The following is an 84,676-nucleotide window of genomic DNA, read 5'->3' as shown; positions in this document are numbered from 1 at the left end:
CAGTGTCCTCGATGTCCTGAGACATCAACTGTCCTGCATGTCCTGAACTCAGACAGCGTGCGGAAGCACACTTTGCCACTCACGTGGGGGGAGATCAGACCAGCAGTTCGGCGATCTGAATGGTGTTGAGGGCGGCACCCTTACGCAGGTTGTCGCCGGACACGAACAGTGCCAGACCGCGACCCTCGGGGACACCCGGATCCTGACGGATACGCCCGACCAGCGACGGGTCGCTGCCCGCGGCCTGGAGCGGGGTGGGGACGTCCACCAGCTGCACACCGGGAGCCTTCGACAGGAGCTCCTGCGCACGCTCCACCGACAGCGGACGCTCGAATTCGGCGTTGATCGACAGCGAGTGGCCCGTGATCACGGGGACGCGGACGCACGTGCCCGACACCAGCAGGTCGGGCAGGCCGAGGATCTTGCGGCTCTCGTTGCGGAGTTTCTGGTCCTCGTCCGTCTCACCGCTGCCGTCGTCGACGATCGAACCGGCCAGCGGCAGAACGTTGAACGCGATCGGTGCGACGTACTTGTTCGGGGCCGGGAAGTCGACGGCGCTGCCGTCGTGCACCAGCTTCTCCGCGTCGTCGATGACGGCGCGGGCCTGGCCCACCAGCTCCTCGACACCGGCGATTCCACTGCCCGACACGGCCTGGTAGCTCGACACGATGAGACGCTGCAGACCGGCCTCGTCGTGCAGAACCTTCAGCACCGGCATCGCGGCCATCGTGGTGCAGTTGGGGTTGGCGATGATGCCCTTCGGCGGGTTCTTCGCCTGCTCCGGGTTGACCTCGCTGACGACCAGCGGGACGTCGGGGTCCTTGCGGAACGCCGACGAGTTGTCGACGACCGTGGCACCTGCCGCGGCGAACCGCGGGGCCTGCTCACGAGAGAGGGTCGCACCGGCCGAGAACAGGGCGATGTCGATGCCCTTCAGGTCCTCGTCGGACGTCGCGGACGCGTCCTCGACGACGATCTCCTCGCCGCGAAACGGCAGCTTCTTGCCCGCCGACCGCGCGGAAGCGAAGAACCGTACCTTGTCCGCGGGGAAGTTCCGTTCCTCGAGGAGGGTGCGCATGACGATGCCGACCTGTCCGGTGGCACCGACGACAGCGATGGTGGTCATGATCTACCGTCCCGTTCCTGCGTGCACGACGGCTTCTTCGTCGCCGCCGAGCTCGAATGCATCGTGGATCGCCTTCACGGCCTTGTCCAGCTCCACATCCTTGACGAGCACCGAGATGCGGATCTCGGACGTCGAGATGAGGTCGATGTTGACACCGGCCTTTGCGAGAGCCTCACAGAACGTCGCGGTGACGCCCGGGTGGCTCTTCATGCCGGCGCCGACGAGCGACACCTTGCCGATGTGGTCGTCGAACAGCACCTGCGTGAAGCCGATGTCGCCCTGCAGCTTGGTCAGCTTCTCGACGGCGCGCGGGCCGTCGGCGGTGGGCAGGGTGAACGTGATGTCGGTCTTGCCGGTCTCGACCTTCGAGATGTTCTGCAGCACCATGTCGATGTTGATCTCCGCCTCGGCCACCGCGCGGAAGACCTGCGCGGCGTAACCCGGGGTGTCGGGCAGGCCGACGACGGTGATCTTGGACTCGCCGCGATCGTGCGCGACTCCGGTGATGATTGCCTCTTCCACGGGGATGTCCTCCATCGATCCGGACACGATGGTGCCCGGCTTGGTCGTGTATGACGAACGGACGTGCACAGGCACGTTGTATCGGCGGGCGTACTCGACGCAGCGGAGCATGAGCACCTTCGCGCCGCACGCCGCGAGCTCGAGCATCTCCTCGAACGACACCGTCTCGAGACGCTGCGCGTCGGGAACGATGCGCGGGTCGGCGGTGAAGATGCCGTCGACGTCGGTGTAGATCTCGCAGACGTCGGCCTCGAGGGCCGCTGCGAGGGCCACCGCGGTGGTGTCCGAACCGCCGCGCCCGAGGGTCGTCACGTCCTTGCTGTCCTGGCTGACGCCCTGGAACCCGGCGACGAGGACGATCGAGCCCTCGTCGAGCGCATCCCGGACGCGGCCCGGTGTGACGTCGATGATCTTGGCGTTGCCGTGAGCACCGGTGGTGATGACGCCCGCCTGGGAGCCCGTGAACGAACGGGCCTCCGCACCGAGCGAATGAATTGCCATCGCGACGAGAGAATTGGAAATGCGCTCACCGGAGGTCAGCAGCATGTCCATTTCGCGGGCGGGTGGGGCTGGGCACACCTGCTGAGCCAGATCGAGCAGCTCATCAGTGGTGTCCCCCATCGCTGAAACCACGACGACGACATCGTTGCCGGCCTTCTTGGTCTCGACGATCCGTTCAGCCACTCGTCGGATTCTCTCGGCGGTTGCCACCGAGGATCCGCCGTACTTCTGGACGACGAGAGCCACGCGTTTCTACCTCCAGGTCGATGAATCTGTACTGGTCCAGCTGTCGAGCTTACCGGCGGAGTCCAATCTGATCCCGGGTGAGTCCGTTCGGACGCCTATCCGAACGCCGTGTTCACGGCGTCCGCGACCCTCGCCACGGCCGCGCAGTTCGGCCCGTGAACAGTGACGACTGCACCCGCGTGACCGAGCCTGCGGGTGAACTCGTCGACGCCCGCTCCGGGCCGTGTGATGTCGATCGGCTCGCCCATCGGGCTCGTCCACCGGCATCGGTCGCCGACCGTCTCCGGCTCGGCGGGAACGGGTGGTCGGTTTTCCTTGACCGGCGACATCGTGAACGACACGGTCACCTCACTCCCGGGCACCCGATTCGGGTTCGGAAACAGCACGCAGTCGAACGGGGTGGGCGGCGATTCCGGGTCGACGGCGCGTCCGCCCGCCGTGGTTCCCAGCACGTCGAGTACTTCACACGGGTCGTGGACCGCGAGCGCCACTTGATGCGGGGACGTGGCGTCACGAGTGGGCAGTCCGGACCGCATCCTGTCGATCGCCGCGTCCAGCACCGCGTCGGCGAGCGGGCAGGCGTCCTGGCCGGCGACGGTTCCGGCGCGGACGGTGGCCAGCTGCCGTTCCACCTGTTCCTGGTCGATTCCGAGGTTCAGCCGGAAGACGCGCTCACACGTCCCGCGGGTCGGGTCGGCGCCCGCACCGCGGTAGACGGTCACCCCGTCGACCGTCTCCGGCCGGGTCAGCGCCGCGTCGGACAGCATCGACGGCAGCAGGGACAACTCCACGTAGGTGGTCGCGCCGCCGGGCCCGGCCATCAACGCCGAACACACCGGCAGTTGCACGGCGGACCCGTACTGCTGGACCGTCCCGGCACCCCGCACCACGGCCACGTCGAGCAGTCCGCACGGATCGGCGTCGCGGAGCGCGTCCTCGACGTGGATGTGCCGTTGCTGCGCGGGGCTCAGTTCCTGCAGCGGAGAAGCCCCCGCAGTCCCCGACACGCTGTGCGCGCACCCGGACGTGATCACGGCGCACAGGAGCGCCGCGGCAACTTTCTTCACTCGATCCCCCCTCGAATCGGCACGAACACTACCGCCGACTCGGGATTATCGGAGGGAGGAAGGGGCGCCGTGAACAGAGCAGCCGAGTTCCCCCGGTCCGGATCGGATTCGCGACCCATTCTGCGTGCGCTGCGCCGACGCCCGCCGTTGCGATTAGGACTCGTCCAGCTCTGTTATCTGATCGCCGGTTTCCTCCTCGGCCTCGCGCTCCCCACCCTCGACATCGGTCCCCGGACAAGTGGCACCAGCGTGGCCACCCTGCTGTTCACTCTCGCCGGCGCCGTCATCACGCTGGCGAGCGTGGTGTTCTCGCTGCTGTTCCTCGTGGGTCAGTTCGGCGCCACGACGCTGACCCCGCGATTGACGCTGTTCCGCGACGACCCGCTGGTGTGGAACTCCTTCGGGATGTTCCTGGGTTTCTTCGTCTTCGCGACCACGGCGGGCCTGGTCGTCAACCAGAAGGACGCTGTGCCGGTGGCGATCCCGGTGGCGGCCGTGATCCTCAGGGTCGTCGCACTCGCCGTCATGCGGATCCTGCAACTGCATGCGTTCCGCTCGATCCAGCTCGCACCGACACTCGCCGACGTCACCGCCCGCGGCGAAGCGGTGCTCGCCACCCTCTACGGCACGGAACCGGCGGGATCGGAAAGGTCGGGCGGTCCGGGCGGTGCCGTCGTCCGGTGGACCGGCACCGGCGGGATGCTGTGTCAGATCGACCTGCCGAAGCTGGCGCACCTCGCGCGCGAAGCGGATGTCCTGGTGCGGATGCGGGTCCGTGTGGGTGACGCCCTGATCCCCGGATCAGTCGTCATGAGCGTCGACGGCGCTGCCGGATTCGACAGCCGCGCGATGCTGGGATGCCTGGACGTGCGGATCGACCGGTCCTTCGACCAGGATCCGATGCTGGCGTTCCGCATCGTCGACGACATCGCCCTGCGCGCGTTGTCACCGGCTGTCAACGATCCCGCGACCGCCGCCCAGGCCGTCGACTGCGTGGGAACTCTGTTGTCGAGGATCAGTCACCGACCGGTCGACGTCGGCGACGTCGCGGACACGGAGGGAGAACTGCGCGTCGTCGTGCTCCTTCCCGACTGGGACGACTACGTGTCGGCGGCGTTCGACGAGATCGCCGACGCCGCCCGGCACCAGCCGTTCGTCGCCCGCCACCTCCTGCAGACCATCGACTCACTGATCGGTTCCGCCCCCGCGCACCGGCAGTCCGCGCTGGAACGACGCAGCGCCTGGGTCCGCGCACACTGCGACCTGCCGCCGACGTTCAGGTCGTGACCGGTGGTGTCTCGTGCCGGGCAGCGTCGTACGACGTTCGATCAGCTGCGCCCCTGATCAACTGGTCTTCACGAAGGGCGGGATCTCGAACGTTCCGTCGAACACCTCCGGCTTGGGGCTGTACATCCGGAGCAGCGGCCGGAACCCGACTGCCGGTGTCGGCAGCCAGTTGGCGCGGGCCACCGGATCGGCCGGGGCGTCCGCGCTGAGCGTGATGGTCAGCGAACCGTCGTCCGCGAACACCAGTCCCGGCGTGCGGTCACCGATCGAGTAGCGGTCGATCGGATTGTCGACGAGGTAGAAGTCCGGGAGGTCGTACATGGTGATCGACCAGAACGCGTCGACCGGTGGGGTCGGCGCGAACGTGAGTGTGTAGGTGTGCTCGCCGGACAGTTCGTTGCCTTCGCTGTCGTGGTAGATCGGCGCATATGCGGCCTCGTAACCGTGGTTTCCCCACAGCCCCGCCATCGCGGCGCCGGCCCGCAGTCCCAGCGCCTTCGAGCGGTCCTCGATCCGCCAGTCGGGTGAGTCGAGGGTGCCGATCTCGAAGAAGTCGTCGTTGTAGTCGAAGGCGTGGTACATCAACTGCCAGCCGTTGACCACCTCGCTTCCTGCACCCGATTTCAGTGCGGCGACCAGTGACTGGTGCCCGGCCTCGGCACCGGCCGTGAGCACGGCCGCGAGGTCCGGCGGCGCTTCGAGGTACGGCGACGGCCCGGTCTCGAGCAACCCGAGCGGGGCGAACGCCTGTTGTGCGACGAGGTCCTGCGCGGCGGGTGGGTACGCCTGCGAGTACACCCGCAGCTTCTCCCAGAACTGAAGTTCCTCGGGGACGTTCGGGTCGGGGACCGGCAGGCCCTCCGCCGGTTCCTGCTCGCCGACGGGTTCCAACGTGAGGGCCGACTGCAGTCCCTTCACCCGCTCCAGGTCGGCCTCCCCGTCGCAGGCCCACCGGCCGATGACGGTGCCCACCGCGGTGGGGAACGCGATCTGCGTCGCGCCGTCGGGGACCTCACCGGACCACCCGGGACCGGTCAACAGGTAACGGCCGGCCGCCGTTCCCGTCGCACGTTTGCCGACGTACGCGAAGTTGTCGGTCCACGCATCGACGAATTGCAGCACGTAGTACGCCCCACCGGCGTCGGGGACTCGCAGCAACTGCGGTCCGTGGCCGAGATCGATCTGGGCGATCGAATAGATGGTGTCGTTGTTGACCGAGACGAACGTGTCCTGCGGCCCGGCGAGTGTGCGGGCGTGGCTGAATTTGTTGAAGGGTCCCGCGTCGAGGCTCCCCATCCCCTCCGACACGAAGCGGTTTACCTGGTCGAGGTCGAACACCAGCGGAAAACCGTACATCCACGCCTTCGCGGCGAGTTCCTGCAATCCTGTGCTCACGACTGTCTCCTGTCATGGGCGGCTCCGCCGCCCGTGCGCCTTTGTGGTAGCTGCAGCAACCACAAAGGCGCACGGGTGCGGAGCGCCTAATGTCGGTCCGGTTCTGCGAGAGCCTCTCGCACGGTCGGATAGAGGCCGACGGGGGTCGCGCCCGAACCCGAGGTTCGTATCGTGTCCCGGAACTGCCCGATGTCCCGCGCCACACGTAGCTCGATTCCCCGGCGCGCGAGCACATCCCGCAACTGCACGAGCATTTGCGCGGCACTGACGTCGACGAACGGCGACGTCTCGGCGTCGAGGACCACCACTCGCGTGTCGTCGGTGCACATGTCCTCGATGCGGTCCTTGACGTGATCGGCGTTCGCGAAGAACAGTCCCGCCTCGACGCGCACCACGACCACGTGCGGTGTGGTCGGGAGGTCGGGGTGACGCTCGGCGTCCACCCACAGCGACCCTTCCTTCGCGAGCGCCGCGACGTGGGGACGCGACGCCCGGTAGAGCAGCAGCAGCATCGACACGCCGATGCCGATGACGAGTCCGGGCAGGGTGTCGAACAGGAGCACGCCCACCATCGCGGCGAGGGCGGCCGCGAAATCGGCTCGCGCGGCGTATCCGTAGATGCTGCCGAGCCTTTCGGTCCACACCCCGTAGAGCCGGCGCAGCGCGGAGATGTCGACGAGTTCGATGACGGCGGCGATGACCACCGCGGCGAGCGTCGCCTCGGGGAGTTTCTCGAACAGTCCGGTGAGGAACAGCAGGGTCACCACGGTCAGGACCGCGACGACGAGACCGCTGACCTGCGATTTGGCGCCGGCCCCGCCGTTGACCGCCGTCTTGGAGAGGCTGCCGTTCACCACCATCCCCGAGCACAGCCCGGAGCCGAGATTGGCTGTCCCGAGGCCGAGGAGTTCCCGGTTGGCGTCCACCTCGTAGCCCTCTTTCGCGGCGTACGTCTTCGCGGCACCGAGCCCTTCGGCGAACCCGATGAGCAGCACGCCCACTGCGGGGCCGAGAAGGTCGATGTAGTCGTCGAAGCCGACACCGTCCGGCAGTCCCACCGACGGCAGACCGGAGTCGATGTGACCGACGATGTCGACACCTCGACCGTCCAAACCGAACACGGCGACCGCGGCGATACCGAGGAGGACGGCCAGCAGCGAACCGGGGACGAGCGGCAGCCACCGTGTGAATCCGAGAACCACGACGAGACTGAGCACACCGACGACGAGTGTGCCCCAGTCGATGTCGCCCAGGTGGCTGACGACTCCCCAGGCCTGTTCGAAGAAGTTGCCGTGCTCCTTCTCCACGCCGAGGAGGGCAGGAACCTGCCCGATGATGATGGTCAGAGCCAGCCCGACGATGAAGCCCTTCAGCACCGGCTCCGAAATGAACGACGCGATGAAGCCCAGACGGAGGAGCCCCGCGAGCAGCCCGGCGATGCCGGTGGCAATCGCCAGCACTGCTGTCAGGGCCGCGTACTTGCCGCCGTCCGCCCCGGCGAGCGGCGCGACGATGGCAGCCGACAGGGCGGCCGTCGCCGACATCGGCCCCACCACCAGATGCCGGGAACTGCCGGCCGCCGCGTAAAGGATCAGGGCGGGTATCGCCGCGTACAGACCGACGACAGGGGGGACTCCCGCGATGGTCGCGTAGGCCAGGGCCTCCGGTACCAGCACGGCCCACACGGTCAGGCCCGCGATCACGTCGGGCCTGACCCATCCTTTTTGATACTCCTGCAGCGAGCCGAACACCGGCCAGGTGCCGGTCGCGGAACTCACCACGTCGTCATCGTCCTAGTCCCTGGCGGTGTCCCAGGTGGTGACCGCCCAGATCACGACGACGTCGAGCGCGATGATCAGAATCGACCACAGCGGGTAGTAGGGCAGCCAGAGGAAGTTCGCGAGGATCGACAGCGCGGCGATGCAGACTGCCACGACACGGGCCCAGGTGGCGCCCGTCATGAGGCCGATCGCGCTGATGACCAGAACGACGCCCAGAACGATGTGGATCCATCCCCACGCGGTGGTGTCGAACTGATAGGTGTATTGGACGCCGATGACCAGCAGGTCGTCGGACGCAACCGCGGCGATGCCCTGGAAGAACGAGATCACGCCGACGGTCAGCAGCAATATCGCCGCTGCCAGCGACGTTCCCGCGGCAAAGCCCTGTTTGACAGGGCTGGTGGTCCTGGACTCCGGATGTGTCGTCATGTCCATGCCCTTCTCGAAAGGATGTGCTCGAACAGTGGAATCCTGCGGCTTCGCGATGGCATCGGCATCATCCGCGCCGGGTGATCCTCATCTGCAACGGATGATGTGTCGTCGTCGGCCGGGTGCAACAGTCGATTCGGGGCACCCCGTTGGCCGATTGTTGCGAAGGGACACGCGATGACCGATCCGCAGGACGTATCCGGCGCGGCGCCGGATTCTCAGTGGTCGATGCCGCGGGGCCTGATCGTGATCCTCGGCCTGGCCGCGCTCGTCGTCACCGTGGCGGGGATCCAGGTGGCCGCGTCGATAGTCGGCCCGATCTTCCTCGCGCTCATGCTGACCGTCGCGGTTCACCCGCTGCCCGAATGGCTTCACCGAAAAGGTCTCCCGACCTGGCTCGCCACGATCGCAGCGATCCTGGTCGTCAACAGCATCATTCTCGTCCTCGTGCTGTCGCTGGCCCTGTCGGTCGCCCAGCTCGCCACGCTCCTACCGGAGTACGCGGACGACTTCACCGCCCTCATCGATGACGCCCAGAGCTTCCTGAACAGCAACGGCGTGAACTCGACCGATTCCCAGACCCTGCTCTCCCAGGTGGATTACGGCAAGGTCTTCGGCTTCGTGGAGGCGATCCTGCAGTCAATGCTGGGTGTCTTCTCGAATCTGCTGTTCGTCCTCGCCCTTCTGCTGTTCATGGCCGTCGACGGAAGTTCCTACGGTGCGCGGATGCGGATCGTCACGCAGATGCGTCCCGACATCGCCACCGCTCTCACGTCGTTCTCGGCCGGGACCCGCACGTACCTGATCGTGTCCACGGTCTTCGGGCTGATCGTCGCCGTCATCGACACCGGGGCACTGTGGGCGCTGGGAATTCCGCTGCCGATCCTGTGGGGACTGCTGTCGTTCATCACCAACTACATCCCGAACGTCGGGTTCATCCTGGGGCTGGTTCCGCCGGCCCTGCTCGCACTGCTCCAGGGCGGTCCAGGACTGATGCTGACAGTCATCGTCGTGTACAGCGTCATCAACGTCATCATCCAGTCGGTGATCCAGCCGAAGTTCGTCGGTGACGCGGTGGGCCTGTCCGTGACGTTCACGTTCCTGTCGTTGGTGTTCTGGGCGTGGATCCTCGGGCCGCTCGGCGCGATCCTTGCAATCCCGTTGTCGTTGATGGCGAAGGCGCTGCTGATCGACATCGACCCGTCCACGCGGTGGGTGAACACGATTCTCAGCAGCGCTCCCACTCCCCCTGCACCGGTTCCTGCCCCCTCCCCACCGCGACACGAGAAGGAAGAATCATGACACCCGATTTCTCGGACACGACCGATTTCGAGGACTCCGACCGCGGTTTCGTCGACCGTCTCGACCCCTGCACCGTCACGAGTGGGGACGGTCGCGTGGTGTGGGACATGCAGGAGTATTCGTTCCTGAACGGTGACTGCCCGGACACCGCCCACCCGAGCCTGTGGCGTCAGTCGCAACTGTGCGCGAAGAACGGTCTGTACGAAGTCACCGAGGGCATCTACCAGCTACGCGGAATCGACCTGTCCAACATGACGATCGTCGAGGGCGAGACGGGTGTCCTGGTGATCGACCCGCTGATCTCGCAGGAAACGGCGGCAGCATCGCTCGCGCTGTACCGGAAGAACCGTGGCGACCGGCCCGTCACCGGAGTCATCTATACGCACTCCCACATCGATCACTTCGGTGGTGTCGTCGGCGTTCTCCCGGACGGTCGCGGCGACGTCCCGATCCTCGCCCCCGAAGGTTTCCTCGAACACGCGGTCTCCGAGAACGTCTATGCCGGAACGGCAATGGGCCGGCGCGCCACCTACATGTACGGACCGCTGCTCCCCAAGGGCCCGCGCGGGCACCTCGGGGCGGGGCTCGGAACGAACACCTCGACGGGTCGACCCGGACTGATCCCACCGACCGTCGACATCACCCACACCGGCCAGGAGGAAACCGTCGACGGCATCCGGATCGTCTTCCAGGTGACGCCGGGGACGGAGGCGCCCGCCGAGATGAACTTCCTGTTCCCCGACCACCGGGCACTGTGCATGGCGGAGAACGCCACCCACAATCTGCACAATCTCCTCACGCTGCGGGGCGCGCTGGTCCGGGACCCCCGCGCCTGGTCGCGGTACCTCGACCAGGCGATCGAGATGTTCGACGGCGGCTACGACGTCGCTTTCGCCTCCCACCACTGGCCGACGTGGGGTCGCGACCGGGTGGTGACATTCCTGTCGCAGCAGCGCGACCTGTACCAGTACCTGCACGACCAGACCCTGCGGATGCTCAACACCGGGATGACGGGAATCGAGATCGCCGAGGACTTCCCGCTACCGCCTGCTCTCGAATCCGCTTGGCACGCACGTGGTTACTACGGCTCGGTGAGCCACAACGTGAAGGCGATCTACCAGCGGTACATGGGCTGGTTCGACGGCAACCCGACGTCGCTGTGGCAGCACCCACCGGAGAACGCGGCCACGCGGTACGTCGAATGCATGGGCGGTCAGGACGAGGTCCGGGCCAAGGCTCAACGGTATTTCGACGACGGCGACTTCCGGTTCGCCGCCGAACTCTCGAAGCATGCGGTGTTCGCAGACCCGTCGGACAGCGACGCGAAAGAACTGCTCGCCCGCACGTACGAACAACTCGGATTCGGTGCGGAGAACGCGACGTGGCGCAACTTCTACCTCACGGGTGCACTCGAACTGCGCGGCGGCATCGTCGCCCCGCCGCTCAGCGACCTCGGCGCAGACATGCTGAGCGCACTCACGATCGAGCAGATCTTCGACTCCGTCGCCCTCCGCATCAACGGCCCACGTGCCTGGGACAAGTCCCTCGTCGCGGAGTGGCACTTCACCGAACCCGAAGCGCACTACCGGACGACGCTGTCCAACGGTGCGCTCATCCAGACGGTCGCGCCGAGGACCACGACGCAACCGGACGTCTCACTGACCCTGACGAAGATGCAGTTGCTCGGACTGTTCGCCGGCAAGGGACTGGAGGGCATCGAGGTGACGGGTGACCCGTCGAAGCTCCTTGTCCTCACGGAACTTCTCGACGCACCCGACAGCGCGTTCCCGATCGTCACGCCGTAGGCGCTTCGCGCCCGTGCGCCTTTTTGGTAGCTGGGACAACCAGAAAGGCGCACGGGCGGCGAAGCCGCCTACCCGTCTGTGATGAGCGCCCACAGGCCCCGTTCCCCGGCGATCTGTGGCGAACACCTGGTCGAGCATGCGTGCGAACTCCCGCATCTCGGTGTCGGTTGCCGGTCCGGTCATCAGCGCATCCCCAATCCCCGCGCGATGACACCGCGCAGAATCTCACTCGTACCGCCTCGCAGGGTGAACCCGGGGCGCTGCATCACGCCGGCACGGACCAGTTCGGCGAAGTGGTCGTCGCCTGCCTCCGGTTCGCCGGCCAGTTCTCGACGAGGTCGGCGATATCACCCTCGGCCTTCGTGCCGAGGACCTTCACCACGGAAGCACCGAGTTCGGCGTCGTCACCACGCCCCAGTGCCTCCGACACCGCACGGGACATGTGATGGAGTCCGAAGGTCCGGGCGACGAGCGCTCCGATGCGGGCATCGGCCGGTTGCCGTCCCTCCCCGATTTCCTCGGCCATCGCGGCGAGGATCGGGAACGTGGACATGAACCGTTCCGGGCCACTGCGTTCGAACCCGAGTTCGGACGTGACCTGCTTCCAGCCTTCGCCGATGCGGCCGAGCACCAACTCGTCCGGCACGAACACGTCGTCGAGGATCACCTCGTTGAAATGGTGCCCGCCCGACATCGACAGGAGGTGGGCGCCGGACGTCCACAATTTGGTCCCGGTGATCCGCCAGCCGCCGTCGACCCGGACCGCTTTCGTGCGGACGCTCGCGAGGTCGGAGCCCGATTCCGGTTCGCTCATTCCGATCGCCCAGCTGATCTCGCCGCCCGCGAGTCCCGGGAGGAACCGCTGCTTTTGTTCCTCGGTGCCGTAGGTGAGCAGCGACGGCGCGGCCTGCCGGTCCGCGACCCACTGTGCGGCGACGGGCGCGCCGACGGCCGGCAGTTCTTCGGTGACGACGAACCGCTCCATGAACGTGGCCCTGCCCGCCGTACTCCGCCGGGATCGTCATGCCCGGCCAGCCGCGGGACGCGAGGGCCTTCGTGAAGTCCGGATTCCACCGGGTGAGCCACGTGTCCACACCGGGTGTGAACACGCCGGCGTCGATCTGCTCGCGCAGGAACGTTCGCACCTCGGCCCGCAACGCGTCGAGTTCATGATCGGGTGGGCCCGCGGCCGGCACCACTTGTGTGTGCATCCTGTCTACTTCCGTCGACGAGTGTGTCGAATGCTTCCGCAGGCTCACGCCTGCAACGCGGCTTCGGCCAATTTTCTTCGGTCCCCGCGGAGTGACGGACTCCGAATCGGGTGCACGATCGCGATGACGAGGTAGTCCGAACACCATCACGACAGCGTGGCGTTCCCGCTCGGTAAAACACGTTCACCCACACAAAACAACGCATTCTCGCTAAAATCGTCCCACCGGCCCACTGCGTCGGGGATTGGCGTTTGTCGAAGATCGTTTCTCGGTGCAGCGAGAATTGGGGGTCGGCGTGACGGCAGCACCTCTCGGCGAATTTCATCTGAGCACTCGAATACCTACGAGTGCAGGGGGTCGGACGGTTACCCGGACCCGCCTGCACACCATGCTCACCGAAGCGCTCACCGACGACGCCCATCCCTGCCCGGTGGCGCTCGTCTGCGCACCGGCCGGGTCGGGAAAGACGCGGGCCGTGGCCGACTGGGCGCGGGAACTGCTCGCCGCGGGCGACGCTCCGACCATTGCGTGGCTCACGATCGAGGAGCGGCACAACGACCTCGACGCCGTCCACCGGGCGATCCTCCGCTCACTCACCGACACCGGGAATCCTCGCGTGCAGAAAGCATGCGCCGGGCTCGATTCCGAGGCACCGGACCTCGGCGCGCAGTTGTCGGCCGCGTTGCACGAACTCGGCGAGAACATCTGGATGGTCATCGACGACGCCCACCTCCTCCGCGACACCGACGTACTCACCGACCTCGAGTCGTTCATGCGCTGGCAACCTCCGATGCTGCGAACGGTCATCATCGGACGGTTCGAGCCGCCGCTGGCATTGCAGCGACTTCGCTTGGACGGCAAGCTGTTCACGCTCACGGCCAAGAATCTGGCCTTCACGTCCAACGAGGCGGCCGAGATGCTCGACGAACACGACGTCGTGCTGAGCGCGGACGATCTCGACGCGCTGATGGATCGCACGGAAGGCTGGGCTGCCGGAATTCGTTTGGCGGGAATGTCTTTGGAAGGACATCCGGATCCGAGCCGGTTGATCGCCGAGTTCACGGGCGACCGCCGGGCGGTCGCCGATTATCTCATCGAAGAGGTCCTCGCCGGCCAGACCGACGAGATGCGCGAGTTCCTCCTGCGCACGTCCGTACCGGCCTCGTTCACAGTCGAACTCGCGGAGAAGCTCACAGGCTGCACGGATGCGCACGGCAACATCGACTGGCTCGAACACCACAATTTTCTGATCAGCCGAATCACGGACAGCCCCACGCACTATCGTTACCATCCGCTGCTGCGGAGCTATCTGCGGGCGGAGATCAGCCGGATCGGGCACGTCGAAGTCGAGCATCTCGAATTGACGGCCGCCCACTGGCACGACGAATTCGGGGACGCGCTGCTCGCACTCGAACACGCGGTGAACTCCGGTGATCACGACGAGATCGTGGCGCTGCTCGCCCGGACTTCGCTGGCCCTGATCGTCGGAGGTCATGGAGAGGCCGTCGACCGGCTCCTCACCCGGGCACCCCGATCTTCGCAGGACCACCCGTCGGCGCGGCTCATCCGCGCCGCCGCGGCGCTCGCATCGGGCAACATCCCGGTGGCCACGTCCACCCTCGAGCTTCTCGACCGCAGGCGGTCGGGGTTGCTGGTGGACGGTGCCGCCGAGTCCCGGTTACACCTGCTGCTCCGCGAATCGCTCCGAGTGCAGACAGCGATCGGCACCGGCGACATCGAGACCGCCCTCAACCGGCTGCGCAATGTCGGTGTCGGATCGAGCGGCGACCCCGATCTCGACGCGTTCGTCCTGCTCCAGGAAGGGCGCGCGCTGCTGTTCCTCGGGCGGAACGACGAGTCGGAGGTCGTGCTCGGGAAGTCGCTGGCCCACGCTCGACTCGGCGATGCGCCGCTGGGCGTCATGTACTGCCTGGGAACTCTCGGTGGCGTCGCGATGTCGCGGGGAGACGTGGTGCGGGCGTCCGCGCTGGCCGACGAGGCACTGGCGATCGGCCGGACCCATTCCGCAACGGGCGATCCGACATTCCAGCTGGCGAAGCTCATCGACTCCTGGTGCCGCTACATTCGGATGGACCCCGATGCCGCACGTCTCGCCGCCGAGTCCGCCGAGGCGCTGCGTCGCGCAAATACCGAGACGGCGGGTTTCGCCGACGGCGCCGCCACCCTGTTCGGTCTCGACGAGACCGGAAACCGGCACAGTTCGGTGACGACGCTGCACGCGGAGAGCCCCGTGTCGTCCTCGTTGCCGGTTCCGCCCGGCATCCGGGCGGTGTTGCTGCCTGCCATCCAGTACGCCTATCTGTTCGCCGGCGAGACGGGGTGGGCGCACGAGCTGGCGTCCGAGACGCATGCCCTTCTCGGACCCACCGGCGACACAGCCGTCGTCGAGGCGATCGTCCATCTGCACCTCCATCGCCTCGACCTGGCACGTAAGACACTCCAACCTGTCCTGGACGGTGAACTGGAGTGCGCGGCGGGAACCACCCTGATCGCGGCATGGCTCGTCGACGCGTCGATCGCGCTTGCCCGCAAACATGATTCACGAGCCCACAGCGCGCTCACCGAGGCGTTGCGTCTCGCCGAACCGCAGTCGGCGTTGCGCCCGTTCCACGACTGCGGACCGCAGATCCGGGAACTACTCGTGCGGAGCACTGGCCGGTTCGGTGTCCTCGAACCCTTCGCGGAGAGGCTCCGAGCGTCGTTCCCGCGGTCGGAGAGTGCTGCGTCCGACATGTTGACTCCCCGCGAACTGGAACTCCTCGTGGAACTTCCGTCGTGGCGGACCGCCGAGCAGATCGCCGCAGATCTGTGCGTGTCGGTGAACACCGTGAAGACCCACCTGCGCGGGATCTACCGCAAGCTCGGCGTCACCTCCCGCCGCGACGCCATCGCCGCCGCGCAACACAACGGCTTGCTCTGAGCCGGTTCACCACTTGCGGGTGAGGCGCGTTGCCGTTTCGTCGGTCACCCTGAAATCTACGGCTGACCGAGTTCTGGAACGACGATGCGAATGAAGGAGCCCGCCGTGGTGCGTCCTGAATCGAACTGGCCCGGCAAGGTCAGGTACGCCTTCCTGATCAGCGGCGCCCTGTCCGATCGGGTGCTGGCCGCGTTCCCCGAGTTGGACGTCTCGGACGTCACGACCGGCGACACCACGCTCTACGGCCCGGTCGACAGCCCGACAGATCTCCGGGGCATGCTGGCACGCTTCGACGCGCTGGGACTGACCGTCATCGAGATGCGGCGGCTACCGGACTGACCCGGCGTCGGGGTTCAATGGATGGAGGGCCCAGGGAGGCGGTGAAGCCGATGTGAGCGGCGAGTTCGAACCGGGCACGGTGTTTGCCGGCTACGTGATCGAACGGGTTCTGGGACGAGGCGGCATGGGCACCGTCTACCTCGCCCAGCATCCCAACCTGCCGCGCAAGATCGCCCTCAAACTGCTCGACACGTCGTGGACGAACGACGACTACGTCCGGTCACGTTTCGAATCGGAAGCAGACCACGCCGCGCATCTCGATCATCCCAACATCGTCACCGTCCACGACCGCGGCCGCGAAGGCGGCAGGTTGTGGATCGCGATGCAGTACGTTCCCGGCAGCGACGCCAGGAAAGCGCTCGGCTCCGGCGCCCTGGACGTCGAACGCGCCGTGCACATCGTCAGCGAGACAGGGAAGGCACTCGACCACGCCCACGAGGCCGGGATTCTGCACCGCGACGTGAAGCCGGCGAACATCCTGCTCGCGCCGGGCGACCCCGAACGGGTCCTGCTCACCGATTTCGGCACCGCCAAGGCCCTGGACGAAACACATCAGCTGACCCGCACCGGGATGTTGGTGGCGACCCTGCACTACGCCGCGCCCGAGCAGATCGAGGGCGAGAAACTCGACCACCGGGTCGACATCTACGCGTTGGGCTGCACCTTCTTCCACCTGCTCACCAACGAACCGCCGTACCCCGGTAACACCGCGTCCTCGGTGATGCACGGCCATCTGAACGGACCGATTCCCCAGCCGAGCGTGGTGCGCCCCGGGCTGCCCGCCGGTGTCGATGCGGTCGTTGCGCGCGCCATGGCCAAGAACCGCGAAGATCGCTACTCGACCTGTCGTGAGTTCAGCGACGCCATCCGCGCGATCGAGTGGACCGATCCCGGCCACGTGACCCGGCCTGCTGCCCTGGTCGACCCTGCCTCGACCACCCGCGCGAGCGGTCCGAACGTGACCCGTCCCGACACGGTGCCGGGTGCGGCGCCCACGAAACCGACAACGGTCGGGGGGCGGCGGACGCGCCGGGTGCTCGCCGCGCTGCTGGCCGGCGTCCTCGTCCTCGTCGTCGCGGCCGTCGCCTATGTCGCCTGGCCGGGAGAGGAGTCGACGAGCGCACAGGTCGAGCTCCCGCTGACCGGTCTACAGGGTCCGGCCGGGCTCACGGTCTCGGGCACCGGAGACCTGTACATCGCCGACAGCGCGGCCAAACAGGTCCTGAAAGTGAGCGCCGGGACGTACGAGCAGACAGCTCTTCCCTTCACGGGACTCGAGGTTCCGCAGGGAGTCGCGGTCAGTGCGTCCGGCGACGTGTACGTCTCCGATCTGGTGACCAACACCGTGACGATGCTGCACGGCAGCACCCAGGTGCCAATGCCGTTCGCCGGTCTCGACCAGCCGTTCGGAATTGCACTCGGGCCGGACGCCACGCTGTATGTCGCCGATACCCTGAACAATCGGGTGATGTCGCTGCACGACGTCACCGCGGCTCCCGTCGCGGTGCCGCTGACGGTAATCGGCCCGTTCGCCGTCGCCGTCAGTGAACACGGGGATCTCTACGTCGGCACGCCCAACAAGGTTCTCGCGTGGAACGCCGCCACCCATGCCCAGAGCTATCTGCCGTTCACCGACCTCCAGAGCGTCGGTGGTGTCGCGGTCGACGACGAGGGAACCGTGTACGCCATCGATCAGAACCACAATCGCGTTCTGCGGCTGGCCGCCGGTTCGGACGAGCAGGAGGTTCTCCCGTTCTCCGGGCTGGACCAGCCGGAGGGGATCGCCGTGTCGAGCCGAGGCGACGTGTACGTCGCGGACACCGACAACAGCCGAGTGGTCATGCTGCCCGCCGGAAGCTGACCGCTCGCGCTCAGGCCTGGCGCGCCAGATCGAAGCCGAAGGATTCCGCGACGGCCTCATCCACCCGGCCCTGGTGATTGGCGAGGAGTTCTTCACGCTCGTTCGCGGAGAGTCCACCCCAGATACCGTACGGTTCACCGACACTGAGCGCATGCTCCCGGCACTGCACCAGCACGGGGCATCCGCGGCAGATCATCTTGGCGCGGAAGTCCCGCATCTCGCGTGCCCGGCCACGTTCGCGGTCGGGGTGGAAGAACGTGGACGACTCGTAGCCGCGGCATGCGGCGTCCCTCTGCCAGTCCCACACCTCGGCGACCGGAATGGGAAGACTCAACCGATTGGACATTGCACTCCTCCAGATACTCGTGAGCCGTTGTGTGCGAGCCCGAGAACTCGTTCCCGGGCCAGATCGGCGGCGCCGACGATGCCGACGTTCGCGCCGAGTTCAGCCAGTCGCACCTCGGCGACCGGTCGGTGTGCGCGTCCGGTGAGACGGTTCTCGAACGCGGCGGCGGCGGGACCGCGCAGCAGTTCGCCCGCCTCGCACACTCCCCCGCCGATGATGAACAGGTCGGGGTCGAAGAACGCCGCGATGTCCGCCATGCCGTGCCCCAGCCAGGAGCCGATCACCCGGAAACACTCGAGCGCGGCAGGGTCACCCTCCTGCGCGGCCGCGGTGATGTGCAGGCCCGTGATGGCGTCCGCCCGTCCGCCGGCGCGGGTCAGGAGGTCGGCGGCGAAACCGGGCGAGACGTTCGCCAGATCCTGCGCCTCGCGGACGAGCGCCCGCCCACTGGCGTAACGCTCCCAGCAGCCGTGGTTGCCGCAACCGCATCGGCGACCGTGCGGTTCGACGTTGAGATGCCCGAATTCCGCGGCCACACCGAACTTGCCGCGATGGAGCACGCCGTCGACGACGATGCCGCCGCCGATCCCGGTTCCGACCGTGAGCACGACGACGGTCTGCCCCGTCCGCCCGGCCCCGAAACGCGCCTCGCCCCATGCCGCGGCGTTGGCGTCGTTCTCGACCACCGTCGGCAGTCCGCACGCCGCTTCGACCACCTCACCGAGAGGCTCGTTGCGCCAGGCCAGATTCGGGGCGAAGAGCACGGTGCTCAGGTCCGCGGCGACGAAGCCGGCCGCGCCGATGCCGACCGCCTGCACCGGGTGGGTGTCCGCCAGTTCGCGGACGAGTTCGGCGATGACGTTCTCGACACGGCGCGCATCGTGGGACGGGGTGTCACGACGCACCATCCGGTGGATGACTCCTTCGGTGTCGACCACGCCGGCTGCGATCTTCGTGCCACCCACGTCGATGCCAATTGTCAGAGCCATGTCTCGTGTCCTCTTCAAATCTGCGAGTGAGGGGTGTCACGCTGACAGTAGAGGACCTTTGGATTTTCATCAATACACACTTCCGTCTTTTCGAGAACAAAGCCTGCTCGCCTCCAAGTGGACAAGCACTGTGATCTAGGCCATAGTTCTTCCTCGTCGGTACCTGCCGACACACCCCTAACACTCGGATCGTCCGGCACGTTCCTGCCGGTGGAGGGATTCATTTCTCATGGCAACAATCACGTACGACCGCGCGACCAGGCTCTTTCCCGGCTCGGACGTCCCCGCGGTCGATCAACTCGACCTGCACATCGAGGACGGCGAGTTCCTCGTCCTCGTCGGCCCGTCCGGCTGCGGCAAATCCACCTCGCTGCGAATGCTCGCCGGACTCGAGGACGTCGACGGCGGGCAGATCCTGATCGGCGGCCGCGACGTCACGCATTCCGAACCCAAGGACCGCGACATCGCGATGGTCTTCCAGAACTACGCGCTGTATCCCCACATGACCGTCGCGGAGAACATGGGCTTCGCCCTCAAGCTCGCGGGTACCGACAAGTCCGAAATCCGCAGGCGCGTGGGGGAAGCCGCCGACATGCTCGACCTCGGCGCCTACCTGGACCGCAAACCCAAGGCCCTCTCCGGCGGCCAGCGACAGCGGGTGGCGATGGGCCGCGCCATCGTCCGGCAACCCCAGGTGTTCCTGATGGACGAGCCGCTGTCGAACCTCGATGCGAAACTGCGCGTGCAGACCCGCACCCAGATCGCCCAGCTCCAGCGCCGACTCGGCACCACCACCGTCTACGTCACCCACGACCAGGTCGAGGCCATGACGATGGGCGACCGGGTCGCGGTGCTCAAGGGCGGCGTGCTGCAGCAGTGCGCGTCCCCGCGCGAGCTCTACCGCCGGCCCGCGAACGTCTTCGTCGCGGGATTCATGGGTTCACCGTCGATGAACCTGTTCACCGTGCCCGTCACCGACGGCGGGGTGCAGATCGGTGACCAGCTGGTTCCCGTTCCCCGCGACGCCCTCACCGCGGCGGGCGGGCGTGAGGTGATTTTCGGGATCCGGCCCGAGCACGTCGAGATCGCCGACTCCGGCGGACTGAAACTCGAGATCGACGTCGTCGAGGAACTCGGCTCCGAGGCATTCGTGTTCGGCCGCACTACGGTCAACGGCCGGGTCGAGAGCCTGGTCGCACGGGTCGACTGGCGGAACCCACCCGAAAAGGGCCAGGTCGTGCACGTCCGCGTCGACGAGGCACACGCGCACCTCTTCGCCACCGACGCGGCGGGCGAGCGTCTCGTGCGCTGACGTCAGAGTTCCGGAGGGCGGGCGGTCGAGCCCCGAACCACCAGGTGGGTCGGGAGCACGACCGCCCGTTCCGCAGGTTCCCGTCCGCTGAGTAGTTCCACGACCACCCGGCCGGCCGCCGCGCCCTGTTCCCCGACCGGCTGCCGCACCGTGGTCAGGTCTGCCAGCTCGGCCGTCGGGTGATCGTCGATCCCGATCACCGACATCCCGGCCGGAACGGGAACCCCCGCACGTCGCAGCGTGCGCAACGCTCCGACGGCGACCTCGTCGGAATGGCAGAACACTGCGGTGGGCACCTCGGCACGACTGAGCAGCAGTTCCATGCCGCGCTCACCGCCCTCGATTCCCCAGGGAACTGTCGCCGTGCAGTCGTCGTCGAGTCCGGCGTCGGCGAGAGCGGCATGGAACCCCGCCACCCGGGCGATGTCACCCTCCCAGTACTGACCCTCCGGGTCCACGGTGCGGATCATTCCGATCCGGGTGTGGCCGATCCTGATCAGGTGCCCGACGGCCTGACGCGCGGCCAGCTCGTCGTCGATCCGGACGGACGGGAACTCGCCGGCGTGCGCGCCGATGACGACCACGGTCACATCCATCTCCTCGAGCCGCGCCCGCTCCGGTCCGGTGAGAGGAAACGCCACGGCGATGACGGCATCGACCTTGCGGCGCAAGGGAAGCCGTTCGAAGAACGATTCGCGCTGGGACGACTCCTCGAGGCAGTACAGCAACACGTCCAGGTCCGCGGCGCGGAGTTCGTGTTCGATGCCGGCGAGAATCCGCGAGTAGAACCAGGCGTCGATCCACGGCACCACGACGGCCACCCGGCCCGTCGCGCCACCCGACAGCTTCGACGCCTCGGGTGAGATGACGTACGCCAACTCGTCGGCGGCCCTCTGAATTCGCAATCGGGTCGCCTCGGAGACGCCGCGTTCGCCGCGCAACGCGCGCGAGACGGTGGCGATCGAGACTCCGGTGCGGCGCGCGACGTCGGCCATGTTGACGGACTGCTTGGGGATCACGTTCCCACAGTAAGCGAGCAACGCAAATATTTGCGTTGAATCCTCACAGAATCCGTGGCGCTGAAGTGCGCAAAAGAAATCTCACTACTCGAGTTGACAGGCCCCTGTGACGTGCCTCACGCTCTTTACGCAAACGTTTACGCATCACATTCCCCCATCCCATCCCCCCACCGAGGAGATTCGATGACCCAGTCCGTGGAGTCGACCGCAACCACCGTCGCGAGCCGGCACCCAGAAGCCTGGTGGAAGACGGCCGTCGTCTACCAGGTCTACATCCGCAGCTTCGCCGACGGGAACGGCGACGGCATCGGCGATCTCACCGGCTTGCGTTCCAAGCTGCCCTACCTCGCCGACCTCGGCGTCGACGCCGTGTGGATCAATCCCTGGTACCCGTCGCCGATGGCGGACGCCGGCTACGACGTGGCCGACTTCCGTGACATCGAGCCGTCGTACGGCACGCTCGCGGAGGGGGAGGCGTTCATCGCCGAGGCCCACGAGCTGGGGATCCGCGTGATCCTCGACATCGTGCCCAACCACACCTCCAGCGAGCACCGCTGGTTCGAGGCCGCCCTCCGCGACGAGCCCGGGGCACGCGACCGGTACATATTTCGCCCGGGCCGCGGTCCGGCAGGCGACGAGCCGCCCAACGACTGGCAGAGCGCGTTCGGCGGTCCCGCATGGAGCCGCCTGGACACCGGCGAGTGGTACCTGCACCTCTTCGCTCCCGCCCAGCCCGACCTCAACTGGGAGCACCCCGAGGTCCGGGCGGAGTTCGAGGACATCCTGCGCTTCTGGTTCGACAAGGGCGTCGACGGTTTCCGGATCGACGTCGCCCACGGCCTGGCCAAGGATCCCGCACTCCCCGATGCCGGTGAGCGCCTTCCCGGTTCGCAGCACACCGACCCCCACCCCGCGTGGGATCAGGATGCCGTCCACGAGGTGTACCGGGGGCTGGCGGGCCGTCGCCAACACCTACGCCGACCGCGTCTTCGTCGCCGAGGCCTGGGTGCCCGGCAACGACCGCCTGGCCCGGTACCTGCGCCCCGACGAGCTGCACACCGCGTTCCAGTTCGACTTCCTGCGCGCCCCTTGGCGTTCTGTGAGCATCCGCGCCGTGATCGACGACGCGCTCGAGCAGGCGGCCACCGTCGGCGCACCCGCCACGTGGGTGCTCTCCAACCACGACGTTCCCCGCACCGTCACCCGCTACTCGCGCTCACAGCCCGACCACCTGGTCGAAACCGACTGGGAGCGGGCCCGCTGGGCGCTCGAGGAACCGAACCACGAACTGGGTCGGCGTCGTGCCCGCGCGGCCGCGCTGCTGCAGCTGGCGTTGCCGGGCACCGCATACATCTACCAGGGCGAGGAACTCGGACTGGAAGAGGTCGAGGACCTTCCCGACGAGGTCCGGCAGGATCCGACGTGGTTCCAGACCGGTTTCACCGACCGCGGCCGGGACGGCTGCCGGGTTCCGATCCCGTGGTCGAACGACGCAGTGCCGTACGGCTTCTCCCCGTTCGACGCGGAGGAGGACACGTGGCTTCCGCAGCCGGGGCACTGGGCCCCGCACACCGCGGAAGCGCAGGCCGGCCACCCCGAGTCGTTCCTCACGCTGTACCGCGAGGCGCTCGAACTGCGACGAGAATTCTTCGACACCCCGCATGCCGTCGAGTGGCTCGACACTCCCCGCGACGTGCTCGCGTTCACCCGCGGCACAGTGCAGTGCTGGGTGAACACCGGCGCCGAACCGATCACACTGCCCGAAGGACTGACCGTCGTACTCGGTTCGGTCGCCGACATCACCGGCGGAGTTCTCCCGTCCGACGCCGCGGTGTGGCTGTCGGAACCGGGCGCGGGTGAATCACGATGAAGCGCGTCGCCGCCTGCGCGGTGGCCGTCGGCGTCCTGTTCGCGGCGACGTCCTGCGCCGATCAGGGCCTCGACGCCGCCGCGCAGGCGGAGAAGGAGAACCTCGACGGCCGCGGACCCATCACCTACGTGCAGGGCAAGGACAACTCGAACGTCATCCGGCCGCTGATCGACGAGTGGAACGCCACCCATCCCGGGGAGAAGGTGACGTTCAAGGAACAGTCCGACCAGGCAGACCAGCAGCACGAGGACCTGGTGCAGCACTTCCAGTCCCGCGACTCCGGGTACGACGTCGCCGTCGTCGACGTCGTGTGGACCGCCGAATTCGCGGCCCGCGGATGGCTGCAACCGCTCGAGGGCCCGATGGCGATCGACACGTCCGGGCTGCTCCCCGCGACGGTCGCGGGGGCCACGTACGGGGACGTCCTGTACGCGGCCCCGCAGACCAGTGACGGCGCCCTGCTCTACTACCGCACCGACCTGGTGGATCATCCGCCCGCCACCTGGGACGAACTCCTCGGCGCATGCGGGAGGGCACAGCACGCCGGAATCGGCTGCTACGCCGGGCAGTACGCCAAGTACGAGGGGCTGACCGTCAACGCGTCCGAGGCCATCAACACCGCGGGCGGGTCGATCCTCGGACCGGACGGCGTGACCCCGACGATGAACACCCCGGAAGCCAAGGCGGGCCTCCAATCGCTCGTCGACGCCTACCGTTCGGGTGCCATCCCCCGCGAGTCCGTCACGTTCCAGGAGGAGCAGGCACGGCAGGCGTTCCAGAGCGGCGACCTGCTGTTCATGCGCAACTGGCCGTACGCGTACAGCCTGATGGACGGTCAGGGCAGTTCCGCAGTGTCGGGCAAGTTCGCGGTGGCGCCGCTGCCGGGGAAGAGCGGACCCGGTCACTCGACACTCGGCGGGCACAGCGCCGCGATCAACGTGTACTCCGAGCACAAGGCGACCGCATCGGACTTCCTGAAGTTCTTCCTGGAGAAGAAGTCACAGGCATTCTTCCTGTCGCAGGGATCGCTCGCCCCCGTCCGCGCCGACGTCTACGACGACCCGGAACTGATCGAGCAGTACCCGTACCTCCCCACGTTGAAGACGTCGATCGAGAACGCCGTGACCCGGCCGGTCACCCCGTTCTATCCCGCGGTCACCCGGGCCGTGCAGAACAACGCATACGCCGCGATCAAAGGCGAGAAGACGGTGGACCAGGCCGCCGCCGACATCCAGTCCGCGATCGCCGCGGCCGGGTCCTAGAGGAGACAGCCGATGACCGTTCACGAACTCTCACTCGAGAAGACGCCCGCTCCCCCACATCGGGACGGCGCGAGATCCGGCGAACCGCAGGGCGCGCGACCGCGGAAGGGCCGCAGCAAGGCGGCGATGTTCCTGATCCTGCCGACCATGATCCTGCTGGGCATCGTCGTTCTGTACCCGGTGGTCAGTGCCATGGTGATGTCGCTGTTCAAGGACCCGACGATCGACCCCGCCACCGGCAAGTTCGTCGACCAGGGTTTCGCGGGTCTGTCGAATTACACGCACTGGCTGTTCCAGCGGTGCACCGACACCACCGGAGCGTCGGTGTCCTGCCCCGGCGGCACGCTGGGGTCGCTGTTCTGGCAGTCGATGTGGGTCACCGTGTTCTTCACCGTCGTCACCGTCGCCATCGAGGTCGCGCTGGGACTGTGGTTCGCCACCATCATGAACCGGGCGTTCCGCGGTCGGGCACTGCTGCGCACCAGCATCCTCGTGGCGTGGGCCATCCCGACCGCCGTCACCGCGAAGCTGTGGTACTTCGTCTTCGCCTACGACGGCATCGCCAACAAACTGCTCGGCACGGAAATCCTGTGGACCGGTGACACGTGGCCCGCCCGGTTCGCCGTCGTGATCGCCGACGCCTGGAAGACCACACCGTTCGTGGCGTTGCTGATCCTCGCCGGACTGCAGATGGTGCCCGCCGAGGTGTACGAGGCGGCGCGGATGGACGGCGCCAATGCGTGGCAACGATTCCGGTCGATCACATTGCCCCTCATCAAGCCGGCCATCCTGGTGGCGGTCCTCTTCCGGGTTCTCGACGTCCTGCGGATCTACGACCTCCCGGCGATCCTCACCGGCGGCGGTGGCGGCGACGGCACCGCCACCACCACGCTGTCGATCCTGGTGATCGACCAGATGCGCCAGGGATTCAACAGCGCGTCCGCCCTCTCCACGATCACGTTCCTGTTCATCTTCGCCGTCGCCTACGTACTGGTGAAGGTGATGGGCGTCAACGTGATCGACACCCAAGAGCAGCAGCGAAAGGCCTGATCCATGTCCACAGCAGTCGTCACACCGGGGATCCCCCGTGCCGCGGTGGCACGCCGGCGCCGGGCACCGTCGCTCGCCTCCATCCGCACCTACCTGGGCCTGGCGGTGATCGTCGTCTGGGGTCTGGCCCCGGTCTACTGGATGGTGGTCACCGCCTTCCGCCACTCCGACTACACGTTCGACACCACCCCGTGGCCCACCCACGTCACGCTGGAGAATTTCGCGAGCGTGTTCTCGACGGAGGCGGGCAACCACTTCGCCAGGGCACTCGTCAACAGCACGATCATCGGCGCCGTCACCACCGCGATCGGTCTGGTCGTCGGAGTCGGCACCGCGTACGCGCTGGCGCGACTGCAGTTCCGGGGAAAGCACGTCGTCCTCGGAATCATCCTGGCGGCGTCGATGTTCCCGGGTGTCGCCGTCCTGACACCGCTGTTCCAACTGTTCACGTCGATGGGCTGGTTCGGCACCTACCAGGCGCTGATCATCCCGAACATCTCGTTCGTGCTGCCCCTCACCATCTACACCCTCACCGCGTTCTTCAAGGAACTGCCGTGGGAACTCGAGGAGGCCGCCCGAATCGACGGGGCCAGCAGGCGGCAGGCCTTCCGAATGGTGTTGCTGCCCTTGGCCGCGCCGGGACTGTTCACCACCGCGATCCTCGCGTTCATCGCGTCGTGGAACGAATACCTGATCTCCAGTCAGCTGTCCAACGACGTGACCCAGCCGGCCACCGTCGCCATCGCACAATTCGCGGGCAGCAAGCCGCACGAGGAGCCGTTCACGTCCGTGATGGCAGCGGGAACGGTCGTGACCATCCCGCTCGTCATCATCGTGCTGCTGTTGCAGCGGCGCATCGTGTCCGGCCTCACCGCCGGCGGCGTCAAGTAGCCCGTGCGGCTCCGCCGCCCGTGAGTACTTATTAACCGCCCGCGGTTAATAAGTACTCACGGGTGCAGGTCGGCCCGGTACTGCCTCGGCGTCTTCCCGAACCACCGCCTGCAGGAACGGTTGAGGGTGCTCTGTTCGGTATAGCCGAGCAGTCCCGCGATCTGGCCGAGATGAAATCCCGGTTCGGCGAGGTATCTCGCCGCCTGGGCGCGACGTTCCCGTTCGATGAGGTCCTGGCATCGCACACCCTCCTCGGCCAGCCGCCGTTGCAGCGTGCGCGGATGCATCGACAGTTGGTCGGAGATGGCCTCAGCGCTGCAGTGGCCGGTGGGCAGCAGACGCCGGGCCAACTCGGCCACGCGTTCGGACAGCGCCGCGGTGCTCGGCAGGTAATGCGTTTCCAGGTATTTCGTGGCGATGCGCCGGGTCTCCGGATCTGCGCTGTCGATCCGCCGGTCCGCCAGGACTCGGGGCAGTTCGAACCCGCACCACGTCTGACCGAACAGGACGGGGCAGTCCAGCGCGCCGCGGTAGGCGGCGTCCGACCCGAGTTGGTCGTGCACGAACGAGATCAGCGAGGGACGCGCATCCGGGCCGCCGAGTAGCCGAAGGATGCGGACGCCGTTGGCCATCGCCAGCTCGTATCCCTGAGGCAGATAGGGCAGCGACGGTTCCGTCATCTCGTAGACGAACCGGACGTCGCCTGCGGTGCGCGGCTCAACGGTCAGCTTCAGGGCGGGCGAGTGCACGTAGAAGTAGCGAGCGATCGCCTCGAATGCGCCGTGCACGGTCTGGGCGTTCCGCGCGATCACGGCGACGGGCCCGAGGATGTCCAGGCCCTGCCAGTGCGAGAGCCGGAGCCCGAAGTCCGGGCAGCCCAGGTCGGCGGCGCCGGCCTCCAGCACGTGCACGACCGCCTCGAACGACACGAACGCGTCCTCCTCGTGCTCGACTCCCGGTGGAATGTGGAAGCGCGCGAGGGACGACTCCGGGTCGGCGCCCAGCTCCCGCATCAGGTCGCCGTACCCCCAGAGGTTCGTGGCCCGGATCAGACTTCCCACGGGGTCAACTCTCTCCTCTCGCCGGAAACGATGTCGGGAAATGCTAAAAGCATGTCCGAAAGTGTCAAGACCTGTGACGTGGCACACAGTCATTCTGTTTGTACCCCATCCTGCGAATCCAGCAGGCAGAAGCGCGAGGAAGCCATGAGCACGACACATTTCGACGTTCTGATCATCGGTGCCGGACTGTCCGGCATCGGAACGGCCTGCCAGGTGACGGCCGAGTTCCCCCACAAGAGCATCGCGGTGCTGGAGCGCCGCGAGCGGCTGGGCGGTACGTGGGACCTGTTCCGCTACCCCGGTATTCGTTCCGACTCCGACATGTTCACGTTCGGCTACAAGTTCCGGCCGTGGCGTGACTCGAAGGTGCTCGCGGACGGTGCGTCGATCCGCCGGTACATCGCGGACACCGCGCGGGAGTTCGGCATCGAGGACAAGATCCGCTACGGCCTGAAGATCGTCGGGGCGGACTGGTCGACAGCCGAGGAACGCTGGACGGTGACCGCCCTGCACGAGGCGACCGGCGACATCCGCACCTACACCTGCGGGTACCTGGTCAGCTGCACCGGCTACTACGACTACGACGCCGGCCACCTGCCGGACTTCCCGGGCACGGACCGATTCCGGGGCCGGTGCGTCCACCCACAGCAGTGGCCGGAGGACCTCGACTACACCGGTAAGAAGGTCGTCGTGATCGGCAGCGGCGCCACCGCCGTCACGCTGGTCCCGTCGATGGCCGGCGATGCAGAGCACGTGACCATGCTGCAACGCTCGCCGTCGTACGTCTTCTCGATCCCCGCCCTCGACAAGATCTCCGAGGTGCTGGGCCGATTCCTGCCCGCCGAGTGGGTGTATTCGTTCGGCCGCAAGCGCAACATCGCCCTCCAGCGCGGGCTGTACCTGGCGTGCCGACGGTGGCCGCGGCAAATGCGCCGATTCCTGCTCTGGCAGGTGCGACGACGCCTCGGCCCCGGATTCGACATGAGCCACTTCACGCCGAACTACATGCCGTGGGACGAGCGCCTCTGCGCGGTGCCGGACGCGGACCTCTTCACCGCGTTGTCGTCGGGAGACGCGTCGATCGTCACCGATCACATCGACACGTTCACCGAGAAGGGCATCCTGCTGAAGTCGGGCCTGGAATTGGAGGCGGACGTCGTCGTCACCGCCACCGGCCTGAAGATCCAGATGCTCGGCGGAATGGAACTCTCCGTGGACGGGCAGCCCCGTCCGCTGCACGATCAGATGACCTACAAGGGCGTGCTCGTCGAGGGAATCCCCAACCTGGCATGGGTTTTCGGCTACACCAACGCGCCGTGGACCCTGAAGTCCGATATCGCGGGCGCCTACCTGTGCCGGCTCCTCCGGTACATGGACGAGGTCGGTCACACCGTCGCGACGCCCCGCGACGTCGAGAACTCCGCGATGGACATCGGCATGCTCGATCAGTTGCAGTCCGGGTACGTGCAGCGCGGTAAGGACGTCATGCCCCGCCAGGGGTCCGCGGAGCCGTGGAAGGTTCTCATGCACTACGAGAAGGACTCCACGATGCTCCTCGACGACCCTGTTCACGACGGAATTCTGCAGTTCGGCGCGCCGGCATGAGGAACGTCAGCCGAGGTGCCATCCGGGCCTGCCTGCGCAGCGCACGCCCCCTGTTCGCGTCCCACCGCGTGCCCGTCGGGGCGAAGCGCCTCATGGTCGAAATGGTGACGGCCGCCGCCCGCCCGCCTCGTGGCACCCGGTTCGAGCGCGACACGGTCGCCGGCGTCCCCGTCGTGCGGGTGCGGCCGGCGCACACCACCGGGGGGACGCTGATCTACCTCCACGGTGGCGGATACGCCCTCGGAAGCGCGAAGGGGTACCGCGGCCTGGTCGCGCACCTCGCCGCAGCCGCCGGGACGACGGCGGTGATCCCCGACTACTCACGCTCGCCGGAATCCCGCTACCCGATTGCCCTCGAGGAAATGGTCGCGGTCTACTCCCGGCTACTCGACGACGGCCTCGACGCGGACACCACCGTCGTCGCGGGGGATTCCGCCGGCGGCGGACTGACGCTGGCGCTCGCGACGGCACTGCGTGACCGCGGCCTCCCCGCCCCGGCCGCACTCGGCCTGATCTGCCCGTGGGCCGACCTCGCGATCGACGTCGACCGGTCGCGACCGGTGCTGCGCGATCCCCTGATCCTGCCGTCCATGACGGCCGAATGGGCCCCGCGCTATGCCGGACAGCACGATCCGAGATCGCCCGGCATCTCCCCGGTGTACGGCGACATGACAGGTCTGCCGCCGATCGTCATGCACACGGCCGGCGACGATCCGATCTCCGTCGACGCGGAGAAGATCGAAGCAGCCGTCGCCGCTGCGGCGGGCGTCCTCCACCATCGCCGGTTCGACGACCTGTGGCACGACTTCCACCTCCAGGTCAGCCTCCTCGCCGAGGCACGCGAGGCGGTCACCGACCTCGGCGCGGCACTGCGCCGTCACATCCAGGAAATTCACCCCGACACAGCAAAGGTTGCATCCACATGAGCACGTTCGAAGGAAAAGTCGCCGTCGTCACCGGAGCAGGATCCGGCATCGGCCGGGCCCTCGCCCTCGATCTCGCGAAGAGGGGCGCAAGGCTCGCCCTCTCCGACGTCGATACCGTCGGACTCGCCGACACCGTCCGCCAGGCCAAGGCGCTGGGCGCGGAGGTCAGGTCCGACCGAATCGACGTCGCCGAACGGGAAGAGATGCTGGAATACGCAGACTCCGTCGTCGCAACGTTCGGCACGGTCCACCAGGTCTACAACAACGCCGGCATCGGCTACAACGGCAACGTCGAGAAGTCCAAGTTCAAGGACATCGAGCGGATCATCGACGTCGACTTCTGGGGCGTCGTCAACGGGACCAAAGCCTTTCTGCCACATCTGATCGCGTCCGGCGACGGGCACGTCGTCAACATCTCGAGCCTGTTCGGGCTGATCGCCGTGCCGGGCCAGAGCGCCTACAACGCCGCGAAATTCGCCGTGCGCGGCTTCACCGAGTCGCTGCGGCAGGAGATGCTGATCGCCAAGCACCCCGTCGAGGTGACCTGCGTGCATCCCGGAGGCATCAAGACCGCCGTGGCCCGCAACGCCACTGTCGCCGAGGACGAGGACGCACAGACCTTCGCGGACTTTTTCGACAAGCGGCTGGCCCTGCACTCGCCGGAGATGGCCGCGAAGTCGATCCTCGACGGAGTCCGCAAGGGGAAAGCCCGGGTGATCATCGGCTGGGAGGCGAAGGCCCTCGACGTGCTGGCCCGCGTCATCGGGTCGTCGTATCAGCGGGTGGTCGCCACCGGCTTCGCGACCTTCATGCCGTGGATGAAGTAGGCGACTGCCGGGGTCGTCCTAGGACGCCAGGATCTTCGCCTTCTCGGCGCTGAATTCGGCTTCGGTGAGCACACCTTGGGCTCTGAGTTCTCCGAGATCCTTCAGCGCGGCGATCCGGTCGACGCTGCCTCCGCCCGAGGAGGGGGTGGGGGCGGCCTGCGGCGGGGGTGCCTGGGAGTAGGCCGGGGCCTCGTTCTGCGGGGCTTGCGGTTGCTGCTGCGGTTGCTGCTGCGGTTGCTGCTGCGGTTGCTGCTGCGGTTGCTGCTGTGGTTGCTCTTTCGCCGCCCACCGCTGGCCCTGACGTCGAGACACTCGATTCGACACGGACGTCGCGGTTCCGGCGATGACGGCGGTGCGGGCGATCCCGCGGAGAAGTCCAGGCATGGTGTTGTCCTCGGTTTCAGCTTCTGGCTTCGAGAGCGTCGAGTGACGCCAGGATGCCCTGTACAGGGATGCGGCCCGACGCCACGAGTTGCGCTCCGCTGCGACGCAGGGCGGTTGCGAGCGGTGCGGCCCAAGTGTTCTCGTAGACCAGTACCGCAGCCGAAGCACCTGGCTCGAGTACGGATCCGGCGTCGGCGATGTCCGTCAGGTCGAGCAGGCCGGTCGAGGCCTCGGCGAAGAGCGACACATCTATATCGCCCACGAGTCCGACGTCGACGACGTCGATCGCCACGACGGAGCCGTCCGTTTCCTTGCGAAGGAAGACCAGGTCGAGCACTCGCACGGTGCCCTGCTCGACGAGTTCGCGGAGGATCGCCAGCGCTGATCCGTCCGGTCTTCGGTCGGCAGGGAACTCCACCACGAGATAATCGATGGGCCCGCTATCCTCCGGGTCGATATCGTTCACCGGAAAACCTCTCTTCGTACATGCCGAGGGGATCCGCGGATGTCACCCCGGATCAGGGCTCGGTCACAATAATCCGGGATCCCCCACGAGAATTCCGGCCATTCTCCGAGCATAATCCGGTTCGAGACCGTCTCACGAGCTTTCACCCTGTTCGGATGATTTTCGGGGCGTGCCTCCATGCGACGCTGAGACCGACCTTCCCCAGCGGCAGCTCACGGAAGTGTTCACCGAAGCGAGCCTCGAGATGTCCCAGGAAAGGCCGTCGTGAGTTCAGGCAAAGAGTCGGTCGCGGTCGCCGGGTCCGGTCTGGTGCTCACGGTGCTGGCGTCCAGCCAGTTTCTGATGACATTGGACAGCTCCGTGATGAACGTGTCCATGGCGACGGTCGCGTCGGATCTCGGGACCACGATCACCGGCATCCAGACGGCCATCACGTTGTACACGCTCGTCATGGCGACGCTGATGATCACCGGCGGCAAGATCGGCACCATCATCGGTCGGCGCAGGGCGTTCGCACTCGGCCTGATCGTCTACGGCGCGGGCTCGCTCACCACGGCGCTGTCCCCCAACCTGGCGGTGCTGCTGATCGGATGGTCCCTGCTGGAAGGGATCGGCGCCGCGCTGATCATGCCCGCGATCGTCGCCCTCGTCGCGGCGAACTTCGCGGCCGAAAGGCGTCCCGCCGCCTACGGTCTGGTGGCCGCGGCGGGTGCGATGGCAGTTGCCGCCGGACCCCTCATCGGCGGTGCGGTGACCACGTTCGCGTCGTGGCGGTATGTCTTCGCCGGCGAGGTGGTGATCGTCCTCCTCATCCTGCTGGTGCTCCGACGCATCAACGACGTTCCACCGGCGAAGGTGCGCCTCGACCTGGTCGGATCGGCGCTGTCGGTGGTGAGCCTCGGGATGATCGTGTTCGGCGTCCTCCGCTCGAGCGAGTGGGGCTGGGTGCAGGCCAAGCCCGGCGGAACCGCGATCGCGGGACTGTCGCCGGTCGTGTGGCTGGTGCTGGGTGGTCTCCTGGTGCTCTACGGGTTCCTGCGGTGGGAAGCCCATCTCGCCGACACCGGCGGCGAGCCGCTGATCGACCCCCGACTGCTGCGGAACCGTCAACTCGCCGGCGGGCTCAGCATGTTCTTCGCCCAGTTCACCGTCCAAGCGGGCGTGTTCTTCACCGTCCCCCTTTTCCTGTCCGTCGTGCTCGAACTCGACGCGCTCCAAACCGGGATCCGGCTCATCCCGCTGTCCGTGGCACTGCTGCTGGCCGCTGCCGGGATCCCCAAACTCCGGCCCGAGGCCAACCCGCGCAGGGTGGTCCGGTTCGGTCTGGCGTCCATGATCGTAGGCATCCTGTTCCTCGTGGCCGGGATGGACCCCGGGGCCAACGCCGGCGTCGTGGCCGTTCCGATGCTGCTGATGGGGCTCGGACTCGGTGCTCTGGCCTCCCAACTCGGCGCCGTCACGGTCTCGGCCGTCCCCGACTCGCAGAGCGCCGAGGTCGGCGGGCTGCAGAACACCGCCACCAACCTCGGCGCGTCCCTGGGGACGGCGCTCATCGGATCGGTGCTCATCGCGACCCTGAGCACCTCGATCGTCGCGGGGATCCAAGCCGATCCCGACGTTCCGCAGTCGGTCCAAGAGCGGGCGACCACCGAACTGGCGAGCGGTGTCCCGTTCCTCTCCGACACTCAACTGGCGGCGGCCCTGGAGGAGGCGTCGGTCCCCGACGCCACCGCCCAGGACATCCTCGACATCAATTCCGACGCGCGACTCGAGGCACTCCAGGTGGCGTACGCCGTCACCGCACTGCTCGCCATCGCGGCGTTGTTCTTCACCGGGCGGATCCCCCGCACCCCCGTCGGCTCCCCCGAACGAAAGGCTGCGCCCGACCCCACTGACCGCCGCAGTTCGTAGGACTTTGCCGCGTCGCGTTCCGGTGGCAGCATTCTCCCCGTGACCTTTGCCCATCGTTTGCGTCCCCGCCTCGTCGAAGAACGAGCGTCGGTGTCGCCGCTCGAACTGTTCTTCGACCTCGTCTTCGTGTTCGCTCTCACCCGTGTCACCGATCTGATGGCCGAGGACCCCACCGGGGTGAACCTGCTGCGCGGCGCACTGGTGATGGCCGTCCTGTGGTGGAGCTGGGTGGGGTACGCCTGGCTCTGCAACCTCGTACGCGCCGACGAGGGCATCGTGCGGGTGGTGATGTTCGGCGCGATGGGCGCCATGTTCATCACTGCTCTGACGATCCCCGAGGCGTTCGACGATCTGACCGGCGGACTCGACGGCCCCGTCATCTTCGCCCTCGGTTACTTCGTCGTCCGCCTGCTGCACCTGGTGATGTTCTGGGTGATCAGCCGCACCGACCCCCAGCTGCGCGGTCAGGTGCTGCGGTTCGCGCCGAGCATGGTCACCGGCACCGTGTTCCTGCTCATCGCGTCGCAGCTCACCGGCACGGCGCAGACCGTGATGTGGATCCTCGCCCTCGCCGGCGACTACATCGGCACACTGATCGGCGGCACCGACTGGCGGTTGCGGTCGATCAGCCACTTCGCCGAACGACACGGCCTCATCATCATCGTCGCGCTCGGTGAGTCGATCGTGTCGATCGGCATCGGCGTCGCGAGCCTGCCGATCTCCTGGGCGATCATCGTCGCCTCGCTGCTGGGACTCGCAGTGTCGGGGCTGCTGTGGTGGTCGTACTTCGACGTCACGTCACTGGCCGTCGAGCACGCCTTCGAGGAGGCAACCGGTGCGCGTCAGATCAAGATCGCCCGCAACTGCTACAGCTTCCTGCACCTGCCGATGGTGATCGGGATCGTGATGCTGTCGCTCGGTCTGAAGAAGATCCTGTCGTACGTCGGCGACGGCAACCATCACCGGCTCACCGACCCGCTGTACGGCTGGCCGCTGATCGCACTGTTCGGTGGGGCGGCACTATACCTCCTCGCGCTGGTCGCGTTCAAGGCCTACGCGACGAGGTCGGTCACCGTGCCGCGCGTCGTGACGGCGGTCGTCCTGATCGCGCTCCTCCCCATCGTCTGGCACATCCCGGCCCTCGCCACCCTCGGCGTGCTCACCGCGGTCCTGCTCGCGATGATCGGATACGAAATGGTCCGGTACGACCAGCCCCGCGACGAGATCCGGCACGGCGCGCACCCGTGAGTACTTATTAACCTCCCGCGGTTAATAAGTACTCACGGGGGAAGCAGTCCTGCACGGCGGCGGCACCGAATTACCTCTGAGGCTCGAGATGATCGAGCCGGAGGGATTGATACACCATGACCGACCACTCTCGCGGCCCACGATTACGCAGTCCACTGCGCGGACCGTGGCTGACCTCGGTATTCGGCCTCGTTCTGCTGATCGGACTTCCGGTCGTCATCGTCACGGGGTTGCTCTCGTACATCGCGTACGGTCCGCAGTTCGGGCAGGCCCGTCCCGGCGACGTCGGGTGGCTGCACCTTCCGTACTTCGCGTGGCCCACCCGGCCGTCGTGGTTGTACCGGCTCACGCAGGGGCTGCATGTCGGGCTCGGACTGGTCCTGGTGCCGATCGTGCTCGCCAAGCTGTGGTCGGTGATCCCGAAACTGTTCGTGTTTCCGCCGGTGCGGTCGCCGGCGCAGGCGCTCGAACGTCTGTCGCTGATCGCCCTGGTCGGCGGTGCGCTGTTCGAGATCATCACCGGGGTGCTGAACATCCAGTACGACTACATCTTCGGCTTCGACTTCTACACGGCGCACTACTGGGGCGCGTGGGTCTTCATCGCCGGGTTCGTGACGCACACGATCCTGAAGGTGCCGTTGATGGTGAGGTCGCTGCGTTCCCGGTCGTTCCGTGAAGTGCTGCGCACCTCCCGCGCGGACACGCGCCCCGAACCGCCGGACGAGAACGGCCTCGTGGCCGAAGACCCCACCTCGCCCACGATCAGCCGCCGCGGCGCCCTCGCCCTGGTCGGTGGCGGCGCCGCACTGGTCGCCGTCCTGTCGGTCGGGCAGACCACCGGCGGGTTCCTGCGCAATGCCGCGCTGCTTCTCCCCCGCGGCCGCTCGTACGGCGACGGTCCCAACGACTTTCAGATCAACCGCACCGCCGCAGCCGCGCAGATCACCCCGGAGCAGACCGGCGACACCTGGCGGCTCTCGGTGACGGGTGGCGCGGAACCCGTGCAGCTGAGCCGACGTCAGCTGCGCGCCATGCCGTCGCACACCGCGACCCTTCCGATCGCGTGCGTCGAGGGATGGTCCACCACCGAGACGTGGACAGGTGTGCGACTGCGTGACCTCGCGGACGCCGCCGGGGTGACCGCGTTCGCGTCGGCGAAGGTGACGTCGCTGGAACGATCCGGGGCGTTCAACCAGGCGGTGCTCACATCCGATCAGGTGCTCGACGCGGACGCCCTGCTCGCCCTCGAGGTCAACGGCGCGGACCTGTCCCTCGACCACGGCTACCCCGCCCGGATCATCGTTCCCGCCCTGCCCGGCGTCCACAACACCAAATGGGTGCAGGCCATCGAATTCCGGGAGGCGTGAGATGCGCCGATTCGCCCGCTTCTACGGCGCCAACCCGCTGCATCTGCTGGCCGTACTGTTCACGTTCGCCCTCGCCGGATATGCGGTGGCGGTGGTCGGTCCGCAGAATCTGTGGAATCAGGACGTGTGGTGGAAGTCGATCGCCGTGTGGTTCCTCGGCGCGGTGATCGCGCACGACCTCGTGCTGTTTCCGCTGTACGCGCTCGCGGACCGGTCCCTGACGTCCGGGCTGAACGCGATGCGGGGCAGGAGAACTCCACGACCGCGGTCGGTTTCGGCACTCAACTACATTCGCGTGCCGGCGCTCGCGTCCGGTCTGACGCTGCTGCTGTTCCTGCCGGGGATCATCGAGCAGGGCGCCGACGCGTATCTCGCTGCGACGGGGCTGACGCAGGAACCCTTCCTCGAACGCTGGCTGCTGCTCACCGCCGCGTTCTTCGCGGTGTCCGCCGTCGCCTACGCCATGCGACTCGCGTTGTCCCGCAGGACTGGTGACACGGTGAGCGCCCCATGAGGAGAACCGACGTCTCCACGGACCTCCTGATGCGCCGCGCGTCCGCGGGTCTCCCGTGCTGGGTGCGCGACGCACGGGGGACGCGTCGCCCCCTGCCGGTGGGCCGGTGGATGGGCGGGGACGCATCCACCCTCTCCGATCGGATCGCGGACCGCGTGATGCTCACCGGGTGTCACGGCGCCACCGTGGACCTCGGATGCGGACCGGGCCGCCTCACCGCGGCGCTCGTCTCGGCCGGTGTCTCGGCGCTGGGGGTCGACTCGTCCTTCACAGCAGTCCAACTCACGATCCGCCGCGGCGGCCTCGCGCTGCACCGCGACCTCTTCGCGCCGCTTCCGCGGTCCGGACATTGGGACCGGGTGCTGCTCGCCGACGGCAACATCGGCATCGGCGGAGAGCCGGTGCGGATACTGAGCCGCGCGCGAGACCTGTTGCAACCGCACGGAATTGTCATCGCCGAGGTGGATCCGCCGACCACGACAGGAGTTCGTCACGAACTACTGCGCTGGGAGACGGAGCATCTGGCCGGAGAATGGTTCGCCTGGGCGAGTGTGGGTGTCGCGGCGATGTCCGGGGTCGCCCGCGCCGCCGGACTGAGCGTGATCGATGTTCTGCAGCACGCGAATCGGTACTTCGTGCGGATGGAATGGGCGTAAAGAGCTCCCATCCGCCGGCGAGGTCGCACCGAATACCTAGTGAACATTCACCCACCCCCTTCCTCCGGAAAGGCTGTTTGATCATCATGTCGAACTATCGAAAAGCACTCGTAGCGGCGGCCATCGGCACCCTGGCCCTGACCCCGCTCGCGGCGTGTTCGAGCAACGACTCGAATGCGTCGTCGAATGTGAGCACAGCAGCATCCACGCAACCCGCACCCGTCGCCCAGGTCGACAACCTGACCGGGGTGAGTACCGCCGTCGCACTGGATTCCGGCTTCACCGGTGCCCTGACGACGCTCGGCCTCACACCCGGAGTGGTGGGTACGGCGGCCCTCGCCGACGGATCGGTCAGCTTCCCGATCACCGGCGGCAACGTGAAGTACTGGGAGCCGGGCACGGTTGACCCCTACGTACAGGGCGAGATCATGCACGACGGGAGCGGATTGTCGCTGGCGGCGCCCGGCACCGTCGTCGAACTCACCGATTTCGCGATCGACCCGGGCACGTCGCTTCTCACCGGCGACGTGAGCGTCAACGGTGCGTCCGCGGCCACCGATGCGGTGTTGTTCGATCTCAACGGCCGCACGTTGAAGCCGCTGCAGACAGGCCCGAACGACACCGCGATCCTGCAGGGTACCGAGGTCAAGATCTCGGAGGACGCGGCCGGACTGCTGAACGAGACGTTCAAGACCGACGCCGTGAAGCCGGGGTTGCTGGTCGGAATCGCCACCATCACGATCGCGACCAAGTGACCGTCTGCCCCCGAACGGCACCTCGGATGCGCCGGCCGTCACCAGTTCGTGAACAGCACATGGTTGACGGCCAGCGCACCGGCGGCCTGCACCGCGAGCCAGAACCGATGGCTTCCGCGCGGCAGGAGTGCGGGGGCGGCGAGCAGCCACACTTCGAACGGCAACCAGATCCGCTCGGTCTCCGCCTTGCTCAACGCGCTCAGATCGGCGATCACCACCGCCGCCAGCGCGGAGAGCACGAGGACGGGAACCGGCGACAGCGCCCGCACCCGCGACCAGGCGAACGCCCGGGGCAGCGCGGCGGGCACCGCCAACCCCACCGCGCAGACGAGCGACGCGAAGTTGGCCCAGCCCCAATAGGCGAAGGGACGATCCGACGCGATGCCCTGGTAGTACCGTTCCTGCACCAGCTGGTAGCCGTCGAACCACCAGAATCCGTACAGCGTGAACACGGCCGCCACCGCGAGCGCACCGGCCAGGGCGCCGACCAGCGGACGGGCCGTGCGCGCGATCATCAGAACGGCGACCGCCGGGATCGCCATCAGCGTGAGCCCGTAGCTGAGGTAGACACCGAAGCCGAGCAACACACCCGCCGCCACCGCGACGAGCGCGGGGGTCGGGACGGTACGAGTCGCCGAGAGGGCCAGCAGGGCGATGCCCCACGCGACCACGCCGGCGAACAGTGCGTCCGCCGACACCGCCACCCAGATCGCGGTGGGTGCGAGGACGAGGAACGGGGCCGCGCGACGAGCCATGGCCTCGTCACCGAGCGCACGGACGGCGACGATCACCGCGGCGCCGGCGCTGGATCCGACCGCGACGCACAGCGCGGACGCCCAGGCGCCGCCGTCGAGTCCGATCCGGTCGAGCCAGACGAACGTCAGGAGCGCACCGGGCGGATGCCCGGACACGTGGGTGGTCCACGAATCGGGCTGCAGGTCCAGGATTCTGTCTGCGAAACCACGCAGCGTCGCCGGGATGTCCGTGACACCAGGAACCTCGTGGAGATACTCGTCGGTCGAGGTCAGGCGCCCAGCGAACCCACGCTGCCAGCCGTCGACCAGCGCGAGCGCCATCGCCCACAGGGCGGACACGAGCCACACTCCCACCGTGAGACGACGCCACGCCAACGTCTGCGCCAGACCCGGCCCCCACAACACGACCGCCGCCGCGACGGCGACGGCGACCGGCGTCCCCCACCCGACGTGCACGTCGCGGAACCCGAACAACGGCGAGGCGTCCGCGAAGTCCCGCGCACTCGCCGCGGTGCGGTGGACGATGGGGGTGATCGTCTCGTTTCCCAGGCGCGGGACGACGAACGCGACCACCACCAGGATCAGGGCGAGTGCGGCGCCCACGACGTCGCGGTACCGGAAATTCCGTTCCTCGGCGCGCTGCGGGGATCCGATGACGTCATCTCCTTCGGCGAAAGTCGCACTCGCGCCCAGCATAACGACGGAGGATTGACTGCATGACCGCAATGAGTGCACGCGAACCGGCCCGCGCGGACGTCGCCGTGATCGGCGGGAGCGGCTTCTACTCGTTCTTCGACGAGGACGCCGCGGAAGTCGCGATCGACACTCCGTACGGCAACCCCAGCGCCCCGATCACGGTCGGCGACGTGGAGGGCAGGCGGGTGGCGTTCCTCCCCCGCCACGGCGCCCGGCACGAATTCGCGCCGCACACCATCCCGTACCGCGCCAACCTGTGGGCGCTGCGCACACTGGGCGTGCGGCAGGTGTTCGCACCCTGCGCCGCCGGGAGCCTCACCCCGGACCTCGGACCGGGCTCGATGGTCGTGCCGGACCAGTTGGTCGATCGCACCAGCGGCCGCACGCAGACCTTCTTCGACGGAGGCGGCGTGCACGTTCAGTTCGCCGACCCGTACTGCTCGGACCTGCGCAAGGCCGCCGCCCGGCCGGGCACCGTGGAGGGCGGTGTGCTGGTGGTGGTCGAGGGCCCGCGCTTCTCGACCAGGGCGGAAAGCGTGTGGTTCGCCCGGCAGGGCTGGACCCTCGTCAACATGACGGGCCACCCCGAGGCGGTCCTCGCCCGGGAACTCGAGATGTGCTACGCCACCATCGCTTTGGTCACCGACCTCGATGCGGGAATCGAGGCCGGCGCCGGGGTACGCGCAGTGGACGTGTTCGCCGAGTTCCAGCGCAATCTCGGGTCCTTGAAGACGCTGGTGCGGTCCGCGATCGCCGCCGCCCCCGAGGGCCCCTGCGAAGCCTGTCGCGTCCACGAGGGTGTGACACTGCCGATCGAGTTACCATGACGGGAACACGCGTACTGCTCACGGGTGCAGCAGGATTCATCGGCGGTCACGTCCACGTCGCGCTGATCGAAGCCGGTCACGACGTCGTGGCCGTGGACGCTCTGCTCCCGTCCGCGCACGGTGCCGACGTCGAACCACCGGACGGTGTGCGACGGGCCGACGTCCGCGACCGTCCCGCTCTGATCGAACTGCTGAGGGGTGTGGACGTCGTGTGTCATCAGGCCGCCGTCGTCGGCGCCGGTGTGGATGTGCGTGATGCCCCGGCCTACGCCAGCCACAACGATCTCGGTACGGCGACGCTGCTCGCCGCGATGCACGAATCGGGTTGCGAGACGCTGATACTCGCGTCGTCGATGGTCGTCTACGGAGAAGGCCGGTACCGCAACGGGCGGGGCGAGTTCGTGGAACCGGCCGCCCGCCGGACCGAGGACCTGGCAGCGGGAATCTTCGACGAGACGGATCCAGACACGGGGAAGCCCCTGGAGTGGGCCCTCGTGGAGGAGAACTCGCCACTGCGGCCGCGGAGTCTCTACGCCGCAGGCAAGGTCGCCCAGGAGAACTATGCGCTCGCCTGGGCGCTGGCAACCGGCGGTTCCGTGACCGCTCTGCGCTATCACAACGTGTACGGCGATCGCATGCCGCGCAACACCCCGTACTCCGGCGTGGCCGCGATGTTCCGTTCAGCCCTCGAGAACGGCGACCCTCCGCACGTGTTCGAGGACGGCAGGCAGACGCGGGATTTCGTGCACGTCCACGACGTCGCGGCGGCCAACGTGGCCGCGGTCGAGGCTGCGCTGCCGGGATTCTCGGCGTTCAATGTGTGCTCGGGACAACCGATCACGATCGTCGAGGTGGCCGCGACGCTCGCGCGTTCGTACGGTGGCCCCGAACCCGTCGTCACCGGCGAGTACCGTCCCGGCGACGTGCGGCACATCGTCGCCGACCCCCGGCTGGCCCGGGAGCGGCTGGGATTCCGGGCGCAGATCATGCCCGCCGACGGGATCGCGGCGTTCGCGCACGCACCCCTGAGGGACGCGGTGCCGGCGGGACCTCCCCGTGTCTGAGCGCGAGCCGATCTCTGCGCGGGACGTCACCGTCGTGATCCCGTGCATGAACGAGGCCGGATCCCTGCCCGGAGTGCTGGCGGCGGTGCCCCGCGACTACCGGACGGTGGTGGTGGACAACAACTCCACCGACGACACCGCCGCAGTAGCCGGCGCGCACGGTGCGTCGGTGGTGCGGGAGCACGTCCCGGGATACGGTTCGGCCGTGCACGCCGGGGTGCTGGCGGCACAGACTTCGGTGGTCTGCGTGCTGGACGGCGACGGCTCGATGGACCCGGGTGAACTCCCGCGACTGGTCGCCGCGCTGGACTCGGGCGCCGACCTCGCCGTGGGACGGCGGCGGGCCGATCGGCGTGGGACGTGGCCGTTGCACAGCAGGATCGGCAACGCCGTCCTCGCCGCACGACTCCGGCGCCGGTACGGGCTGCCGATCCACGACCTCGGGGCGATGCGAGCCGTGCGCAGACAGGACCTCCTCGACTTGGGCGTCGACGACCGCAGGTCGGGCTATCCGCTGCAGCTTCTCGTGCTCGCCGGCCGCGCCCACTGGCGGGTCGTGGAACACGACATCACGTACTGGCCGCGCACCGCCGGCGCGTCGAAGGTGTCGGGTTCGCTGAAGGGCACCGTCGTCGCCGTCCACGACTTCTGGAAGGTGATCGGGTGAACCTCGACGTCGCAGTACTCGTGGTCGCGAAGGCGCCGGTGCCCGGGTTCGCGAAGACCCGGCTCGCGCGGGACGTCGGCGACGCCCGGGCCGCCGACCTCGCCGCCGCCTCGCTGCTGGACACCCTGGACGCCGTCACCGGTGCGGGTGTCGCGCAGCGGGTGGTGGCGATGACCGGCGACCTCGGCCGGGCGGTCCGGGGCACCGACATCGCCTCGGCGCTGGACTGTTTCACGGTGCTGCCGCAGCGGGGTGAGAATTTCGCGGCGCGATTGGTGAACGCCCACGCCGACACGTTCGACGCGTTCGGCCTGCCGATACTCCAGATCGGCATGGACACACCGCAGGTGACGGCGGGACTGCTCGCCGAATCGGCGGACCTGCTCACCGAACGGAGAGGCCGGTGCGTCCTCGGACCCGCGGAGGACGGCGGGTGGTGGATCCTCGGAGTGCCCGACGCCGTGGCGACGGAGGCGATCGGATCGGTTCCCACGTCGAGTCCGGACACCGGACGCCTCACCCGGGAGGCCCTCCTCGCGGCGGGCGCCGAGGTGCTGTCGCTGCCGACGCTCCGCGACGTCGACTACGCGACCGACGTCGCACCGGTCGCCGCCCTCTGCCCGGAGTCCAGCCACTTCCGCCGTGAGTACTTATTAACCACGGGAGGTTGACAAGTACTCACGGGGCGTTGATGCGGGCGAGCGCGAGATAGAGCGGCTCGGTGGGGTCGAGTTCGATCCCGTTGCGACGGAGGAACGCGTCGAGCACGCCCCACACGAGGGGCGCCACCTGGCCGACGAAGTACTCGGTGTCCGGTTTCGCGGAACCCTTCGACGACTCGAGCCACAGGTCGGTGGTCGAGACCATGATCCCGACCGCGGCGCGGGCGGTGAACCGGACGTCGGAGACTTCGGCGGACACGGACTCGAAGATCGTCGACGCGACGCCGGCCAGCCGCTCGGTGAGGTCGCGCTCGACGTCGAGGGACAGGGCGGATCCCGCGCCGTCCTGTTTCAGCTCGCCGTCCGCTAGGAAGCGGAAGACGTTCGGGTGCTCGGCGACCACCTCGGCGTAGCCGGTGATGGCATGGTTCAGCGCCTCGTGCGGTGTGGTGAGCAGGAAGTTGAACTTGGGCGCCACCAGCTTGTAGACGTCGTGGGTGGTGCGGTCGGCGATGGCCTTGTAGAGGTCGGCCTTGTCGGCGAAGTGCCGGTACAGCCGGGGCTTCGTGGCCCCCGCCTCCTTGGCGATGTCGTTCATGCTCGGGCGTGGGCCGTGCGTGTCGATCACCCGGTAGGCGGCGTCGATGAACTCTTCACGGGCGCGTGCCCGCCGGTCCCACGACCGCGGGGTGTCTGTTTCTGCCACTTCGCCTGGACTCCGAATACTCGTTGGACCGCGTGCCGATACCCAGGGTACGGGACCGTGTTCCGACAACGGCAGTAGTGGTTGACACCGAAGTTCGCCGGTGTGACACTCGACTCGCACAAAACGTAACCGCGGGTAACGCTCATCGTGTCTCGCGGTACCAGCGGCCACGCGGCCGAACGGCGCCCCTCGCCCGAAGCCGACTTCGAGGAGATCACTGATGGCACTGCGGAACGGAAAGAAGGTCGACGCGATCGACGTCGACCCCGGTGACGTGACCCTGCAGGCACGCAACGTGAAGTTCGACTGGTCCCGGACCCCGCTACACTGGATTCCCGGCGAACCGATCGCCTCCCACACGCTCAGCGCGATCAACCTGATCCTCCCCGAGGGGGAGCGGTGGTTCTGCGCGACATTCACCGAGGCGCTCCCCCTGATCAACGACGACCGGCTCCGCGCCGACGTCCGCGGGTTCATCGGGCAGGAAGCGATGCACGCCGAGACCCACAACGTGGTGCTGTACGAGTTCCTGGACGCACACGACGTGGATCCGCGGCCGTTCGTGCTGCAGTCGGAATTCCTCATGCGGAAGGTGCTGGGCCGCAGGGAGATGGGCAGCGCCCGCGCGCAGCGTCAGCAACTCGTCGAACGGCTCGCGTTCATCGGTGCGATCGAGCACATGACGGCGTTCCTGGGCGACTGGATCCTCAACGCGCGCCTCGAGGACTTCGACGCCGACCCGAGCATGACCGACCTCTACCGCTGGCACGGCGCGGAGGAGGTCGAGCATCGCAACGTCGCTCACGACGTCGCCATGTACTTCGGGGTGGGGTACTTCCGCCGCAACCTCGCGATGCTGGTGTCGTATCTCGCGTTTCTGGTGGTGATGACGCGCGGGCTGAAGTTCATCGTGCACGCCGACCCGACCATGCGCGACCGCGGCTACTTCTCGCTGTGGATGGGGCTGTTCGCGGCGATGCGCCGCGGTTCCCTGCCCGGACTGTCGAGCCTGTTCCGGGGCGCGCTCCGATACCTCAACCCCCGGTACTCGCCGCAGGCCGAGGGTGACACGGCGCAGGCGATCGCCTACCTGGCCAAGTCGCCGGCCGCGAGGGCGGCGGCGTAGTGACTCCGACGTATCCGGCACCGACCTCCGTACCGGGTGATCTGTGGGGGAAGCGGCAACGCGACCCGCTGCTGCGTGCCGTCGCCGGTGTCACCACCGCGTACATGCGGTCGCTGCGCTTCCTCTACCGCACCGACCTCACCCCACCGGTCAGCGACGGCGGCCGGCGAATGCTGGTGCGTGAGCGCAGAATGGTGGCGCACGACGAGAACGTCGTGAGCCTCACGCTGACCGCCCCCACCGGCGGCGAACTCGACCGGTGGCGGCCGGGCGCGCATCTCGACCTCGAGCTGCCGTCCGGGCGGCGGCGTCAGTATTCCCTGTGCGGTGACCCGGCAGACAGTCGCGCGTACACCATTGCGGTGCGGCGCATTCCCGACGGCGGCGGAGGCTCACTCGAGGTCCACGACCTCCTGCACCCCGGAGCCTCGGTGAAGGTCCGCGGCCCGTACAACGCGTTCCCCTTCGCACTGCCCGGACACGGATCGACCGCCGACGGCCTCCACTTCGTCGCCGGCGGAATCGGGATCACCCCCATCCTCCCGATGGTGCGCCTTGCCCATCGCCTCGGCCTCGACTGGTCGATGGTCTACACCGGCCGTAACCGGGAGTCGCTGCCCTTCCTGGACCAGCTCGCGGAGTTCGGCGACCGGGTGACGGTGCGCACCGACGACGGAGACGGAATACCCACCGCAGCAGAGTTACTCGGCGCGGTGACCGATACGTCCGCGGTGTACTGCTGCGGACCGATCCCGATGATCGCGGCGATCGACGACGCCCTGCCGCCTGGTGCCGAATTCCACTACGAGCGGTTCTCGCCCCCACCGATCGTCGACGGACGGCCGTTCGAGGCCGAACTCGCCCGCACCGGCGAGGTGGTCGTCGTTCCCGCCGACCGGACGGCGCTCGACGCGATCTCCGACGTGCGTCCCGGGCTCGCCTTCTCCTGTCGGCAGGGGTTCTGCGGCACCTGTGCCGTCCGCGTGGAGCACGAGGGCCGGACCTCCGGCCAGATGCTGCTCTGCGTCGAACGCACGCAGGGCGAGCGCGTCGTCCTGGACATCTGACAACCCTCCCGAGGAGACGGTTCCTTCATGACACCACTCGACAACAGGCACTTCGGGTTCGGCGACATCCCCGACCAGTGGGGCAGGACGATCCTCGTCACCGGCGCGAACAACGGACTCGGGCTCCACGCCGCGACGGCGCTCGCCGGTGCGGGCGCGACAGTCCTGCTCGCGTGCCGCAATCCGCAGACCGGCGCCGCCGCGCTCACCCGGATACGCAAGGCGGGCAGCGACGCCGAGCACCACCTGATTCCACTGGACCTCACCGACCTGGCCTCGGTCCGCGACGCGGCGCAGCACGCCTGTGGCGTCGCACCGCGGATCGACGTGCTGATCAACAACGCGGGACTGATGGCCGTTCCCTTCGGCCGCACGGTGGACGGTTTCGAACTGCAGATCGGCACAAACCATTTCGGGCATTTCGCGCTCACCGGACAGCTCCTCCCGGCGCTCCTCGGTGCTCCCGCACCGCGTGTCGTGACGCTCGCGAGCATCGCGCACCGCCGCGGCCGGATCGTGCTCGACGACCTGAACTTCGACCGCCGCAAGTACACCCGGATGGGTGCGTACAACCAGTCGAAGCTCGCCAACCTTCTGTTCAGTGGCGAATTGGCCAGGCGCAGTGCAGCCGCGGGTCTTCCACTTCTCTCGGTGGCGACACACCCCGGCATCGCCGCCACCAATCTCTTCGACTCGATGGTTCCGCCGATCCCGGGGGCTCTCGCCGTGACCCACCTCGGATTGCGGGTGGTGGGCAACGACGAGAAGGACGGTGCGCTCGGACAGCTGTACGCGGCGACGATGCCCGACGTCCACACGGACGACTACCTGGGTCCGAACCAACTGTTCGGGGTTCGGGGACCGGTGGCGCGCTCGCCGCGCACCGGTGGGGCACGGAACACGAAACTCGCGGCGGCCCTGTGGGAGAAGTCCGTCGAGCTGACCGGGGTGGAGTACACCCAGCTCGTTCGCGCGTAGCAGGGCCACTCTGCCTCCGCGCGTACCATCGGAGTGGATGTCGGAGAGAATGACACGCCATCCGTCCACCGTGGCCGACTGGAGCAACGATCGCCGCAAGGCGCGTCTGCACGCGACACGGCTCGGTCACCAATGGCAGAAATTCGGTCGCACCCGGCGCTTCCTCGCCGCGGTCGCGCTCGGGACCGTCCCCCTGCTCCTGGCCGGCGGACAGTACTGGGTGCACGACGTGCAACCCGAACGCGAGCGACTCGCGCTGACCCAGCCACAGATCCACGAGGTATACGACGCGCAGTCGGCCGCCGACCACGACACCGCCGTCGTCGACCTGGTCGGACTGGGCAACAAGGATGCCACCGACACCGCCCGCACCCTGTCCTCGTACGACCGGATCGGGCGGGTATGGGCGGTCCAGTACGACAACGGCGGTATCGACACCAAGGTGATCAGCGAACTGATCGCCACCCGCGCGGCCGACGAGGGCATCGACAACATCGTCCTGTCCGGGCACAGCATGGGCGGCGTCGTCGCACTGGAGGTCGCGCAGCACATCTACGAGGACACGGACGCCAACCTCATCGGAGTGGTGCTCGACTGCACCCCGGTGGACCTGCACGCCGTCCGGGCCGGGAGCCGCGACAGCGGCGAGGACATGCTGCGGTGGATCGGCTGGCTCCCCGGCGCGCGGGAGAGCCGGACGATGCGCCTGCTCGTGGAGACCGCGGCCCGGCAGAGCAGGTTCCTCGACACGAAGTCGGACTGGTATCCGCACGTCGACGTCGACGAGTTCCGCGACGTCGTCGACGAGGTCCTCACCGAGAAGGTCCTGTCGGAGGACGTGGCGAGCAACGGGCTGATCGAATCGCAGTTCAAGACCATCGTCGCGTCCGGTGCGATCGACAACCTGAAGTCGCTGGCGGTGCAGACGGACGACAAACCGCGGCCCGGGATCGTCTTCGTGCGTCCCCGCGCGGGGTGGAAGGACGCGGTGGTCGACGTCGACTACACGCAGAAGATCCTCGTCGAACAGTCCGGCGGGACCGACGGCACGCTGCTGGTGGCGAAGCTCGACGGGACCGGTCACGCGAATCCGAACCAGCAACCGGTCGCGTACAACGAGGCGATCGTCGGCCGCATCCTGCCCTTCCTCCAGCCCATTCTCGACGAGGTGTCGGTCACCAGCGACGTCGCGGGCGGCCGGCGGTGACGGCCCGGCCCGGCCACGCCGTCGTGCGCGACTCCCACCCCCGTGCCAGCAGGACCGCCAGTCCCACATACGCCCATCCCGCCAGCACGTCCACGACGTAATGCTCACCGCCGTAGACCAACACGAACGCCATGGCGAGCGGGTACGCGACCAGCAGCGCCCGCGACCACAGGTTCTTCGCGAACGGCCAGAGAGCGACGGCCACGAGCAGGGCGAACGCCGCATGCAGGGACGGCAGCGCGGCGACGGGGTTGCTCTGCGCCTCCAGCCACCGCGTACCGACATCCGTGGGGACCACACCGAAACCGAAACCGGCGACGCGGCCCACGCTGCCGGAGATCACGTCCCCCTCGGCGGCCAGCCACGGCGGGACGGACGGCAGCAGGATGTAGGTGACCAGACCGAGATACGACAGCAAGAGCACCCGCCGCATGTACCCCGACCACAGGTCACGCGAGTACACGTAGAACACGGCCGCGACCACCCACGGAACGACGAAGTGGCTGGTGTAGACGATTCCCGTGAGCAGAGTCCACCACGGCAGCTCGCCCGTCGGGGGTAGGAGGGTTTCCTGCAACCAGACCGTGGGGATCGCGCCGCCGAAGAGCCAGCTCTCCACGGTCACCAGTTCCTCCGCCCGCACCGGCATCCCGAGTTCGTGGGCGACGCCCCGGCTGAGGTCGTACACGACGAGAGCGGCGATGAGCGGCAACCAGTCCCGCACCACGCGCAGATGGTCCTGCCACGGCCGATCGATCGTGAAGGCGACCAGGCCGGCGACGATCCACGTCGCCTGGTAGATACGGTCGGTGGGGAGCCCCAGCGTGTAGATCGTGGCGGCCAGCGCGAGCAGGTACGCACACCACACCGCCCACCGGAGGTGCTGCCGCCGCCCGTGAGTACTTATTAACCGCCCGCCGTTAATAAGTACTCACGGGTGCAGCATCCCCATGCCTGCCTGCCCCGGCGGCGAAGCGTGCGGCACCCTCCACCGTTCCGTTGGCCAGAGAGATTGCGCCGTGCCGGAATTCGTTCAGCAGGGCCTGATCCTCGGTGAGTCCCGACTGCTCGAGCAGCGACAACCGGTCCTGCCGCAGGCACACCTGGGGCAGGCCGGCGATCTCGGCGGCCAGCCGGCGGGTCGCGGCGAGGGCCTCCCCCGCCGCGACCTTCCGGTTGATCAGCCCGATACTCAGGGCTTCGTCGGCGTCGACGGGCCGCCCGGTGAGGACGAGATCCATCGCGCGACTTTCCCCGATGAGCCGCGGCAGGCGGACGGTTCCGCCGTCGATGAGCGGCACGCCCCAACGTCGGCAGAACACTCCGAGGACGGCGTCCGCACCGGCGACCCGCAGATCGGCCCACAGCGCCAGTTCGAGCCCGCCTGCCACCGCGTGCCCGTCGATCGCGGCGATCACCGGTTTGGACAACCGCATCCGGGAGATGCCCATCGGTGCGTCGCCGTCGGGCGCCACCCGGTTCCCGGTCCCGGAACTGATCGCCTTGAGATCTGCTCCGGCGCAGAATGTTCCGCCTTCGCCGTGAAGTACCGCCACCGACGCGTCCTCGTCGGCGTCGAATGCACGGAAGGCGTCGGCGAGCGCCTCGGCGGTGGGCCGGTCGACGGCATTGCGGACTTCGGGCCGGTTCAGGCCGATCGTCGTGACCGGGCCGTCCTTGCGAACGAGTACCACGTCGGAAGTCATCGAGCGCGCCTTTCCTCGCTGGTGTAGCCGACGCTAGCACCCTTGACGGAAGAACGGAACGGGTGTTCACTCCTTGAATATGGCCTACCGGCGCACACCCGCCGTCCAGGAACGTCTGGACGCTCTCCGCACCACCCTCATCGATTCCGCGATCGGGCTGATCGCCCGCCACGGATACGCCGGGTGCTCGATCTCCGCGGTCGCGGCCGAGGCGGGGGTCGGCACCGGCACCGTCTACCGGCACTTCGCGAACAAGGGCGAACTGTTCGCGGAAGTCTTCCGCATCGTCTGCAGCCGCGAGGTGAGCGCCGCCGTCGAATCCGGCAACGCCGCCCGCGGCGCCGAAGGTCGCTGCGTCGCTGCGGTATCCGCCTCCGTCGGCACGTTCGCCGAACGCGCGCTGCGCGCACCCACCCTGGCGTACGCGCTACTCGTCGAACCTGTCGACCCGCAGGTCGACACCGAACGCCTCCTGTTCCGCGAGTCCTTCCGCGACGCCCTCGCGGTCGCGATCGCCGCCGCCGTCGAGGCCGGGGAGATCCCGGAACAGGACGCGTCGGTGACCGCAGCCTGCATCGTCGGCGCCATCGGCGAAGCGCTGATTCTGCCCCTCGCCCGCGGTGCCGCCGACGGCGCGATCATCCCCGCCCTGCTCACCTTCACCCTTCGATCCCTCGGGAGCCCGACATGAGTGCCACACACGAGGTCGTCAACCAGGCGCCGCCACTGGTCGATTTCGACGCGGCCGATTACCCACCGATCCTCGAAGCGCTGCAACGCGAAGGCGCCCACGACGCGCTCGAGGAACTGCACGACGTCGGACGCCTCGCCGGAAGCGAGGATGCCCAGCGCTGGGGTGATCTCGCCGAGGCGCACCCTCCCGTCCTGCGCACCCACGACCGCTACGGCAACCGCATCGACGAGGTGGAGTACGACCCCGCGTACCACCAGCTGATGACCACCGCAGTCGAGATGGGCCTGCACGGCGCACCGTGGGCCGACCCGCACCCGCGCGCCCACCTGGTCCGGGCCGCGAAGATGGCGGTGTGGGGCCAGGTCGACGCCGGACACGGCTGCCCGATCTCCATGACGTACGCCGTCGTCCCCGCCCTGCGCCACCACCGTGATCTGGCGGAACAGTACGAACCGCTGCTCACCGCCCGGGTCTACGATCCGGCGCTGCACCCACCGCTGACCAAGGCCGGACTGATCGCCGGGATGTCGATGACGGAGAAGCAGGGCGGCTCCGACGTCCGCGCGGGCACCACCCGCGCGGTGCCGCAATCCGACGGCAGTTACCTCCTGACCGGCCACAAGTGGTTCACGTCGGCGCCGATGTCCGACGTGTTCCTCGTGCTGGCGCAGGCCCCCGGCGGACTGTCGTGTTTCTTCCTCCCCCGGGTGCTGCCGGACGGCACCCGCAACCGGATGCACCTGCAGCGCCTCAAGGACAAGCTCGGCAACCATTCCAACGCCAGCAGCGAGGTCGAGTACGACGAGGCGGTGGCCTGGCTGGTCGGCGAGGAAGGCCGCGGCGTTCCGACGATCATCGAGATGGTCAACATGACCCGGCTCGACTGCACCATCGGCACCGCCACCGGCATGCGTGTCGGCACCGCGCAGGCCGCGCACCACGCCGTGCACCGCAGCGCATTCGGCGCCCACCTGGTGGATCAGCCGCTGATGCGGAACGTGCTCGCCGACCTCGCCGTCGAGTCGGAGGCGGCCACGACCGTCGCCCTGTGGCTGGCCGCGCTCACCGACCGGGCGACCGCCGGCGACGAGCACGCGAACACCCTGCGTCGCATCTCGCTGGCGGTCAGCAAGTACTACGTCTGCAAGCGCGGCCCGATCCACGCCGCCGAGGCCCTGGAATGCCTGGGCGGCAACGGGTACGTGGAGGAATCGCGGATGCCGCGGTTGTACCGGGAGGCTCCCCTGCTGTCGGTGTGGGAGGGATCCGGCAACGTCGCCGCCCTCGACACTCTGCGTGCGATGGCGAAACAGCCGGAGACGCTTCAGGTCTTCTTCGACGAACTCGATTCCACCGCGGGAGCCGACACGCGACTCGACACCGCCGTCGCGGATCTGAAGGCGAGTTTCGGCGATCTCGACACGCTCGAGCACCGGGCCAGGCGCATCGTCGGCGACATGGCGCTCGCCCTCCAGGGGTCGCTGCTGATCCGCCACGGACACCCGGCGGTGGCCGACGCGTTCTGCGTCAGCCGGCTGTCCGGCGACTGGGGCACCGTGTTCGGGACGCTGCCGGCCGGCGTCGACACCGCCGCCATCATCGACCGCGCCACTCCCAAGGTGGGGTCGTGACCGGCCGCGACGACCACGCCGGCACCCGTCCGGCGGCCTGGCGCGACGGCTGGGACGAGGGCGGCGACTCCCTGTTCGCGGGTCGTGAACCGGACCGGGCGGACGACGCGGCGGAGTATCGAACCCTCACCTACGAGGTGACCGGGCGGATCGCCCGGATCACGTTCAACCGTCCCGACCACGGCAACGCGATCACCGCCGACACTCCTGGCGAACTCGCCGCCACCGTGGAACGCGCCGACCTCGATCCCCGCGTCCACGTGATCCTGCTGTCGGGGCGCGGGAAGGGATTCTGCGGCGGATACGACCTGGGCATCTTCGCCGAGAACGGCGGCCACACCGACGAGGAACCGGACCGCACGACGGGCACCGTGCTCGATCCGATCGTTCAGGCGCGCAACCACAATCCGTTCGGCAACTGGGATCCGATGGCCGACTACGCGATGATGAGCCGGTTCAACCGCGGTTTCGCGAGCCTGCTCCACGCGAACAAGCCGACGGTCGCGAAGATCCACGGATTCTGCGTGGCCGGCGGCACCGACATCGCGCTGTATTGCGACCAGATCGTCGCCGCGGACGACACGAAGATCGGCTATCCGCCGACCCGGGTATGGGGTGTGCCTGCTGCGGGAATGTGGGCGCACCGCCTCGGCGACCAGCGGGCGAAGCGACTCCTCCTCACCGGCGACTGCATCACGGGGCGGCAGGCGGCGGAGTGGGGTCTGGCGGTGGAGTCGGCGCCCGCGGAGGACCTCGACCGGCGCACCGAGGACCTCGTCGAGCGGATCGCGAGGATGCCCGTCAATCAGCTGATGATGGTGAAACTCGCACTGAACAGCGCGCTACTGGCGCAGGGCGTCGCCAACTCGACGACAGTGAGCACCGTCTTCGACGGCATGTCCCGGCACACCCGCGAGGGGTACGCGTTCCAATTACGCTCGGCCACCGCCGGATTCCGTGAGGCCGTCCGCGAACGCGACGAGCCGTTCGGCGATCACAAGTCGCAGCAGTCGCAACCTGGATCCTGATCGACCGCGCGACCACCGACCGGCGCGGGGCAGCAGGTGTCGCCCTGCCACGCGTCGACGCCTTCCTTCACGGCGATGACCGCAATCACCAGGGCGGCGATCGGATCGGCCCACGACCAGCCGAGGGTGCTGTTGAGCAGCAACCCGACGAGCAGCACCGCGGACAGGTACGTGCACAGCAGCGTCTGTTTGGAATCGGCGACCGCCGACAGGGAACCGAGTTCACGACCGGCCCGGCGCTGCGCCCAGGACAGGACCGGCATCACGGCCAGACTTGCTGCGGCCAGTACGATTCCGACCGTCGAGTGCTGCGCCTCACCGACCCCCAGCAGTGACCGCACCGCGTCGACGCTCACGTACGCGGCGAGCCCGAAGAACGAGAACGCGATGACTCGGAGCGCGACCTTCTCCCGCGACTCGGGATCGCGTCCCGCGAACTGCCAGGCGACCGCGGCCGCCGACGACACCTCGATCACCGAATCCAGGCCGAACCCGATCAACGCCGTCGACGACACCCGTGCGCCCTCGGTGAGTGCCACGATCGCTTCGATCACGTTGTAGGAGATCGTCGCGGCCACGAAGAACCGGATCCGGCGGGACAGGACCTGCCTGCGTTCGCCGGACGGTCTGGTGGGCATTCCGAGTTCGGACGCCATCAGCAGCAGCCTTCGGTCTCCGCGTCCGGGCAGCAGGACGGATCGACCGCGAGCACCAGACCGAGCAGGTCGTCGAGGGCACGTGCGATCCGCGGGTCGGCGAGTTCGTACCGGCTCCGCCGACCCTCCGGCACCGCGACGACCAGACCGCACCCACGCAGGCACGACAGATGATTCGACAGGATCTGCCGGGATACCCCGATCTTCTCGGCCAACTCCGATGGATACCCGGGCCCGGACCGCAGGCTCAGCAGAATCTGCGTGCGGGTGGTGTCCGACAGCGCGTATCCGAAACGCGCGAGGGCGTCCCGGTGGACCAGCGTCTCCATAATTCTTACTGTACAGCTATTTCTGTATTCAGGAAATCGTGAATCAATGGTGGAGACTCACGGTTCGGCCTGCTCCGACGCGGCGGCGGCGCGGGCCATGAGGAGGTTCCGTTCACGGCGCGTCGGTGCGGTCGCCGCGGCGTCCTCGAGGGTCCGGGCCGCCTCGCCGTAGCGGCCGAGGCGTTCGAGGACTTCGCCCCGCACGGCGCCGTAGAGGTGCAGGCGCGCCAGCCGAGGGTCGTCCCGCACGGCATCGAGCGCAGCGAGCGCGGCCTCGGGCCCGTCCGAATGCAGCAACGCCACCGCACGATTGAGTTCCACCACCGGCGACGGCGCCACCTGCGCCAGCGCGTCGTACAGGGCGACGATCGCCTCCCAATCGGTGTCCTCGAAACGTGGCGCCCTGGCATGACACCCGGCGATCGCGGCCTGCAACGAATAGGGGCCCAGCGGGCGGCCGAGCCCGACAGCCCGCTCCAGCGCGGCATTGCCGTGCGTCAGAAGGGTTCGGTCCCACCGCGACCGGTCCTGATCCTGCAGCAGGACTGGCTCACCGTCGACGCCCACCCGGGCGGCGAACCGTGAAGCCTGCAACTCGGTGAGCGCCACCAGTCCGTGCACCTCCGGTTCCCGCGGTAGCAGGCCGGCGAGGACACGGGCGAGCCGCATAGCCTCCGACGCGAGGTCACGCCGAATCCAGTCCTCGCCCGACGTGGCGGAGTACCCCTCGTTGAACACCAGATAGACCACCTCGAGCACCGCCGCCAACCGCGCCGGAAGTTCCTCGCGTACAGGCACTTCGAACGGCACCTTCGCCTCCGACAGCGTCCGCTTGGCCCTGCTGATCCGCTGCCCCATCGTCGCCGAGGGGACGAGGAACGCCCGCGCGATCTCGTCGGTGCGCAGACCCCCGACCAGGCGAAGGGTCAACGCCACCCGCGATTCCCGGGGAAGCACGGGATGACACGCGACGAAGACCAGAGCCAGCAGGTCATCCTCCACGCCGTCGACGGCGTCCGGCGCCGGCATGGCGCTCGGCGGTTGCGCGGACGGGTCGACGGCGATCTCCGTGTACTTCGACTGCCGCGACCGGTCACGGCGAATGCGGTCGATCGCCTTGTGCTTGGCCGTGGCCGTCAGCCACGCACCCGGTTTGTCGGGAACGCCCTGCTCCGGCCACTGTTCGAGCGCGAGCACGAACGCATCCTGAGCGATCTCCTCGGCGATCCCGACGTCACGGACGAGGCGGGTGAGCGACGCGATGAGGCGCGGCGACTCCATGCGCCACACCGCCTCGACCGTGCGCTGGACGTCCACCGAACTCAGCCGTTCGGGTGCTGCTCACGGATCCGCTCCGCCAGTGCGGCTTCCTTCTCCCGCAGTTCCGGAGTGAACTCGTCACCGAAATCCTCCGACTCGAAGATCGGCCGCACCTCGATCAGCTGGCGCAGTCCGGTGCCGGGGTCGGCTGGGCACTTCTTGACCCACTCGATCGCCTCCTCGAGGGATCGCACCTCCCAGATCCAGTAGCCCGCGATGATCTCCTTCGACTCGGTGAACGGGCCGTCGACCACCGACGTCGTGCCGCCCTCGAACACCACCCGCGCGCCGGCGCTGGTCGGCTTGAGACCCTGGCCGTCGAGCATGATGCCCGCGTTCACCAATTCCTCGTTGTACGCACCCATCGCCGCCAGCATTTCCTCGGTCGGGGCGATCTTGTCTTCGTCGGCACCTGCACCCTCGATCATCACCATGACTCGCATGATTTCCTCCTCGATTGTGGTCGGTCCCGGCCTTCGTGCCGTGGACTCACACAGTACGTCGAACGGACTACCCCCAATTTCGACATTCGCACCCGTGAGTACTTATCAACCGCCCGCGGTTAACAAGTACTCACGGGCGGGGACTGCAACACGATGCAACGCTTGCCGCTCGCCCCACTCCGGAGTGTGCTGTATGTCACACACCAAGCGAAGGAGAGGTACATGACACAGACGGTCCAGCCGACTGCGGTACAAACGTCCCTGACACCTCAGGAACGAGTCGACCTGTGGTTGGCGAGCTTCGAATCCGCTCTCGCCGCGCGTGACGTCGACCGCGCCGCGGGCATGTTCGCAGTCGACAGCTTCTGGCGCGACCTGGTGGCGTTCACCTGGAACCTCAAGACGGTCGAGGGACGCGACGCCGTCGCCGCGATGCTCCACGCACGCCTGGACGACACCGACCCCGTCAACTTCCGCACCACCGAGACACCGGACGAGGCCGACGGCGTCACCTCGGCATGGATCGAGTTCGAGACCGCGACGGGCCGGGGCAAGGGACACCTGCGCCTGAAGGGCGACGAGGCCTGGACCTTCCTCACCACCATGCAGGAGTTGAAGGGCCACGAGGAACGCCGCGGACGGAACCGCGTCAAGGGTGCCGTCCACGGCTCCGGCGGCGACACCCTGAGCTGGGCGGAGAAGCGGGAAATCGAGGAGCGGGAACTCGGCTACACCCGCCAGCCGTACGTTCTGGTGATCGGCGGCGGCCAGGGCGGCATCGCGCTCGGCGCGCGGCTGCGCCAACTCGGTGTCCCGGCCATCGTCGTGGACAAGAACGAACGCCCCGGCGACCAGTGGCGCAACCGGTACAAGTCGCTGTGCCTGCACGACCCGGTCTGGTACGACCACCTGCCCTACATGCCGTTCCCGGACAACTGGCCGGTCTTCGCGCCGAAGGACAAGATCGGCGACTGGCTCGAGATGTACACCAAGGTGATGGAGATTCCGTACTGGTCGTCCACCACCTGCACGTCCGCGACGTTCGACGAGGAGACCAAGGAGTGGACCGTCGTCCTCGACCGCGACGGCGAGGACGTGGTGCTCCACCCGAAGCAGCTGGTGCTCGCGACCGGCATGTCGGGCAAGCCGAATGTTCCGTCGTTCCCGGGCCAGGACGTCTTCCGGGGCGAGCAGCACCATTCGAGCCGGCACCCCGGTCCGGATGCCTACGTGGGCAAGCGCGTCGTCGTCGTGGGTGCCAACAACTCGGCTCACGACATCTGCAAGGCGCTGTTCGAGAACGGCGCCGACGTGACGATGCTGCAGCGGTCGTCCACCCACATCGTGAAGTCGGAGTCCCTGATGGATCTCGGCCTCGGCGACCTCTACTCGGAGCGCGCTGTCGCGGCGGGAATGACGACGGAGAAGGCCGACCTCACGTTCGCGTCGCTGCCGTACAAGATCATGCACGAGTTCCAGATCCCGATCTATCAGAAGATCGCCGAACGGGACAGGGACTTCTACGACCGCCTGGAAAAGGCCGGATTCCAGCTCGATTTCGGTGACGACGGCTCCGGTCTGTTCATGAAATACCTGCGCCGCGGATCCGGCTACTACATCGACGTCGGCGCGTCCGAACTCGTCGCAGACGGCAGCATCCACCTCGTGTCCGGGCAGGTCGACCACCTCACCGAGGACGCCGTGGTTCTCACCGACGGGACGGAATTGTCTGCCGACCTCGTCGTCTACGCCACCGGCTACGGGTCCATGAACGGGTGGGCCGCCGACCTCATGGGTCAGGAAGTGGCCGACAAGGTCGGAAAGTGCTGGGGCCTCGGCTCGGACACCACCAAGGACCCCGGACCATGGGAGGGCGAACAGCGCAACATGTGGAAGCCGACGCAGCAGGAAGCGCTGTGGTTCCACGGCGGCAACCTGCACCAGTCGCGGCATTACTCGCTGTACCTCGCTCTGCAGCTCAAGGCCCGGCACGAGGAGATCCCGACACCGGTGTACGGGCTGCAGGAGGTGCATCACCTCAGCTGATCGGCCCTGATATGCAGCGGCGCCCTCACTCGTCGAGTGAGGGCGCTGTTGAATCGTGATACCGCTTACCTCGCTTCGAGGACCCCGGTCATCTGTGTGACGGTTTTGGCCGCGAGCACCTCGAATGCGAGGCGGGCGACGGGGTCGGCGAATCGCGCCAGGCCGGTGAATTCGAGATGGGCGCGGTAGGTGATCGACGTGGAGGCGTCGTCCACCTTCTCGAACGCCAGATCGTCCGACGTGGCTGCGGTGCCGTTGCGACCCTCGAAGACGATGTGATCGGGGTCGTCGCGGGTCATGCGGTAGGTGAGTTCGGTGGTGCGGCCGAAGAACGACGACACGTTGTGCCATTCCGTGCCCACCGCCACCGGACCGGGGGTGGTCTGCTCGCACGTGTCGGTCCCGGGATCCCAGGCCTCGGTGTTCGCGAAGTCGCGCAGGTACGCGACAACTTTCTCGAGCGGTGCGGCGACGGTGAACGTTCTACTGACCTCGGCCACTCGGGCCTCCTATACGCAGTCGCGGCAGATCAGCTGTCCACCCTCTTCGGACGCGAGACGCGACCGATGATGGACCAGGAAGCAACTACTGCAAGTGAATTCGTCCGCCCTCTTCGGAACGACGCGGACAGTGAGTTCCTCACCGGACAGGTCGGCGCCGGGCAGTTCGAAGGACTCCGCCGTGTCGGTCTCCTCGACGTCGACGACGGACGACTGCGAGTCGTTCCTCCGTGTCTTCAGTTCTTCGAGCGAGTCCGCGGCGAGTTCGTCGTCGACGGTAACCCGTGGTGCGTCGTAGTCGGTTGCCATGACTTCCTCCCTTTGGCTCATGTTCCCCGTGTCGTGAAATTCCACACTTGCGGGGCACGGTTGCTAGACAACGCACCGATCCCGCGTTTTGTTCCCGGGCGGCCACAGCTCACCGCGTGATTGCGGGATGCCCGTTCCGGGTACCACTCAATCAGCCGATCGGAAGGTGGTCAGTTGATGACGAGTGCCCACGACGAGCTCGGCAATCCCGTGCCGGACCCGGAGCCGGTGCCGCCGGATCCGAGCCCTCCGCCCGTCCCGCCGACGCCGTCGCCGCCTCACCCGTTTCCGCCCGAGCCGGGGCCGGAACCTGCACCTCCCGAGCCCGGGCCGCAACCGGGGCCGCCGGAACCTCCGGGACCTCCGCAGCCCCCGATTCCCGAGCCGACTCCGCCGTTTCCGCCGCAGATGCACGGCCGGGACCACTCCCTGTAGGTTAGCCTCACCTACAGGGAGGTATGTGGATGCGAACGCTCGACCGTCGCAAGTTCCTGAGCGTGAGCGCCGGGGTCGGCCTTGCCGTCGTCGCCGCAGCGTGTTCCTCGGGAACCGCAGCAGACACCGAAGGCGGCACCCGGACGGTGACGCACAAGAAGGGAACGACCGAAGTCCCGGACAACCCTCAGCGCATCGTCACGGTCGGCTACTCCGACCAGGACACGCTCCTCGCGTTCGGACGTCAGCCGGTCGGCGTCACCGACTGGTACGGCGACTACCCGGACGCCACCTGGCCCTGGTCCCAGGACGCGCTGAGCGGGACGCACCCCGAGGTCTTCAACCGCGGACAGTTCACCGGTGAGGCCAATTTCGCGTACGAGGCCATCGCGAAACTCGATCCCGACCTGATCCTCGCGCTGTACATCGACGTCGACGACGACGCGTATCAACGACTCTCGGCCATCGCGCCCACCGTGACGACGTCGCCGGACTACCCCGATTTCGGCATGCCGTGGCAGGACGCCGTCCGGATCGTCGGCACCACCCTCGGCGAGGACGAGAAGGCGAACCACCTCGTCGCCGGCGTGGACGACCTGGTGGCGCAGCAACGCGCCGCCCACCCCGAGTTCGAGGGCAAGACGGTCGCGGTCGCCGAACTGGGCGACTCCGGCACGTTCTACGTCCGCTCCCCGAACGACCCTCGTTCACGCCTGATGACGTCGCTCGGGTTCGTCGTCCCGGAGCGGATCGCGCAACTCGCAGGCGATCAGGATGCGTTCACCATCAGCAAGGAGCAGTTCGACATCGTCGACGTCGACGTCCTCGTCTGGAACGTGGGCAGCAGTCCCGGCGCCGAAGCGAAGATCACCGCCGACCCCGCCTATCAGTCGCTACCGGTGGCAAAGGCGGGGCGGGCCGTGTTCGTCGACGACCCCACCGTCTCCGGCGCGCTCACCTGGGGCACCGTCCTCAGCCTCCCGTACGCCGTCGAGGCACTCGTACCGAAACTGTCGGAGGCCGCCGCCAAACCGGCCTGACGCCGCGCTCACCCGGACTGGTCTTCGAGCCGGGTGAGCGCCACCAGCGTTCGGACCCCGTGAATCATGGCGCGCTCGTCGAGGTTGAAACCCGGCTGGTGCAGTTCCTGCCGGGTGCCGGTCCCGTCCCACACGCCGAGTCTGGCCATCGCGCCCGGAACCTTCTCCAGGTACCACGCGAAATCCTCGCCGCCGCTGGACTGATGGGCCTCGGCCAGGTGGTCGAAGCCGACGACCGATTCGATCGCCTCCCGTAGGTCGGCGGTGCAGTCGGGATCGTTGACGACGGGCGGGACGCCCTGCAGATAGGAGAGTTCGTACCGCACGTTGTACGGCGCGAGCAGGTGACCGATCGTGTCCGTGACCAGCGGTTCGAGCGAGGCCCACGTCTCGCGGGACGCGCTGCGCAGGGTGCCGACCAATTCACCCGACTCGGGAACGGAGTTCGCGACCTGCCCGGCGGCCACCTTCCCCCAGGTGAGGACGGTCGCGGTCCGGGCATCGATCCGGCGGTCGAGCACGGACGACAGACCGGTCACCAGGACGGCCGCAGCGTGGATCAGATCGCCGGTCAGATGGGGTCGCGCGGTATGTCCCCCCGCCGACCACAACCGCACCGTGACAGAGTCGTTGGACGACGTGATCGGCCCGGTCCGGGTGGCCAGTTTGCCGACCTCGAGATTCGGATCGCAGTGCAGTGCAAAGATTTTCGACACCCCGTCGAGTGCGCCCGCGGCGATCGTGTCGACCGAGCCGCCGGGGGTCGTCTCCTCCCCGGGCTGGAAGACGAGCCGGACCCGGGACGGCGGCGGGTATTTCGCCAGGACGGATGCCGCCCCCATCAACATGGTGGTGTGGGCGTCGTGACCGCACGCGTGTGACACCCCGGGCACCCGCGACTCGAACGGGAGACCGGTCGTCTCGGCGATCGGCAGCGCGTCGAGGTCGGCGCGCAGCGCAATGCACTCGCCCGTGTCCGGACCGACATCGCACCACAGGCCCGTTCCGCCGGGCAACAGGACGGGTGCGAGCCCCAGACCGACGAGGTGGGCGCGCACGACGCCGGTGGTCCTGCGTTCCTCGAACGACAGTTCCGGGTGCGCGTGCAGATCCCGGCGCCACTCGATCAGCTTCTTCTCGTCGAGCTCCGTCGACTCCGTCCAGTTCATGTCGGCGGTGTCGCCGCGGTCCCAGAACCGCGCGCTCCAATATCGCCGGGTTCGGCCGGCACCGGTCGACCTCGGGCCGAGCTCGCGCGGCGCGGGTGGCGCCTCCACTTCGGGAAGGTGCTCGGAGCGGCCCGCCGTCTCCGCGAGCAGCAGATCGACCACGTCGGTGAGCCGGCCACGGCGACCGAGCGCCTGACGTTGCCGGGCGGCGGAGCTGCCGTGGGCGGTGGCCTCGGCGGACAGCTCCACCACGGTGTCCCAGTCGCCGGTCTCCTCGAGCTGCGGCCGCAGCGAATTCACGAAGTCGCCGACGAGTTCCGCCGCAGGACGGGCCTGCGGAACCGTCACGTCGACGAGGTCCTCCTCCAACCCCGACCGCGCCGCCCGCCACAGTGCCGCCCTGGTCAGGGTGGGGACGACCTCCACGCCCTTCGTCCCGGCGCGCAAACCCTCCACCTCGCGTTCCACGAGCGCACGGAACAGTGCGGCGACGAGCACGACCGTGTCCAGTCGCGGGCAGCTGTCGCACACCCGCAACTCCAGGGTCGGAAGTTTCACCGACGGCCGGACGTCGAAATACGCCATACCGGGGTCACTGATCACCCCACTGGCGACCAGGTCGTCGATCAGGGTGCCGTATTCGGCAGCCGAGGAGACCGGCGCGGCCGGACCGGTGCTCGGCCAGCGCAACCACAGCAGGGTCCGCGCGCTGGCATAGCCGGTGTCCGCACCGTCGGACCGGAACGGGGAACTCGCGCTGAGCGCCAGGAGGACGGGCATGTGCGGAGCGACGCGATGCGCGACCTGCACGGCCTCGTCGCGGTCGGGCAGGTCGACGTGAACCTGCGTGCCGCAGATCAGCTGCTCGCGGGCGAGCACCTGGTAGTCCGCGAGCATGCGCCGGTAACGCTGCGTCCCCGTCACGTGCATCTCGGCGGGCAGCGCCAGCGGCATCGAGCCCGCGGCCGCCACGCCGATGCCGAGCCCCTCGGCCGCGTCGATCAGCACTGTCCGGTGCCGCTCCAGGTCGTTCCGCAGGCCGGCGAGGTCGGCGTACACACCACTGTTGACCTCGACGACGCACTGCTGGAGTTCGTCGACGAACACCCCGTCGGGAAGTCGTGCCAGCAACTCCGGCGCGCGGGTGGTCAGGCGCCGGGTCTTGCGATCGATGAGGTGGAATTCCTCCTCGACGCCCACTTTCCGTGGGTCGCTGGCGAGCACGATGTGCCTCTATTTCTCTGTGGCACCCTCGGTGTCGTCGAAGAACGCCCAGGTGCCGTCCTCGTCGACTTCCATCCGCCATCCGAGTTCGGAATTGTCTGCGCGAACGTCGACGAACCATGCGTGCGCGTCACCGGCGCTCGGGATCTCCTTCGTCTCGACGACACTGCCCTGGGGATCGATCACTCGGTATTTCGCCATGGTCGACGGGTTCCCCGCCCGCCCCGGTCTGAACCATCGGACGGAATATCCCGTCCGCCCGCGCAGTTACATCATCTAATTGATGGTTCAACTATCACGAGGAGTGGTGGCATGGAACTCGGGTTGACGACGTTCGCCGAGGTCGGTTCCGGCGGAACCGGGGCGGTGTCCCCGCGGCAGCGCCTGAAGGATCTGCTGGAAGAGGTCGTCCTCGCCGAGCAGGTGGGCCTCGACGTGTACGGCGTCGGTGAGCACCACCGCGCGGACTTCGCCGCGTCGGCACCCGCGGTCGTGCTGTCGGCCGCCGCCGCCCGGACGTCCCGCATCGCATTGACCAGCGCGGTCACCGTCCTGAGCTCCGACGACCCGGTGCGGGTGTTCGAGGAATTCGCCACCCTCGACCTGATCTCCGACGGGCGTGCCGAGGTGATGGCCGGTCGCGGCTCGTTCACCGAATCGTTCCCGCTCTTCGGTTACGACCTGGCCGACTACGACGAGCTGTTCGTCGAGAAACTCGGCCTGCTACTCGCCCTTCGCGACTCGGAGACCGTGAACTGGTCGGGACGGCACCGGGCGGCGCTGACGGACCAGTCCGTCTACCCACGGCCCGAACGTCCCCTTCCCATCTGGGTCGGGGTCGGCGGCAATCCCGAGTCGGTGGCCCGCGCCGGACTGCTCGGCCTGCCGATGGCGCTCGCGATCATCGGCGGACAACCCGCCCGATTCGCACCGCTGGCCGACCTGCACCGCCGTGCGGTGTCGGAGGGTGGGCACGAACCGCAGCCCATCGCCGTCCACGCGCACGGTTACGTCGCGGACACCGAGGACCGGGCGGTGTCGGAGTTCTACCCGTCGTACGCCGCGGCCATGACCGGCCTCGGACGCGAACGCGGGTGGGCACCGATGAACCCGCAGGCATTCGACGGTCTGCGCGGACCCGGCGGTTCGCTCGTGCTCGGCAACCCCGAGCAGGTGGCCGAGAAGATCGTCGGCATGCGCGACACCCTGGGCATCGAACGGTTCATGCTGCACCCCAGCGTCGGGCCGCTGCCCCACGACAAGGTGATGCGCGCGATCGAACTGCTCGGCACCAAGGTGGCCCCGCTCGTCGAGCAGGCGTGATTCCTGCGGTGGCGGTGCGTTAACCCGTACCGTCACCCATCACCGCGCCCTCCCGTCGTGGGTCCGCGCCGCCGACCCACCCCGAGTCCTGGCGCTGCAGCGCACTGAGCCCACTGGACTGCGGCGCGACCGACACCTGGTGACCCATCGCCCGCAACTGCACGATCAACGGGTCGTCGGCGCCGTCGTTGGCCGCATTGATGTTCGGATGCTCTCCGCCGACGCCGGTGACCGGGGTGTTGGCGGCCCCGAAGTCGACCGCCGACACCGCCTGCTGCGGGTTCAGACCCCAATCCAGCATTCCCACCAGCGTTTTCACGACGAACTGGATGATCACCGAACCGCCCGGCGACCCCGTCACGTACTGGACGTCCCCCCGCGAACCGTCGCTGCCGCGGTCGAAGACGAGCGTCGGGGCCATCGAACTGCGGGGCCGTTTACCCGGTTCGACGCGGTTGGCGAGCGGCGTCCCGTCCGGTCCGACGGGCTGGGCCGAGAAGTCGGTGAGCTGATTGTTGAGCACGAAGCCGTCCGTCATGTGGAACGAGCCGAATGCCGATTCCACCGTCGTCGTCATCGACGCGACGTTGCCGTACCGGTCGGCGATCGAGATGTGGCTGGTGCCGTGTTCCTTGTCCTGCGGCTGCACACCGAGCGGGACCGGACCGAAGTCTCCGGGTTGCGCGGTGCCCATGCTCTTGCCGGGGTCGATGAGGCCGGCCCGCTGCTTCAGGTAGTCCTCGTTCAGCAGTGTGTCGAGGGAATTGCCCGGCAGCGGAACGAAATCGGAGTCCGCGACGTACTTGTCCCGGTCGGCGTACGCCAGTCGCTCCGCCTCGGAGATGAGATGCACGGCCTCCGCCGTCGGCTTTCCGCCGTTGTCGTCGAGGTTCGTGGGCCCGTACTCCGACAGGTCGAAGTTCTCCAGGATGCCGAGCGTCGCCGCGACCGCGGTGCCGCCGGACGACGGGTTGGGCATGCCGCAGATCTCGTGGTCCCGATACGGCGTGCACAGCGCCGTCCGTTTCTTCGCCTGGTAGTTCGCGAGGTCGTCGAGAGTCATCTGTCCGGGGGTGCGCCCGCCCGACGCCGTCGCCGTCGCATCGACGATGCCCTGGGCGATGGCCCCGGTGTAGAAGGCGTCGGCACCGCCCGCCGCGATCGCACCGAGCGTCTTGGCCATGGCCGGGTTCGTCAGCTTCGTGCCCGCCGGTTTGGGGCTGCCGTCCGGGTTGAGGAAGTATGCCTTCGACGGCTCGTCGAGCGCCAGATCGGGTGCGGACTCGGCGATCTGCCCGGCCATCCGGGGGCTGATCTCGAGTCCCTGGTCCGCGAGCGAGATGGCCGGGTCGAACAGTTCCCGCCACTCGTCCCGGCCGTGTTCGCGGTGCGCCAGCTCGAGCATCCGCACCACCCCGGGAACCCCGATGGACCGCCCGCTCGCCCGGGCGTCGGGTTTGGGTTCGGTGCGGTCGGTGTCGCTGATCCAGCGGAGGTAATTCTCCGTCGCCGCCATCGGCGCGACCTCACGCCCGTCGTACGCCTCGACGCTCTTCTGCCCGGCGTCGTAATAGAGCAGGAACGCCCCGCCCCCGATTCCGGAGGACTGCGGTTCGACGAGCCCGAGAACGGTCTGGGCCACGATCAGCGCGTCGGCGGCCGTGCCCCCGTCCCGCAACACCTCGCACGCGGCCTGCGTCGACACGGGATTGGCGGTGGAGACCGCGTACGACGCGGTGTTCACCGGCACCATCCCGGAGCGGTACACCGTGGCGATCTCGGGGTTGGTCGCGAGGTTCTGGGTGGTCGGCGCCGGGCCCGGGGGCGGCGGCGCCTTGGCGATCGGGGTGCCGTTGGGAACGTCCGCACACGTGGCCGCCGGATCGCTCTGCGGTTCCTCGTCCGACGCGCACGCGGCCAGCATGCCGACGCAGAGAGCCGCGGCCAACGAGGCCCGAATTGCCGTTCCGATTCCCGTCACAGGACCCATCACCGAACCCTAACAGCGGGGATCCGGTGCCGACCGGCTAAAGACGAGGTCCGAAGTGCCGGGTGAGAATTCGGTAGCCGAGCTCATGGAGGTGGTGGTGCTCGGGCCACCGGTCGCGGGTCCACGCCGGGTCGGTGTGGGCGGCGGTGATCGCGGCGGTGGTGGACGCATGCAGATCGAACTCGAGATCCCGGCAGAGTTCCGCGACGGCATCCGGTTCCCGCGCATCGCCGAGCCGCCCGATCGTCCCGGCCACCTGGTCGTCCGCGTCGCGCAGGATCCGCCGGTACGAGCCCGGAAGCACGGTCCACAGCACAAGGAGCGCCACCGCCACGCCGAGAACGGTCTCGAGAAGCCGGTCCCGGGTGACCGCGACGAGGTCCACGTGCGTTCCGAGGCCGCCGAGAACCAACGCGAGCGGGGTGATGAACACCATCGCCAGGCCGTAGTTGCGGACGAGGAAGGCTTCCGTCCCCGCCATCAGGAGCGCGACGACGAGGACCAGCGCGGCCGCCGACAGGTCGAGGGTCGCGAGCGCGGCGAGCAGAGCGAGACCGAGCACCGTTCCGAAGAACCGGTGCAGCCCGCGGTACGTCCCCAGCACCCGGTCGGGACCCTGGTGCAGGATCATCGCCGCGGTGATCACGGCCCAGTCGGGCCGGGCGACACCGAGACCCAGCGCCAGGAGACCGGCCGCGGGGCACGCGACCAGCAGTCGCGCGACGATCGTCCAGGACCGGCCCCGGAGATGGGCCGCCCGCGCGAGCCGGTAGCGGATCGACGGCCTGGGCAGCGGTACCTGCGGCCGCAGGTCGTCTTCGTCGGAGGCGTGGTCCGCGTCGAGGCCATGCACCGTGGCCGCGCACCGCAGGTGTGCCGCACGCAACGTGCGGGTCAGTGGATGATCACGGCCGACGAGGGCGGCGTCGTGGAGGCACTGCCAGGCGGCGTGCAGCGACCGCACCGCGTCCCGGCGGGCATTCGGTGCGGGCGTGCCGGAGAGTGCGGCGTCGACCGCGGCGACCGCGGTCGCGACCGCGGCCCGCTCGGGGGTGCGTGGACGCGCGAGCAGCCCCGACATCGACACGAGCAACGCCGACACCGCACCGGCCGCCGCCCAGGACGTCACCTCCGGCAAGGAGACACCGAGGGCGGGCAGCGCGGACGAGATCTCCACCGTGAGCAGCGGAAGAAAGGCACCGGGCGCTCCGAGACGCAGCCCGTCGACGACGAAAGCGCAGACGGCCACCACGACGGTCATCGCGAGGACGAGCGCCATCCCCCACAGCGCGGAACCGCCCGCCGCGGTCGCGTCGTGAACGAACGCGCCGACCGCGGCGCCGACACCGGCCAGGAGCACCATCACGGCGGCGGCGATCGAGACCACCCGCCACCGCACCCGGTACGCCCTGCCCTCGCCGTAGACGACGGCGAAAGCTCCCAAAGTCGCCGTCGCGGCGACCGCAGAGTGTCCGAGCGCGACCCCCGCCAGCGCGGGCAGACACGCCGCCACCCCGGCGCGGACCACTCCCGGCCAGCGCCGACCCTTCTTGGGCACCCCCAGAAGCAACGACCGTGCCGGGGCCGGCGCAGGGATCGGCACACCGTGATCCCGAGACCCGGTTCCCTGATCCTGCGCTCCTACCGACACGACCACACAGACTACGAGCGGTCGAGTCACTCGAAACAGTCGATGAGGTGCATCTCACGTGGTTGCGCGGTGCCGATCAGGCGTGGGGGCGGTGGAGCGGGCGCCCGTACTCCGCGGCGAGCAGGCCGAGAGCGACGGCACCGGCGAGCAACCCGAAGTCGCGCAGTGCGACGTCGTAGTACCCGGACAGCGTGACCAGGTTGACGATGATTCCGGCCAGCCAGGCCGCGACGACCCAAGCGCCGATCCGCGGCGCCACGGCGACGAGGATTCCTGCGATCACTTCGATCACGCCGACGGCGTACATGCCCTGCTGCGCGGTCCCCGGCAGGATGCCGTCGATCCATGGCGCGAGGTAGGTCGGCCAGTCGGTGAGCCAGTTCGTGAACTTGTCCAGCCCGAACAGGATGGGCGCCACGGTGAAGACCGTGCGCAGCACGAGAAAGGCCTGATAGCCGGGGTCGGCCAGGGTGTGCGAACCGTGGCTGACCTCGTGGGGTGTGTTGGTAGCCATGACGACTCCTTCTAAAAACTATGTATCTTGACTATAGAATTCGCGGCGCAATTAAGTCAACGATTCTCGGTTTTACAATGGGTCCATGGACGACACTCCACGCTCGGACGTCTCGGCCGTCTCCTCGCTCGACGAGCCGGTGCGCAGGCGGGTGTACGACCACGTGCGCGCGCAGGCGACGCCGGTCAGCCGCGACGACGTCGCCGAGGCGCTGGGGCTCGCCCGCTCGACGTCCGCGTTCCATCTCGAGAAGCTGGCCGACGAGGGGCTGCTGGCCGTCGAGTTCGCGCGGCGCGGGGGGCGGTCGGGTCCGGGCGCGGGGCGGCCCGCCAAGCTCTACCGACGATCCGACCGTGAGTTCTCGGTACACCTGCCCGAGCGGGCGTACGCGCTCGCCGGCGAGTTGCTCGCCCGGGCGATCGAGGACGCGGATTCCACCGGCGCATCACCGCGGGCGGCCCTCTCCGCGCGTGCCCACGACTTCGGGCGCGGCCTCGGCGCCGACACGGGCTGCATGGACGACGATCTGCTCGCGGTGCTCGCGACGTGCGGTTACGAACCGCGCCGCTGCGACGGCACCCTCGTCCTGGTCAACTGCCCGTTCCACGCGCTCGCCCGGCAGCACACCGACATGGTGTGCGGAATGAACCTCGCGCTGCTGTCCGGACTGCTCGACGGCGCGGGATGCGAGGATCGCCGCGCCACGCTGGCACCCGCCGAGGGGTACTGCTGTGTCCGGATCGAAAGTGAGCAGCCCCCCGCACGTGAGTGACAAAGCGTGCCCCGGGACGCTTCGGCACTCACCTGGGGTTGGCGCCGACGACGACGGTGGCGTCCATCTCCTCCGAGGTCTCGATCCGGGTGATCAACCCGGCGTCCGCGAACGCCTCCGCGGTGAGCGGGGCCTGACCCGCACTGGTCTCGATCAATAGATGACCGCCCGGCGCGAGCCAGTCGCGTGCCCCGAGGGTCACCCGCCGCTGGATGTCGAGTCCGTCCGCGCCGCCGTCGAGCGAGACCCGCGGCTCGTGGAACCGGGCCTCCGGCGGCATCAACCGGATCGCGTCGGTGGGCACGTACGGGGCGTTGGCCACCAGGACGTCGATGCCTCCCCGCAGCGTGGTGGGCAACGGCTCGTACAGGTCGCCCTCGAACACCCGGCCTGGGTCCGGGACGTTGCGTCGCGCGCACCGGACGGCGGCGGCGTCGATGTCCACCGCATACAACTCGATGCCGTCGCCCGTCTCGGCGAGCGCCGCACCCACCGCGCCCGAACCGCAGCACAGGTCGACCACGACAGCGTGCGCGCCCGCGAGGGCGGCGGCCTGCTCGACGAGGAACGCGGTACGACGACGCGGCACGAACACCCGCGGATCGACCGCGATCCGGAGCCCGCAGAACTCGGCCCAGCCGAGGACGTGTTCGAGAGGGACGCCTGCGACGCGGCGGTCCAGCATCGACGCGAGTTCGTCGGACGTCCGGGCCGCGGAGACGATCAAACGGGCCTCGTCCTCGGCGAACACACAGCCGGCGGCGCGAAGCCTCGTGACGAGAACGAATTCGAGGGACGGTGAGAGAGACACTGACATGGGAGAGCCTTCCGGAATGCCGATGGGCGCTCTCCCGGTCACCTTATGTCGGTACGACCGCGCGGTCGCGGAGTGAGAGCACCCGACCTGAACGAACGGACACAGGTCTCACCTCCTCGATACGGATCCTGCTCGGAGTCGCCACACTACCTTCATCCGCGGTCGCCGGGCATCCGAATAACCGGAAGTGGTGTGGACCGGAGCAGCGGCGGGTATCCCATGTGACCTGCCCGAATTGACCAGGTAGATCGATCGATGGTGATGCTCGGACCGCTGCCTCCGCATGGTGGTGGCGGATACAATCGAGGTTTCCGCGCTATGTATGGCGGATCTCGGATAGGACCCCGATATGGCCGATCAGGCGAAGCTCCTCGACTATCTGAAGCGAGTGACCGCGGAGCTCTACCAAGCGCGGGAAAAGCTGCGCGAGGTCGAGGGTGTGAGCCGCGAACCGATCGCCGTCATCGGGATGGGCTGCCGGTTCCCCGGCGGGGTGCGATCGCCGCAGGACCTGTGGCAGTTGGTGGAGTCCGGCACCGACACCGTCGCCGGGTTCCCCGAGGACCGGGGCTGGGGCCTGGCGGACCTCTACGATCCGACGGCCGAGCAGGCCGGCAAGACATACACGGTGCAGGGCAGCTTCCTCGACGATCCGGCGGGGTTCGACCCCGAGGTCTTCGGCATCTCGCCGCGCGAGGCGCTGGCGATGGACCCGCAGCAGCGGCTTCTGCTGGAGACGAGCTGGGAGACGTTCGAGCATGCCGGCATCGATCCGCGGTCGATGCACGGCCACCAGGTCGGCGTCTTCACGGGGCTGTCCGGCATCGACTACGCGGCACGGGCGGGCGGCATGCCGCCCGAAGACCTCGAGGGGTACTTCATCACCGGCAACGCCATGAGCGTCGCGTCCGGCCGCGTGGCCTACAGCTTCGGCCTGAACGGGCCCGCGATCACGGTGGACACCGCGTGTTCGTCGTCGCTGGTGTCCATTCACCTCGCCATGCAGGCGCTGCGCAGCGGCGAGTGCGAGTTGGCGCTGGCGGGTGGGGCGACCGTCATGGCGACCCCCGCGGTGTTCGTGGAGTTCAGCCGCCAGCGTGGGCTCGCCCGGGACGGCCGGTGCAAGGCATTCTCTGCCGCCGCGGACGGCACGGCGTGGGGCGAGGGCGCGGGGATGGTCGCGTTGGAACGCCTGTCCGACGCAGAGCGCAAGGGTCGCCGGATACTGGCCGTCATCCGCGGCAGCGCCGTGAACCAGGACGGCGCCAGCAACGGCCTGACCGCCCCCAACCGGCAGGCTCAGGAGCGGGTGATCGCGCAGGCGCTGGCCAATGCGGGACTCGGCCCGGGCGACGTCGACGTGGTCGAGGCGCACGGCACCGGCACGAAGCTGGGCGATCCGATCGAGGCGTCCGCCCTGCTGGCCGGTTACGGACGCGACCGCCCCGCCGACCGGCCGCTGTGGCTCGGCTCGGTGAAGTCGAACCTCGGGCACACCCAGGCGGCCGCCGGCGTCGCCGGGGTGATCAAGATGATCATGGCGATGCGGCACGGCGTCCTGCCGCAGACTCTGCACGTCGACCGGCCGACCCCGCACGTCGACTGGTCCGCCGGTTCGGTGTCGTTGCTCACCGAGAACCGGGAGTGGCCGGCGTCCGATCGGCCCCGGCGGGCGGCGGTCTCGTCGTTCGGCATCAGCGGCACCAACGCGCATGTCGTCCTGGAGGAATCCCCACCGGTCGAGCCCACGGCGTCTGAATCAGTCTCTCCCCCGGACGAAGTCGTGGCCTGGTTCGTCTCGGGCCACACCGAGCTCGCGCTGCGCGCCCAGGCCGAGCGGTTGCGCGACTACGTCACCGAGCACCCGGGCCTGACGCCCGCCGCCGTGGCAGGCGCACTGCTGGGTTCGCGTGCCACGTTCGACCACCGCGCCGCCGTGATCGGCGCGCGGCCGCAGGGCCTGCTGAACGGCCTCGACGCGCTCAGCCGAGGCGCGCCCAGCGCCGACGTCGTCACCGGCGTGGCGTTGGAAGCCGGCGACCGGCCCGTGTTCGTCTTCCCCGGCCAGGGTTCGCAGTGGGTGGGCATGGCCACCGAACTCCTGGACACGTCGCCGGTGTTCGCCGACGCCGTGCGGGAGTGCGCCGACGCGCTGGCCCCGTACACCAACTTCTCGTTGCTGGACGTGCTGCGCGACCGTGATCCCGCGGCTCTGGACCGGGTCGACGTGGTGCAACCGGCGCTGTTCGCGATGATGGTCGGTCTCGCGGCATTGTGGCGTTCCCACGGCGTCGAACCGGCGGCCGTCGTCGGACATTCGCAGGGCGAGATCGCGGCCGCGTATGTCGCGGGCGCGCTGAGTCTTTCGGATGCGGCGCTCGTCGTGGCCGCGCGCAGCAGGGTGATCGGCGCGTCGGCCCGGCGTGGCGGCGGGATGGCCTCGGTGGCACTGCCGGCGGACATCGTGCGGGAGAAGATTCAGCCCTGGGCCGGCGCCGTCGAGGTCGCGGCGATGAACGGGCCGTCCGCGACGGTGATCTCCGGACCCGTCGACGCCCTCGACCTCCTGGTCGGCCAGTTGCAGGGCGACGGCGTCCAGGCCAGGCGGATCGCCGTGGAATACGCGTCGCATTGCGCGGACGTCTCCGTCCTGCGGGAACCCATTCTCGATGTCCTCGCGTCCATCACTCCCCGCCGGTCGCGAATTCCGTTCTACTCGTCGGTGACCGGTGGTGTGCTGGACGGCACCGCACTGGACGCGGACTACTGGTACCGGAACCTGCGACGGACGGTCCGCTTCGAGCAGGCGACGAGATCGCTGGCCGCGGACGGGTATCGACTGTTCGTCGAGTCGTGCAGCCACCCCGTCCTCACCGTGCCCTTGCAGGAAACCCTCGACGCGGCGGGCGTCGCCGGCCGCGCCATCGGGACCATCCGGCGCGACCGCGCGGGCCTGCGCCAGTTCACCGCCGCACTCGCCGAGGCACAGGTGTACGGACTGCACGTCGAGTGGGATCGGGTGAGCTGGGCGCGGCACGACGATCGGCAGCAGTGGGTGGACCTACCCACGTACGCTTTCCAGCACCGCCGCTACTGGCTGGAAAGTCCGGTTCCGCAGGGCGATTTCGCGTCGACCGGTATGGAAACCGGGGGGCATCCGATGCTCGCCGCGTCGGTCGAGCTCGGTGACGGCCGGGGCGCGGTGTTCACGGGTCTGCTGTCGCCACAACGCCTTCCGTGGCTGAGCGACCACGGTGTCAGCGGCACCGTCATTCTGCCGGGCACGGCTTTCGTGGAGCTCGCCCTGCACGCGGGGAACCGCGTGGGGTGCGGCAGGCTCGAAGAACTCGCCATCGAAGCACCCCTGGTGATTCCCGCCGAGGGTGAGGCGGCATTGCAGGTGAGCGTGCTCGCCGACGGTGAATCGGGCCGATCCACGGTGTCGGTGCACTCCCGGCCTGCCGATGCCGCGCAGGACACCCCGTGGACCCGGCACGCCACCGGAACGCTCACGGCCGCCGTCGACACCGCCGATTCCCCCGAACAGCAATGGCCGCCCGCCGATGCCACGCCGATCGACGTCCGGGGTCTGTACGACGTGCTCGACGAGGCCGGCTACGAATACGGCCCGGCCTTCCGCGGCCTCCGCGCGGCGTGGCGGCGAGGCGACGACCTGTTCGGCGAGGTGCGGCTGAGCGGAGAGGACCCTGCTGCTGCGGTCGCGGGATACGGAATCCACCCGGCGGTGCTCGACGCGGCGCTGCACGTGATTGCGCTCGGGGCCGCGGACACCGGTGTCCGGCTGCCGTTCGCCTGGGACAAGGTGCAGCTGCACGCCGTGGGCGCCACCGCCCTGCGCGTGCACGTCACCACGACCGGACCCGAGCGCTACCGGGTCTCCGCGTACGACGCGGCAGGCGGACCGGTGCTGACCGCCGAATCGCTGGCACTGCGGCCGCTCGGGGAGTCGGGTGTGCCCGCCGCCGGGGTCCGAGACAGCCTCTACCGCGTGGAATGGATGCCGGTGGGTGCGTCCAGCACGGCTCCGGCAGACCTGATGCCGCTCGAGGAGGCGCTTGCCGGCGGCGATCCGGAAGGTCGCGTGCTGTGGCTCGACCGCGAACCGGGCGACGAACCGGACACGCCGACTCGAGCACACACCGCCGCGGAGGCGACGTTGCGGGCGGTCCAGTCCTGGCTCCGCGAGGATCGCCTGGCCGAGACCCGGTTGCTGGTCACGACGAGGCTCGCGGTGGCGGTCCGCGACGACGATCCGGTCGACGACGTGTCAGCCGCCCCCGCGTGGGGACTGATCGGCGCGGTGCAGAACGAGCACCCGGACCGCATCACGCTGGTGGACCTGGACGTACACGCCGGTGACCCTTCGCTGATCGCCATGGCCCTGGCCTGCAACGAGCCTCAGCTGGCCATCCGGGACGGTGTACTGCTGGCGCCCATGCTCGCCGCGGTGACGCCCGCCGCGTCGGCACCCGAACCGGGACCCGCACGCTTCGGCCCGGACGGCACGGTCCTGATCACCGGCGGCACGGGAACTATCGGCAGACTGATCGCCCGCCACCTCGTCGCGCGGCACGGGGTGCGCCGTCTGGTGCTGACCGGCCGGCACGCACTCGATACCGAGAGTGCGGCCGAACTGCGTGCCGAGTTCGCCGAGTCGGAGGCGGAGGTCAGCGCTGTCGCCTGCGACGTGGCCGACCGCGCCGCGGTGGCCGCTCTCCTTGCCGGCATTCCCGACCTGTCCGGCGTGATCCACGCCGCCGGGGTGCTCGAGGATGCCACCGCCGCCACCCTGACCGAGGACCAGTTGCACGCCGTCCTTCGTCCCAAGGTGGACGGTGCCTGGCATCTGCACGAACTCACCCGGGACCGTGACGTGTCGGCGTTCGTGCTGTTCTCCTCCGCGGCGGGGGTGCTCGGCGGCGCAGGCCAGGCGAACTATGCGGCGGCGAATGTCTTCCTCGACGCACTCGCGCAGCACCGCCGTGCCCGCGGGCTGCCCGCGACGTCGATGGCTTGGGGACTGTGGGACCGGCCCAGCGGCATGACGTCCCATCTGAATGCGGCCGACCTCGACCGGTTGCAGCGCAGCGGCATCGACACCATCAGCCCGGAATCGGGTCTGGCCCTGTTCGACGCTGCCCTCGCCGTGAACCGTCCGTTGATCGTGCCGATACGGCTCTCGACGAGGGCCTCTCGATCCGAGGGCGAGTCGCTGCCACCGATCCTGCGCCGGGTGCTCGGCGTCCGTCGTCGCCGTGCCGCGGCGGCCGATTCTCCGACCGGCCTGGCCGAGGAGTTGCGGGCGCTGGACCCCGGGGAGCGGCACAGCCGGGTGCTCGACATCGTCACCACCCACGTGGCGGCTGTGCTGGGTCACGAAGGCAAGGAGGCGATCGACCCGGAACGTGCCTTCAAACAACTCGGTTTCGACTCGCTGACCGCCGTGCAACTGCGCAATCAACTGGCGACCGCCACGGGTGTGCGACTGGCCGCGACGGTGGTGTTCGACCACCCCACCGCGGACGCGCTGACCCAGGAACTGGTGGCGCGCCTGCTCGGGGACGATGCGGCTCCGCAGCCGGCCGGGCCGACACGTGCCCGCAGGGACGACGACCCGATCGTGATCGTGGGGATGGCGTGCAGATACCCGGGCAAGGTGTACTGCCCGGAGGACCTGTGGCGGCTCGTCCATGACGGCCGCAACGCCGTGGGCGCGTACCCCCACAACCGGGGCTGGAATCTCGACGAGGTGTACGACCCCGACCCGAACCGGGCCGGCACCACGTACATGAAGGAGGGCGGGTTCCTCTACGACGCAGACGAATTCGACGCCGCGTTCTTCGGGATCAGCCCGCGCGAGGCGATCGCGATGGACCCGCAGCACCGGCTGCTCCTCGAGAGCGCCTGGGAAGCCTTGGAACAGGCCGGAATCCGGCCGACCGCGCCCGGCCTCACCGACACCGGCGTGTACGTCGGGCTGATGGGCGGCGACTACGGCTTCCATCTGATGACTCAGCGCAACGTCGACGCCGAGGGCTATCTGATGACCGGGACGAGCAACAGCGTCGCGTCCGGCCGGATCTCCTACTCCCTCGGCTTCACCGGTCCCGCGGTCACCGTGGACACGGCCTGCTCGTCGTCGCTGGTGGCCATGCATCTGGCGGCGCGGGCACTCCGCGACGGGGAATGCGCGCTGGCGCTGGCCGGCGGGGCGACGGTGATGGCCACACCCGGTGTGCTGATCGAGTTCAGCCGCCAGCGCGGGCTCGCCTCGGACGGACGCTGCAAGCCGTTCTCCGACCGGGCCGACGGCACCGGGCTCAGCGAGGGCGCGGGAATGGTGGTGCTGGAGCGGCTCAGCGACGCCCGGCGCAACGGCCACCGGGTGCTGGCGATCATCCGCGGATCGGCGGTCAACCAGGACGGGGCCTCCAACGGATTGACCGCCCCGAACGGGCCGTCCCAGGAACGGGTCATCCGCCAGGCGCTGGCCGACGCCTCGCTCGGCCCCACAGACATCGACGCCGTGGAGGCGCACGGCACCGGCACCACGCTCGGCGACCCGATCGAGGCGCAGGCACTGCTGGCCGCGTACGGGCAGGGCCGGGAGGGCCGGCCGCTGTGGCTCGGTTCCGTCAAGTCGAACATCGGCCACTCCCAGGCGGCGGCGGGCGTCGCAGGCGTGATCAAGATGGTGATGGCGATGCGGCACGGGATCCTGCCCCCGAGCCTGCACGGCGACGTCCCCACCCGGCACGTCGACTGGACCGCGGGTGAGGTCTCGCTGCTCGCCGAATCGGTTGCCTGGCCGGAGACCGGACGGCCCCGGCGGGCGGCCGTCTCGTCGTTCGGTATCAGCGGCACCAACTCGCACATGATCCTCGAACAGCCGCCCGAGGACGCGGCGCCGGAGGTCTCTCCGTCGACGTCGCCGCTGGTCTGGGTGATCTCCGGAAAGACCGGGGACGCGCTGCGGGCGCAGGCCACCCGGCTGGCGGAGTTCCTCGACACGGACGAGTCCGAACTCCCGGATCCGGCCGACCTCGCCTACTCGCTGGCCACCACCCGATCCGGTTTCACCCACCGCGCCGCAGTGATCGGAGAAACATTCGCCGACCTGCGCGACGGCCTCGCCCGCATCGTCACGGGGCGCCCCGGCGGCAACGTCGTCACCGGGACGAGCGCCCGCGGCAAGACGGCCTTCATGTTCACCGGCCAGGGTGCGCAACGCATCGGGATGGGCCGCGGCCTCTACGAGGCCTACCCGGTGTTCGCGCGGGCACTTGACGAGGTCTGCTCCGCACTCGACGAACACGTGGAAACCCCGGTACGGCAAGTCATCTGGGACGAGTCGGACGGCGGCGGCGCGAAGCTCGACAGCACCGAATACACCCAGCCGGCACTGTTCGCCGTCGAGGTCGCGCTCTATCGGTTGCTGCGGGACTGGGGCATCACCCCCGATTACCTGATCGGCCATTCGATCGGCGAGATCACCGCGGCACACGTCGCGGGGGTGTTCAGCCTGCCCGATGCCGCCGCCCTGGTGGGTGACCGTGGGCGGTTGATGCAGTCGACCAAACCGGGTCTGATGATCGCCGTACGGGCACGCGAGGAAGACATCCTGCCGCGGATCGACGGCCGCGTCGATCTCGCGGCCGTCAACGGCGCCGACTCCGTCGTCCTCGCCGGCAGCGAACGCGACGTGCACGCCGTCACGTCCGAACTGTCCGCCGCCGGACTGAAGACCACGAGTCTGCGGGTCGAGCGGGCCTTCCATTCGACCCTGATGGACCCCATCCTCGACCAGTTCGCCGCCGTGGTGGCGAGGCTGACGGCGCAGCCGCCGAAGATTCCGGTCGTCTCCAACGTCACCGGCCGCGTCGCCACCGCCGACGAACTCATGTCCCCGGAGTACTGGACCCGGCACATCCGGCACGCGGTGCGTTTCCACGACGGCGTCGGCGCCCTCGACGAACTCGGCGTCACCCGCCTCGTCGAAGTCGGCCCGGGCGCGGCGCTGGCGGCACTGGCCGCCGAGGTCGTCCCGAACACGATCGCCACGCTGCCCGGGCGCGGGGACGAAACACACGGGATCATCGAGGCGGTCGCTGCCGCCTACGTGCAGGGCGCAACGATCGACTGGGATCGGGTACTGCCCGGTCGCCGCCGAGTAGCCTTGCCCACCTATGCATTCCAGCGCCGTTCCTACTGGCCGACGGCGTCCACCCGACATACCGGCGACCCCACCGAGCTGGGTCTGACCCCGGCCGATCATCCGCTGCTCGGCGCCGCGGTGACCCTCGACGACGACGCGACCCTGTTCACCGGACAGCTGTCCCTGCACCGGGATCCATGGCTCGTGCCACCGACGATCGACGACGGCGACCAGCCGGCGACCGGCGCAGCGAAAACACTGCTGCCGGCGGTGCCGATCGAACTCGCCCTGCATGCGGCCCACCACGTCGGTCTCGACCACATCGACGAACTCACGCTGGACCACCCGCTCGTCCTCCCGCCGTCGGGACTGGCCTCGATTCGCGTACTGGTGTCGCCGCCCGGCACCGACGGCGCTCGCACCGTCACGATCTCGTCGAAGTCGGGTGACACCGACGGCCCGGACAGCTGGGTTCGGAACGCTTCGGCGACGATCGACGACGTCGTCGGCCCCGCCGCCGGTGTGCCGCAGCAGGACCCGGGCGACACCGAGACCGAGGTGCGCCTCGACGACGGCACCGACACGACTGGATTCGGCATCCATCCGGAGCTGCTGCAGGCGGCGATCGAACCCCTCCTCGGGTGGGACGGCTGGCCACTGACCTGGTCGGGGATCCGTCTGCACACCGTCGGCGCGGAGGCGATGACCGCCCGATTCACCCCCGGCGAGGACGGGCGGTATCGCGTTGCCGCCGTCGACCCCGCCGGTGAGCCGGTGCTGACCGTCGATGCCCTGCGGGTGGCGCAGAGGGCGGTCGACGGAGATGGCGCGGGCCGGTCGCCGTCCCTTCGACTGCACCGGGCGGCCTGGATCCCGGTGGAGGTGGCCTCGTCCGAACGGCCCCTCGGACCGGCGGTCGTGCTCGACGCCGAGGGGTTCGGCGACCCGGGTGTCGGTTCGACGTTCCCGGGTTACCCCGACCTCGAAACGTTGCGGACCGCGATGCAGTCCCGGCCGGACGACGACGATCTGCGTCCGTGGACGGTGCTGGTCGGGTGTGCGACCGAGGGCGACCACGGTCCGGATGCGGCTCACGACCTGTGCGCGCGGGTACTGCGACTGCTTCAGGAGTGGCTCGACGACGAGGCCGTCGCCGACAGCCCACTCGTGATCGTGACCCGCAACGCCATGGTCACCGACGACGGGCACGACCACGACGCCCGTCCCGACCTCGCGGCCGCGGCCGTGTGGGGTCTCGTCGGCTCCGCACAGAACGAGAACCCGGACCGGTTCGTGCTGATCGACCTCGACGACGAATCCGACGCCGAGGCCGCGGTCACGTCGGCGCTGGCGAGCGGGGAACCGCAGTTGGCGGCCCGGAACGGCACCTTGCGCGCACCGCGGTTGCGGCGCATGCCCGCCGTCGACGAACCGACACCGTTCGATCCGGGCGGCACCGTCCTCGTCACCGGCGGCACCGGCACGGTGGGATCTCTCGTAGCCCGGCACCTGGTGACTGAACACGGGGCACGGCACGTGCTGCTGACCAGCCGCCGCGGACCCGACGCCGAGGGCAGCGACCGGCTGCGCAGCGAACTGAGCGGTCTGGGTGCCGAGGTCAGCATCGTTGCGTGCGATACCGCGGACGCGTCGGCGGTCGCCGCTCTGCTGGCCGGGATACCGCCCGAACACCCACTCAGGGCGGTGATCCACGCCGCCGGCGTGATCGACGACGGCACCCTCGCGTCGCTCACCCCCGAGCGGCTCGACGCGGTCCTGCGACCGAAGGTCGACGCGGCCTGGAACCTGCACCTGCTGACCGCGAACAGCGACGTGCGGGCGTTCGTCATGTTCTCGTCGCTCGCCGGCATCCTCGGGGCCCCCGGGCAGGCGAACTACGCGGCCGCGAACATGTTCCTCGACGCCCTCGCCCATCACCGCCACGCCCTCGGGCTGCCCGGTCTCTCGATCGCGTGGGGCATGTGGGCGACACCGAGCGCCATGACCGACAACCTCGGCGCGATCGACCTCGCCCGTGCCCGCCTCAGCGGAATGATTCCCATGCCCGCGGCCGACGGCCTGGCCCTCCTGGACAGCGCGCTGGCCGCCGGTGCGCCCACGGTCGCGGCCGCACGGTTCGACCACTCGGGTTCGGCCGCACCGTACGTTCCCGCCCCGCTGCGCGGCCTGATCCGGGAATCGCGCCCGCACGCCGCGGGGTCGGACGCGGTCGTGACCGCGATCGGGGCCGGGCCGTCGGATTGGGCGCAGCGCCTCGCCGACCGGTCGATCCCCGAACAGCGGCACCTGATGCTCGATCTGGTGCGGGGCGGGGCGGCCACGGTGCTCGGCTACGACGCGTCGGATTCGGTGGACCCCGACCAGGCGTTCAAGGAACTCGGCTTCGATTCGCTGGCCGCCGTTGCGCTCCGCAATCATCTCGGTGCCGCCACGGGGCTGCGGTTGCCGCCGACCATGGTGTTCGACCACCCGAGTCCTCGCGCGGTCGCCGAGTTCCTGCGCTCGGAACTCGTCCCGGACCCGATGTCCGTCGCCCTGGCCGACGTCGACCGGCTGCGCGCGACCATCGCCGAACTCGGCGAGGACAGCGAGGCGCGGTCCGCCATCGCACAGCGCCTGGGAAGCCTGTTGGCCGAGGTCGGCACGTCCGACGATGCGCATGCGGCCGCCGTCGACAAGATTCACGCCGCGACGAGTGAGGAGATCCTCGACCTCATCGATCGCGGTCTCTGACCCGAAACAGTGCGGGTGATCGCCGCAGGGAACACCGGCCCCGCAGGCGATACGATCGTCGCCGTCACAGGCCTCGAAAGGAATCACACGCCCCATGCGCCGCACCCTTGCTCTGACCGCCCTCACCGTCTGCTCCGCGGCAATCCTCACCGCCTGCGGTGGCGACAGCGACACCGCCGCATCCGAGACCACTTCCGCCTCGGCGTCCGTTGCGGCGAGGACGACCGCCGCCACCGCCCCCGGCAGCCGCGTGTTCTCGGTCGCCGACGACCCGCAGACGGCCGCCGACTACCTGGCCTACCTGCGTGCGAACAACCAGACCGTCACCGACGACGACCTGGCGGTCCATCAGGCCGGCGAGATCTGCACCGCCCTCGACGCGGGCAAGCCCCTCGATCGGGTGCGTGAGGAGTGGACGCCGATGCTCACCAACGACGGCGTCTACCCGTACATCATCGGCGCGATCACGCGGTACTGCCCCGATCACGAGAACGTCCTCAACTAGTAGGCAGTAGGCGCTTCGCGCCCGTGCGCCTTTCTGGTTGTTGCAGCTACCAAAAAGGCGCACGGGCGGCGGAGCCGCCCCTGTGGGAATACCTGGACGCAGCGGGTGTTACACACCATGAAGTAGTTGAACAATCAATTACCTGAGTACGAGGAGACACCCCATGCCTGCCGTGACGGTCGACAACATCCTTGCCCTGCCGCGTATCGACGCACCCGCTCCCGGCGCCGTCGACCGCCCGGTCCGTTCGCTCACCACCGCACCCGTCGGATACGAGGGCGAAGGCTTCCCGGTGCGCCGCGCGTTCGCGGGGATCGACCTGCCCGCCCTCGACCCGTTCATCCACATGGACCAGATGGGTGAGGTCGACTACGCACCCGGTGAACCCAAGGGCACACCGTGGCATCCACACCGCGGCTTCGAGACCGTCACCTACATGATCGACGGCATCATGGAGCACCAGGATTCCAACGGCGGCGGCGGGACCATCGGCGGCGGCGACACCCAGTGGATGACCGCGGGTGGCGGCATCCTGCACATCGAGACCCCGCCCGAGCACCTGGTGATGAGCGGTGGCCTGTTCCACGGCGTCCAGTTGTGGGTGAACCTGCCGCGCGACAACAAGATGGCCGCGCCCCGCTACCAGGACATCACCGGCCAGAAGGTGGCCCTGCTGTCCTCGTCGGACGGCGGCGCGCTCGTTCGCGTGATCGCCGGTGACGTGGACGGACACCAGGGTCCCGGGTCCACGTACACGCCGATCAGCCTCGTGCATGCGACGATCGCACCGGGCGCGAGCCTGACGCTGCCGTGGAACCCCGAGTTCAACGCGCTCGCCTACGTCCTCGCGGGTGAGGGGCTCGTCGGTTCGGAGCGACGTCCGATCCGAATGGGGCAGACGGCTGTTTACGGACGCGGTGACACGCTGACGATCGCCGCGGCCGACACGCAGGATTCGCGGACGAAGTCGTTCGAGGTGTTCCTCCTCGGCGGCAAGCCGATCCGCGAGCCGGTCGCGATGGCCGGACCGTTCGTCATGAACACCAAGGCCGAGGTGCTGCAGGCGTTCGAGGACTTCCAGGCCGGCCGCCTGGGTTCCGTTCCCGCGGCGCACGAAACGCTCGACTGACCCCACGTGAGTGGCAAAGCGTGCCCGGGCACACAATGCCACTCACGTGCGGAAGATAATGCGCGACAGACGGTCCGGCGCCCCTGATCAGGGGCGCCGGATCTTCGCGTCGATGCGGTGGATACGCAGGTCGTCCTGCGGGATCCGGAACGTCTCGACCACCCGGACCGTCACGAGGGTGCGGCCGAACAGTCCGGCGTCGAGGAGGTAGTCGACGGTGACGTCGTCGCCGTCGACCGTCCACACACAGTCGCGGATCGCCCGGATCACCCGGTACTGGGGGCCGCCGGACAGGCTTCGGCGCAGGTGATTTCCGGAGAACGCCGTCTTCAGCCCCACCTCGTAGCGCACGGCGCGCGGCTCGATGGGCACCGAGTTGCCGTCGTGGCTGAGCAACGCGTCCAGGTAGGCCCGGGCGACATCGACCTGTGTGTTCATGTCAGTAGTCGAACATTTCGGCCGCGGCGAGCACCAGCGTTTCCGCGTCGTCGCAGCTAGGCGCGGACGCCGCCACGGACGCCGTCAGCCGATTGGTGCGTTTGTCCCGTTCGCTCACCGGACTCGACGGCAGGTTCGTGTCGAACACCGCGCCCGGGTAGAAGTAGTAGTGGCATTCGCGTGCGTCCCGGAAGTACGTGAACGTCTTGCCGTCGAGTTCGACCGCTTCGGGGCCGCCGGTCTGCGACGGTTCGGGCGACAGGGCCAGTTGCACGGACGCCGCGTCGCCGCCGCGGAGAGTGAGGAGACACTCGTAGGGACGGCTGCCCGGGGTGAACGTCTCGACGCCCCGTCCGGACATCTTCTCGACCACCCTGCACGGATCCTGCTGCGCGAGAGGGATATCCGAACGCACCGGCACCGGGGTGCGCAGCCTGCCGGTGATCGATCCGAGCACCGTGCGGGCCTCCGCGCAGTCGTCGCCGCCGGCGGAGTCACCCGTTCCGCCCGCCCCGTCGAGATACGACACGTGCCCCCAGCGCCCCGGGGCGGTGGCGTCGTCCGGCACTCCCGGAACCGGGGGCAGCGCGAAGTAGAGGGTGCACGTGCCCGGGAGTGCGCCGACCGCGGGACGCACCTCGATTCCCGACGTCGCCTCGCCCGCACCGGTTTCTTCCGTGGGTTCGCGTTCGCCCACCGCCACCTCGACCCAGACGGGGTTGGCGGGCGTGCCGCGGGGAGGCACCACCTCGGCGTGGCACGTCGACAGATCGCCGACGGGACCGAACGCGGTGACCTGCCCGAGCGAGGCGACCAGATTTTCGTCGAGCAGGGAGCACGGGGCGATGTCGCGGGCCGCGGCGGCGACGGCCAACTCGACGCGGCTGTGATCGCTGACGGGCAGTCCGTAGATCGGCTCGCCGACCCCCGCCACGCTCGGCGCCCCCTCGACCACCCCGGCACAGGAGGTGAGCAGTACCGCAAAAAGTGCGGCCACCAGCGGTGATGTCACCGTCGCGCTGCGGCCCACCGCTGTCTCCTCACTCGGACTTCGAACCCCGGCACGCGAACGATGGTGCCCGGAGTACAGTGCTGAGTATGCAGCGCGCACTCCTCCTTGGTTGCCGCGACGGGGTCTGATCCAGACTGGCTTCCCGTCGCGGGGTTTCTCGTGCGCCGGTCGACACAGCCGTTGGACTCAGAAAGTCCACATCGAACCTGGAGATCAATCCCATGTCCCCCGCTGACGCCTTTACATCCGGAACGCGCACCATCACGCCGCCTTCCAAGCCTGCTCCCTCCGATCAGCCTGAGTGGAACACGCAGAAGAATTCGTCGATGCCGACGTTCCGTTACCGCTCCTTCTCCGAGGAAGTGGAGCCGGTGTCGCTGCCGGACCGCTCGTGGCCCGACAAGATCATCGACCGCGCGCCGCAGTGGTGTGCGGTCGACCTCCGTGACGGCAACCAGGCGCTGATCGACCCGATGAGCCCCGCCCGCAAGCGCCGCATGTTCGAACTGCTGGTGCGGATGGGCTACAAGGAGATCGAGGTCGGCTTCCCGTCGGCCAGCCAGACGGACTTCGACTTCGTCCGCGAGATCATCGAAGACGGCGCGATTCCGGACGACGTCACCATCCAGGTACTCACGCAGTCCCGGCCGGAACTGATCAAGCGCACGTTCGAGGCCTGTGAGGGCGCGAACAAGGTGATCGTCCACTTCTACAACTCGACGTCCATCCTGCAGCGCCGGGTGGTGTTCAAGGCCGAGCGCGACGTGATCAAGAAGATCGCGACCGACGCTGCGACCCTGGCCCTCGAAGAGGCGAAGAAATACCCCGACACGCAGTGGCGCTGGGAGTACTCCCCCGAGTCGTACACCGGCACGGAACTCGAGTACGCCAAGGAGGTGTGCGACGCCGTCACCGAGGTGCTGCAGCCGACGCCGGAGAACCCGGTGATCCTGAACCTGCCCGCCACCGTCGAGATGGCGACGCCCAACGTGTACGCCGACTCCATCGAGTGGATGCACCGCAACCTGGCCCGCCGCG

The 84,676-nt window shown here is 68.5% G+C and carries 68 protein-coding genes and 2 pseudogenes; 39 read left to right on the top strand and 31 right to left on the bottom strand.

Going from position 1 to position 84,676, the window contains the following annotated elements; genetic code table 11:
- Nucleotides 1-94: 94 nt before the first annotated feature.
- The 3 genes from QM693_RS28100 to QM693_RS28090 form a co-directional block, all read right to left on the bottom strand.
- The gene (locus tag QM693_RS28100; protein ID WP_011596739.1) at nt 95-1,126 is read right to left on the bottom strand and encodes an aspartate-semialdehyde dehydrogenase; all 1,032 of its coding nucleotides are present in this window, start codon (nt 1,124-1,126) and stop codon (nt 95-97) included.
- 3 nt (nt 1,127-1,129) lie between these two features.
- A complete protein-coding gene (locus tag QM693_RS28095) occupies nt 1,130-2,395 on the bottom strand; it encodes an aspartate kinase (RefSeq protein ID WP_012691385.1) in 1,266 nt (421 codons plus the stop codon).
- Nucleotides 2,396-2,490: 95 nt separating this feature from the next.
- On the bottom strand, nt 2,491-3,462 hold the full coding sequence (locus tag QM693_RS28090) for a hypothetical protein (RefSeq protein ID WP_283353945.1): 972 nt from the start codon (nt 3,460-3,462) through the stop codon (nt 2,491-2,493).
- A gap of 69 nt (nt 3,463-3,531) precedes the next feature.
- Between QM693_RS28090 and QM693_RS28085 the strand changes: the two genes are divergently transcribed.
- Nucleotides 3,532-4,749: a DUF2254 family protein gene (locus QM693_RS28085; protein WP_283353944.1), complete on the top strand. Its 1,218-nt coding sequence runs from the start codon at nt 3,532-3,534 to the stop codon at nt 4,747-4,749.
- Between the two features lie 57 nt (nt 4,750-4,806).
- On the opposite strand, the gene QM693_RS28080 is transcribed toward QM693_RS28085, so the two are convergent.
- The 3 genes from QM693_RS28080 to QM693_RS28070 form a co-directional block, all read right to left on the bottom strand.
- Complete coding sequence (locus tag QM693_RS28080) at nt 4,807-6,144, bottom strand: DUF1254 domain-containing protein (protein WP_283353943.1); 1,338 nt, start codon at nt 6,142-6,144, stop codon at nt 4,807-4,809.
- A gap of 86 nt (nt 6,145-6,230) precedes the next feature.
- Nucleotides 6,231-7,925, bottom strand: coding sequence for a SulP family inorganic anion transporter (locus tag QM693_RS28075; protein ID WP_283353942.1), 1,695 nt, complete (start codon nt 7,923-7,925; stop codon nt 6,231-6,233).
- A gap of 12 nt (nt 7,926-7,937) precedes the next feature.
- Nucleotides 7,938-8,360 (bottom strand): DUF7144 family membrane protein, encoded by a 423-nt coding sequence (locus QM693_RS28070; RefSeq protein WP_283353941.1) that lies wholly within the window; start codon nt 8,358-8,360, stop codon nt 7,938-7,940.
- 171 nt (nt 8,361-8,531) lie between these two features.
- Between QM693_RS28070 and QM693_RS28065 the strand changes: the two genes are divergently transcribed.
- Nucleotides 8,532-9,656 carry an AI-2E family transporter gene (locus tag QM693_RS28065; protein WP_283332806.1) on the top strand — a complete coding sequence of 375 codons (1,125 nt, stop codon included), beginning with the start codon at nt 8,532-8,534 and terminating at the stop codon, nt 9,654-9,656.
- Nucleotides 9,653-11,461: an alkyl/aryl-sulfatase gene (locus QM693_RS28060; RefSeq protein ID WP_283353940.1), complete on the top strand. Its 1,809-nt coding sequence runs from the start codon at nt 9,653-9,655 to the stop codon at nt 11,459-11,461. Before QM693_RS28065 ends, QM693_RS28060 begins: the two co-directional genes overlap by 4 nt.
- Before the next feature lie 182 nt (nt 11,462-11,643).
- Here QM693_RS28060 and QM693_RS28055 read toward each other — a convergent pair.
- Nucleotides 11,644-12,672, bottom strand: a pseudogene (locus tag QM693_RS28055) (acyl-CoA dehydrogenase family protein).
- Nucleotides 12,673-13,060: 388 nt separating this feature from the next.
- Between QM693_RS28055 and QM693_RS28050 the strand changes: the two are divergent.
- The 3 genes from QM693_RS28050 to QM693_RS28040 all read left to right on the top strand — a co-directional run bounded on the left by QM693_RS28050 (nt 13,061) and on the right by QM693_RS28040 (nt 17,813).
- The gene (locus QM693_RS28050; protein ID WP_283353939.1) at nt 13,061-15,613 is read left to right on the top strand and encodes a winged helix-turn-helix domain-containing protein; all 2,553 of its coding nucleotides are present in this window, start codon (nt 13,061-13,063) and stop codon (nt 15,611-15,613) included.
- Between the two features lie 90 nt (nt 15,614-15,703).
- Nucleotides 15,704-15,952 (top strand): DUF8691 family protein, encoded by a 249-nt coding sequence (locus QM693_RS28045; RefSeq protein ID WP_005253439.1) that lies wholly within the window; start codon nt 15,704-15,706, stop codon nt 15,950-15,952.
- 52 nt (nt 15,953-16,004) lie between these two features.
- Entirely contained in the window at nt 16,005-17,813 is a 1,809-nt protein-coding gene (locus QM693_RS28040) for a serine/threonine-protein kinase PknD (protein WP_283353938.1), read from the top strand.
- 10 nt (nt 17,814-17,823) lie between these two features.
- On the opposite strand, the gene QM693_RS28035 is transcribed toward QM693_RS28040, so the two are convergent.
- Both QM693_RS28035 and QM693_RS28030 read right to left on the bottom strand, forming a co-directional pair.
- Nucleotides 17,824-18,159, bottom strand: coding sequence for a WhiB family transcriptional regulator (locus QM693_RS28035; RefSeq protein WP_005562098.1), 336 nt, complete (start codon nt 18,157-18,159; stop codon nt 17,824-17,826).
- Nucleotides 18,144-19,148 carry an ROK family glucokinase gene (locus QM693_RS28030; protein WP_283353937.1) on the bottom strand — a complete coding sequence of 335 codons (1,005 nt, stop codon included), beginning with the start codon at nt 19,146-19,148 and terminating at the stop codon, nt 18,144-18,146. The genes QM693_RS28035 and QM693_RS28030 overlap by 16 nt, the downstream gene beginning before the upstream one ends.
- 229 nt (nt 19,149-19,377) lie before the next feature.
- Here QM693_RS28030 and QM693_RS28025 point away from each other — a divergent pair, with 229 nt between their 5' ends.
- Nucleotides 19,378-20,460 (top strand): ABC transporter ATP-binding protein, encoded by a 1,083-nt coding sequence (locus tag QM693_RS28025; protein ID WP_283332801.1) that lies wholly within the window; start codon nt 19,378-19,380, stop codon nt 20,458-20,460.
- 2 nt (nt 20,461-20,462) lie between these two features.
- Here the strand turns inward: QM693_RS28025 and QM693_RS28020 are convergent, their stop codons facing one another.
- Nucleotides 20,463-21,479: a LacI family DNA-binding transcriptional regulator gene (locus QM693_RS28020; RefSeq protein ID WP_283332800.1), complete on the bottom strand. Its 1,017-nt coding sequence runs from the start codon at nt 21,477-21,479 to the stop codon at nt 20,463-20,465.
- 183 nt (nt 21,480-21,662) lie between these two features.
- Here QM693_RS28020 and QM693_RS28015 point away from each other — a divergent pair.
- The 4 genes and pseudogenes from QM693_RS28015 to QM693_RS28000 all read left to right on the top strand — a co-directional run bounded on the left by QM693_RS28015 (nt 21,663) and on the right by QM693_RS28000 (nt 26,552).
- Nucleotides 21,663-23,349, top strand: a pseudogene (locus QM693_RS28015) (glycoside hydrolase family 13 protein).
- Complete coding sequence (locus QM693_RS28010; protein WP_283353936.1) at nt 23,346-24,611, top strand: ABC transporter substrate-binding protein; 1,266 nt, start codon at nt 23,346-23,348, stop codon at nt 24,609-24,611. The pseudogene QM693_RS28015 and the gene QM693_RS28010 overlap by 4 nt, the downstream one beginning before the upstream one ends.
- A 12-nt stretch (nt 24,612-24,623) precedes the next feature.
- Nucleotides 24,624-25,661: a carbohydrate ABC transporter permease gene (locus tag QM693_RS28005; protein WP_283353935.1), complete on the top strand. Its 1,038-nt coding sequence runs from the start codon at nt 24,624-24,626 to the stop codon at nt 25,659-25,661.
- Nucleotides 25,662-25,664: 3 nt separating this feature from the next.
- Nucleotides 25,665-26,552 carry a carbohydrate ABC transporter permease gene (locus QM693_RS28000; RefSeq protein ID WP_005562109.1) on the top strand — a complete coding sequence of 296 codons (888 nt, stop codon included), beginning with the start codon at nt 25,665-25,667 and terminating at the stop codon, nt 26,550-26,552.
- A 56-nt stretch (nt 26,553-26,608) separates the two neighbouring features.
- On the opposite strand, the gene QM693_RS27995 is transcribed toward QM693_RS28000, so the two are convergent.
- Nucleotides 26,609-27,565: an AraC family transcriptional regulator gene (locus QM693_RS27995; protein ID WP_283332855.1), complete on the bottom strand. Its 957-nt coding sequence runs from the start codon at nt 27,563-27,565 to the stop codon at nt 26,609-26,611.
- Nucleotides 27,566-27,757: 192 nt separating this feature from the next.
- Between QM693_RS27995 and QM693_RS27990 the strand changes: the two genes are divergently transcribed.
- Genes QM693_RS27990 through QM693_RS27980 form a run of 3 tightly spaced genes read left to right on the top strand, consistent with a single transcriptional unit; the run spans nt 27,758 to nt 30,971 of the window.
- Nucleotides 27,758-29,218, top strand: coding sequence for a flavin-containing monooxygenase (locus QM693_RS27990; protein WP_283353934.1), 1,461 nt, complete (start codon nt 27,758-27,760; stop codon nt 29,216-29,218).
- The gene (locus tag QM693_RS27985; protein ID WP_283353933.1) at nt 29,215-30,144 is read left to right on the top strand and encodes an alpha/beta hydrolase; all 930 of its coding nucleotides are present in this window, start codon (nt 29,215-29,217) and stop codon (nt 30,142-30,144) included. Before QM693_RS27990 ends, QM693_RS27985 begins: the two co-directional genes overlap by 4 nt.
- Nucleotides 30,141-30,971 carry an SDR family NAD(P)-dependent oxidoreductase gene (locus tag QM693_RS27980; RefSeq protein ID WP_283332791.1) on the top strand — a complete coding sequence of 277 codons (831 nt, stop codon included), beginning with the start codon at nt 30,141-30,143 and terminating at the stop codon, nt 30,969-30,971. The genes QM693_RS27985 and QM693_RS27980 overlap by 4 nt, the downstream gene beginning before the upstream one ends.
- 18 nt (nt 30,972-30,989) lie before the next feature.
- On the opposite strand, the gene QM693_RS27975 is transcribed toward QM693_RS27980, so the two are convergent.
- Both QM693_RS27975 and QM693_RS27970 read right to left on the bottom strand, forming a co-directional pair.
- On the bottom strand, nt 30,990-31,355 hold the full coding sequence (locus QM693_RS27975; protein WP_283353932.1) for an SHOCT domain-containing protein: 366 nt from the start codon (nt 31,353-31,355) through the stop codon (nt 30,990-30,992).
- Nucleotides 31,356-31,371: 16 nt separating this feature from the next.
- A complete protein-coding gene (locus QM693_RS27970; protein ID WP_283332789.1) occupies nt 31,372-31,821 on the bottom strand; it encodes a DUF6325 family protein in 450 nt (149 codons plus the stop codon).
- A gap of 264 nt (nt 31,822-32,085) precedes the next feature.
- Between QM693_RS27970 and QM693_RS27965 the strand changes: the two genes are divergently transcribed.
- The 6 genes from QM693_RS27965 (at nt 32,086) to QM693_RS27940 (ending at nt 38,272) form a co-directional block, all read left to right on the top strand.
- Nucleotides 32,086-33,732 (top strand): MFS transporter, encoded by a 1,647-nt coding sequence (locus QM693_RS27965; protein ID WP_283353931.1) that lies wholly within the window; start codon nt 32,086-32,088, stop codon nt 33,730-33,732.
- Nucleotides 33,733-33,771: 39 nt separating this feature from the next.
- On the top strand, nt 33,772-34,980 hold the full coding sequence (locus QM693_RS27960) for a low temperature requirement protein A (RefSeq protein WP_283353930.1): 1,209 nt from the start codon (nt 33,772-33,774) through the stop codon (nt 34,978-34,980).
- Nucleotides 34,981-35,096: 116 nt separating this feature from the next.
- Nucleotides 35,097-36,347, top strand: coding sequence for a molybdopterin-dependent oxidoreductase (locus QM693_RS27955; protein WP_283353929.1), 1,251 nt, complete (start codon nt 35,097-35,099; stop codon nt 36,345-36,347).
- A gap of 1 nt (nt 36,348) precedes the next feature.
- A complete protein-coding gene (locus QM693_RS27950) occupies nt 36,349-36,861 on the top strand; it encodes a hypothetical protein (RefSeq protein WP_283332785.1) in 513 nt (170 codons plus the stop codon).
- Nucleotides 36,858-37,517, top strand: a complete 660-nt coding sequence (locus QM693_RS27945; RefSeq protein ID WP_283332784.1) for a methyltransferase domain-containing protein — start codon at nt 36,858-36,860, stop codon at nt 37,515-37,517. Before QM693_RS27950 ends, QM693_RS27945 begins: the two co-directional genes overlap by 4 nt.
- Before the next feature lie 86 nt (nt 37,518-37,603).
- Nucleotides 37,604-38,272 carry a hypothetical protein gene (locus QM693_RS27940; RefSeq protein WP_283332783.1) on the top strand — a complete coding sequence of 223 codons (669 nt, stop codon included), beginning with the start codon at nt 37,604-37,606 and terminating at the stop codon, nt 38,270-38,272.
- 38 nt (nt 38,273-38,310) lie between these two features.
- Here QM693_RS27940 and QM693_RS27935 read toward each other — a convergent pair whose 3' ends face one another.
- Nucleotides 38,311-39,723 (bottom strand): hypothetical protein, encoded by a 1,413-nt coding sequence (locus QM693_RS27935; RefSeq protein WP_283353928.1) that lies wholly within the window; start codon nt 39,721-39,723, stop codon nt 38,311-38,313.
- A 20-nt stretch (nt 39,724-39,743) separates the two neighbouring features.
- Between QM693_RS27935 and QM693_RS27930 the strand changes: the two genes are divergently transcribed.
- Genes QM693_RS27930 through QM693_RS27915 form a run of 4 tightly spaced genes read left to right on the top strand, consistent with a single transcriptional unit; the run spans nt 39,744 to nt 42,952 of the window.
- Nucleotides 39,744-40,550 (top strand): S-methyl-5'-thioadenosine phosphorylase, encoded by an 807-nt coding sequence (locus QM693_RS27930; RefSeq protein WP_283353927.1) that lies wholly within the window; start codon nt 39,744-39,746, stop codon nt 40,548-40,550.
- Entirely contained in the window at nt 40,547-41,614 is a 1,068-nt protein-coding gene (locus QM693_RS27925) for an NAD-dependent epimerase/dehydratase family protein (protein WP_283353926.1), read from the top strand. The genes QM693_RS27930 and QM693_RS27925 overlap by 4 nt, the downstream gene beginning before the upstream one ends.
- A complete protein-coding gene (locus QM693_RS27920; RefSeq protein ID WP_283353925.1) occupies nt 41,607-42,281 on the top strand; it encodes a glycosyltransferase family 2 protein in 675 nt (224 codons plus the stop codon). Before QM693_RS27925 ends, QM693_RS27920 begins: the two co-directional genes overlap by 8 nt.
- On the top strand, nt 42,278-42,952 hold the full coding sequence (locus QM693_RS27915; protein WP_283353924.1) for a TIGR04282 family arsenosugar biosynthesis glycosyltransferase: 675 nt from the start codon (nt 42,278-42,280) through the stop codon (nt 42,950-42,952). The genes QM693_RS27920 and QM693_RS27915 overlap by 4 nt, the downstream gene beginning before the upstream one ends.
- 7 nt (nt 42,953-42,959) lie before the next feature.
- Here QM693_RS27915 and QM693_RS27910 read toward each other — a convergent pair whose 3' ends face one another.
- Nucleotides 42,960-43,649, bottom strand: a complete 690-nt coding sequence (locus tag QM693_RS27910) for a TetR/AcrR family transcriptional regulator (protein WP_280782959.1) — start codon at nt 43,647-43,649, stop codon at nt 42,960-42,962.
- A gap of 220 nt (nt 43,650-43,869) precedes the next feature.
- On the opposite strand from QM693_RS27910, the gene QM693_RS27905 reads away from it, so the two are divergent.
- The 4 genes from QM693_RS27905 to QM693_RS27890 are packed head-to-tail and all read left to right on the top strand — an operon-like array spanning nt 43,870 to nt 48,027.
- Entirely contained in the window at nt 43,870-44,775 is a 906-nt protein-coding gene (locus QM693_RS27905; protein WP_283353923.1) for a metal-dependent hydrolase, read from the top strand.
- The gene (locus QM693_RS27900; protein ID WP_283353922.1) at nt 44,775-45,842 is read left to right on the top strand and encodes a PDR/VanB family oxidoreductase; all 1,068 of its coding nucleotides are present in this window, start codon (nt 44,775-44,777) and stop codon (nt 45,840-45,842) included. Before QM693_RS27905 ends, QM693_RS27900 begins: the two co-directional genes overlap by 1 nt.
- A 27-nt stretch (nt 45,843-45,869) precedes the next feature.
- Nucleotides 45,870-46,820: an oxidoreductase gene (locus QM693_RS27895; protein WP_283353921.1), complete on the top strand. Its 951-nt coding sequence runs from the start codon at nt 45,870-45,872 to the stop codon at nt 46,818-46,820.
- Nucleotides 46,821-46,869: 49 nt separating this feature from the next.
- Complete coding sequence (locus tag QM693_RS27890) at nt 46,870-48,027, top strand: alpha/beta fold hydrolase (RefSeq protein ID WP_283353920.1); 1,158 nt, start codon at nt 46,870-46,872, stop codon at nt 48,025-48,027.
- Here QM693_RS27890 and QM693_RS27885 read toward each other — a convergent pair.
- Both QM693_RS27885 and QM693_RS27880 read right to left on the bottom strand, forming a co-directional pair.
- Nucleotides 47,996-48,895, bottom strand: a complete 900-nt coding sequence (locus QM693_RS27885; protein WP_283353919.1) for a phosphatase PAP2 family protein — start codon at nt 48,893-48,895, stop codon at nt 47,996-47,998. The two genes, QM693_RS27890 and QM693_RS27885, sit on opposite strands and share 32 nt — an antisense overlap.
- A gap of 52 nt (nt 48,896-48,947) precedes the next feature.
- Complete coding sequence (locus QM693_RS27880) at nt 48,948-49,733, bottom strand: crotonase/enoyl-CoA hydratase family protein (RefSeq protein ID WP_283353918.1); 786 nt, start codon at nt 49,731-49,733, stop codon at nt 48,948-48,950.
- Nucleotides 49,734-49,812: 79 nt separating this feature from the next.
- Between QM693_RS27880 and QM693_RS27875 the strand changes: the two genes are divergently transcribed.
- The 3 genes from QM693_RS27875 to QM693_RS27865 are packed head-to-tail and all read left to right on the top strand — an operon-like array spanning nt 49,813 to nt 53,086.
- On the top strand, nt 49,813-50,424 hold the full coding sequence (locus QM693_RS27875; RefSeq protein ID WP_009477303.1) for a TetR/AcrR family transcriptional regulator: 612 nt from the start codon (nt 49,813-49,815) through the stop codon (nt 50,422-50,424).
- Entirely contained in the window at nt 50,421-52,058 is a 1,638-nt protein-coding gene (locus QM693_RS27870) for an acyl-CoA dehydrogenase family protein (RefSeq protein WP_283353917.1), read from the top strand. The genes QM693_RS27875 and QM693_RS27870 overlap by 4 nt, the downstream gene beginning before the upstream one ends.
- Entirely contained in the window at nt 52,055-53,086 is a 1,032-nt protein-coding gene (locus QM693_RS27865) for a crotonase/enoyl-CoA hydratase family protein (RefSeq protein WP_283353916.1), read from the top strand. Before QM693_RS27870 ends, QM693_RS27865 begins: the two co-directional genes overlap by 4 nt.
- On the opposite strand, the gene QM693_RS27860 is transcribed toward QM693_RS27865, so the two are convergent.
- From QM693_RS27860 to QM693_RS27845, 4 genes are read right to left on the bottom strand one after another with little or no spacing between them, the layout of a single operon-like run.
- The gene (locus tag QM693_RS27860) at nt 53,053-53,742 is read right to left on the bottom strand and encodes a cation diffusion facilitator family transporter (protein ID WP_283353915.1); all 690 of its coding nucleotides are present in this window, start codon (nt 53,740-53,742) and stop codon (nt 53,053-53,055) included. The genes QM693_RS27865 and QM693_RS27860 overlap by 34 nt on opposite strands.
- Nucleotides 53,742-54,071, bottom strand: a complete 330-nt coding sequence (locus QM693_RS27855) for an ArsR/SmtB family transcription factor (RefSeq protein WP_005248604.1) — start codon at nt 54,069-54,071, stop codon at nt 53,742-53,744. Before QM693_RS27855 ends, QM693_RS27860 begins: the two co-directional genes overlap by 1 nt.
- Nucleotides 54,072-54,128: 57 nt before the next feature.
- Nucleotides 54,129-55,388: an RNA polymerase sigma factor gene (locus QM693_RS27850; RefSeq protein ID WP_283353914.1), complete on the bottom strand. Its 1,260-nt coding sequence runs from the start codon at nt 55,386-55,388 to the stop codon at nt 54,129-54,131.
- Nucleotides 55,389-55,393: 5 nt separating this feature from the next.
- A complete protein-coding gene (locus tag QM693_RS27845; protein ID WP_280782971.1) occupies nt 55,394-55,834 on the bottom strand; it encodes a YciI family protein in 441 nt (146 codons plus the stop codon).
- A 222-nt stretch (nt 55,835-56,056) separates the two neighbouring features.
- On the opposite strand from QM693_RS27845, the gene QM693_RS27840 reads away from it, so the two are divergent.
- Complete coding sequence (locus QM693_RS27840) at nt 56,057-57,880, top strand: NAD(P)/FAD-dependent oxidoreductase (protein WP_283353913.1); 1,824 nt, start codon at nt 56,057-56,059, stop codon at nt 57,878-57,880.
- Nucleotides 57,881-57,945: 65 nt separating this feature from the next.
- On the opposite strand, the gene QM693_RS27835 is transcribed toward QM693_RS27840, so the two are convergent.
- Both QM693_RS27835 and QM693_RS27830 read right to left on the bottom strand, forming a co-directional pair.
- Nucleotides 57,946-58,380, bottom strand: coding sequence for an SRPBCC family protein (locus tag QM693_RS27835; RefSeq protein WP_283353912.1), 435 nt, complete (start codon nt 58,378-58,380; stop codon nt 57,946-57,948).
- Between the two features lie 9 nt (nt 58,381-58,389).
- A complete protein-coding gene (locus tag QM693_RS27830) occupies nt 58,390-58,689 on the bottom strand; it encodes a DUF4193 domain-containing protein (RefSeq protein WP_280782976.1) in 300 nt (99 codons plus the stop codon).
- Between the two features lie 458 nt (nt 58,690-59,147).
- On the opposite strand from QM693_RS27830, the gene QM693_RS27825 reads away from it, so the two are divergent.
- On the top strand, nt 59,148-60,164 hold the full coding sequence (locus QM693_RS27825; protein ID WP_349307525.1) for an iron-siderophore ABC transporter substrate-binding protein: 1,017 nt from the start codon (nt 59,148-59,150) through the stop codon (nt 60,162-60,164).
- Nucleotides 60,165-60,172: 8 nt separating this feature from the next.
- Here QM693_RS27825 and QM693_RS27820 read toward each other — a convergent pair whose 3' ends face one another.
- Complete coding sequence (locus QM693_RS27820; RefSeq protein WP_283353910.1) at nt 60,173-62,557, bottom strand: glutamate--cysteine ligase; 2,385 nt, start codon at nt 62,555-62,557, stop codon at nt 60,173-60,175.
- A 9-nt stretch (nt 62,558-62,566) separates the two neighbouring features.
- Nucleotides 62,567-62,758, bottom strand: a complete 192-nt coding sequence (locus tag QM693_RS27815) for a hypothetical protein (RefSeq protein WP_009477291.1) — start codon at nt 62,756-62,758, stop codon at nt 62,567-62,569.
- Between the two features lie 111 nt (nt 62,759-62,869).
- Here QM693_RS27815 and QM693_RS27810 point away from each other — a divergent pair, with 111 nt between their 5' ends.
- Nucleotides 62,870-63,880 carry an LLM class flavin-dependent oxidoreductase gene (locus QM693_RS27810; RefSeq protein ID WP_283332760.1) on the top strand — a complete coding sequence of 337 codons (1,011 nt, stop codon included), beginning with the start codon at nt 62,870-62,872 and terminating at the stop codon, nt 63,878-63,880.
- 19 nt (nt 63,881-63,899) lie between these two features.
- Here the strand turns inward: QM693_RS27810 and ggt are convergent, their stop codons facing one another.
- The 3 genes from ggt to QM693_RS27795 all read right to left on the bottom strand — a co-directional run bounded on the left by ggt (nt 63,900) and on the right by QM693_RS27795 (nt 68,035).
- Nucleotides 63,900-65,870, bottom strand: coding sequence for a gamma-glutamyltransferase (gene ggt / locus QM693_RS27805; RefSeq protein WP_283353909.1), 1,971 nt, complete (start codon nt 65,868-65,870; stop codon nt 63,900-63,902).
- 37 nt (nt 65,871-65,907) lie between these two features.
- A complete protein-coding gene (locus QM693_RS27800) occupies nt 65,908-67,473 on the bottom strand; it encodes an FUSC family protein (RefSeq protein ID WP_283353908.1) in 1,566 nt (521 codons plus the stop codon).
- 124 nt (nt 67,474-67,597) lie between these two features.
- Nucleotides 67,598-68,035 carry a DoxX family membrane protein gene (locus tag QM693_RS27795; protein ID WP_283353907.1) on the bottom strand — a complete coding sequence of 146 codons (438 nt, stop codon included), beginning with the start codon at nt 68,033-68,035 and terminating at the stop codon, nt 67,598-67,600.
- Nucleotides 68,036-68,120: 85 nt separating this feature from the next.
- Between QM693_RS27795 and QM693_RS27790 the strand changes: the two genes are divergently transcribed.
- Nucleotides 68,121-68,807 carry a helix-turn-helix transcriptional regulator gene (locus QM693_RS27790; protein WP_283353906.1) on the top strand — a complete coding sequence of 229 codons (687 nt, stop codon included), beginning with the start codon at nt 68,121-68,123 and terminating at the stop codon, nt 68,805-68,807.
- Nucleotides 68,808-68,835: 28 nt separating this feature from the next.
- Here the strand turns inward: QM693_RS27790 and QM693_RS27785 are convergent, their stop codons facing one another.
- Nucleotides 68,836-69,624 carry a putative protein N(5)-glutamine methyltransferase gene (locus QM693_RS27785; RefSeq protein WP_280782984.1) on the bottom strand — a complete coding sequence of 263 codons (789 nt, stop codon included), beginning with the start codon at nt 69,622-69,624 and terminating at the stop codon, nt 68,836-68,838.
- Between the two features lie 349 nt (nt 69,625-69,973).
- Between QM693_RS27785 and QM693_RS27780 the strand changes: the two genes are divergently transcribed.
- The 3 genes from QM693_RS27780 to QM693_RS27770 all read left to right on the top strand — a co-directional run bounded on the left by QM693_RS27780 (nt 69,974) and on the right by QM693_RS27770 (nt 82,188).
- Nucleotides 69,974-80,554 (top strand): type I polyketide synthase, encoded by a 10,581-nt coding sequence (locus tag QM693_RS27780; protein ID WP_283353905.1) that lies wholly within the window; start codon nt 69,974-69,976, stop codon nt 80,552-80,554.
- 94 nt (nt 80,555-80,648) lie between these two features.
- The gene (locus QM693_RS27775) at nt 80,649-81,059 is read left to right on the top strand and encodes a DUF732 domain-containing protein (protein WP_283332751.1); all 411 of its coding nucleotides are present in this window, start codon (nt 80,649-80,651) and stop codon (nt 81,057-81,059) included.
- A 163-nt stretch (nt 81,060-81,222) separates the two neighbouring features.
- Nucleotides 81,223-82,188, top strand: coding sequence for a pirin family protein (locus tag QM693_RS27770; protein WP_283353904.1), 966 nt, complete (start codon nt 81,223-81,225; stop codon nt 82,186-82,188).
- Nucleotides 82,189-82,275: 87 nt separating this feature from the next.
- Here the strand turns inward: QM693_RS27770 and QM693_RS27765 are convergent, their stop codons facing one another.
- Together QM693_RS27765 and QM693_RS27760 are read right to left on the bottom strand one after the other, a co-directional pair.
- Nucleotides 82,276-82,626, bottom strand: coding sequence for a DUF8021 domain-containing protein (locus QM693_RS27765; protein WP_009477281.1), 351 nt, complete (start codon nt 82,624-82,626; stop codon nt 82,276-82,278).
- A gap of 1 nt (nt 82,627) precedes the next feature.
- Nucleotides 82,628-83,656, bottom strand: a complete 1,029-nt coding sequence (locus QM693_RS27760) for a hypothetical protein (protein ID WP_283353903.1) — start codon at nt 83,654-83,656, stop codon at nt 82,628-82,630.
- A 203-nt stretch (nt 83,657-83,859) separates the two neighbouring features.
- Here QM693_RS27760 and QM693_RS27755 point away from each other — a divergent pair.
- The coding region (locus tag QM693_RS27755; protein ID WP_502942679.1) for a hydroxymethylglutaryl-CoA lyase-like TIM-barrel protein at nt 83,860-84,676 on the top strand (817 nt) is incomplete at its 3' end.

The sequence above is a fragment of the Rhodococcus sp. IEGM 1305 genome, assembly GCF_030058635.1.
Taxonomy (GTDB): domain Bacteria; phylum Actinomycetota; class Actinomycetes; order Mycobacteriales; family Mycobacteriaceae; genus Rhodococcus_F; species Rhodococcus_F opacus_D.
This window is presented reverse-complemented; position numbering and strand designations above follow the sequence as displayed.

Excerpts from the sequence above, each read along its gene's own strand:
- QM693_RS28060 (WP_283353940.1), top strand. The coding sequence starts at position 9,653 with ATGACACCCGATTTCTCGGACACGACCGATTTCGAGGACTCCGACCGC.
- QM693_RS27770 (WP_283353904.1), top strand. The coding sequence starts at position 81,223 with ATGCCTGCCGTGACGGTCGACAACATCCTTGCCCTGCCGCGTATCGAC.
- QM693_RS27855 (WP_005248604.1), bottom strand. The coding sequence starts at position 54,071 with ATGGAGACGCTGGTCCACCGGGACGCCCTCGCGCGTTTCGGATACGCG.
- QM693_RS27795 (WP_283353907.1), bottom strand. The coding sequence starts at position 68,035 with ATGGCTACCAACACACCCCACGAGGTCAGCCACGGTTCGCACACCCTG.
- QM693_RS27975 (WP_283353932.1), bottom strand. The coding sequence starts at position 31,355 with ATGCCTGGACTTCTCCGCGGGATCGCCCGCACCGCCGTCATCGCCGGA.
- QM693_RS27895 (WP_283353921.1), top strand. The coding sequence starts at position 45,870 with ATGACACCACTCGACAACAGGCACTTCGGGTTCGGCGACATCCCCGAC.
- QM693_RS28035 (WP_005562098.1), bottom strand. The coding sequence starts at position 18,159 with ATGTCCAATCGGTTGAGTCTTCCCATTCCGGTCGCCGAGGTGTGGGAC.
- QM693_RS27845 (WP_280782971.1), bottom strand. The coding sequence starts at position 55,834 with ATGCGAGTCATGGTGATGATCGAGGGTGCAGGTGCCGACGAAGACAAG.
- QM693_RS27775 (WP_283332751.1), top strand. The coding sequence starts at position 80,649 with ATGCGCCGCACCCTTGCTCTGACCGCCCTCACCGTCTGCTCCGCGGCA.
- QM693_RS27890 (WP_283353920.1), top strand. The coding sequence starts at position 46,870 with ATGACACGCCATCCGTCCACCGTGGCCGACTGGAGCAACGATCGCCGC.
- QM693_RS27880 (WP_283353918.1), bottom strand. The coding sequence starts at position 49,733 with ATGACTTCCGACGTGGTACTCGTTCGCAAGGACGGCCCGGTCACGACG.
- QM693_RS28010 (WP_283353936.1), top strand. The coding sequence starts at position 23,346 with ATGAAGCGCGTCGCCGCCTGCGCGGTGGCCGTCGGCGTCCTGTTCGCG.
- QM693_RS27765 (WP_009477281.1), bottom strand. The coding sequence starts at position 82,626 with ATGAACACACAGGTCGATGTCGCCCGGGCCTACCTGGACGCGTTGCTC.
- QM693_RS28070 (WP_283353941.1), bottom strand. The coding sequence starts at position 8,360 with ATGGACATGACGACACATCCGGAGTCCAGGACCACCAGCCCTGTCAAA.
- QM693_RS27930 (WP_283353927.1), top strand. The coding sequence starts at position 39,744 with ATGACCGCAATGAGTGCACGCGAACCGGCCCGCGCGGACGTCGCCGTG.
- QM693_RS27810 (WP_283332760.1), top strand. The coding sequence starts at position 62,870 with ATGGAACTCGGGTTGACGACGTTCGCCGAGGTCGGTTCCGGCGGAACC.
- QM693_RS27985 (WP_283353933.1), top strand. The coding sequence starts at position 29,215 with ATGAGGAACGTCAGCCGAGGTGCCATCCGGGCCTGCCTGCGCAGCGCA.
- QM693_RS27860 (WP_283353915.1), bottom strand. The coding sequence starts at position 53,742 with ATGGCGTCCGAACTCGGAATGCCCACCAGACCGTCCGGCGAACGCAGG.
- QM693_RS28100 (WP_011596739.1), bottom strand. The coding sequence starts at position 1,126 with ATGACCACCATCGCTGTCGTCGGTGCCACCGGACAGGTCGGCATCGTC.
- QM693_RS28030 (WP_283353937.1), bottom strand. The coding sequence starts at position 19,148 with ATGGCTCTGACAATTGGCATCGACGTGGGTGGCACGAAGATCGCAGCC.
- QM693_RS27815 (WP_009477291.1), bottom strand. The coding sequence starts at position 62,758 with ATGGCGAAATACCGAGTGATCGATCCCCAGGGCAGTGTCGTCGAGACG.
- QM693_RS28065 (WP_283332806.1), top strand. The coding sequence starts at position 8,532 with ATGACCGATCCGCAGGACGTATCCGGCGCGGCGCCGGATTCTCAGTGG.
- QM693_RS27825 (WP_349307525.1), top strand. The coding sequence starts at position 59,148 with ATGTGGATGCGAACGCTCGACCGTCGCAAGTTCCTGAGCGTGAGCGCC.
- QM693_RS28045 (WP_005253439.1), top strand. The coding sequence starts at position 15,704 with ATGAAGGAGCCCGCCGTGGTGCGTCCTGAATCGAACTGGCCCGGCAAG.
- QM693_RS27955 (WP_283353929.1), top strand. The coding sequence starts at position 35,097 with ATGACCGACCACTCTCGCGGCCCACGATTACGCAGTCCACTGCGCGGA.
- QM693_RS28005 (WP_283353935.1), top strand. The coding sequence starts at position 24,624 with ATGACCGTTCACGAACTCTCACTCGAGAAGACGCCCGCTCCCCCACAT.
- QM693_RS28050 (WP_283353939.1), top strand. The coding sequence starts at position 13,061 with ATGCTCACCGAAGCGCTCACCGACGACGCCCATCCCTGCCCGGTGGCG.
- QM693_RS27785 (WP_280782984.1), bottom strand. The coding sequence starts at position 69,624 with ATGTCAGTGTCTCTCTCACCGTCCCTCGAATTCGTTCTCGTCACGAGG.
- QM693_RS27905 (WP_283353923.1), top strand. The coding sequence starts at position 43,870 with ATGGCACTGCGGAACGGAAAGAAGGTCGACGCGATCGACGTCGACCCC.
- QM693_RS27840 (WP_283353913.1), top strand. The coding sequence starts at position 56,057 with ATGACACAGACGGTCCAGCCGACTGCGGTACAAACGTCCCTGACACCT.
- QM693_RS27980 (WP_283332791.1), top strand. The coding sequence starts at position 30,141 with ATGAGCACGTTCGAAGGAAAAGTCGCCGTCGTCACCGGAGCAGGATCC.
- QM693_RS27950 (WP_283332785.1), top strand. The coding sequence starts at position 36,349 with ATGCGCCGATTCGCCCGCTTCTACGGCGCCAACCCGCTGCATCTGCTG.
- QM693_RS28000 (WP_005562109.1), top strand. The coding sequence starts at position 25,665 with ATGTCCACAGCAGTCGTCACACCGGGGATCCCCCGTGCCGCGGTGGCA.
- QM693_RS27935 (WP_283353928.1), bottom strand. The coding sequence starts at position 39,723 with ATGCTGGGCGCGAGTGCGACTTTCGCCGAAGGAGATGACGTCATCGGA.
- ggt (WP_283353909.1), bottom strand. The coding sequence starts at position 65,870 with ATGGGTCCTGTGACGGGAATCGGAACGGCAATTCGGGCCTCGTTGGCC.
- QM693_RS28025 (WP_283332801.1), top strand. The coding sequence starts at position 19,378 with ATGGCAACAATCACGTACGACCGCGCGACCAGGCTCTTTCCCGGCTCG.
- QM693_RS27870 (WP_283353917.1), top strand. The coding sequence starts at position 50,421 with ATGAGTGCCACACACGAGGTCGTCAACCAGGCGCCGCCACTGGTCGAT.
- QM693_RS27940 (WP_283332783.1), top strand. The coding sequence starts at position 37,604 with ATGTCGAACTATCGAAAAGCACTCGTAGCGGCGGCCATCGGCACCCTG.
- QM693_RS27875 (WP_009477303.1), top strand. The coding sequence starts at position 49,813 with ATGGCCTACCGGCGCACACCCGCCGTCCAGGAACGTCTGGACGCTCTC.
- QM693_RS27995 (WP_283332855.1), bottom strand. The coding sequence starts at position 27,565 with ATGCGGGAGCTGGGCGCCGACCCGGAGTCGTCCCTCGCGCGCTTCCAC.
- QM693_RS27990 (WP_283353934.1), top strand. The coding sequence starts at position 27,758 with ATGAGCACGACACATTTCGACGTTCTGATCATCGGTGCCGGACTGTCC.
- QM693_RS27925 (WP_283353926.1), top strand. The coding sequence starts at position 40,547 with ATGACGGGAACACGCGTACTGCTCACGGGTGCAGCAGGATTCATCGGC.
- QM693_RS27945 (WP_283332784.1), top strand. The coding sequence starts at position 36,858 with ATGAGGAGAACCGACGTCTCCACGGACCTCCTGATGCGCCGCGCGTCC.
- QM693_RS27790 (WP_283353906.1), top strand. The coding sequence starts at position 68,121 with ATGGACGACACTCCACGCTCGGACGTCTCGGCCGTCTCCTCGCTCGAC.
- QM693_RS27780 (WP_283353905.1), top strand. The coding sequence starts at position 69,974 with ATGGCCGATCAGGCGAAGCTCCTCGACTATCTGAAGCGAGTGACCGCG.
- QM693_RS27830 (WP_280782976.1), bottom strand. The coding sequence starts at position 58,689 with ATGGCAACCGACTACGACGCACCACGGGTTACCGTCGACGACGAACTC.